A 113836-nucleotide genomic window follows, 5' to 3' on the forward strand; every position below is an offset into this window, starting at 1 on the left:
TTGATCAGGCGACTGCGCTGAAAGTGGCGCAGGCCAGGCAGCCGCAATACCTGGCGACACTGTTACAGAGCGAACAGGCATCGATCAACTTGTTGGTCGCGCAAGACCGGGGGCGTTGGGATGTGTCGTTGGTGGCAGGCGTCAATCAGCAACGGGACAATCACAGCATCAATGGCTCCAATCGGACGTGGGACAGTTACACAGGTCTGAAGCTGGAGATTCCTATTGGAGATATCAGCATCCGCCAGGGCAAGGTCAATGCCCAGACTCTGGTTGAGCAGCAGCAGTTGTATCAGGAGGAGGCGCTTATCGATTTGAAGCGTCAGATCACCGATTCCGTTCGGGGCCTGAACACTCTTTGGCGTCAGCTTGAAATTTCCCAGCGGGTCATGGACCTGTCCAGACGCAAGCTGTCCATCGAGAACGACAAGTTGAATGCTGGCCGATCCAGCAACTTTCAAATCATCAGTTTTGAAGCCGACTTACGTGCGGCTGAAGATGCCAATTTGAGCGCGAAGATTTCATATCTGGATGCCAGAGCCCAGCTGGATGTGCTGCTGGGCGTGATGCTGGAGAGCTGGGAGATATCACTTGAGAGTTTTTGATCGGTCCAATGCCCTGGCGGGGCGCTGGAAGTATTTTGCAGCTTTGGGCCTGCTGCTGACCTTGGCCCTGGTTTTGCTCCTGCCGGCGACCCCGGACGGCCCCGTTACCTGGGTGGCGGTCAGTAGTCAGAAGCTGGAGCATGAAATCGGCCTGGTCGGCAAAATCGAACCGGTTGAGACAACCATCATCACTGCTCCTTTTGAAGGTTTTGCCTTGGCCAATGAGTTGCGGCCCGGTATGCAGGTCGAACAGGGGCAGGCATTACTGTCGCTCGATACGGCGCTGCTAGAAATCAAGGTCAGGGATGCTCTGGCCAACAAACTGAAAATGCAGCAGGCCTTTGAAGTCTACGAGGCATGGGCGACGGGGCAGCAGATGATGCGAGCCAGGCAAGCGCTCAGAGTGGCCGAACTGTATGCGGGCAGTCTTGAAGTTGAGCTTTCTCAGGTCGAGGAGCTGTATCAAAAAGGTATTGTTCCGCGTAACGAGCGCGATGCCTTGAAGCAGCAACATAACCTGCAGTCGCTTGAGCTGACGGCTGCCAAAATCGAGCTCAAGCATGTGCAGGCAGCCGGCAAGGGTGAGGCCAGAACCATTGCCGATATGGAGTACCAGAATGCATCCATCGCCCATCAACAGCTAAGCGCCTTACTGGAACACAAGACGCTCCATGCTCCGTTTTCGGGTGTTGTGTTGTCCCTTGGGGCGCCGCAGTCGACAGCGGGCGAAGCGGGGGGGCTGCACCGGGGCGTTCTTTTGGCTACAGGCCAGCAGCTCATCAAGCTGGGCAACTTGAAAGGTCTCAAGGTTGTTACCCAAGTGGCGGAGTCGGACGTGAACAAATTTGTCCTGAACCAGGACGTAGCTATAGCCGGCGATGGCTTTTCGGGGCGGCAACTCAGTGGTTACGTCAGCGCCATCAGTCAGTTGGCCGTTCAGGATGACAACGCTGGTAGTGCTGCCAGATTCCCGGTCACCATCACCGTAAATGCCCCCGAGGCTGGCGATTTCAAAAATGTCCGGTTGGGCATGAGTGTCCACATGACCATCGTGACATACCGCAACGAGAACAGTTTCATCATCCCCCACGCAGCCGTGGAACAGGCCGGTGATGCCATGTTCGTAGAGCACCGTGAAAACCTGGACGCGCCAGTGGTGCGGCGGGAGGTCACAATTGGCCAATCCACTGCCCAAGGGGTTGAGGTGTTCGGGCTGACCTCCGGGTTTGTGAGTGTGAGAAGCCTGTGAGAACAGAGCGCTTCACACGGCCCCTTTTGCTCGCGATGGCATCACTCGGAATCTGACGTCGCAGGGGTCTTGAGTCCGGCTTTCCAGGGCGAGTACTCGATTCTGTGGAATGCGCTGCCTATCCCTCTGGCGTTGGGTTCAAAGCCCGGCATGGTGCTCAGGTTCATTTGCTTGCAGCGCTGGACCAGGCTGGCAAGCAAGGTATCGTCCTGCTTGAACTCAGCGGGACGCAGGGCATGGGGATCCAGACTGGCCGCACATTCCAGCACCTTGCCTGTGCTGTCGCTCATCATCATGAGCGTGGCGACACCGATGCTGTCGATGGGCAGCGGGGCAAGCAAGTGCTTGAACAGAAAATCGTTTTGCGCCTTGTCCAGCAACGCTGCCGCGCGATGTTCGCGTTCTTCGGCACTGAGCCCGGTGAGGGGATAAACCGCGACCGGAGCGACGACTTTAGCCGTTCTGGTCCTGGTACTGATCAGTGATGAAGGCAGCTCGGGGAACACCGCGGTCCAGCAGATTGACACCAGATCGGTCGCCAGTGTGCGGTTGTAGGGGTAGATCCGGTTATCCAGTTTCGTGTTGGGTTGAGTGTCGCAACCGATGATGCGGTTCTTGTCGTCAACGGTGATCACCAGGTTGAAGCTGCCATTGCGGCCCTGGGCGTTAGCCAGATCAGCCTCTCGGGCAAGCACCTTGCTGATCAGCTTTTCATAAACCCCGCGTTGCAGGGCCTGCTCCTTTTCCTGGGCTGGGGTGAGCCTGGACGGTTTGTCCGGGGCGCGGGTGCTGGATTGGCAGCCAGCCACCAGGAGGGCGGCAAGGACGAGGGGGAATGAGGGTTTTAACATGACGATCCTTGTGCGAGAGGCAGGCCGGGTAGAGTCCTTGCCGACTTTTAAACGGCGGGCAGTTTATCGCATTCAAGGAGCTTGTTGCAGTTGGGTTTTATTCGCGTTAGAGGCAAGTGCTGCACTTTCCTGCGCAGCGCAGCAGCCCCTTGCTTCACCCTTACGGATGCCAGCCCAACTGGCTTGAAACCTGCTGCGAAGCCACCATCAGCTGCTTCACATAGTCCTGTTTCAGTTCTTCGCGAAAGCGAAAGCACGGGAACGACACGCTCATGCCGCCAATCACATGGCCGAAACGGTCGCGGATGGGAGCTGCGAGGCAACGCATGTTGTCTTCGAATTCTTCATGGTCTTCGCCATAACCCTGCTCGCGAACCAGCGCCAGTTCCTGCAGGTAGGCGTCGATGCTGGTGAGGGTGTTGGCGGTGCGCCGCTCGAAGCTTTCTTCACGCAGGAGAGCAAGCAGCTCGTCTTCTTCCAGCCAGGCCAGCAGTACCTTGCCGATGCCGGTGCAGTACAACGGCGCCCGGCGTCCGATGCGCGAGTACATGCGCAAGTTGTATTTGGAGTCGATCTTGTGCACGTAGACGATGCTGCCTTCGTCGAGGATGCCCAGGTGCACGGTCTCGCCAGTCAGTTCGTTGATGCGGCGCATGCCAGGTTCGGCTTCGCGCACGATATCCAGATGTGGCAGGGCCTGGGCCCCCAGCTCGAACAGCCGCACGCTCAGGCGGTAGCGGTCTTCCGCATCCTGAACCACATAACCACGCGCCTTGAGTGACTGCAAAAAGCGATAGACCGTGCTCTTTGACATGTCCAGCTTCTGTGCAATTTCGGAAACGCCACTCTCTTCCGGGTGTTCGGCCAGGGCTTCAAGCACAGCCATGGTCCGGCCGACGGCAGAGACGAGTTCGTTGTTCTGGGTGGTGCTGTTGTCCATGAAGGCTCCAACGCAATTTAAAAAAACAAGGATATACCGTAGAGAATCGAAACGCTGTTTCATTTTTCTTGACGGTGTTCGGATTTTGATTAAACTCGGCCTCAAGCGAAAAAATGAAACGCCGTTCCAAAAATAATAATCAGCTCGACGCACTGTCACTCTCTGGTGCCTGTGTCGACGCAAAGCGACCCATAAAAACAAGGCGCGCAGAGATGACGGTAACCCTCGGGCATTGCCCACAGGCCAATTTGACCCAGCCCCTGCGGGTGGCACTGGTGGGCGAGTGCATGATCGAGATGCGCGGCCAGCCGGGTGCCGTGTTCAGCCAGACCTTCGGTGGCGATACGCTCAATGCGGCGGTGTACTTGTCCCGCCTGGGCGCTGGCAACGGAATTGTTGCCGACTATGTAACCGCCATTGGCGCGGACGCTTTCAGCACGGCCATGCGTCAGTTGTGGCGCGATGAAGGTGTCGGCGATCAGCATGTGCGGGTGATCAAGGATGCGCTGCCGGGCCTGTACTTCATTCAGACCGATGACCAGGGTGAACGCCGTTTTGCCTACTGGCGTGGCGAAGCCGCCGCCCGGCGGGTTTTCGACGGGCCTGAGGCGGATGCCGTACTGCGTGCTCTGGCCGATTACGACTATGTCTACCTGAGCGGCATCAGCCTGGCGATCCTTACCCCCGGCGGCCGCGAACGCCTGATGCTGGCCCTGCGTCTGGCCCGCGAGAGCGGCACGCGCATTGTCTTCGACAACAATTTCCGCCCCCATTTATGGTCCGATGCGCCTTCAGCGCGCCAGGCATACAGCGACATGCTGCGCCTGACCGATCTGGCCCTGATCACCTGGGAAGATGACGCCGCGTTGTTCGGTTATGCCGATCACGAGGCCTTGTTTCGCGCTTATGCCCAGTTTGGGGTGGGCGAAGTGGCACTCAAGCGTGGTCCGGATGCGTGCTTGATCCAGTGCGCCGCCGGCCGTTTCGAGGTGCCCGCCGAGAAGGTGCAGCGAATCGTTGATACCACGGCGGCAGGCGACTCATTCAGTGCGGCTTACCTTGCCTGCCGCTTGCAAGGCGGTACGCCACAACTGGCCGCGCGCTGGGGGCACCAGCTGGCGGCGGAGGTGGTGCAGCACCCCGGCGCACTGATCCCCGCAGCCGCCATGCCGAACCTGCACATGCCTGTCTTTTCTTCTGTCGCCGAGGCCTGAACCTATGAAGATTGTTGAAGCGCGCGTGATTGTTACCTGCCCGGGTCGCAACCTGATCACCCTGAAAATTGTCACCGATTCCGGGGTCTACGGCATCGGCGATGCCACCCTCAATGGCCGCGAAATGGCAGTCGTTGCCTACCTCGAAGAACACGTGCTGCCCGCGCTGATCGGGCGGGATGCCCAACGCATCGAAGATATCTGGCAATACCTGTATCGCGGTGCCTACTGGCGCCGTGGCCCGGTCACCATGACCGCGATTGCCGCTGTCGACGTGGCGCTGTGGGATATCAAGGCCAAGGCCGCCAATATGCCCCTGTACCAGTTGCTTGGCGGCAAGAGCCGCGAGCGGGTCATGGTGTACGGGCATGCCACCGGCAAGGACATCGAAGGTTGCCTGGACGAAGTCGCCCGTCATGTTGAACTGGGCTACAAGGCGGTGCGTGTGCAATGCGGTATACCCGGCATTGCCACCACCTATGGCGTAGCCAAGCGCAGCGGCGAACGCTATGAACCAGCCGACAGCGACCTGCCAGCAGAGCATGTGTGGGACACCGCCAAATACCTCAACCATGTGCCCAAGCTGTTTGCCGCCGTGCGCGAGCGCTTTGGTGACGACCTGCACATCCTGCATGACGTCCACCATCGCCTCACGCCGATTGAAGCGGGACGCTTGGGCAAGGCGGTGGAGCCGTTCAATCTGTTCTGGCTCGAAGACTGTACGCCGGCCGAGAACCAGGAAGCCTTCCGTCTGATCCGCCAGCACACCACCACACCGCTGGCCGTGGGCGAGGTGTTCAACTCGATCCACGACTGCCGCGAGCTGATTCAGGAGCAGTTGATCGACTATATCCGCGCCACCCTGGTTCACGCGGGAGGCATCACTCATGTACGGCGGATCGCTGATTTTGCCGCGCTGTATCAGGTGCGTACCGGCTTTCATGGCGCCACCGACCTGTCGCCGGTGACCATGGGCGCGGCGCTGCATTTCGATACCTGGGTGCCCAATTTCGGCATCCAGGAGCACATGCCTCACGACCCGCTGACCGATGAAGTCTTCCCCCATGCCTATCGCTTTGAGGACGGTCATTTCACGCCAGGTGAAACACCGGGCCATGGCGTCGACATCAACGAAGAACTGGCGGCCAGATACCCCTACAAACGCGCCAGCCTGCCGGTCAATCGTCTGGAAGACGGCACGCTCTGGCACTGGTAATACCGCTTAAAAGCTTATTGCTCGACTGTTTAATAACTATAAAAAACGGGGCGTCATGCCCTGGCAGGAGTTACCCGATGAAAGCGTTTCAAGTAAGAGCTCCCTTTGAGTTCGGCCTGGCCCAGGTCGACGCCCCTCAACTGGCGCGCAATGAGGTCAAGGTCGATGTGGCCTATGCCGGTATCTGCGGCTCTGACCTGCATATCATCCACGGCCAGAACGCTTTTGTGCGCTTCCCGCGGGTAACCGGCCATGAGTTCTCCGGAGTGGTCAGCGACGTGGGTGCGGATGTGGCCCAGATCAAGGTCGGTGATCGCGTGTGCATCGACCCGGTGATCAGCTGCGGCACCTGCTACCCCTGCCGGATCAATCGCCCCAACGTCTGTACCAAGCTGCAAGTGATCGGCGTACACCGTGACGGCGGTTTCAGTGAGCAGGTCTGCGTGCCGGCGAGCAATGTTCATCGCTTGCCGGACGGCATGTCACTCAGCCATGCGGCTTTAGTGGAGCCGTACTCCATCGCCCTTAACGTGCTTGACCGTATGCAGCCGCAGCCGGGTGACAGCCTGCTGATTTACGGCGCTGGTGTGATCGGCCTGACCCTGGTGCAAATGGCGCGGGCACTGGGCCTGACCGACATCACCGTGACCGATGTGATTGTCGAACGCCTTGAAACCGCCCGTGCCTTTGGGGCCAGCCGCACCCTGAACGGCAAGGACGTGGACGTCGAAGCGACGATGCGCGAATTGACCGCTGGCGAAGGTGTGCCGCTGATTGTCGACGCCGCTTGCATTCCCGCATTGATGCCGCAAATGGTGCGCATTGCCTCAGCGGCGGGGCGTATCGGGCTGCTGGGGTTCAGCACCACGCCAACCGATCTGGTGCAGTTGGAAATGATCAAGAAAGAACTGACCCTGGTGGGTTCGCGGCTGAACAACCGCAAGTTCGCCCGGGTGATCGAGTTGATCGCCAGCGGCAAATTGCAGGTTCAGGAAATGATCAGCCACCGCATCCACTTCGATGAAATGCCGCAGGCGATCGCCTTGATCGAGAACCATCCCGAGCAGACGCGCAAGGTGCTGGTTCAACTCAACCCCAAGGAGATCTTGTAGCAGTTGCCGCAGGCTACGTTCGGTTGCGCAGCAATCGTAAATCCAGGGTCCCTGGTTTGCCTGATACACCGGGGAACCTGACCTTGCGACAGCTTCGCTGCCGGACGCAGCCTGCGGCAGCTGCTACGAGTTTTGCGTACCGCACACAGTTTCACGTGCTCCCAGCGAGCACCCTCACCGAATAAAACAACAAGCGGGAGGTTCCAATGTTTGGTCAAGGTCGTACCTTAGTCATCATCATGCTGTTCCTGGCAGGCGTTATTAACTACCTGGATCGCTCGGCATTGTCCGTCGCCGCCCCCTTCATCCAGAAAGACTACGGTCTGACCACGGGTGAGATGGGCATGATCTTCAGTAGTTTCTTTGTCGGTTATGCGGCATTCAACTTTATCGGCGGCTGGGCGGCCGACCGCTACGGCGCAAAAACCACGCTGCTGCTGGCCATGGTGCTGTGGTCGCTGTTCAGTGGCCTTACGGTGCTGACCGTGGGCTTTATGTCGCTGGTGTTTATCCGCATCCTGTTCGGCATGGGTGAAGGCCCGCTCAGCGTGACCACCAGCAAGATGGTCAACAACTGGTACACCCCCAAGCAGCGGGCGCGGGCACTAGGCTCGTCCATGTCCGGTACCCCTTTGGGGGGTGCGATTTCCGGGCCGGTAGTGGGCTTTATCGCCATCAGCTACGGCTGGAAAGTGTCGTTTATCATCATCATGCTGATTGGCCTGGTATGGGCCGCGGTCTGGTACAAGTTCGTCAAGGACAAGCCAACCGGCAAAATCGCTGAAGAGATCGCTCAGGGCGAAGGCCAGAGCGAGTTGGCGGCCCAGCCGGTTCATCCATTGCGCTACTACCTCAAGCAACCGACAGTACTGTTCACTTCGCTGGCGTTCTTCTCGTACAACTACACGCTGTTCTTCTTCCTTACCTGGTTCCCCAGCTACCTGACCATGGCTCACGGCCTTAACGTCAAGGAGATGAGTATCGCCACGGTTATTCCTTGGGTACTGGGCTTCCTTGGCCTGGCGTTGGGCGGCTTTATCTCCGACTTCGTGTTCAAGAAAACCGGGCGCATGATGTTTTCGCGCAAGGTAGTGCTGGTGACCTGTCTGTTGGCGTGTGCCGTGTGCATCGGCTTTGCCGGGATCGTCAAAACCCTGTATCCGGCGGTCGCGCTGGTGGCGCTGGCGGTGTTCTTCCTGTACCTCACCGGTGCCATTTACTGGGCAATCATCCAGGACACGGTGCCTGCCGCCCGCGTCGGTGGTGTCAGCGGCTTCATGCACTTCCTGGCCAATACCTCGGGCATCATCGGCCCGACCCTGACCGGTTTTCTGGTGCAGTTCACCGGCTCGTTCACCAGCGCCTTCCTGCTGGCGGGGGTGCTGACCATCATCGGTGCAGTGTGTGTGGCGCGCTATGTCAAACCGCTTCCGGTCATCGATGACGCCCTGCCGCCAGCGGGCAGCGTCTTGCCTGCTTCGGCGTGAGGAGAAGGTCGATGCCTGTCGTTGAACGAGTACCTTCGGTGGCCACAGCGGCTGATATCGGGATTGTGCACCTGGGCCTGGGGGCGTTTCATCGCGCCCACCAAGCGGTCTATTTGCAGCGCCATCTCAATCGCCACGGTGCAAGCCCGTGGGGGGTGTGCAGTGCCAACTTGCGCTCCAATCGCACGCTGGTGGAGCAACTGCGCGAGCAGCAATGCCGCTATACGGTGGCTGAATACCGTGACCGCGAACAGGTGACATTGCGCGATATCAGGGTAATGCGCGAAGCCCTGTATGTGGGTGATGGCGGTGAGGAGCTGCAGCAACTGTTGCAGCGTATGGCCGACCCGCGCACGCGGATTGTCACCCTCACTGTCACCGAAAAAGGCTACTGCCTGAACCCGGCTACGGGGCAGTTGCGCCTGCAGGATCCGGCGATTGTCCATGACCTTGCCCGTCCGCAGACACCGCGTACGGCACCGGGAATTGTGCTGGAGGCCTTGCGCCGCCGACATGCGGCAGGCATCCCGGCTTTTACCGTGCTGTGTTGCGACAACATGCCGGATAACGGTCAGCGTACCCGTCAGGCCGTTATGGGGCTGGAGGAGCCAGGCAGCGAGCTGGCGCAGTGGATCGAGCAACAGGTGGCGTTTCCCGGTTGCATGGTCGACCGCATCGTTCCGGCCATGGACGCGCAGGCGTTCAGCGGTCTGCAGCAGCTCGGCTGCCAGGACCCCGCGGCAGTGGTGTGCGAAAGCTTCAGCCAGTGGGTGATCGAGGACCACTTCCCTCAGGGCCGCCCCGACTGGGAAGTGGAGGGCGTACAGATGGTCGATGATGTGCGGCCGTTCGAAACCATGAAGCTGCGCATGCTCAACGGCAGTCACTCGTTACTGGCCTATATCGGCTTGCTTGCGGGGTACGAGACGGTGTTCGACGCGATCAGCGATCCTGATCTGCTGCGGTTTATCCAGTGTTACATGGGCGAGGAAGCAGCGCCGACCCTGTCCATGCCCGCGGGTATTGATACCGCAGGTTACGCCCGTGATCTTTGCGCGAGGTTTGCCAACGACAGCCTGCAGCATCGCCTGCGCCAGATCGCCATGGACGGCTCGCAAAAACTGCCGCAGCGGTGGTTGCAAGGCGCGCAGCAGCTGCTTGATGCGGGGCGTGACATTGACTGCATCGCATTGGGGATTGCGGCCTGGATCCACTACTGCACGCAGCCTTTGCCGCACGTCGTTGATGACCCGCTAAACGCCGTTTTCGCCGACGTGGCGGGCAGCCTGGAAGGTGCTCAGCGAGTCGACGGGTTTCTTGATCTGCAGCAGGTATTTGCGGCCGAACTGTCGGCGCGTCCAGCCTTTCGTGATGCGGTTCACCGCGCGTACAGCGCCATTGAACACACAGGCATGGCTGGCCACTTAAAAAACTTTGCAGCACACAACTAACAAGAAGGGAGATAGACATGGAACAGACTTGGCGCTGGTTTGGCCCCCAGGACCCGATTTCGCTGGCAGATGTGCGCCAGACCGGAGCGACCGGCATTGTCACTGCATTGCACGACATCCCCAATGGTCAGGTATGGCCAGTGGCAGCGATTGCCGCACGCAAGCAAATGATTGAAGACGCCGGCCTGACCTGGTCGGTGGTGGAAAGCATTCCGGTGCATGAGGACATCAAGCGCGGTTGTGGCCGTCGTGACGAGTACATCGCCAACTACCAGCAGAGCGTGCGCAATCTGGCGAGCTGCGGCATCGATATTGTCTGCTACAACTTTATGCCCGTGCTGGACTGGACCCGTACCGACCTGGCCTGGGAGATGGAAGATGGCGGCTGGGCGCTGCGTTTCGACCAGACCGCCTTTGCCGCTTTCGACCTGTTTATCCTCCAGCGCCCGGGAGCACAGGCCGAGTACAGCACTGACGATATCCAGCAGGCCCAGGCCTATTTCGACACACTCACCCCCGAGCAGAGCGAGAAGCTGGTCAACACCCTGATTGCGGGCCTGCCGGGTGCCGAAGAGCATTACACGCTGGAAGATTTCCGCGCCTTGCTGCGCACCTACGCCGATATTGACGAAGCGAAATTGCGCGAGCATCTGGGGCATTTCTTGCGTGAAGTGATCCCGGTCGCGGAAGAGGCGGGAGTGCGCATGGCCATTCACCCGGACGATCCACCGCGGGCGCTGCTGGGCCTGCCGCGTATCCTGTCCACCGCGGCAGACGCGCAATGGCTGCTGGATGCTGCGCCAAGCCCGGCCAACGGTCTGACCTTCTGCACCGGCTCCTATGGCGTGCGTGAAGACAATGATCTGGTGGCGATGGCCAAACAGTTTGCGCCCTTCATTTACTTCACCCACCTGCGCTCGACCCGCCGCGAAGCGGATCCGCGCAGCTTCCACGAAGCTCATCACCTGGGTGGCGATGTGGACATGGTCGGGGTGATTGGTGCGCTGGTTGCTGAGGACCTGCGTCGTGAACGTGAAGGCGGCCCGCGCTTGCCACTACGCCCGGACCACGGCCACCAGTTGCTCGATGACCAGCACCGCAAGAGCAACCCCGGCTATTCGCTGATCGGTCGCCTCAAAGGCCTGGCCGAGATTCGCGGGGTTGAACTGGCGATGCGTCAGCAACTGGCGTAACGCCCTGCGGCCTGCATCACAGACCCTTTAGCCGCTGCCTGTACCAGCGGCTAAAGGGCTGTATCAATAGGCAAATACCTTGCGGTGCTTTTGCACAAAGTCTTCCCAGCGCACCGGCTGGCGGCCCGTGATTTCGAAGAAGTTGTCAAAGGTCTCGTCGGCCCCGGGAATCTGCCCGGCAGCCATGCGTGCGAAGTTGTCTTTTACGCACGTCATGTAGGCCATTTCGGCTCCGGCTGCGCGCATATTGTCCAAAAATACGTCAGGTGACTGGGCGTTGTAGCTGAACGGCTGCTCCAGCACCCGGGTCATGATGGCCGCGATATCGCCATAGGATTGCACGTCGTACCCCAGGCGGTAGGTCTGGCCCCCATGTTTGGCCGGGTTGAGCAGTGCTTGTGCGGCTACTCGGGCAACGTCTTCGCCATCTACCCAACTGAATGGCGTATCACCGGTGTATTGCTCGATGACCCCGGCTTTTACGGCCTGGGTGCCATCGTAGCTGAGCAGGTTTTGCATGAAACACTCGGGCCGCAAGTGGGTGAACGAAAAGCCCGACCATTCAATATAGCGCTCCACGAACTGGTGCCAGGCCCAATGGCCGATGGTGGTGTCGTCACGCCCGCAGGCGCCCAGATGCACCATGTGCTGCACCCCGGCATGTTTTGCCTGATCGAGAAACGCCTTGCTCTGGCGCAGCATGTCCACGGTATAGCCGGTCACGAGCAGGGCGCGATCGATGCCTTGCAGCGCCGGGGCCAGAGTCTCTTCTTTATCGAAGTCCAGGATCACGGTGCGAATGCCCTGGTCTTCAAAGGGCTTGGCCTTGGCGGGGGAGCGTACTGCCGCGACCAGCGTGATGGTGTCGTCGGCCATGAGGTTGCGCAGGGTGTCGCCGCCGATCTGGCCCGTGGCGCCGGTGATTAGAACGGTGGGTTTGTGCGAGGTCATAAAAAGTGCCTGATGCTTGGGTAAGGGCTTGGCGCCAAGCTTACTGGGGAAGTGCAGGCGTATTTGCGATACATTCTATCGAATGAGATGAACTGAATTCACTAATGGCGGGGCGTGCATGTTTTCTTCCGAGCGCTTGAAGGGTATCGATGTCTTTGTCTGTGTTGCGGATTCAGGCAGTTTCAGGGCAGCTGCCGAGCGCTTGAACCTGACCGCTTCGGCGATCAGCAAGGCCATCGCACGCCTGGAAAACAGGCTTGGGGTACGTGTGTTTCAGCGCTCCACCCGGCGCTTGGCATTGACTGATGCCGGGGCGGCATTCTATCGCACGTGCACCGGGGTGCTGGCCGAGCTGGAAGAAGCCGAGCTGGCCATGCAGGCGGATAATGCAGAGCCGCAAGGCAGGATCCGCATCGACTTGCCTGCAGCCTTTGGGCGGTTGCAGGCGTTGCCGGTCATTTTGCAGTGTGTCCAGAAACATGCCCTGTTGATGCCGCACATTTCGTTCTCGGACCGCTTTATCGATCCGGTCGAAGAGGGTGTGGATATCGTCGTGCGGGTGGGTGGGCCGGATATCTGGCCTGCTGCGCTGGAACACCGTTTTCTGGGCCGTGAGCGCCATGTGTTCTGTGCCGCGCCAGCTTATCTGAGCATTCACGGCACGCCTTTGACCGACCGCGATCTGGAGCATCACCAGTGTGTGGCCTATGGGCGGGCCGACGGCACGGTCAGCCCCTGGAACTTTGCAGGCAGCCGCCCCGGAGACATAGAGCGCCGGGTGATGCCCGCCAGGTACATCGTAGGAGATGGGGAAGGGCAAGTGATGACGGTGCTGGCGGGGTGCGGCATTGCCCAGTTGCCCACCTGGCTGATCAAGCAGCATCTGGCCGAGGGTTCATTGGTCGAAGTGCTGCCCCACCTGGCGAGCGAAGGTTTGGCGATCAATCTGGTGTGGCCAAAAAGCCGTCAGGCATTGCCCAAAGTCCGTGTTTTGCTGGATGCCCTGGCAGCAGGGTTGATGCCGTTGGCGGATTAATGTTGGGGTTGCACTCGCCCTGTGGGAGCGGGCTTGCTCGCGATTGGATCACTGCGGTTTTGCAGTGACAGCGCATCGTCTGCATCGCAGGCAAGCCAGTTCCCACATGTTTTTATGCAGCCTCACAGCGGCAGCATGCGGTCCTGAATGACCCGCTTCATCACCAGCGTTGAGGTCAGGCGCTGGACGTTGGGCAGCGAGGTCAGGCGCTCGTCGTAAAGCTGCTGGAAGGCTGGCAGGTCGGCTGCGACCACATGCAGCAGATAATCCGGGTCGCCGAACAGCCGTTGGGCATCGACGATTTGTGAGGTTTCGATGACCGCCGTTTCAAAGTCAGCAATCGCCTGACGGGTCACTTCACGCAGGGTAACGAACACCATCGCGGAAAAATTCAGGCCCAACTCGCTGGGCGCCAGCAGGGCCCGATAGCCCAGGATCACGCCTGAGTCTTCGAGCGCCCGCACGCGGCGATGGCAGGGCGAGAGGCTAAGGCCAACCCGTTCTGCCAGTTCGGTAACCGAAAGTCGGCCGTCGGCCTGTAGCTGCGCAAGAATCTTTCTGTCTATTCGGTCCACGTGGAAGAACCTTCCCTTGTGATGGCTATAGGTTGGGATAAACGAAAGATAATCCTACCAGCATTTCCTTATTCTTCTTTTACTCGCTGGCGCTTTTAACGCTGGCAGAGGCAGGGGGGCTGCGGCGCCTGAAAAACCATCACGATTCCAGCGTAGAAAGGAAATTCCTTTGACTCTCAGCGTCTTGGCCGCTTTTTGGGCGGTGTCATTTTTGTTCATCATTACTCCCGGCGCCGATTGGGCTTACGCCATTTCTGCGGGCATGCGAGGGCGGTTGGTGACGCCTGCGGTGGCGGGCATGTTGTCCGGGCATCTGCTGGCCACGGTGATTGTGGCCGCGGGTGTGGGGGGGCTGGTGGCGCGCAATCCGATGATTCTCACCGGGCTGACAGTTGCCGGGGCCTTGTATTTGCTGTGGTTGGGGGTTTGCATGCTCAGAGACCCCGCGACACCTCAGTCGGGGCAGGGGCAGGTATCCGACTCGTGGTCGCGCTGGGCCTGGAAAGGTTTGTGCGTGAGCGGCCTGAACCCCAAGGTGCTGTTGTTGTTTCTTGCCCTTTTGCCGCAATTTACCGACCCGCTGTCGACCTGGCCAATACCCACGCAAATCATTGCCCTGGGTGCATTGCATGCGGTCAGTTGCGCGGTGGTGTATCTCATGGTCGGGTTCAGCGCCCGGGCCGTGTTGCAGACCCGGCCTGCTGCTGCGAAAAACGTCAGCCGGGTGTCCGGCGCGGTGATGGTCCTGATTGCAGTGGTGTTGCTGGCGGAGCAGACCTACAGTTGAGGCTTGGTCAACTACTGAGGATAAGACCGTGGCAACCACCGAAAGCAATGGGCAAACAACGCCGGGTGCGGTGATTGAATTCTGGAAGCAGGCAGGGCCAAAGCACTGGTTCGCCAAGGATGAGGCGTTCGATGCTGTATTTCGCGAGACCTTCTACCGGGCTCATTTTCAGGCCGCCAGGCGCGAGCTTGAGCACTGGATGGCGCAGCCCGAAGGCGCGCTGGCCTTGCTGTTGTTGCTGGACCAGTATCCGCGGAATTCATTTCGCGGCACTGCGCACATGTTTGCCACCGACCCGCTGGCACGCTTTTACGCCCGGCACATGATCGATGGCGGCATGGACAAGGCGCTTGAAGCAGACTTGCGGCTGTTCTGTTATTTGCCGTTCGAGCACTCCGAAGACGCTGCCGACCAGCAGCTGTCGTTGCAACTGCATCACAGCCTTGGCCCGCAAGCCAGCGTATGGGCGCAAGAGCACGCCGAGATCATCCGCCAATTCGGGCGCTTTCCCCATCGCAATGATGTGCTTGGGCGCGAGACCACCGGGCAGGAGCGCACGTTTCTGGATGAAGGCGGATTTGCGGGGTAAGAGCAGATTTTGACCGCCAGCAAGGTGTCGGCGCAGCCGTACAGGCATAATTGCCGCCTGAGCCTGAACACCCTCACCTGATGGAGCTGCCGATGAAGTACCCAGCCGTGTTGACCCTGAGCTTCTGTGCCGTTTTTTTGAGTAACGGTGCGATAGCCGCGGGGGATGCTGAAGCGGGGGGCAAGCTGTTCACTAAAACCTGTGGCGGTTGCCACAGCATCGGGCTTAACGCGCGCAATGGTTTTGGCCCGCAGCTTAATGGCGTGATCGGACGTCAGGCGGGCACCAGCGAGGGCTACCTGTACTCCGACGCCATGAAAAATTCAGGCGTGGTGTGGAGCCGGGAAAAACTGGCCGCCTACATTGAAGCCCCGAAAAAAGTGGTGAGCGGCACGCGGATGATCTTCTGGGGCATCAGCGACCAGGAGAAGATCGACAACCTGCTGGCCTATATTGAGTCCGTCCAGGGGCAGTGATTACTGCACGTCCTTGAGGTAAACCTTGAGCGTCAGCAGCGCCGGGTGCATTTGCTCCGGGGTCTGTGCACTGCTCAAAACGGCGGCCATCTTTTGCAGTTCACGGCCCATGACCGTTTGCGCGCCGCCCATATCGCCCTTGCGCAAATCAAAGGCAAAGACATCGCGCTGATAGTCGCTCATGGCCGGGTCGTCGCGCAAAATCGGGCTCGAACCTTCGGACTCGTATGTCAGCTTGAGTGCATAAAGGGCGACTGATTCCAGTGGCAATTGCATCGACAAGATCCTCCACATTGATGCCGGGCGGCGATCATCGTTTTTCTGCTGGCGAAAAAAAAAGCCAAGGGGCAGCACGAGAGGCTTTCAGCATTTATGTTGATGCGGTGATACCCTCCGGTTTTTTTCAGGGAAGGAAGATGAACATGCGCAAGACAGCGTCAGCCCTGGTAGCTGCAATGGGCTTGCTCGTAGCGGGCGGAGCCGGGGCCTGGACCATGAAGGACGGTGTTATCCAGTTCAGTAACGGCGAAGTGTCTTATTGCGACGGCTGGGCACTTGATGCGGCCTCAATCATGTTGAGTCGACAGGAGGGCAGGCCCGTTGATTATGTTTACGATGCCTACCATGAGCCTTCGGACATCACCAAGAAAATGCGCGTGCAATTTTTGCGCGAAGCCCAGGCATACCCGGTAGAAGATACAAAAGAAAAACAATGGGCTGCTGCAGAAAAGTTCAGCAACAAGGTGAAGGGGCAGTGTTTCAAGTCTTATATCGAGCGCGTTCCGCAATCTTGAACGCCATACCTGTGGCGGTTGTCACCGCATCGGGGAAAACGCCCGGAACGGTTTTGGCCCGCAACTCAATGGCGTGATCGGGCGGTTGGCGGGCACGAGCGCGGGCTCAGGGGCAGTGATCACTGCACCTCTTTCAGGTAATCCTTGAGCGTCAGCAGCGCGGGGTGCATCTGTTCCAGGGTTTGGGCCTGTGTGAAATCGCCGGACAGCTTGAGCAACTCTCGTCCCATGGCCGTATGCGCACCGCCCAGCGCTTCAAGCGCCAGGTCCAGGCATCGCTCGACTTTAAGCTGGATGGCGTCGAAGTTGCCCTTGTTCAGCTCAAAGGCAAAGACGTCCCGCTGGTAGTCGCTCATGGCCGGATCGTCGCGCAAAATCGGGCTGCCACCGTCTGTCTCATGCACCAGTTTGAGAGAGAAAAGGGCGACTGCCTCCAGCGTCAATTCCATAGTCCGGGTCCTTTAGTCAGTTCAGTGTTTGATCAGGGGCGTGTGGGCTGGCGCGATTGTACAGGGCACCACCCGAGCCGGGATACACGGCTCCAGACGCAGTTCGGCGCACAGGCCACCCTGGGGGCGATTATAGAGTTGCAGGCTGGCGCCTATTTTGCGGGCAATCATTTCCACTATGGCCAGCCCCAGGCCTGCGCCGTTGGCGTGGCCCTGACTGTAAAAGCGTTCGAACAGCCGCTCGACGCACTGTTCCTCGATACCCGGGCCGCAATCTTCAACCCGCAAATGGATGCCCCCGCAGGGTTGTGCGCAGACCAGGACCTTGACCTCGCTACCCGCTGGCGAGAAGTTCAGCGCATTGGTGACCAGGTTCTGCAACGCAATGGCCAGGGCCACAGGGTCGGTTTCAACCCGGCACTCCTCATCACCTTCCAGTATCAGCTCAACGCCTTTTTCCATCGCCAGGGGTGTCAGTTCTGCCAGCTCTTCGCGCACCAATACGGTCAACTGCACGGTACTGCGAGTCGTGGTGTTCAGGTTCGGCTCAATGCGTGCCATGGTCAGCAACTGGCTGCCAATTCGTGTGGCCCGGTCAACGCCGCTCACCAGGAAATCAAGGGCTTCCTGGCGCTGTTCCAGGGTGGCGGCGCCTTGGGCGTTCTGGGCATGTATGCGCAGTATGGCCAGTGGTGTCCGCAGTTCATGAGCGGCATCGGCAATGAATCGCCGTTCTCGCTCCAGCAGGTTGTCCATCTGCACCAGCAACTGGTTCAGCGCGGTTTGCATAGGCTCCAGGTCCCTTGGCAACGGCTTGAGATTCAGTGCTTGCAAGGTGTTGGTATTGCGCCCTCGAATGGCGCTGGCCATCGCGCGCAGTGGGGTGAGGCCCCAGCCGATGGTCAGCCAGATAAGGATGGTCAGCAGGGGAACGCCAATGAGGGTGGGCCACAGGGTGTGGCGCACGATGCGCTGGATCAGGTCCTGGCGAATGTCATCGCGCTCGCCCACCCAGATCAGCAAGCCCTGTTGCGGGTCGGCAAGCAGAAAGGCGCACCAGTCATTGCCGTTCTCGATGATGTCGTGGGAACCCAGCGTGGTGGGCGGTGACTCCAGGACTGGCGCTTGGGCAGAACGCACGAGCAGTTGGCCGTCGCTACGCCAGACCTGGAAGGTCAGGCGAGTTTCGTAAGGATGGGCCGGGCCGTCCTCGCCTACCCGACTCATGGCGTCGTCGAAAGCCCGGTAGAGGCGGTCCCAGTTGTTTTCGCCCGGCTCGTGCTGGTTCAGTACGCCTTGCAGCAGACGGGCGGTTTGGGCGAGCTGGGCGTCATAGACTTCTTCGATTTCATGGTGGCTGTCGCGCAGCACCAGCCAGCTGATCAGGGCATCGCCCAGCAGGATCAGGATCAGTACCGGGATGAGAATGCGCGCACGCACCGAGTTCATGGCTTGAGCTCCATCACATAACCGACACCACGCACGGTGCGGATCAGTTCGACGGACAGCTTTTTGCGCAGGTTATGAATCAGCACTTCCAGGGTGTTGCTTTCGACCCGGTCCTGCCAGCCATAAAGGGCGCGGGACAAGCGTTCGCGGGTGATCACTTTGCCGGGGCGCACCATCAGTTGATGAAGCAACTGGTATTCCATCGGGGTGACGATGATGTCCTGGCCCAGGTAGCTGACTTGCTGGGTCGCTGGGTCGAGGCTGATACCGGTGTGCTCAAGCAACGGTTGTGCCCGACCCTGGCTGCGGCGCAACAATGCGCGGACACGGGCCTTCAGCTCTTCAACGTCGAAGGGTTTGATCAGGTAATCGTCTGCGCCTGCATCGAGGCCGGCGATACGTTCCCCGGTACCGTCGCGGGCCGTGAGGATCAGCACCGGAATGTCGTGCTGCTCGGCGCGCAGTTGTTGCAGCAGCGTCAAACCATCGAGGCGCGGCAAGCCCAGGTCGAGCAGCAGCAAATCGAAGCTTTCGCTGCGCAGGGCATGCAGGGCACTGACGCCGTCTTGCAGCCAGTCCAGGGTATAGCCTTCGGCGCTGAGCGCCACGCGAATGCCTTGGCCCAAGGCGCGATCATCTTCGACGAGGAGCAGGCGCATAGCACAATCTCTGTAGGAAACGGCGGCATCATGCCGTGTTCAGGCCGGGGCTATTCCGGGAAAGATGTTACAGCTCGTTGCCAACTAAGCTTTTCCTAAGGTTGGTTTTGCACAGTGGATTTCCTACGTCTACTGAGGGTGTTTCCATGCGCAAAATTCTCCTGCTGTCCTTGGTGATTGCCAGCCCCCTGGCAATCGCCGGCCCGCAATGTACCTCTGCCGAGCGTTCGCAATGGCAGGACCCGAAGGCTTTTCAGGAACAACTGAAAGCCCAGGGTTACGAGATCAGCAAGTTCAAGATCACCGATGGCAATTGCTACGAGATCTACGGTTTTGACAAAGACAAACGCAAGGTCGAGATCTATCACGACCCTGTGACGGGTAAAGCCGTGAAGACCGAGATCAAGGGCTGATGCCGGAGCAATTCCTGCGCCTCTGGGACCCGCTGGTGAGGGTGTTTCATCTCTCCATCGCGGCAGTCTTTGTCGCCAATTACTTCTTCAATGAAGCGGGTGACGACTGGCACGTCTGGCTGGGCTATTACGCCGTGGCCTGGCTGCTGGTGCGGCTGGTGTGGGGATTTGTTGGCCCGCGCAGTGCGCGTTGGGCTGACTTTTGGCCAACACCTGCGCGATTGAATGGCCATGTGCGTTCGCTGCTCAATGGCCGTGCGCAGCATCGCCTTGGCCATTCGCCCTTGGGGGCGCTGGTGATGATCCTGATGTTGCTGGCCCTGCTGACCCTGGGTGTCAGCGGTTTTCTGATGCAGGAAGTCGACGCCTTGTGGGGCGCCGACTGGCCGCTGCTTTTGCATGAAGTCACGGCCAATGTGCTGCTGGCCCTGGTGATCATTCATGTTCTGGCGGCGTTGTTTGAAAGTATCCAGGTGCGGGACAACCTGCCGTTATCCATGCTCACCGGCCGCAGGAGGCGATTGCCGGATGACCCTGTTCAGTAACTCTCTTTTCAACAGGTTTTCTATGCGCCCGTTTTTACTGATCAGCTGCCTGCTACTGGTGTTTTCTGCCGCATGGCTCAGCCATCCGCCCCATGTGCTGGCGCCTTTCGCCCTGGCCGACAAGGAAGGGGTGCCCACTACGGACGCTCCGCAATTCAACAGCCGCTTTGTATCCTCCCATCTCAATGACTTTGTCCATTCGTCCTCCGTCACGGCCCTGCCAGGCGGCGACCTGATGGCGGTATGGTTTGCCGGTTCCCGTGAGGGCGCTGCCGACGTGCAGGTACGCATTGCACGTTTTGATGCCAAAACCACCGAGTGGGGCCCGGAGCAAATACTCGTTACCCGTGAGACAACCCGCGACGGCACCCGGCGTTATATACGCAAGCTGGGCAACCCGGTCATCGCCCTGGGACCTGACAATCGACTGTGGATGTTTTATGTCTCGGTGTCGGTGGGCGGCTGGGCCACCAGCGCGATCAATGTGATGGTCTCGCAAGACATGGGTGCGAACTGGTCGGCGCCCCGGCAGTTGGTGACGTCACCGTTCTTCAACATCAGCACCCTGGTGCGTGCTGCCCCTGTGTTTCATGCCGATGGCTCGATTGGCCTGCCGGTGTACCACGAGTTCATGGGCAAGTTTGCCGAGTACCTGTACTTGAGCGCCGACGGTGCAGTCATCGATAAATTCCGCATCAGCCGTGGCAAGCACTCACTGCAACCGACCATCGTTGCTCAGGATGGCCAGCGTGCAATCGCCATGTTGCGCTACGCCGGTGAAACCCATCACCGGGTGCTCGCCAGCCGCACGCAAGACGCCGGGCAGACCTGGAGTGAGCCGTACCCGCTGGAACCGTCCAACCCCAATTCGTCGTTGTCGGCAATCGGCACGGCGGACGACGGTTTGCTGGTGGCCCTCAATGACCTTGAGGACGGGCGCTTCAAACTCAGCCTGTACGGCACCGATGCGCAGCTTAATCAGTGGCGCACCCTGGTGGAGCTGGATCAGTCCCCCGATCCGCTGGGTCAACCGTTCTCCCCTGAGGCTTACAAGGAAATCATCGGCGAAGGCTTTCGTGCGTCCAGCGGCGCCCGCCGTTTGGGCCTGGAGCAGCGTTTTCTGAGCAACCTGGATTACCGCGTGTGCAAACCCCGTGGCTGTGAATTCGAATACGAGTATCCGTACTTCAGTCGCAGCCCGGATGGCATGTACCACCTAGTGTACTCGTGGAATAACACGTTTATCAAACATGTCAGCTTCAATGAGGCCTGGCTGGCGGAGCGACTGTGATGTTTTCAATGTGGCAAGCCCATTTGAGTTTTGTCCTGCTGGGTTTTGTACTGATCAGTACTGTGCGCTTCGGTGCGCGCTGGCGTCCCTGGTTGCTGCCGGTACTGGTGGTGGTGAGTTTCATTCCGGTCAATGAGCTGGCGCTGGCGGGTTATGTGCGCAGCTTTACCGATGACCTGGCAATCACCACCCTGGTGTTATTGGCGTGGGTCTGCTTGCACCGCCTGGGTGTGGTGCAGCCACTCAAGAGCGCGCAGCGACTGCAGGTGGTGCTGCTGTTTGGCGCCCTGAGCCTGGTTCTGTATCCGGCCACTCTGGGGCTGACTTATTTCGATCCTTACCGCTGGGGCTTCAACCCCCGGCCGATGATTGTGCTGGTGGGAGCGGTGGCCCTGCTGATGCTGGCGCTGCGCAATAGCCTCGCGGTGTGGATGCTGGCGGCGGCAACCGTGGCTTTTACCCTGCGGCTCAAGGCTTCGGAAAACTACTGGGACTATCTGATCGACCCGTTGCTGACAGGTTACTGCCTGGTGGTCGGGTTATGGATGCTGGTGATGGCTGGCTGGCGTCCTCTTTTAAAACTGCAGCGAGGTCAATGATGGGAGGGTTGTACTCACGGCGCCTGCGTTACGGCATAGGCGCCATCGGGTTGGTATTTGCATTGCTGGTCTGCCTGCGGCTGATTTTTGTGCTGGGCTTTTCCGGGGTCGGTCTTCAAGAGGCCGCGCTGCTGGAAACCCTGGGCATTGGCCTGCGTTTCGACCTGCGCCTGGCCGTACTGATGTTGCTGCCGCTGGCTCTGCTGGCCTGGCTGCCGCGCTGGAACCTGCTGAACACGCGAGCATTGCGCTGGCTGGCGCGCGGCTACTTGTTGCTGGTGTTGGGCGTGGTCGGACTGGTGTACATCATCGACTTTGGTCATTACGCCTACCTGGGCGTACGCCTTAATGCCACAGTGCTGCGTTACCTGGAGGACGCGCAGATTTCACGGCAGATGGTCTGGGAAACCTACCCGGTGTTGTGGATAACCCTGAGCTGGCTGATGGCCGTTGTGCTGTGGACCTACGCGCTGATTCGTCTTGAACGGATCACCCTGGATCGTGAAAAGCAGTCTGCGGGCGTCGTTGCCATAGCGTCCGTGACCGTGATCGGCGTCGTTGCCATCCTGCTTTCACTGTTGGGGCGTGTGGCCAATCTCAACCTGGAAAACCCGGTGCCTCTGCGCTGGAGCGATGCTTTCTTTTCCGGCAATAACCAGATCGCCGCCGTCGGCCTTAACCCGGTGCTGTTTTTGTTCGACACCCTCAGGGTCGGGCAGTCGCAATTCGATGAAGCCAAAGTCCGAGAGCATTACCCGCAAGTGGCGCACTACCTCGGCGTGACGCGGCCCGATGCCGAGCAATTGAGCTTTGTGCGTGAGCAAGCCGTGCAGCCTTACCGATTTGCCGGTGAGCGTGCGCCCAACGTCATGTTCGTCATGCTTGAATCCCTGGGGACCAGCGCCGTGGGGGCTTACGGCAACCCCCTCAACCCCACGCCGAACCTGGACCGGCTGGCCAGTCAGAGCTGGTTCTTCAAACACTTCTACGTGCCGGTCACCGGCACTGCGAAAACGGTCTGGGGCAGCATTACCGGTGTGCCTGACGTCACCCGCCAGGAAACCGCAACCCGCAACCCCCTGATTACCCGCCAACACACATTGATCAATGCCTTCGAGGCGTACCAGAAGTTCTACATGATCGGCGGCAATGCCGGTTGGGCCAATATCAATGGATTGATCCGGCAGAGTATCGAGGGTATGAAGCTTTATGATGAGCGTCACTGGCGCTCACCGCGGGTGGATGTGTGGGGCATCTCCGACCTGGACCTGTTCAAGGAGAGTGACGACATCTTGCGCGCCGTAGCCAGGGACCAGCCGTTCTTTGCTTACGTGCAGACTTCCGGCAATCACCGGCCATTCACCATACCCGCCAGCAACGACAGTTTCGTGGTCAAAGACCTTTCCCTGGAACAGGTCCAGGCCGCTGGTTCGCGCAGTGTCGAGCAATACAACGCCGTACGCCTGCTGGACTACAACATTGGTCGGCTGATGGAAATTGCCAAGGCGGGGGGTTACCACGACAACACCATTTTTGTGTTCTTCGGCGACCACAACACCCGCATCAGCCAGATACCGCACATGGCGCCGGCCTTTGAACAGCTGGGGCTTGAAAGTAACAACGTGCCGCTGTTGATCTACGCGCCAGGCAGGTTGCAGCCCAAAGTGATTGAAGAGGCGGTTGGTCTGTCGGACCTGCTGCCGACCGTGGCGGGCATGGCCGGTATTCCCTTTCTCAATGGTGCGATGGGCAGGGATATCCAGCAGCCTGTGCCGGAGGGAGAGCGAATGGTGCCGTTGGTACTGAGCGAAGGGACCTTTCCGGTGATCGGAGGGGTGACCAAGGACTTCCTGCTGCAAATGCAGCACGACGGCAGCTCACCGACGCTGCATGACCTGGCGTCGCAAACTCCCAGGGAGGATGTGGCGCAGCAGCACCCTGAAGAGTTTCAACGCCTGCAAGCCTTGACCCTGGGATTGCATGAAAGTGCGCGCCTGATGCTTTACCGCAATGTTCGCGAGCGTTGATGTCCTGGAGGCGATCGTGCGCAACAAAGGTCACTCGTCACCGTAAGCCCCGAGGGGCGGGTGGTCTTCTAAACTATAGAGCCGAGATATCCGATAACTTCAGGAGTTGTCATGGCCACGCATGTGATCCGGCTTTACCGCGTCATCAAAGCAACACCAGAGCGCGTCTACCGTGCATTTCTGGATGCCGATGCCCTGGTCAAATGGCTGCCCCCGAACGGATTCACGGGCAAGGTCCACCACCTGGAAGCAAAGGTGGGCGGGACGTACAAAATGTCGTTTACCAACTTCAACAGCGGTCAGGTCCACTCGTTTGGCGGGGAGTACGTTGAATTGGTGCCCCATGAACTGATCCGCTACACGGACACCTTTGATGATCCTGACCTGCCGGGCGTGATGCAGACAACGGTAACTTTGCGAGAGGTCTTTTGCGGAGTTGAATTGAGCGTGGTGCAAGAGGGCATCCCCGGGATCATTCCACCCGAGGCGTGCTATCTCGGGTGGCAGGAATCCCTGGTATTACTGGCCAGGCTAGTCGAGCCAGAGATCCCGTAACGCTGGTTGGTGCGGTTGCTTGTATCCCAAAATTAATGGGTTTTTTTTTGGGATACAGGCCGGGATACAAGAGGTGATTTTCAGGCAAAAAAAAACCGGCTCAGTGGCCGGTTTCTCTGCGCTACAAGTCCTGGTAGGGACTTGTAGGTACTGCTATATGGTGCCCCGAGGGAGACTCGAACTCCCACTCCTTTCGAAAACGGATTTTGAATCCGCCGCGTCTACCAATTCCGCCATCAGGGCTCAATGGCGGCGAAGTATAGAGATGAGGTTTAGGTCGGTCAACAACTTATTGGTCTATTTTTACTAAGTCCGTTAAACTCCCCGGCCCTGCTAGACGAAACCTATCATGCGCGTTGCTGACTTTACTTTCGAACTCCCTGATTCGCTTATCGCACGCCATCCTTTGGCGGAGCGCCGCAACAGTCGCCTGCTGACCCTTGATGGGGAGAGCGGAGCACTGGCACATCGTCAATTCACTGATTTGCTTGAGCATTTACGCCCAGGCGACTTGATGGTGTTTAACAATACCCGGGTGATTCCGGCTCGCTTGTTTGGCCAAAAGGCCTCGGGCGGCAAGCTGGAAATTCTGGTTGAGCGGGTGCTCGACAGCCACCGCGTGCTGGCCCATGTGCGCTCCAGCAAGTCGCCAAAACCAGGGTCAAAAATCCTGATTGACGGCGGTGGCGAAGCCGAGATGCTGGCACGTCACGATGCGTTGTTCGAGCTGGGCTTTGCCGAAGAGGTTTTGCCCCTGCTGGACCGTGTCGGGCACATGCCATTGCCGCCCTATATCGATCGTCCGGACGAAGGCTCTGACCGCGAGCGGTATCAAACCGTGTACGCGCAGCGCCTGGGTGCCGTGGCTGCGCCAACGGCAGGCCTGCATTTTGATGAGCCGCTGATGCAGGCTATCGCTGCCAAGGGCGTCGAGACGGCATTTGTGACCTTGCACGTGGGCGCGGGTACTTTTCAGCCGGTGCGGGTTGAGCGTCTTGAAGATCACCATATGCATACCGAATGGCTCGAAGTGGGCCAGGATGTGGTTGATGCCGTGGCCGCATGCCGTGCCCGTGGCGGGCGGGTGATTGCCGTGGGCACCACCAGCGTGCGTTCGCTGGAGAGCGCCGCCCGTGATGGCGTGCTCAAGCCGTTCAGTGGTGATACCGATATCTTTATTTTCCCGGGCCGACCGTTTCATGTGGTCGATGCGCTGGTGACCAATTTCCATTTGCCGGAATCCACGCTGTTGATGCTGGTTTCGGCGTTCGCCGGTTATCCCGAAACCATGGCGGCCTACAAGGCTGCGGTTGAGCATGGGTACCGCTTCTTTAGTTACGGTGATGCAATGTTCATCACCCGCAATCCTGCGCCGACGGCTCCTGCCCCGGCCCCTGAGGATCAAGCATGAGCAACTGTCGTATGTCTTTCGAGCTACTTGCCACTGATGGCAAGGCTCGTCGCGGTCGTTTGACCTTCCCCCGTGGCGTGGTCGAAACCCCGGCATTCATGCCGGTCGGTACTTACGGCACGGTCAAGGGCATGTTGCCGCGCGATATCGTCGATACCGGCGCGCAGATGATTCTGGGCAACACCTTTCACTTGTGGCTGCGTCCTGGCACTGAAGTGATCAAGAAGCACGGCGACCTGCACGACTTCATGAAATGGCAAGGTCCGATCCTGACTGACTCGGGTGGTTTCCAGGTTTTCAGCCTGGGCGCCATGCGCAAGATCAAGGAAGAGGGCGTGACCTTTGCTTCGCCGGTAGATGGCGCCAAGGTATTCATGGGCCCGGAAGAGTCGATGCAGGTTCAGCGTGACCTGGGTTCCGACGTGGTCATGATTTTTGACGAGTGCACGCCGTACCCGGCGGATGAAGATGTGGCCCGTGTTTCCATGGAGCTGTCGTTGCGCTGGGCGCAGCGCTCCAAGAATGCCCATGGCGACAACACGGCGGCTCTGTTCGGTATCGTTCAGGGCGGCATGCACCAGAACCTGCGCGAGCGCTCGCTTGAAGGTCTGAACAAAATCGGTTTTGACGGCCTGGCCATCGGCGGTTTGTCCGTAGGCGAGCCCAAGCACGAAATGATCAAGGTGCTGGATTACCTGCCCGCGATGATGCCCGCTGACAAACCTCGTTACCTTATGGGGGTTGGCAAGCCAGAAGATCTCGTTGAGGGTGTGCGCCGCGGTGTGGACATGTTCGATTGCGTGATGCCAACCCGCAATGCCCGCAATGGGCATCTGTTTATCGACACCGGTGTCATCAAGATCCGCAATGCGTTCCATCGCCATGATGATTCGCCGCTGGATCCGACCTGTGATTGCTATACCTGCCAGAACTTCTCTCGCGCTTATCTGCATCATCTGGACAAGTGCGGCGAAATGCTGGGGAGCATGCTCAATACCATCCATAATTTGCGGCACTATCAGGTGCTCATGGCTGGTTTGCGCGAGGCTATTCAACAGGGTACATTGGCCACCTTTGTCGACGCCTTCTATGCCAAGCGCGGGCTTCCTGTGCCGCCTTTGGACTGAGTTTCGGACCTTTAAGAAACAACATTGCAACTGGAGTGCTTAATGAGCTTTTTCATCTCTTCCGCTTTCGCGGACGCTGCTGCACCTGCCGCTGCTGGCCCTATGGGTGGCGGTTTTGAATGGATTTTCCTGGTCGGCTTCCTGGTTATCTTCTATCTGATGATCTGGCGTCCACAGGCCAAGCGCGCCAAAGAGCAGAAAGCCCTTCTGGGTAACCTGCAAAAAGGCGACGAGATCGTGACCACTGGCGGCATCGCCGGCAAGATCGTCAAGGTTTCTGACGCTTTTGTTGTTATCGAAGTGTCTGACACTGTCGAGCTGAAAATTCAGAAAGGCTCTGTTGCAGCCACGTTGCCTAAAGGCACGCTGAAAGCGATCTAAGTTTCAACTTTTAACAATCGACGGGGCGCGCAAGGCGCCCCGCGTTTTAAGCGGGCGGCGTGATTGATGCTGAACAAATACCCTCTGTGGAAATACTTACTGATCCTGGCAGTGCTGGCGATCGGTTTTATTTATTCCGCTCCCAATCTGTACCCTGATGATCCGGCGATTCAAGTGTCGGGTGCGAGCACGGCCCTGCAGGTCACTCAAGCTGATCTGGATCGCGCCACCAAGGCGCTGACGGATGCAGGCATTGCCGTGAAGGGCGCCACTCTGGCCCAGAATGGTAAAGGTGGCTTGCTGCGTCTGGTCAAGAAAGACGACCAGTTGCCAGCCAAGGATGTCGTACGCAAGGCCCTGGGTGACGACTATGTCGTAGCGCTCAACCTGGCACAGACCACGCCGCAATGGTTGCGTAGTCTGGGTGCTCACCCAATGAAACTGGGTCTGGACTTGTCGGGTGGTGTGCACTTCCTGTTGGAAGTGGACATGGACAAAGCTGTCGATGCACGCATGAAAGTGTACGAAGGCGATGTCAAAAGCCTGCTGCGCAAAGAGAAAGTGCGTTATCGCAGTCTGCCGCAACTCAACGGTGCCATTCAGTTGGGCTTCACTGATGAAGCTACCCGTGAGCAAGCGCGTGGCCTGATCCGCAAAAGCTTCAATGACTTCGACATTACTGCTGCAGACCTCAATGGTCAGCCGGTTCTGCGTCTGGTGATGACCCCGGCCAAGCTGGCGGAAATCCGCGAATATTCCATCAAGCAAAACCTGACAACCGTCCGTAACCGGGTTAACGAGTTGGGTGTTGCCGAGCCTTTGGTTCAGCGTCAGGGTGCCAACCGCATCGTGGTTGAGCTGCCAGGCGTACAAGATACTGCCGAAGCCAAGCGTATCCTGGGCAAGACGGCCAACCTTGAGTTCCGTCTGGCTGCTGAGCCGGGTGCTTCCAAGGCTACGTCCGAGACCTTTGAGTTCCGTGAGGGCAACCGTCCGACCGCGCAGATCGAGCGTGGCCTGATCATCACCGGTGACCAGGTGACGGACGCTCAGGCCGGCTTTGACGAGCACGGCCGTCCGCAGGTGAACATCAAGCTTGATGGTCATGGCGGCGAGTTGATGAGCCGTTCGACCCGCAGCAACGTTGGCCGCAGCATGGCGGTAATCTTCATCGAGCAGAAGCCGGTGACGACTTACACCAAGAAAGTGGTTGATGGTGTTGAGAAGGACGTGCCGGTCCAGGCGTTCAAAGAAGAGAAAAAGATCATCAGCCTGGCGACTATCCAGTCGCCGCTGGGCAGTCAGTTCCGGATCACCGGCCTGAATGGCCAGGGTGAGGCTTCCGAGCTGGCACTGCTGTTGCGTGCCGGTGGTCTGGCGGCGCCAATGTACTTCGCTGAAGAGCGCACCATTGGTCCTAGCCTGGGTGCTGACAACATCACCAAGGGTATCGATGCTTCGCTGTGGGGCATGCTGTTCGTGTCCCTCTTCATCATTGCCATCTACCGTTTCTTCGGTGTGATCGCAACGGTGGCACTGGCGGGCAACATGGTCTTGCTGCTGGCTCTGATGTCGGTGCTGGGTGCAACCCTGACCCTGCCGGGTATTGCCGGTATCGTGTTGACGATGGGTATGGCGGTCGATGCCAACGTACTGATCTTCTCGCGTATACGTGAAGAGATTGCCAATGGCATGACACCGCAGCGGGCGATCAACGAAGGTTTCAACCGTGCCTTTACTGCCATCGTTGACTCCAACCTGACAACCCTGCTGGTCGGCGGGATTCTCTTTGCCATGGGTACCGGGCCGGTCAAGGGCTTCGCGGTCACCATGTCGCTGGGTATCTTTACCTCGATGTTCACGGCCATCATGGTCACCCGCGCACTGGTCAACCTGGTGTATGGCGGTCGGGACTTCAAGAAGTTGTGGATTTAAGGGGCTGCCATGTTACGTACAATCAACTTCATGGGCGTTCGCAACGTAGCGTTCGGCGTCACTGTGCTGCTTACCGTGCTGGCTTTGTTCAGCATGTTCCACAAGGGCATGAACTACGGCCTGGACTTCACCGGCGGTACGCTCATCGAGCTGACCTACGAGAAGCCGGCTGACCTGACCAAGGTGCGTACGGAGCTGGCTTCGGCCGGCTTCCATGACGCCGTGGTGCAGAGCTTTGGTGCAACCACCGACTTGTTGGTGCGTATGCCGGGCGACGATCCGCTGCTGGGTAACAAGGTAGCGGCTGCGCTGGGCCAGGCCGACACGTCCAACCCTGCGGTCATCAAGCGCGTTGAATTTGTTGGGCCGCAAGTAGGTGAAGAGCTGCGTGACCAGGGCGGCCTCGGCATGCTGATGGCGCTGGGCGGCATCATGCTTTACCTCGCGTTCCGCTTTCAGTGGAAGTTCGCGGTCGGCGCGATTGTGTCCCTGGTTCACGACGTGATCGTGACCATGGGTATCCTGTCCTGGTTCCAGATCACCTTCGACCTGACGGTGTTGGCGGCGGTGCTGGCGATCATCGGTTACTCGCTCAACGACACCATCGTGGTATTCGACCGGGTTCGGGAGAACTTCCGGGTGTTGCGCAAGGCCAGCCTGATCGACAACATCAACATCTCGACCACGCAAACCCTGTTGCGCACCGTGGCGACTTCGGTCTCCACATTGCTGGCGATTGCGGCGTTGCTGATCTTCGGTGGCGATAACCTGTGGGGCTTCTCGATTGCGCTGTTCGTTGGTGTGATGGCGGGTACTTACTCGTCGATCTATATCGCGAACGTGGTGCTGATCTGGCTGAACCTCAGTGCAGAGGATTTGATTCCGCCTGCGGCGACTGAGAAAGAGATCGACGACCGTCCATAACCTCTGGTTATAAGCAGGTTGTCACCTAAAAGGCGCGAGTATTGAACTCGCGCCTTTTTTTGTGCTCCAAGGCTGGGATTGATGTGGGATTTTCCTACGTATGATGGTCTGGAGGTTCACGTGAACAAGTCATTGCTGGTAGGTGCTGTACTGGGTGCTGTCGGTGTTACAGCCGGTGGCGCTTTTGCCACTTACAGCTTGGTTAAAGGCCCTGAGTCTGCGCAGGTGCTGGCAGTTGTGCCGGTCAACCAGCAGGTCAAAACGCCGCGTGAGGTGTGCAAGGATGTGACTGTGACGCGTCAGGCGCCGGTCAAGGATCAGCATCAGATCGTCGGTAGCGTGATCGGCGCTGTTGCGGGTGGTTTGCTGGGTAATCAGGTGGGCGGTGGCACCGGCAAGAAGATTGCTACGGTCGCTGGTGCTGTTGGTGGCGGTTACGCCGGCAACAAGTTTCAGGAAGGCATGCAGGAGCGTGATACCTACACCACGACCCAGACGCGCTGCAACACGGTCAATGACATCAGCAGCAAGGTTGTCGGGTATGACGTGCGTTATTCGCTCAACGGCAAGGAAGGCAAGGTGCGAATGGATCGCGAGCCGGGCAATGAAATTGCCGTGGACAAGGAAGGCAAGCTGATCCTGAATTAAGTTCATGTGGGGGCGGGCTGCTCGCGATGCGGGCGGCGCGGTCTGTGAGGCAAATCGCGGTGATGCCATCGCGAACAGGCCCGCTCCTGCAGAGGGCAATTTCAAGGCCAAAAAAAAGCACCCCGAAGGGTGCTTTTTTTTGTCTGCGGGTTTCGCTTAGCGTTTCAGCGAAGCCGGCAGGTGCGGCTGGATTGCAGTCAGTACAGCTTTGAAGCACTTGGTGTTACCGGCAACGATATGGCCTTTTTCAAGGAAATCGTGGCTACCGGTAAAGTCGCTGACCAGGCCGCCTGCTTCTTGAATCAGCAGTGCGCCTGCAGCCATGTCCCACTCGGACAGGCCCGACTCCCAGAAAGCGTCGAAACGGCCTGCAGCCACGTAAGCCAGATCCAGGCTGGCTGCGCCTGCACGGCGGATGCCGGCAGTCTGGCCAACCAGGCTGCGGAACATGCCCAGGTAGTTTTCCAGGTTATCCATCTGGTTGTCGCGGAACGGGAAGCCGGTGCCCAGCAGGGCGCCTTCGAGGCTGGTGCGACCGCTTACACGCAGGCGGCGACCGTTCAGTTGGGCGCCACGGCCACGGCTGGCGGTGAACTCTTCCTGGCGAACCGGATCGAGAACCACTGCGTGCTCAAGGCGGCCGCGGTATTTGCAGGCGATGCTGACGGCGAAGTGTGGAACGCCGCGCAGGAAGTTGGTGGTGCCATCTAGTGGGTCGATGATCCACAGATAGTCTTCACCTTCACCGCTGCCTGGGTGCATGCCGGTTTCTTCACCGAGGATGCCGTGCGTCGGGTAAGCCTTGCGCAGGGCGTCGATGATTTTCTGTTCAGCAGCACGATCGACTTCAGAGACGTAATCCTTGGCGTCTTTTTCGTCAACCTTGATGGTATCCAGGCGCTCGATGGAGCGGAAAATCAATTCACTGGCGCTGCGGGCGGCGCGCAGCGCGATATTCAGCATGGGCTGCATGGACGTTTCACCTAAGGTTGTTAAAGAAAGCCGAATATTCTATCAGAAAACTTTGGCAGATGAAGGTTTGCGTTAGCTTTCGTAGCTTATGGCGTTTTGCTTAGGTAAGATTTGCTCCCTTTTGCTGGTCTGTGAGCGCTTCCTTTGTTGCCTAATATTCGTGTCGTTCTGGTCAATACCAGCCATCCCGGGAACATCGGCGGTGCTGCGCGTGCCATGAAAAACATGGGGTTGTCGCGGCTGGTTCTGGTGGAGCCAAGGTTGTTTCCTCACCATGAAGCCGATGCGCGGGCGTCAGGTGCGGGTGACATTCTCGAAAATGCTCAAGTAGTCGCGACCCTTGAAGATGCCTTGGTGGGCTGCAATCTGGTGCTGGGTACCAGTGCCCGTGATCGCCGTATCCCCTGGCCGCTGCTGGACCCGCGCGAGTGTGGGCAGAAAGTGGTCGAGGAGGCGGCTCAAGGTGCTGAGATTGCGTTGGTGTTTGGTCGTGAAGACTCCGGCCTGACCAATGAAGAGTTGCAGCGCTGCCACTTTCACGTGCATATCCCGTCCGACCCTGAGTTCAGTTCTCTGAACCTGGGCGCGGCCGTGCAGGTATTGAGCTACGAAATCCGCATGGCCTGGCTCGCGAGCCAGGGGCAGCCGAGCAAGATCGAGAAAGAGGAAGTGGCGTCCACCAAAAGTGGCGAGTTGGCGACCATGGATGAGCTGGAGCGCTTTTACGAGCACCTGGAGCAAACCCTGGTGGCCATTGAATTTATGGACCCCGAAAAGCCGCGCCACCTGATGGCGCGCCTGCGTCGGCTCTACGGGCGCAGTGCGGTCAGTCGTGCAGAGATGAACATTCTGCGCGGCATTCTCACCGAAACCCAGAAAGCAGCCCGTGGCGAGCTGCTCAAGCGCAAGGATTAATGATGTTTGAGCGTCTGCGTGAAGATATCCAAAGTGTGTTTCATCGTGATCCCGCGGCGCGTAACGCTTTCGAGGTGCTGACGTGCTATCCGGGGATGCATGCGATCTGGATTCACCGTTTGTCGGCGCTGTTGTGGCAGGCCGGCTGGAAGTGGCTGGCCCGTTTGGTGTCGAATTTCGGGCGCTGGCTGACCGGGATTGAAATCCACCCGGGGGCCAAGGTAGGGCGTCGTTTTTTCATCGATCACGGCATGGGTATTGTGATTGGGGAAACCGCGGAAATCGGTGATGACGTGACCCTGTACCAGGGTGTGACCCTGGGTGGCACAAGCTGGAACAAGGGCAAGCGCCACCCGACGCTGGAAGATGGTGTTGTGGTCGGGGCGGGTGCCAAGGTGCTCGGGCCGTTCACTGTCGGGGCGGGTGCCAAGGTCGGTTCCAATGCGGTGGTGACCAAGGCGGTGCCGCCGGGGGCGACGGTGGTGGGTATTCCGGGGCGCATTATTGTCAAAAGTGACGATGAGGCCGAGGCCAAGCGCAAAGCGATGGCCGAGAAGATCGGTTTTGATGCCTACGGCGTCAGTGAAGACATGCCCGACCCGGTTGCCCGTGCCATTGCTCAGTTGCTGGATCACTTGCAGGCGGTCGACGGCAAGCTGGATGGCATGTGCGGTGCTCTGAAAGATCTGGGTAGTCCTTACTGTGCGAAAGATCTGCCTGAGCTGCGCGAAGAAGACTTTGCCTGTGTAAAAGACAAGGACGAAAGCAAGGCGGTGTGAGGGTTGTGGGCTGAATGACGGGTGGGGGGCGGGCTTGCTCGCGATGGCATCACAGGGGTTTGCTTGAAACATGGCATCGATGCCGTTGCGAGCAAGCCCGCTCCCGCAGGACGACGTGTCGTGTGCCATTACGCCGCATACCCTGCTACAATGCGCGCGCTCTTTTGCGGGTAATCCCGACTAAAGTACTAGGTCTAATAGTTGACTTAAATAGTCGGGAATAGCATACTCGCCCCATTCCGAATTCCGTGGTACCTGTCCATGAGACTGACTACAAAAGGCCGTTACGCCGTAACTGCGATGCTCGATTTGGCGTTGCACGCACAGCACGGGCCCGTGTCCCTGGCCGATATTTCCGAGCGCCAAGGCATTTCTCTTTCCTACCTTGAGCAACTGTTTGCCAAATTGCGCCGCAGCAGCCTGGTTTCCAGTGTGCGTGGCCCGGGTGGCGGCTATCAGCTGTCGCGCGAGATGCAAAGCATTCAAGTGGCTCAGGTAATTGATGCCGTGAACGAGTCGGTCGACGCAACGCGTTGCCAGGGGCTTGGCGATTGCCATGCCGGCGATACCTGCCTGACCCACCACCTGTGGTGCGACCTCAGCTTGCAAATACACGATTTTCTCAGTGGTATCAGCTTGGCTGATCTTGTCACTCGCCGTGAGGTACAAGAGGTAGCCCAGCGTCAGGATCAGCGCCGCTGTAATGGCAAGGCGCCGCACCTGGATAAGATCGAAGCGTCCGCCGTCGAGTGATTGCTTAAAAACGACGGTGCGCCAGCCAGCCTGATTTAGGAGATAGTCCATGAAGTTGCCAATTTACCTCGATTACTCAGCCACTACCCCGGTTGATCCGCGCGTTGCTCAAAAAATGAGCGACTGCCTGCTGGTTGACGGGAACTTCGGTAACCCGGCGTCGCGTTCCCACGTATTTGGCTGGAAAGCTGAAGAAGCGGTAGAGAACGGTCGTCGTCAGGTTGCTGATCTGGTCAATGCCGACCCCCGTGAAATTGTCTGGACCTCTGGTGCGACTGAGGCCAACAACCTGGCAATCAAGGGTGCTGCGCATTTCTATGCCACCAAAGGCAAGCACCTGATCACCGACAAGATTGAACACAAGGCCGTTCTCGACACCATGCGTCAGCTGGAGCGTGAAGGCTTTGAAGTGACCTACATCGAGCCGGGTACAGATGGTCTGGTCACGCCAGCCATGGTTGAAGCGGCCATGCGCGACGACACCATTCTGGTTTCGATCATGCACGTGAACAACGAAATCGGCACCATCAACGACATCGCTGCCATTGGTGAGCTGACTCGCTCGCGCGGCGTGTTGTTCCATGTTGATGCTGCACAGTCTACCGGCAAGGTTGAAATCGACCTGGCCAAGCTCAAAGTCGACATGATGTCGTTCTCGGCACACAAAACCTACGGCCCTAAAGGCATTGGCGCGCTGTACGTAAGCCGCAAACCTCGGGTCCGTATCGAAGCTGCCATGCACGGCGGCGGTCACGAGCGTGGCATGCGTTCGGGCACCCTGGCCACCCACCAGATCGTGGGCATGGGCGAAGCGTTCCAGATCGCCAAAGAAGAAATGGCGGCCGAAAACGTCCGTATCAAGGCGTTGAGCGACCGTTTCTTCAAGCAGGTTGAACACCTTGAAGAGCTGTACGTCAACGGCAGCATGGTCCATCGCGTACCTCACAACCTGAACCTGAGCTTCAACTACGTTGAAGGCGAGTCGCTGATCATGGCGCTCAAGGATCTGGCTGTGTCGTCCGGTTCGGCCTGTACCTCCGCTTCCCTTGAGCCGTCCTACGTATTGCGTGCCCTGGGCCGCAATGACGAGTTGGCACACAGCTCGATTCGTTTCACGTTCGGTCGTTTCACCACCGAAGAAGAAATCGATTACGCCGCGCAGAAGGTTTGCGAGGCTGTTACCAAGCTGCGCGCACTGTCGCCGCTGTGGGACATGTACAAAGACGGCATCGACATTTCGAAAATCGAATGGGCGGCGCACTAACAATTTAAGTCGCCGTAAAGTAGACGCTGTAAGCGCAGCGAACAGCAGCATTTACAGCGTCTCAAGAGCGACTCTCTGATGAGTGAGGATTAGTACCATGGCTTACAGCGAAAAGGTCATTGACCACTACGAGAACCCGCGCAACGTCGGCAAGATGAACGCGGAAGACCCGGATGTCGGCACTGGCATGGTCGGCGCTCCAGCATGCGGCGACGTGATGCGTTTGCAGATCAAGGTCAACGAGCAGGGCATTATTGAAGATGCCAAGTTCAAGACCTATGGTTGTGGTTCGGCAATCGCTTCCAGCTCCCTGGCTACCGAGTGGATGAAAGGCAAGACTCTGGATGAAGCAGAGACCATCAAGAACACTCAGCTGGCTGAAGAACTGGCTTTGCCGCCGGTAAAAATTCACTGCTCGGTACTCGCTGAAGACGCCATCAAGGCAGCTGTTCGCGATTACAAGCAGAAGAAAGGTTTGATCTGATCCTCGCTGCGTGTGCCTGTTAATGGCGCAGGCGGGGTGAAGAAACTGGCAAAAGGTAAGGAGTCACGATGGCTATCAGCATGACAGAAGCGGCTGCTCGACACATTCGCCGCTCCCTTGACGGGCGCGGCAAAGGTGAGGGGATTCGTCTGGGTGTTCGCACAACAGGCTGTTCCGGTCTTGCCTATGTGCTGGAGTTTGTCGACGAAGTGGGTGAAGAAGACCAGGTCTTCGAAACCCATGGCGAAAAAGTGATCATTGATCCAAAAAGCCTGACCTACCTTGACGGCACCGAACTGGATTTCGTCAAGGAAGGCCTGAACGAAGGCTTCAAGTTCAATAACCCTAACGTGCGCGGTGAATGTGGCTGCGGCGAAAGCTTCAACATCTGAGGCTAGTCGTGGGTACTCCTTGTCATTTTGCTTTGTTTGAGCTGCAGCCGAGTTTCAATCTGGATCTCGATCAGCTGGCTGTGCGTTATCGAGAGTTGGCGCGCGGTGTTCACCCGGATCGATTTGCCGATGCTTCCGAGCGCGAGCAGCGTCTGGCGCTGGAGCAGTCTGCCAGCCTCAATGAGGCTTACCAGACGCTCAAAAACCCTCCCAAGCGTGCGCGTTACCTGCTCGCGCTACAGGGTGGCGAATTGCCGCTGGAAGTCACGGTGCACGATCCCGAGTTTCTGATGCAGCAGATGCAGTGGCGCGAAGAACTTGAAGATTTGCACGACAGCGCCGATATGGCCGGTATTGCAGCATTCAAGCGTCGACTGAAAGTCGCTCAGAACGAATTGAACGACAGCTTCGCTGCTTGTTGGGATGATGCTGCGCAACGCGAGCAGGCCGAGCGCCTGATGCGGCGCATGCAGTTCCTCGACAAGCTCAACTACGAAGTGCGCCAGTTAGAAGAGCGCCTCGACGATTAACTCCGTGCTTCCCTGATTGCACGCCTGATTACAGATAAGTCCTGATTACGATGGCCCTACTGCAGATCGCCGAACCCGGCCAAAGTCCTCAACCGCACCAGCGACGTCTGGCTGTGGGGATTGACTTGGGCACTACCAATTCGCTGGTTGCTGCATTGCGCAGCGGCCTTTCCGAGCCTTTGGCTGACGCAAATGGCAACGTTATTTTGCCGTCTGCCGTGCGCTATCACGCTGATCGCGTCGAGGTGGGTGAGTCGGCGCGTCTGGCGGCTTCCAGCGATCCTTTCAATACCGTGCTGTCGGTCAAGCGCTTGATGGGTCGTGGTCTTTCCGACGTCAAGCAATTGGGTGAGCAGCTGCCTTACCACTTTGTAGGTGGTGAGTCGCACATGCCGTTTATCGACACTGTGCAAGGCCCGAAAAGCCCGGTTGAAGTGTCTGCTGAAATCCTGAAAGTGCTGCGTGAGCGCGCTGAAAAGACCCTGGGTGGCGAGTTGGTAGGTGCGGTGATTACCGTTCCGGCCTATTTCGATGATGCCCAGCGTCAGGCCACCAAAGACGCTGCCAAGTTGGCCGGTCTGAATGTCTTGCGTTTGCTCAACGAGCCGACAGCGGCTGCCGTGGCCTATGGTCTGGACCAGTCGGCTGAAGGTGTGGTGGCTATCTATGATCTGGGCGGGGGCACGTTCGATATCTCGATCCTGCGCCTGACCGGCGGTGTGTTTGAAGTCTTGGCTACCGGCGGCGACAGTGCGCTGGGCGGCGATGACTTCGATCATGCAATTGCCAGCTGGATGGTAGAACAGGCCGGTTTGTCTGCTGATCTCGATCCGGGCACGCAGCGCACCTTGTTGCAGGCAGCCTGTGCCGCCAAAGAAGCGCTGACCGATGCGTCCTCTGTGGCCGTTGCCTTCGGTGACTGGCACTCAGAGCTGACCCGTGAAGCCTTTAACGCAATGATCGAGCCCATGGTTGCGCGCAGCCTGAAGGCTTGCCGCCGTGCCGTGCGCGACGCCAATATCGAAATTGAAGACGTCCAGGCAGTGGTCATGGTGGGTGGTTCTACCCGCGTGCCCCGTGTGCGCGAGGCCGTTGCCGAGATGTTCGGCCGCCAGCCGTTGACCGATATCGACCCTGATCAAGTGGTCGCCATTGGTGCGGCGATTCAGGCTGATACCCTGGCAGGCAACAAGCGTGACGGTGGCGAACTGCTACTGCTTGACGTGATTCCGTTGTCTCTGGGGCTTGAGACCATGGGTGGGCTGATGGAGAAGGTCATCCCGCGCAACACCACGATTCCGGTGGCCCGTGCTCAGGACTTCACCACCTATAAAGACGGCCAGACGGCCATGATGGTTCATGTGCTGCAGGGCGAGCGCGAGCTGATCAGCGATTGCCGTTCTCTTGCACGCTTTGAGTTGCGCGGTATCCCGCCGATGGTTGCCGGTGCTGCGAAAATTCGCGTGACCTTCCAGGTGGATGCCGATGGTTTGCTGAGTGTGACGGCGCGTGAGCTGGGTTCGGGCGTTGAAGCCAATATCCAGGTCAAGCCGTCATACGGTCTGACCGACGGTGAAATCGCCAAAATGCTCAAGGATTCGTTCCAGTACGCCAGCGACGACAAGGTCGCTCGCGTATTGCGTGAGCAGCAGGTGGATGCCCAGCGTCTGATCGAGGCTGTACAAGCGGCCCTTGAAGTCGATGGTGAGCGCCTGCTGGATGCTGAAGAGCGCATGGTCATCGAACTGCAAATGCAGGAATTATCCGAATTATTGAAAGGCACCGATGGTTACGCCATTGAGCAGCAGACCAAGCGTTTGTCGCAAGTGACCGATGCCTTTGCTGCCCGCCGCATGGACTTGACCGTCAAGGCCGCCCTGGCGGGTCGCAACCTGAATGAAATCGAGGAATAACTGATGCCGCAGATCATTTTTCTGCCACACGCCGAGCATTGCCCGGACGGTATGGTTGTAGAGGCTGAGACCGGCAAGACCATTCTCGAAGTGGCTCACGACAATCACATCGAAATCGAAAGTGCCTGCGGTGGCGTTTGCGCCTGCACCACGTGTCACTGCGTGATTCGCGAGGGCTTTGACTCGCTGAACGAAGCTGACGAGCTGGAAGAGGACTACCTTGACAGGGCTTGGGGTCTGGAAGCCACTTCGCGCCTGAGCTGTCAGGCTCGCGTCGGCACCGAGGACATCACTGTCGAGATTCCAAAGTATTCGCTTAACCATGCTGCCGAAGCGCCGCACTGATAAGGGGTTGTCATGAGCCTTAAATGGGTTGATGTGCAGGAAATCGCGATTCAGCTGGCTGAAGCTCACCCGGACGTCGATCCGCTTTCGGTGAATTTCGTCACGCTGCGCAATCTGGTCATGGCGCTGCCTGAGTTCGACGATATCCCTGATCGTGGCGGTGAGAAGGTCCTCGAAGCCATTCAGGGTTTGTGGATCGAAGAAGCCGACTAAGCTTGTAATCGACGTAATTATGAAATACCCAAGAACCCGCGTATAATTCGCGGGTTTAATTTTTCGCTTAAATCACTGTTTCTGGAGTTACACCATGGCTGTTCAACGCACTTTCTCCATCATCAAGCCTGACGCTGTTGCAAAAAACGTTATCGGCGAGATCACCACTCGTTTTGAAAAAGCCGGCCTGAAGGTTGTAGCTTCCAAACTGAAGCAACTGTCCAAAGCCGAAGCTGAAGGCTTCTACGCTGAGCACAGCGCTCGTGGCTTCTTCGGCGACCTGGTTGCTTTCATGATCTCCGGTCCGGTTGTTGTTCAGGTTCTGGAAGGCGAAAACGCTATCGCTCTGAACCGCGAACTGATGGGCGCTACCAACCCTAAAGAAGCAGCTGCCGGCACTATCCGTGCTGATTTCGCTGAATCCATCGACGCTAACGCTGTTCACGGTTCCGACTCTGAAGCGGCTGCAGCTCGTGAAATCTCGTACTTTTTCGCAGCTACTGAAGTAACCACTCGCTAAGTATTAGCTTGTGAGTGAGGGTGAAGACATGATTGCAACGACTGGCAAAACCAACCTGCTGGGACTGACTCAGCCGGAAATGGAGAAATTCTTCGACTCAATCGGGGAGAAGCGTTTCCGTGCCGGTCAGGTCATGAAGTGGATTCACCACTTTGGCGTCGATGATTTCGACGCCATGACTAACGTCAGCAAGGCCTTGCGCGACAAGCTCAAGGCCATTGCTGAGGTTCGTGGACCTGAAGTCGTCAGCGAGGACATTTCTACCGACGGCACCCGCAAGTGGGTGGTACGTGTAGAGTCCGGCAGCTGCGTCGAGACCGTTTATATTCCCTCGGGCAAGCGTGGCACATTGTGCGTTTCGTCCCAGGCTGGCTGTGCCCTGGATTGCAGTTTCTGCTCCACCGGCAAGCAAGGCTTCAACAGCAACCTCACCGCCGCCGAAGTCATTGGGCAGGTGTGGATTGCCAACAAATCCTTTGGCAGCGTCCCGGCAACCATCGACCGTGCCATCACCAACGTGGTGATGATGGGCATGGGTGAGCCGCTGCTGAACTTCGACAACGTTATCGCCGCCATGCATCTGATGATGGATGATCTGGGCTATGGCATCTCCAAGCGCCGGGTGACACTGTCCACCTCGGGCGTGGTGCCGATGATCGATGAGCTGGCCAAGCACATCGACGTCTCCCTGGCGTTGTCGCTGCATGCACCCAATGACGCATTGCGCAGTCAATTGGTGCCGATCAACAAGAAGTACCCGCTGGCCATGCTGCTTGATTCCTGCCGTCGCTACATGGCGACCCTGGGTGAAAAGCGCGTGCTGACCGTTGAGTACACCTTGCTCAAGGACGTGAACGACCACGTCGATCACGCTCGCGAAATGATCGAGCTATTAAAAGACACGCCGTGCAAGATCAACCTGATCCCGTTCAACCCGTTCCCGCATTCCGGTTATGAGCGTCCAAGCAACAACGCCATTCGCCGTTTCCAGGAGCTGTTGCAGCAAGCTGGCTATAACGTGACTGTGCGCACCACCCGTGGTGAAGACATCGACGCGGCATGCGGCCAACTGGTGGGGCAGGTCAATGACCGCACGCGCCGCAGCTCGCGCCTGATTGCGGCACGTGAGCTCAGCGCCGATGCCGATTCGGCGCAAAGCGCTTCGTCCGCGCCCTGAGAGAGGACATCCATGATCCTGCGCGCCGCGCTCTCTGTCGTTTTGGTCGGCTTTTTGGCTGGCTGCGTTTCATCGGGCGATTCAACCTCGATGACTGGCGACAAAGGGCGTAACGAGGCGCGTCAGGCTTATGTTCAACTGGGCCTGGGTTATCTGCAGCAGGGCATGGTCGAGCAGGCCAAAGTTCCTTTGCGCAAAGCCCTGGAACTCGACAAGACGGACCCGGACACCAACGCCGCACTGGCATTGGTGTTTCAGTCCGAAATGGAGTTCGAGCTGGCCGAGAAGTCATTTCGTACCGCATTGAACGGACGGCCTGGTGATGCGCGAATCCTCAATAATTACGGCAGTTTCCTGTTTGAACGTCAGCGCTATCAGGAAGCCAGTGTCCAGTTTCAAAAGGCTGCGGCTGATGACCTTTATCCTGAGCGTTCCCGTATTTTCGAGAACCTGGGTATAACGTCGCTTGAGTTGGGGCAGCGTGAGAGAGGCCGCCAGGAGCTTGAAAAAGCCCTGCGCCTGAACCCTCGGCAACCGCGCGCGCTACTCGAAATGGCTCAGATGTCATACCAAGACAAGCAATATGTATCAGCACGTGACTTTTACGATCGTTTTAGCCTGCTTAGCGGGCAAAATGCACGTAGTCTATTGCTCGGTGCGCGACTGGCGAGTGTTTTCGACGACCGCACCCCAACTGCCAACCATGGCCAGCAACTAAAACGACTCTATCCCGGCACGCCGGAATATCAGCAATACCTGTCGGAGCAATGATGAAAGCGGCGCAACCCGAAGTTCTAGCAGCGACTCGTGTCAATCCCGGTGAGACCCTGCGTCAGGCCCGTGAAAACAATGGCTGGACGCTGGCTGAAGTCGCCTTGAAACTCAACCTCACGGCCAGCTCCCTGAGCAACCTTGAGACGGGCGCTTTCGACAAGCTGCCAGGGCATACCTTTGCTCGCGGCTATATCCGGACCTATGCCAAATTGCTGGGCATGGATCAGGCCAGCCTGGTACGTGAATTTGACCTGTATACCGGCACTGATGCCAACGGCAGCAACGTGCACAGCCTGGGCCGTATAGAAGAGCCAGTGCGGGTGTCCCATACCATTTTGCGTATCGTCAGCCTGTTGTTGCTGATTGCCGTGATCGGTGGCGGTTTTATCTGGTGGCAGGATCAAACGTCCATGCGTGCCAAGGACTTGATTGGCCTGACCCCGGAACACGTTGAAGTTGAAGGTGCAGACGGCACAACCCGCATCCATCCGCTTGACGAGCCTGAAGATCAGGCCGTCGCCGAGGCGAAGGCTGAAGGTGAAACTCCGGTTGTAACCGAGTCTGCTCCAGAGCAGGCGGCAAGCATTGCATTGGCACTGCCTGCGGCGGCTCAAGCGCCAGCAGCGGCGCCCGTTGTGGCAGCCCCGGTGCCTGCACCTTCTGTTGTCGCTCCTGCAGTTGCCCCGGCTGTCGCACCTGTAGCCACGCCACCGGCGGCCACAGTGGCTCCGGTCGCGGGTGCTGGCAAAGTGGCCGTGCAATACACCGCTGATTGCTGGACGCAAGTAACCGACGCTACGGGTAAAGTGCTGTTCGGTGGCCTGAAGCGCAAAGGCGAAAATCTAGAAGTGAGCGGCAAGCCTCCACTGACCCTGCGCCTGGGCTTTGCCCGTGGCGCACAGGTGACCTACAACGGTCAGTCTGTGGATGTGGCTCCTTTCACCAGTGGCGAGACTGCTCGCCTGAAGTTAGGTCAATAAGTCATGCACGGCGAATCACCAATCAAACGTCGCGAATCGCGCAAAATCTGGGTCGGCAATGTACCCGTAGGTGGCGACGCCCCTATCGCTGTACAGAGCATGACCAACAGTGACACCAATGATGTCGCTGCAACCGTAGCCCAAATCAACCGCCTGGAGGCAGCAGGCGTTGATATCGTACGGATTTCCGTACCGGATATGGACGCTGCTGAAGCTTTTGGCCGGATCAAGCAGTTGGTCAAGGTGCCATTGGTTGCCGACATCCACTTCGATTACCGGATCGCCCTGCGCGTCGCGGAACTGGGTGTGGATTGCCTGCGGATCAACCCGGGCAACATCGGTCGTGAAGACCGTGTGCGTGCGGTAGTTGATGCGGCACGGGATCGCGGTATTCCGATCCGTATCGGCGTCAACGCGGGGTCGCTCGAAAAAGACCTGCAAAAGAAATATGGCGAGCCGACACCTGCTGCTCTGGTCGAGTCGGCTCTGCGCCATGTCGAGCACCTTGAACGTCTGAACTTCAAGGACTTCAAGGTCAGCGTTAAGGCTTCCGACGTGTTCATGGCTGTTGAGGCCTACCGTCTTCTGGCCAAGGAAATCGTTCAACCGCTGCACCTGGGGATCACCGAAGCCGGTGGTTTGCGTTCAGGCACAGTGAAATCTGCCGTGGGCCTAGGTATGCTGCTCGCCGAAGGCATTGGCGATACCATCCGTATCTCGTTGGCGGCAGACCCGGTAGAGGAAGTAAAAGTCGGCTACGACATCCTCAAGTCCCTGCACCTGCGCTCGCGTGGCATCAACTTCATTGCGTGCCCAAGCTGCTCTCGGCAGAACTTCGATGTGGTGAAAACCATGAACGAACTTGAAGTTCGTCTTGAAGACTTGCTGGTGCCGCTGGATGTGGCGGTGATCGGTTGTGTGGTCAACGGTCCTGGCGAAGCCAAGGAAGCCCATGTGGGGCTCACCGGTGGTACACCCAACCTGATTTACATTGACGGCAAGCCGTCGCAGAAACTGACGAATGACAATCTGGTGGACCAGCTCGAAAGACTGATCCGGCAGAGGGCGGCCGAAAAGGTCGAAGCTGACGCTGCAGTTATCGCGCGCGGCTAACCAGACGAATAAAGGATTTATTGTGAGCAAGTCATTGCAAGCCATTCGTGGCATGAACGACATCCTGCCGGAGCAGACGCCTCTGTGGCGTTACTTTGAGGGCAAGGTTTCGCGTTTGCTGGATAACTACGGTTACAAGCAAATCCGTATGCCAATCGTTGAGTTCACCGAGCTGTTCAAACGCTCTATCGGTGAAGTGACCGACATCGTCGAAAAAGAGATGTACACCTTCGAGGACCGCAACGGCGATTCGCTGACCTTGCGCCCTGAAGGTACTGCGGCGTGCGTGCGTGCAGTGCTTGAGCACGGCATCACCGGCGGCGGCCAGGTACAAAAGTTGTGGTACATCGGTCCGATGTTCCGCCACGAGCGTCCGCAAAAAGGGCGCTATCGCCAGTTTCATCAAATTGGTGTCGAGGTGTTCAACCTTGATGGGCCGGACATCGATGCCGAACTGATCGTGCTGACCTGGCGCCTGTGGGGCGAGCTGGGTATCCGCGATGCGGTCAAGCTCGAACTTAACAGCCTGGGCACCAGCGAAGCCCGTGGGCGCTACCGTGCTGCTCTGGTCGAATACTTGTCCTCGCGCCTGAGCGAGCTTGACGAAGACAGCCAGCGTCGTTTGAAATCCAATCCGCTGCGCGTCCTCGACACCAAAAATGCCGATACTCAAGCTGTTCTGGTCGACGCGCCGAAGCTGGTTGACTATCTGGACGAAGAATCCCGTGTGCATTTCGAGGGCCTCAAGGCGCGCCTCGATGCCGCGGGCATTCCCTACACCATCAATCCAAAACTGGTTCGTGGCCTGGATTACTACAGCAAAACCGTATTCGAATGGGTTACCGACAAACTGGGCGCCCAGGGCACCGTCTGTGCTGGCGGCCGTTATGACGGTCTGGTCGAGCAAATGGGCGGCAAGCCTACTACGGGTGTCGGTTTCGCCATGGGCATCGAGCGCTTGATTCTGCTGCTCGAAACCCTTGAACAGATCCCGGAAGAAATCGCGCGTCAGGTCGATGTCTACCTGTGTGCTTTCGGTGAGGCTGCCGAGTTGGCTGCCCTGACTTTGAGCGAACGTGTTCGCGATCAGCTACCGAACCTGCGCTTGCAGATCAATGCCGGTGCAGGCAGTTTCAAAAGCCAGTTCAAAAAGGCTGACAAGAGCGGCGCACTGTACGCGCTGATCCTGGGTGACGACGAATTGGCCCAGCAAGTGGTAGGTTTAAAACCCCTGCGTGGCCAGGGCGAACAACAAACGATTGCCTGGGATGCTCTTTCCGAGCACCTGGCCACCTGCGTCGTGCAGGGTTGAAGCTGTAAAACAGCCGATTTATCGAATTAAGGAGTGTTGGGGTGTCGAGTAACGATGATGATCAGCTGGGCGAGTTGAAAGACTGGTGGCAGCGTAACGGCAAACCCCTGGTCACTGGCGGCATGCTGGCGCTGGTGGTGGTGTTCGGCTGGCAGTTTTGGCACAAGTATCAGACGAATCAGTCGCAGGGTGCGTCGATTCTCTACCAACAGTTGCTAGAGACCACACTCACGCCTGACGGTCAGCCCGATGTGGCCCGTGTGGCTGATTTGGCCAACAAGTTGAAAAGCGAATACGCAGGTTCTGCCTATGCGCAATTTGGCGGTCTGTTCGTGGCCAAGGTCGCAGTGGACAACGGCAAACTCGATGACGCGGCCGCAGAGCTGAAAGCCATTGTCGACAAACCGGCCAATGCCACCCTGGCTGAAGTGGCGCGTCAGCGTCTGGCCCAGGTTCTGGCGGCGCAGGGCAAGGTCGATGATGCCCTGAAACTGCTTGAAGGTGATTCGGACAAAGCATTCCTGGCCAGCCGCGAAGAGCTCAAGGGCGACTTGCTGGTGCAGCAGGGCCGTGCCGACGACGCACGTGCAGCCTACGAAAAAGCCAAGGCCGCCTTGTCGGACGAAGCAGCGGTAGGTGGCTTACAAATCAAGCTCGATGACCTGGCCAAAGGGGATGCGTGACGTGATGCGTTGGAAACATGCGGCATTGCTGGCTCTGGTCGTTTTGGCCGCGGGTTGCAGCAGCAACAGCAAAAAAGAACTGCCACCGGCCGAGCTGACCGACTTCAAAGAAGAAGTCGTGCTGCAAAAGCAGTGGAGCCGCTCGATCGGTGACGGTCAGGGCAAAACCTACAACATGCTGGTTCCAGCGGTTGAAGGTAACAACATCTACGCCGCAGACGTAACGGGTGTTGTGATGTCTCTGGACCGCATGAACGGCGACGTTGAGTGGAAAAAAGACCTCGAACTGCCTGTTTCTGGCGCAGTTGGCCTGGGCTATGGCCTGGTCATGCTCGGCACCTTGCAAGGTGACGTGGTTGCCCTGGATTCCAGCACCGGCGAAGAAAAATGGCGCTCTCGCGTCAACAGCGAAGTGCTTGCACCTCCTGCGACCAACGGCGATATCGTTGTGGTACAGACCCAGGACGATCGCCTGATCGGCCTGGATGCTTCCACCGGCAATCAGCGTTGGACGTATGACAGCACGCCGGGCGTGCTGACCTTGCGTGGCACGGGCGCACCACTGGTGACCAATCACCTGGCCATTGCCGGTCTGTCGACCGGTAAAGTGGTTGCCCTTGATACGCGCAACGGCGTACCTGTGTGGGAGCAACGTGTTGCCATCCCGCAAGGTCGCTCCGAGCTTGAACGCATTGTCGATATCGACGGTGGCCTGCTGATGTCTGGCGGTACACTGTATGTCGCCAGCTACCAGGGCCGTATGGCTGCGCTTGAAATGGAATCGGGTCGCGTGCTCTGGCAACGCGATGCTTCCAGCTATTCAGGTGTCGCTCAAGGCTTTGGCAGCGTCTACGTCAGCCTGGCGTCGGGCACTGTAGAAGGCGTTGACGAGCGTTCGACCACCTCACTGTGGAGCAATGATGCTCTGGCTCGCCGTCAATTGTCGGCACCGGAAGTCTTCTCCAGCTACGTGGCGGTCGGTGACATGGAAGGCTATCTGCACCTGCTGAGCCAGGTCGATGGTCGTTTCGTGGGCCGTACCCGCGTTGACAGTGATGGCCTTCGGGCGCGTCCGCTGGTGGTCGGTGACATGATTTACGTGTTTGGTAACAGCGGCAAACTGGAAGCCCTGACCATTCGCTAAGGCGTCTATGCTTGAGGCTTCAGGGCCTCGGGCAGCCTTGCTCTGGCAAGGTTTGCGGCACATTTGTGCTGTTCCGAACTCTGGCCGCTGCCTTGCAGCGGCTTTTGTATTTTCTGAAATAACGAAGTGGAGAGCCGCATGGTTCCCGTAATCGCCCTGGTGGGCCGACCAAACGTCGGCAAGTCCACCTTGTTCAACCGCCTGACCAGGACTCGTGACGCCATCGTTGGCGACTTGTCCGGTCTGACCCGTGATCGCCAATACGGTGAGGCCAAGTGGCAAGGGCGTTCCTACATTCTGGTCGACACCGGCGGTATCTCCGGTGACGAGCACGGTATGGACGAAAAGATGGCCGAGCAGTCGCTGCTGGCTATCGAAGAAGCTGATGTCGTTCTGTTCCTGGTAGATGCAAAAGCAGGCTTCACCGCCGCTGACCAGATGATCGGCGAACACCTTCGCAAACGTAACAAGCGTTCCTACGTAGTAGCCAACAAGGTCGACAACATCGATCCGGACATGGCTCGCGCCGAGTTCGCGCCACTGGGCATGGGCGACGCGATTCCAATCGCCGGTGCTCACGGTCGTGGTATTACCCAGATGCTGGAAATTGCCCTGAGCAACTTCCCGCGTGACGAAGAAGAGCCTGAAGACGGCGAAGAAGAAGTCGTTCTCGAAGGTGAGGAAGCCAAGCGCATTCCTGGCCCAAGCGAAAAAGACGGCATCAAGATCGCCATCATCGGTCGTCCTAACGTTGGCAAGTCGACTCTGGTTAACCGCATGCTCGGTGAAGACCGGGTAATCGTGTATGACCAGCCAGGCACTACCCGCGACAGTATTTACATCCCGTTTGAGCGTAACGACGAGAAGTACACGCTGATCGACACCGCCGGTGTGCGCAAGCGCGGCAAGATCCACGAAGAAGTTGAAAAGTTCTCCGTGGTCAAAACCCTGCAAGCGATCAAAGACGCCAACGTGGTGATCTTTGTGATGGACGCCCGTGAAGGCGTGGTTGACCACGACCTCAACCTGTTGGGCTTTGCGCTGGAGGCCGGTCGGGCTCTGGTCATCGCGATCAACAAGTGGGACGGCATGACCCCGAGCGAGCGCGACTTCGTTAAAGTCGAGCTGACGCGTCGCCTGTTCTTCGTCGACTTCGCCGATATTCACTTTATCTCGGCGCTGCACGGCACTGGCGTGGGCAACCTGTACCAGTCGGTGCAGAACTCCTTCAAGTCAGCAGTTACCCGCTGGCCGACCAACCGTCTGACCCAGATCCTGGAAGATGCGGTCAGTGAGCACGCGCCACCGATGGTCAACAGCCGCCGGATCAAGCTGCGTTATGCCCACTTGGGTGGTGCTAACCCGCCGATTATCGTGATCCACGGTAACCAGGTTGAGAAGGTTCCGAAGTCTTACGTCCGTTATCTCGAAAACACCTACCGTCGTGTCTTGAAGCTGGTCGGTACGCCGATCCGCATCGAGTTCAAAGGTGGCGAGAACCCGTACGAAGGCAACAAGAACTCGCTGACCGACCGTCAGGTCAACAAGAAGCGCCGCATGATGTCGCACCACAAGAAAGCCGAGAAAAACCGCAAAGACAAGCGCTGATAGCGCAAGGTTCTAGCGTATTGAGAAAGGGTCCGAAAGGGCCCTTTTTCGTGTCTGACGTTTGGGCTATTCTCGGAGGGTCCTGCGCCGTAGTCAGTGCCGGGAACTCAACAGGGAACGGCCATGATCACCAGCAAGTTGCCGAATGTAGGCACCACTATTTTCACGCGCATGTCGCAGCTCGCGACAGAAACCGGCGCACTTAACCTGTCTCAGGGGTTCCCCGATTTCGACGGCCCGCAGGCATTGCGTGACGCGGTCGGCAAGCACATTGCCAGTGGCCATAACCAGTACTCACCCATGACCGGCTTGCCTGCCTTGCGTGAGCAGGTGGCAGCCAAAATTTCCCGCAGCTACGGGGTCAAGGTGGATGCTGACACCGAGGTGACGATCACGCCTGGCGCGACCCAGGCCATTTTCTGCGCAATCCAGGCCGTGATTCATGCCGGCGATGAAGTGATCGTCTTTGATCCGTGCTACGACAGCTACGAGCCCTCGGTTGAGCTGGCGGGTGGCCGTTGTGTGCATGTGCAACTGGGGCTGGAAGACTTCTCGATAGATTGGCAACAACTTGAAGACGCCCTGAGCCCGCGCACGCGCATGATCATCCTGAATAGCCCGCACAACCCAAGCGGTGCCCTGATCAGTCGTGCCGAACTGGACCAGTTGGCCCGCCTGATTGCCGACCGCGATATCTACATCATCAGCGATGAGGTGTACGAACATCTGGTGTTCGATGGCGTGCCCCACGTCAGTGTTTTGTCCCATCCTGAGTTGTACCATCGCGCATTCGTTGTCAGCTCATTCGGCAAGACCTACCACGTGACAGGCTGGAAAACAGGCTACGTCGTTGCGCCGCCTGCCTTGACCGCCGAACTGCGCAAGGTTCACCAGTACGTCAGCTTTTGCGGAGTAACGCCCTTGCAGTATGCGTTGGCAGACTTCATGGCCGATCACCCGGAGCACGTTGAAGAGTTGCCAGGGTTTTACCAGGCCAAGCGCGACCTGTTCTGTGATTTGCTCAGCCCGTCGCGTTTTACCTTCAAGCCGGTGGCAGGTACGTATTTTCAGTTGGTGGATTACTCCCGGATTCGCCCGGACCTCAACGATGTCGACATGGCGGTATGGCTGACCCGCGAACACGGGGTGGCCACTATCCCGGTGTCGGTGTTCTACCAGACCCCGCCTGAAGGGCAGCGGCTGGTTCGTCTATGTTTTGCAAAACGCGAGGAGACGCTGCGCGAAGCAGCAGAAAAACTATGCGTGATCTGAAGGGTTTACCCGATTTAACCGTGGCACTGGTGCAAACCACGCTGGCCTGGCATGACCGTCAGGCCAATTTTGAACATTTCGACGAGCTGCTTGAGCATGCTCGGGGCGCCGACCTGGTGGTGCTGCCCGAAATGTTTACCACCGGCTTCAGCATGGAATCCAAAACCCTGGCTGAACCTGAAGGCGGCCCAAGCACCGAGTGGCTGCGCAAGCAGGCAAAAAGGCTTGATGCCGTGGTCACGGGTAGCGTGATTGTGCGTGCGGCAGATGGCAGCCACCGAAATCGATTGTTGTGGGCCCGCCCTGATGGCGAAGTGCTGCACTACGACAAACGTCACCTGTTTCGTATGGCCGGTGAGCATGAGCATTTCACCCCGGGTGAGCGTCAGGTTCAGTTCGAGGTCAAAGGCTGGCGTATTCGCCCTTTGATTTGCTATGACCTGCGCTTCCCGGTGTGGAGCTGCGACCCTCACGACACCGACTTGTTGCTGTATACCGCCAGTTGGCCAGGGGCGCGTCGATTGCACTGGAACCGCTTATTGCCTGCACGGGCCATCGAAAATCTCTGTTACGTCGCAGCGGTGAATCGGGTGGGCACGGACGGTAAAGGGATGGTCTACACGGGCGACAGCCATATCTTCGACTTCCAGGGCGAGTCACTGCTCAGTGCCGGTGAGGCGGACGGCGTGTTCACCATGAGCCTCAGCGCGGCCGATCTGGGCGCCTATCGTGAGCGGTTCCCGGCCAACCTGGATGCGGACGATTTCGAGCTGCGCTGATGTGTGGAAGCCGTTATCAGACCGTGTGCGACTTAAAACCTGTGGGAGCGTGGCTTGCCCGCGACGGCATCACTGCGGTCTGTCTGCCAAACCGCGCCGCCTGAATCGCGAGCAAGCCCGCTCCCACAGAGGCTAGCCATTGCCGGTCCTGGGCCTCGATGAAATAAAAAGCCCCCAAGGCGTTCACCTTGGGGGCTTTTTCGTTTCGGGCCAATGCTTACGCCGCTTTAGCCTCGGTTTCGGTCAGCGAACGGTTCAGTGCGCTGAACACGGCCTTGAAGCTTGCCGTGGTGATGTTTTCATCAATACCCACGCCATGTACGGCACGCCCGCCATTGACCCGGAGTTCAATGTAGGCCGCAGCCTTGGCGTTGGTGCCCGCGCCAATCGCGTGTTCGTTGTAGTCCATTATTTCGGCGTTGACCGGCAGGCCAGCGACCAGCGCTTCCAGCGCGCCGTTGCCCTTGCCGCTCCAGCGCAGGTTGGTTTCGCCATCGCCTTTGGCCGACACTTCAACCTCGACTGCGCTATGGCCGTTCTCTTCCTGTAAACGATGGCTGACCAGCGCGTAAGGCGTATTGGCCTGCAAATACTCAGTGCGAAGCAAGTTGTGAATCTGCTGAGCCGTCATTTCCAGACCCAGGCGATCGGTTTCGCGCTGAACGACCTGGCTGAATTCGATCTGCATACGGCGTGGCAAGCTGATGCCGTATTCCTGCTCCAGCAGGTAAGCAATTCCGCCTTTGCCCGATTGGCTGTTAACCCGGATCACGGCTTCATAGCTGCGGCCAATATCCGCCGGGTCGATTGGCAAGTACGGCACTTCCCACAGGGCGTCCGGTTTTTGCTGGGCGAAGCCTTTGCGGATAGCGTCCTGGTGCGAGCCGGAGAAAGCGGTGTGGACCAGGTCGCCCACATACGGGTGACGAGGGTGAACCGGGATCTGGTTGCACTCTTCGACCACTTTGCGCACGCCGTCGATGTCCGAGAAGTCCAGTTGTGGATCCAGGCCCTGGGTGTACATGTTCAAGGCCACCGTCACCAGATCGACGTTGCCGGTACGCTCGCCGTTGCCAAACAGGCAGCCTTCGACACGATCGGCGCCAGCCATCAGGCCCAGTTCGGTTGCGGCAACACCAGTGCCACGGTCGTTGTGGGTGTGCAGGCTGATCAAGACGCTGTCACGGCGGTTGATGTTGCGGCCGAACCACTCGATCTGGTCGGCGTAGATGTTAGGGGTGGCGCACTCAACAGTGGCAGGCAAGTTGAGGATCATCTTGTGCTCAGGTGTCGGGTTCCAGACCTCGATCACTGCGTCACAGACTTCCTTGGCGAACTCCAGCTCAGTGGCGCTGAACGTCTCTGGCGAGTACTCGAATGTCCAGTGGGTTTCGGGCTGCTGGGCGGCGTATTTGACGAACAGCTTGGCGGCGCTGACCGCGATTTCCTTGATGCCGTCCTTGTCCTGATTGAACACGATGCGGCGAAACGCAGGGCAGGTGGCGTTGTACAGGTGAACGATGGCTTTTTTCGCCCCGCGCAACGACTCGAAAGTGCGTGCGATCAAGTCTTCACGGCCCTGGGTCAGCACCTGGATGGTGGTGTCGTCCGGGATGTGGCCGTCTTCGATCAGGGTGCGCACAAAATCAAAGTCGGTTTGCGACGCAGCCGGGAACGATGCCTCGATTTCCTTTACGCCAACACTGACCAGGGTCTTCCAGAAGCGCAGCTTTTTTACCGCATCCATCGGCTCGATCAGCGACTGGTTGCCATCGCGCAGGTCGGAGCTGCACCAGACAGGCGCGCTGGTGATGGTTTTTGATGGCCAGGTACGATCAGGCAAATCAATGACCGGGAAGGCGCGGTATTTGGAAGACGGGTTTTTGAGCATGGTCATCAGGCAATCCTTAATATGCGTGCCGACTATTCAGACGCGGCCAGCCGGAAAAATACAAAGCAGAGGGCGAGGCACCGCAATTAGCTTTGCAGTCGTGCGCTGACGAGGCAAAGGCTGCGATGTTGGCGGAGCAGGATGAGGGTGTGAGAGGTTTTCATAAGCTCAACCCTAACCACTGGGCTGAGAGATGGCAAGCGCATAAAAAACATTGAGATAAATGCTCGTATATGAAGAAAATACGAGTTTTAATTGCTGTATTTTGTTTTGCGTAAATCTAATATTGCGCAACTTCAAGGAAGGGCATGCCTCGGGTGCTGCGAGGCATGCTCTGTTTTTATGGCGTAATCAGGGTTGGAAGGCCCCGATGAAAATAGCCGGGTCAACCCTGGCGTCATTGAGGCTGACGTTCCAGTGCATATGGGGGCCTGTGGCGCGTCCGGTGGAGCCGACCTTGCCCACTACGTCGCCACGAGCCAGTTGCTGGCCAACCTTGGTGTCAATTTTCGACATATGGCAAAACATGCTGATGAAGCCCTGGCCGTGATCCACGAACACCGTGTTGCCATTGAAGAAGTAGTTGCCGATCAGGATCACTTTACCGGCCGCCGGGGTTTTGATGGGCGTACCTGCAGGTACGGCAAAGTCGAGGCCAGCGTGGGGGTTGCGTTCTTCACCGTTGAAAAAGCGGCGCACGCCAAACTTGCTGGACAGCGGTCCGTTGACCGGTTTGTCCAGCAGCAGGTTACTCGGGGTGTTGGGGCTGAAAGTACGGTAAGCCTTGATCTGAATCGCCAGCTCGTTGTCGATGCGCTTGATGTCAGCCGGGTTGGGGTTGACCTGGCGCTGGTTCTTCAGCGTGATGCGCTGCTCGGGGTATTTCTTGTTGCCCACCGTGAAGCTCAGTTCCCGCGAGCCGCTGATGATTGACTGGGGGCCCGGTTTTACCGTCAGCGGGATGCCGACAATCGCCCGCCAGGTGTCCTGCTCCTTGATCACCAGCACCGGTTTGCCATCGTAGGTTGCCTTGGGTGCTTGCGCGCCGGTCCCCAGCTCAATCACGGCAACACCGCCCGGCACCGGTTTATTCAATAAGCGCGTGATGTAACTGTCAGCTGCGTGCGCGTTGAGGGTCAGGCACAGCAACAGGACGGCAGAAAGAAAGCGTGACATCAGTTAATCCAGTAAGGAAAGGGTGACGGGCGTGAGGTGATTGTCCTCGACCCGGACTTGCAGTTCGCCTTCGCCCAGCCTGGCTTTCAAGCGCTGGCCGTTATGGGTTTGCCCGGCGCTGCGAATGGCATTGCCACGCTCATCCAGCAAAATACTGTAGCCGCGCCCAAGGGTCGCCAGCGGGCTGACCACGTGCAAGGTTTGCATCTGGCTTTGCAGCTGCATGCGGCGTGCCTTGAGGCCTTCGCGCATGGCCCGTGGCAAGCGTTCCGCCAGACTGTCCAGGCGCTGGCGCAACATGGCCAGTTGGCGCCCCGGATGCTGTGCCGCCAGTCGGGTTTCGAGGCGGATCAGACGCTCGCGGCGGGTATTGAGGCTGCGCTCGAACGCTCGGCGCATGCGCATGTCCAGGTCATCCAGGCGCTGGGCCTGCTGGCGCAGGCGTTCGCCAGGGTGGCGCAAGCGGCGTGCCAGGCCATCCAGTCGCAAGCGGTCGCGCATCAAACGGTCGCGAATGCGCATCACCAGGCGCCGGTGCAGGCTGTCAATTCGGCGTTGCAGGTCACTTGAGTCCGGTGCCAGCAACTCAGCAGCCGCAGAGGGCGTTGGCGCGCGTACGTCCGCTACAAAGTCGGCGATGGACACATCGGTTTCATGACCAACAGCGCTGACAATCGGCGTCACACAGGCATCGATGGCACGGGCTACGGCTTCTTCGTTAAAGCACCACAGGTCTTCCAGGGATCCGCCGCCTCGGGCCAGGATCAAGGCGTCGAAACCCCGGGCATCAGCCAGTCGCAATGCCCGGACAATTTGCGCCGTGGCTTCGCGACCTTGTACGGCGGTGGGGATCAGTGTCAGTTCGACCTGAGGCGCCCGACGACGAAAGACGCTGATGATGTCGCGAATCACCGCTCCGGTGGGCGAGCTGACAATACCGATGCGCTGCGGGTGAGCAGGCAGGGCAACCTTGCGCTCGGGGCTGAACAGGCCTTCGGCGCTGAGTTTTTCTTTCAGTGCATCGAAGGCCAGGCGCAGCGCGCCATCACCCGCGGGCTCCACTGTATCGAGGATCAGTTGATAGTCACCGCGGCCTTCAAACAACGACACCTTGCCCCGGACCTTCACCGCCAGGCCGTCCTTCAAGGCCTGGCGCACCCGCGCCGCGTTGTTGCGAAACAGCGCGCAACGCACCTGGGCGCCACTGTCCTTGAGGGTGAAATACACGTGGCCGGAAGCGGGGCGGGCGAGGTTGGAAATTTCGCCTTCTACCCAGATGTTGCTGAACACGTCTTCGAGCAACACCCGCGCCCGGCCATTGAGCTGGCTGACGGTCAGGACTTCTCGGTCGAGGTTGAGTCTTGCAAAGGGGTCTTTAATCATGCGGGTCATCATAAGGGCGGATTGTTCTGTCTGCACCTGCCCGGTTAAAGTCCGCGCACAAAAATACAAGGATGCAGTGCAATGGATTTGCCTTTTACGGGTAGCGAGTGGGTGTTGCTGGAGCTGGCAATTGCGCTGGCATATATCGTGTTTGGCGTGGCCGGGTTCGGCACTGCACTGGTGGCGGGGCCGCTGCTGATCCTGTGCCTGCCTTTGTCCAAAATCATCCCGTTGCTGGTGTTGCTGGATTTTGTCGCGGCATTTGGCAACTGGCTGCCTGCCCGGCGAGATGTGGCGCGCCCCGAGTTGTTGCGCTTGCTGCCGTGCATGGCGATCGGCTGCGTGGTCGGCGTGACATTCTTGCTTAGCCTCAAGTCCGACCTATTGTTGCTGTTGATGGGGCTTTTTATCACCGCTTACGCCTTGTATAGCCTGGCGGTAAAGGTGAAACCGACACAGGTGGCAGCCGGCTGGGCCATCCCCACGGGTATCACGGGCGGCTTGTTCGGCGCTCTGTTTGGCAGTGGCGGCTTTTTGTATGCGCTGTACCTCAACGCGCGATTGCCCAAGGAAGCGGCACGGGCGACCCAAAGTGCGTTGATCAGTTGCAGTACCGTGGTGCGCCTGAGCCTGTTTGTGATTGCGGGCGTATATGCCGACGGCGAGCTACTGTTGCTGGGCGCCTGCTTGTTGCCTGCCATGGCATTGGGGTTGTGGGTCGGGCGCCGGCTGACGCGCAAATTGTCCCGTGAGGCTTTTGTGCGACTGGTGACGTGGCTGGTACTGGCCAGCGGGATTGCGCTGATTGCGCGCTATCTGAGCGCTTGACCTCGCGGTGTGAGGCTTTAAGCTGCGCGCCTGATCCCACCGTTTCAGTGTGTTGCCCTTATCCCACGTATATGTGCCGTACCTCATGAACTCGCAAAGCATCATCGTTCCCAAAATATCCACGTTGCCGGTGCATGAGCCCCGTGCCAGGGCCATCGTGCGCTGGCTGGTGCGCAAGAACATCATTGAAGAAGAACTGACCACGTGCGGACGCACGGGCAACGGCATGGCGTATGCCATCGCACCGGGTGCCCGGGAGGTGGTGCTGCACCATGAGGCGCTGCCATTTGGTCAGCCGGTCAATGGCCTGGAGATCATTACCAAGCGCTGCATCTACACCCCGTCCAAGGGCTTTCTCGAAGAAGCCGGCTGCGCCGAGTGCCGCAAGGAAGTGGGGGAGGCGTTGTTCGACAGTCTCGAAGACTGGATGCCGGGGCGTACCGACAATTTCATTTGCCCGTTGTGCGCCCATGAAGACGACATCAACGGCTTTCTGTTTTTGCAGCCGTGTGCGTTTTCCAACCTGGGCTTTATTTTCAACAACTGGGCCGAGGCGGGTTTCAAGCAAAGCTTCCTCGACGAGTTTGCCGACTGGCTTGATCAGCCGGTGGCGTGGGTGCAGGTCGAGCTGTGAACCTGTAGTCGCTGCCGAAGGCTGCGAAGGGCATCGCGCGGCTTCCAGTTAACGGGTTGCTCCGCAACCCTTCGCAGCCTTCGGCAGCGACTACACGACTGTTTTTCTGCCTTCAAAGTCAGCTAATCATTGGCCCTTAGCGCAAAACTCTCTAAAGGTTTCCGTTGAGAGACTCAGGTGTTTTGAGTACAATGGCGCGCTTCCATTTTCCCGCTCGGGAGCCCCAGCGATGCTGCGTATCAGCCAAGAAGCACTCACATTCGATGACATCCTTCTCGTCCCCGGTTATTCCGAGGTTCTCCCGAACGAAGTCAGCCTAAAGACTCGTTTGACCCGTGGCATTGAACTGAATATTCCGCTGGTTTCCGCCGCAATGGACACCGTGACTGAAGCCCGTCTGGCAATCGCCATGGCTCAGGAAGGCGGTATCGGCATCATCCACAAGAACATGACCATCGAGCAGCAAGCTCACGAAGTTCGCAAGGTCAAGCGCTTCGAAGCCGGTGTGGTTAAAGAGCCCATCACCATCGAGGCTGATGCCACGGTACGTGAGCTGCTTGAACTGACCCGCCAGCACAACATCTCCGGCGTTCCTGTACTGCACAATGGCGACCTGGTCGGCATCGTGACGTCCCGTGACGTGCGCTTCGAAAACCGTCTGGAAGCTACCGTTCGCGACGTGATGACGCCTAAAGAGCGTCTGGTCACGGTCAAGGAAGGCGCCGACAAGGAAGAAGCCCGCGAACTGCTGCACAAGCACCGCATCGAGCGCGTGCTGATCGTCGACGACAAATTTGCCCTCAAAGGCATGATGACCGTTAACGACATCGAAAAAGCCAAGGCTTACCCGCTGGCCAGCAAGGACGATCAAGGTCGTCTGCGCGTTGGCGCTGCGGTAGGTACCGGCAAGGACACCGCTGATCGCGTGGCCGCCCTCGTGGCTGCTGGCGTTGACGTGGTGGTTGTCGACACCGCTCACGGTCACTCCAAAGGCGTGATCGACCGCGTTCGTTGGGTCAAGCAGAACTTCCCTGAAGTTCAGGTGATCGGCGGCAACATCGCCACCGGCGCTGCTGCTCTGGCCCTGGCTGAAGCTGGCGCTGACGCGGTTAAAGTCGGTATCGGCCCAGGCTCGATCTGCACCACCCGTATCGTGGCCGGTGTTGGCGTTCCGCAAATCAGCGCGATTGCCAATGTTGCTGCTGCCCTTGAAGGCACTGGCGTACCGTTGATCGCTGACGGCGGCATCCGTTTCTCGGGTGACCTGTCCAAGGCCATCGTTGCCGGTGCGTCCTGCGTGATGATGGGTTCGATGTTTGCCGGTACTGAAGAAGCACCGGGCGAGATCGAGTTGTACCAGGGCCGTTCGTACAAGGCCTACCGCGGCATGGGTTCGCTGGGTGCGATGTCGCAATCCCAGGGTTCCTCCGACCGTTACTTCCAGGACTCCTCTGCGGGTGCCGAGAAGCTGGTGCCGGAAGGCATCGAAGGTCGCGTGGCGTACAAGGGTTCGTTGACCGCAATCGTTCACCAACTGATGGGCGGTCTGCGTTCCTCGATGGGTTACACCGGCTGTGCCGACATCGAGCAAATGCGTACCAAACCCGAGTTCGTGCGCATCACCGGTGCCGGCATGGCTGAATCCCACGTCCACGACGTGCAGATCACCAAAGAAGCTCCAAACTATCGCGTAGGTTGATAGTGGTCGCACCCGGGCTCATGCACGGGTGCGATACGAATTAAGTCACCGGGGCTGTTTGATTCAGCCCCGTGTCGTTTCTGTAATTAATCGAGATTTTGTCATGGCCCTCGACATTCACGCTCACCGCATCCTGATTCTGGACTTCGGTTCCCAGTACACCCAGCTGATCGCCCGCCGCGTGCGCGAAATCGGCGTTTACTGCGAACTGCACCCGTTCGACATGGATGACGCAGCGATCCGCGAATTCGCACCCAAGGGGATTATCCTCGCCGGTGGCCCGGAATCCGTGCACGAAGCCGGCAGCCCTCGCGCGCCGCAAGCTGTATTTGACCTGGGCGTACCGGTTTTCGGTATCTGCTACGGCATGCAAACCATGGCTGAACAGCTGGGTGGCAAGGTCGAAGGTTCCGAGCTGCGTGAGTTTGGTTATGCCCGTGTAGACGTGGTCGGCAAAAGCCGCCTGCTGGACGGCATCGAAGACCATATCGACGCTGACGGCCTGTTCGGTCTGGACGTGTGGATGAGCCACGGTGACAAGGTCACCAAAATGCCATCCGACTTCCACGTTCTGGCCAGCACCCCAAGCTGCCCGATTGCTGGCATGTTCAGCGACGAGCGTGGCTACTACGGCGTGCAGTTCCACCCGGAAGTGACCCACACCAAGCAGGGCGGTCGCATTCTGTCGCGCTTTATCCTCGACATCTGCGGCTGCGAAGCCCTGTGGACGCCGTCGAAAATCGCGGAAGACGCCATTGCCAACATCCGTGCCCAGGTTGGCACCGACAACGTCTTGCTGGGTCTGTCCGGCGGCGTTGACTCCTCGGTGGTTGCAGCGTTGCTGCACAAGGCGATCGGCGATCAGCTGACGTGCGTATTCGTGGACAACGGCCTGCTGCGCCTGCACGAAGGTGAGCAAGTGATGGCCATGTTCGCCGAGAACATGGGTGTCAAAGTGATCCGCGCCAACGCGGCGGATCAGTTCCTGAACAACCTGGCTGGCGAAAGCGATCCAGAGAAGAAGCGCAAGATCATCGGCCGTACCTTCATCGACGTATTCGATGCCGAATCCTGCAAGCTGGACAACATCAAGTACCTGGCCCAGGGCACCATCTACCCGGACGTGATCGAGTCGGCTGGCGCCAAGAGCGGCAAGGCTCACGTCATCAAGTCGCACCACAACGTGGGCGGCCTGCCGGACGAGATGAACCTCAAGCTGGTTGAGCCGTTGCGCGAACTGTTCAAGGACGAAGTCCGTCGTCTGGGCCTGGAACTGGGTCTGCCGTACGACATGGTCTACCGTCACCCGTTCCCGGGTCCGGGCCTGGGTGTACGTATCCTGGGTGAAGTGAAGAAGGAATACGCCGACATCCTGCGTCGTGCTGACCACATCTTCATCGAAGAACTGCGCAAGGCCGACTGGTATCACAAAGTCAGCCAGGCATTCGTGGTGTTCCAGCCGGTCAAGTCGGTTGGCGTTGTAGGCGATGGCCGTCGTTACGCCTGGGTTGTAGCCCTGCGTGCCGTAGAAACCATCGACTTCATGACCGCACGTTGGGCGCACCTGCCTTACGAGCTGCTTGAAACCGTCAGCGGCCGGATCATCAACGAAATCGAAGGCATCTCCCGCGTGACCTATGACGTGTCGAGCAAGCCGCCGGCAACGATTGAGTGGGAATGATTGGACGTCTGGCACTGACCGGCACCAAGCAGCACTGAACACCCTGAAGCCCGCGTAATTGCGGGCTTTTGGCTTTTTGGGTCTGGCAATCCGTTGGCTGACGGGTTACCGACGGCCGTCGCACACCGGCGATTCGCCAATACGACCGAGCTTGCACATGTCCACGTTATCTTTGCGTTTGTAGCCTGCGTCTTTCATGCAATAGAAGTTCAGTAACCGCACATCGATTGGCGACCTGTCTCCCGCGCCATCAACATTGGTATATCCGCACGCACGCATCGCAGCAATGATCCCGGTCTGCGATACGCCCTCCTTGTACCATTTTGTGTAATCCGGAGCCGGCGGTTGAAAGCCCCTTCCCGTGCAACCAATCAGTAGCACAGCGCAAAAACCCAGCAGCAGGCTCCTCGTGAACATGGCGTTATTCCTTATGGTTTGACCTGCATAAAGTGAGTGGCGCCGTCGGGTGAATCTCTCCAGAAAGGCTGCGCGTAGGCCTCCTCGATTTCGGCACATTTTCGGCGCCAATTATTTGAACTCCCTGGTTGCTCAAAAAGCAATTGGGCTTAGTTCGATTGATTCATACGCGTTATTAAATTGTCAGCCATAAGTAATACAGCGACCCACTAAAACAAGCAGTTAGGAGCGCTATTCTCTGTGCTGTCAAAATACTGACAATAACAGCCAGTTGCATTCTTCCTATAAGTCGGTGATTTATCATGATCAAGATCATGGCCTTCTTGTTAATAGGAGTTGTCACTGCAGGATGCAACGGATTCGTGAAGCCCGACTTGTCGGGGCCCGTTAATGACGCGTACTTTACGGTCTTTTCAGGCTTTCCCGTGCCGTTTATGTACATGGCCTCGGCCGTGCAATGGAACGAGGAGTACGCCGTCACGACCGCGCACACTCCGTTTATCCCCAATGTTGCATACCGTTGTAGCACGCATTGCGATCTGGTCTTCATCAAGCACAAGGCAAGCGGCCACTTTCCATCCTGGCGGGCCCCGCGTGTGGGTGAAAGTATTACCGCAGTGGGGGTGAGCCCTTATCTGGTGACCACCACGGGCAAAGGCAAGGTGTATCAAACCCCCTTTCGCAATATCGAAGAGCATAGCGGTGATCTTTATGGCATCCACGACGCACCGCTGGTCAAGGGAATGTCGGGCGGGCCGGTCATCGCCAGTGACGGCAGCATTGTGGGTATCAATGAAGGGTTCTACTCGACCACATTGAACGATGTGATCACTCAGTCCGGCTTGAAAGGCGCGCAGAGGGTGAGCATCTTTATCCCGTATTCGATTATTCAGCGCGAGTGGCTGATGTTGCAGGCCCAGCTGGATGGCCCGCGTGGTTCGAAGTATGCGGTGAAGTAAACCCGGAGCACTTCGCCCTCTCTCTCAAAGGGAGAGGGTGAGGCCGGATTGGCTCTAGCGCCGTGCCACATCCGAAAAGTAGAACTTGTCCAGTGTATGCCGCGACTCGGTGTACTCGAACTGGCGCCCATCCTGCAGAAACGTCTGGTTGCTCACCACGATGACATGGCTCTGACCGTCCAGGTCCAGATGCTGCTGATCGTCCTTGCTGCGCGGCACCGCTTCGATGGTGCGCTGGGCATAGCTGATCTGCAGGTTCAGGGTTTGCTCGATGTAGGCATAAATCGAGTGCTGGGCAATGTCAGGATTGAGTCCCGGAATCAGGTCGCTCACGAAATGGTTGATGTCCAGGATCACCCGTTTGCCATCTATGCGGCGTACCCGTTTGATTCGGGTGATGAGGCTGCCTGCTTCCACATCAAGCTTTTCGCACAACCCACTCTCCATTAGCGCAAATTGCGTGAATTCAACGACGTCCGTGCTGACGTTGTCGCCCAGGCGCGGGTAAGTTTCCTGGAAGCTGACAATGCCACCCAGCTGAAACTCGATCGGGCTGGATGACAGCACAAAAGTGCCTTTGCCGTGGATCTTTTGCGCAAAACCGCGTTCCTGAAGTTGCTCGATGGCCTTGCGCACCGTGCCACGGCTGGCGTCATAACGGGTCATCAACTCGGCTTCGGATGGCAGGCGTGCGCCGCGGGCCAGGCGTTCAGTGGTAATGCTGGCAAGCAGATCGGTGTAGATCTGATTGTATTTAGTCATGGCGAGGGCTCTATGCCGTTGGGGCTCTGGGCCCGAACCTTAAGGGCAGGGGGTAGGCAGCGCAAGTGCAGACCCCGGGGGAGCAAGTAAAAAAATGCAAACTCGTCTGTACCAGTTGTTGCTTTAACTCGTACAGACGAGTATTTTTCGCTTCGGCGTGCTGCCAAAACGACGCTCCATAATAAAAATTCAAGCGGAAGACAACGCATGAGCCACGACTATTCCAAGATCGCCAGCGAGTTGCTGCACAGCCTCGGTGGCGCCGATAACGTTGAGCAGGCCGCACACTGCGTCACGCGTTTGCGTCTGGCGCTCAAGGATCCAAGCCGGGTCGACAGCGCAACCCTTAACCAGATCGATCTGGTCAAAGGCTCCTTTTTTACCGGCGGCCTGTATCAAGTGGTGATCGGCCCCGGTGAAGTCGAAAAGGTCTATGCCGCCCTGCGGGAACAGACCGGCCTGGCCGCAGCCACCATCGCCGATGTCAAACAGACGGGCGCCGACAAGGCCAACGCCATGCAGCGTCTGGTGCGGGTGTTCTCCGATGTGTTCATGCCCATCCTCCCTGCACTGATCATTGCCGGCCTGTTGATGGGGGTTAACAACCTGCTGGGCGCCAAAGGCATGTTCATTGCCGACAAAACCCTGCTCGATGCCTACCCGTCACTGGACGGTGTATGGAGCCTGATCAACCTGATGGCCAACACGTCCTTTGTGTTCTTGCCTGCTTTGGTGGGCTGGTCGGCTGCCAAGCGTTTTGGTGGCAGCGAAATTCTCGGCATCGTGCTGGGCCTGATGCTGGTCCACCCCGACCTGCTCAATGCCTGGAACTACGGCAAGGCCGTGGCCGGGCTGGACGGTCAAAGCCTGCCGTACTTCAACATCCTGGGCCTGTTCCAGATCGAGAAGGTGGGCTACCAGGGGCAAATCCTGCCGATCCTGATGGCGGCGTATGTCATGAGCGTGATCGAGAAATGGCTGCGGGCGCGGGTACCCAATGCCATTCAACTGCTGGTCGTGCCCATCACCACCATCGTCATCACGGGCGTGCTGGCGCTGGCAATCATTGGCCCGGTGACTCGCCACCTCGGAATCCTGATCACCGAAGGCGTGGTCATGCTGTTTGACCTGGCGCCGGTGCTCGGCGGGATGATTTTCGGCCTGCTGTACGCACCGCTGGTGATCACCGGCATGCACCACATGTTCCTTGCCGTTGACCTGCAACTGATTGCTACTCAGGGCGGAACGTTTATCTGGCCGATGATCGTCATGTCCAATCTGGCCCAGGGCAGCGCCGCGCTGGGCGTGTTCTACATGAGCCGCAATGTGCGTGAACGCAGCATGGCCTCGACCTCCGCGGTATCCGCGTATTTCGGCATCACCGAGCCGGCGATGTTCGGGATCAACCTGCGCTACAAATTCCCGTTTTATGCGGCGCTGATCGGTTCGGCCCTGGGCAGCATTTTCCTGTCGCTGAACAAGGTCCAGGCCTCGGCCATTGGCGTCGGTGGCTTGCCGGGCTTTATCTCGATCATTCCGCAGTACATCCCGATGTTTGTGATCGGCATGCTGGTGGCCATTGTCGTGCCGTTTGTCCTGACTTGCGCCCTGAGCCTGAAAATCATTCGTCCCGGTTATCGCGTCGTTTAAACCCCTATCCCGTAGTCGCTGCCGAAGGCTGCGAGCTGTCGAACTTTTACCGGCTCGCAGCCTTCGGCACCGACTACAGAGCCCATTGAGCAGGATTCTTTTATGCAAGACTGGCAGCGCTCGGTGATCTATCAGATCTACCCAAAAAGCTTCTACAGCCACGCGGGCAACCCGACCGGTGACTTGCTGGGCGTGGTCGACAAGCTCGATTACCTGCAATGGCTGGGCGTTGATTACCTGTGGCTGACCCCGTTCCTGCGCTCGCCCCAGCGTGACAACGGCTATGACATCAGCGACTACTACGCCATCGACCCGAGCTACGGCAGCATGGCCGATTGCGAGTTGCTGATCAGCGAGGCCAAGGCCCGGGGCATCAAGCTGATGCTCGATATCGTGGTCAATCACACCTCCATTGAACACGAGTGGTTCCAGCAGGCGCGCAGCAGCCTCGACAACCCGTACCGCGACTATTACATCTGGCGCGACCAGCCGAACAACTGGGAATCCAAGTTCGGCGGCTCGGCCTGGGAATACGAGGCGCAAACCGGCCAGTACTTTCTGCATCTGTTTGACCATACCCAGGCCGACCTCAATTGGGACAACCCCAACGTACGGGCGCAAGTGTACAAACTGATGTGCTTTTGGCGGGACAAGGGCGTGGGCGGATTTCGCCTGGACGTGATCAACCTGATCTCCAAGCCGGCTCACTTCCCCCAGGACAACAGCGACGGGCGCCGTTTCTACACCGACGGCCCGAATGTGCACGAGTACTTGCAGGAGATGCACCGCGAAGTGTTCGAGGGCCACGATCTGGTCAGTGTCGGCGAGATGTCGTCCACCAGCCTTGAACACTGCATCCGTTACTCGCGACCCGAGAGCAAAGAGCTGTCGATGACCTTCAACTTTCATCACCTGAAAGTCGATTACCCGAACATGCAGAAGTGGGTACGGGCCGACTTCGATTTTTTGCAGCTCAAGGGCATCCTCTCGGACTGGCAAGTCGGCATGCAGGCGGGCGGAGGGTGGAATGCCTTGTTCTGGTGTAATCATGACCAGCCGCGTGTGGTCTCGCGCTTTGGCGATGACGGTGAACACCGAGTGGTCTCAGCCAAGATGCTCGCCACCGCGCTGCATTGTTTGCAAGGCACGCCGTATGTCTATCAGGGCGAGGAGATTGGCATGACCAATCCCGGGTTCGAGGCTATCGAGCAGTACCGGGATGTGGAAACCCTGAACATCTATCGACTCAAGCGCGAAGCAGGCGCGTCTCACGATGAATGCATGGCCGCGATCAAGCAAAAGTCGCGGGACAACAGCCGCACTCCCATGCAATGGGATCACCAGGCGAATGCCGGTTTCAGCAGTGCCGAACCGTGGATCGGTATTCCCGCCAATGCACACGCCATCAACGTTGAAGATCAGCTCAATGACTCGTCGTCGGTACTGCATCACTACCGGCACTTGATCGCCTTGCGCCGCGATGAGCCATTGCTGCAACACGGTGAGTATCGCCTGTTGTTGCCTGAGCACTCTCAGGTGTGGGCGTATCTGCGTCAGGGTGACGGCGAGTGTTTGCTGGTGATCAACAACTTCTACGGCACACCCTGCGCCATCGAACTGCCGCAAGGCGTGATTGACGCGGGCATGGACCAACGGCTGCTGGTCAGCAACTACGACGACTGCCCGGTGCGCAGTCGCAGCATCTCGCTGCGCCCGTATGAGTCTTTCGTGCTGCACCTGAACACCTGAAGCTGGATTCCACAGAAATATGGCTGTAATCACATAAAAATAAAAAAGGTCGTCCCATGAAATCTTCACTCAACCACAGCATTTGCATCGCCAGCCTGTGCCTGCTGGCGCCACTGTCAGCCAGCGCACTGGAGTTCGCCGGTTACCTGCGCAGTGGCGTGGGCAACTCGCTCAATGGCGGCAAGCAGTCGTGCTTCAAACTGCCCGGTGCCGAGGCCAAATACCGGCTTGGCAATGAATGTGAGCAGTACGCCGAGCTTGAACTGCGCCAGGACGTGTACAGCTTCGAAGACGGCTCGGTGCTGAGCGTCGATGGCATGGCTTCGTTGTACAACCAGTACGACCGTCAGCTGACTTTTCAGGGCGACAACGGGGCGGCTCGCCTGCCGCAGTTGTACGCGCAGTGGTCCAACCTGCCGAGCCTCAACGGCGGCTCGCTGTGGGCCGGGCGTCGCTACTACAAGCGTAACGACATCCATATTTCTGACTTCTACTACTGGAACCAGAGCGCTACCGGTGCCGGTGTCGAAGACGTGCTCATCGGCGGCCTGAAATACAGCTACGCCCTGTCGCGCAAAGACAATCTCTACCAGGAAAACTACGTGACCCGTCACGACTTCAACGTGGCCGGTTTCAACACCAACCCCGGCGGCGAGCTGGAGTTGGGCCTCAGTTATCTGGACAAGCCCGAGCGCACCGACGCCCACAGCGGCTGGGCCATTACAGCGCAGCATGTACAGAGCGAGTTTCTGGGCGGCAAAAACAAATTTGCCGTGCAGTATGGCGAAGGCTCCGGCACCGGGCTGGGTTACACCGGTGACTTTCGGCTGGATAACAGCAGCAAGCGCTATCGCATCGTCGAGTTTTTTGACTGGCAAGTGACGCCGCGTTTCGGCGGGCAGATCGAGGCGGTGTATCAGAAGGATTTTCGCCCTGACGGCGGCAATCAGGAATGGCTGTCCCTGGGGGTGCGCCCGGCCTACGCAATCAGCGAGCAGTTCAAGCTGGTCACCGAGCTGGGGCATGATCAGGTCAAGGCTGCAGACGGTACGCGCAAGCTGAGCAAGTTCACCTTCGCGCCTACCTGGTCGCCCAAGGGGCCGGGCTTCTGGACGCGGCCTGAAGTGCGCTTGTACTACACCTATGCCAGTTGGAACGCTGCCGCACAACGGGCGGCCAATGAGCTGGACGCGGGCTCGGCCTTGTCCGATACCGGCGCGTTCGGCACGGCGCGGCACGGCTCAAATGCCGGTTTGCAAGTCGAATACTGGTGGAAATAAGCGGGCTGTCGGAGCTCGTGCTCCATCGGCATTTAACCGAATCAACTGCAGGTGAAGTCATGGTCACATCCCAACAACTCCAATTGCTGGCGCCACTGTCCGGTGTGCTGATGGCGCTGGATAACGTGCCTGACCCGGTATTTGCCAGTCGCCTGATTGGCGACGGCCTGTGTATCGACCCAACGTCGCAGGTGCTCTGCGCGCCGCTGGCCGGAGTGATCAGCAACCTGCAGCACACCGGGCACGCGGTCAGCATCACGGGCGACAATGGCGTGCAGGTATTGCTGCACATCGGGCTGGATACAGTGAGTCTGGGCGGCAAGGGGTTCACCGCGCTGGTCGAGGAAGGCCAGCAGGTGACTGCGGGGCAGGCGCTGATCGAGTTCGATGCGGACTACATCGCGCTGCATGCCCGCAGCCTGTTGACGTTGATGCTGGTGGTGAGCGGCGAAACCTTTGTTCCTCTGGGGGCGGGCCGCGATCTGGTTGAAAGTGGCCAGCCGGTGTTGAGCGTGCAACTGGCGCAGGCTGAAGCCGTGGCCGTGGCAGACGATCTGAGCACGGCGGCACACCGTTCAGCGCCCCAGGCCTTGCCCAATGCCAACGGCCTGCACGCCCGTCCCGCAGCGGTGTTCGCCCAGGCGGCGAAAGGCTTTGCGTCAACCATCCATCTGCACAAGCAGGGTGACAGCGCCAACGCCAAGTCGCTGATAGCGATCATGGCCTTGCAGACGGTGCACGGTGACAGTGTTTACCTCAGCGCCGCTGGCGCCGATGCCGATCAAGCCCTCAAGGTGTTGTCCGAGCTGCTGGCGTCCGGTTGCGGCGAAACGGTTGCGGCAATGCCGGTCGAGCTGTCGCCAGCGGTCGCGTCTGAGCAGGCTGCAACCGATGTGTTGCGCGGGGTTTGCGCTTCACCGGGCTCGGCCTTCGGTCATGTGGTGCAGCTCAACGAAAGCGCGCTGCAGATTACGGAGTTCGCGCCGCATCCCGCCCTCGAGCGCGACCATTTGGAGCAGGGGCTTGCAGAGGCCGCCCACGCGCTGAAAACCCTGTGTGACAATGCCCCGGGCAAGGCTCAGGCCGACATTTTCAAGGCGCATCAAGAGCTGCTTCAAGACCTGGGTTTGCTGGAGCAGGCGTTTGGGCTGATCGAGCAGGGCAAGAGCGCAGCTTTCGCCTGGCAAAGCGCCACGCAGGCCACTTCGACACTGTTCAAGGGACTGGGCAGCCACTTGCTGGCCGAGCGCGCGCTGGATCTGGAAGACGTTGGCCAGCGGGTGCTCAAGCTCATGCTGGGCGTGCAGGACCATGCCCTGGAATTACCCGACCACGCCATCCTGATTGCCGAACAACTGACCCCGTCCCAGACCGCCTCGCTGGATACCCGTAAAGTGGCGGGCTTTGCCACCGTCGGCGGGGGCGCCACCAGCCATGTTGCGATTCTGGCCCGGGCGCTGGGCTTGCCCGCGATGTGCGGGATGCTGCCCCAGGTGCTGGCGCTGGCCAATGGCACCCCGGTCCTGCTCGATGCTGATCGGGCAGAGTTGCACCTGCACCCGGACCCTGAACGCATCCAGCAGCTCACTCTCCAGCGTGCCCGGCAGCACGAGCGTCAGCAACGGGACCTGCAACAGGCCACTCTGGCGGCCTGCACCCGGGACGGGCGGCATGTTGAGGTCAGCGCCAATATCGCGTCCCTGGCCGAGGCCGAGCAGGCTGTGGCCCTTGGAGCGCAAGGGGTGGGCTTGTTACGGTCCGAATTTTTGTATCTGGAGCGCAACAGCCCCCCCAGCCACGACGAGCAAGTAGCCACCTACAGCGCTATCGCCCGCACCGTGGGTACAGAACACAATCTGGTGGTGCGCACACTGGATGTGGGCGGCGACAAACCGCTGGCCTACGTACCGATGGAGCACGAGGCCAATCCATTCTTGGGTATGCGCGGGATTCGTCTGTGCCTGGAACGTCCACACCTGCTGCGTGAACAGTTGAGCGCGATCCTGGCCAGTGCCGACCTGACCCGGTTGCACATCATGTTGCCGATGGTCACCCAGTTATCTGAACTGCGCATGGCCCGCCAGATGCTCGAAGAACAGGCGCTGGCGCAGGGGATCAGCACACTGCCAAAGCTTGGGATCATGATCGAAGTGCCGGCGGCGGCCTTGATGGCTGATCTGTTTGCGCCGCTGGTCGACTTCTTCTCGATTGGCACCAACGACCTGACCCAGTACACCCTGGCGATGGACCGTGACCACCCGCGTCTGGCCAGCCAGGCGGACAGCCTGCATCCGGCGGTATTGCGCTTGATCGCCAGCACCGTCAAGGCTGCCCACGCTCATGGTAAATGGGTTGGCGTGTGCGGTGCGCTGGCCTCCGAGTCGGTGGCGGTGCCGGTGTTGCTGGGGCTGGGGGTTGATGAGTTGTCAGTGAGCGTGCCGTTGATTCCGACGATCAAGGCCCGGGTTCGCGAGCTTGAGTTCTCGGCGTGCCAAACTCTGGCGCAGCAGGTGCTGGGGCTGGAAAGTGCCGAGCAGGTGAGAGCGGCATTGCAACCACGGGTGCAGCCCATGACTGCGTTGGAGTACTGAACATGTTCGATAAAATGCAAAAAGCATTCTGGAAAGCCCTGACCCCTGATCTGGTGGCTGATGAACCAGGCCAGTCGGCATCGATTCTGGACGAAGCCGTATTGGCGGCGCTCGGCGGTGCTCGTAACGTCAAGTCCGGGCAGCGGGTGGCCTTGACCCGTATCCGCGTGGAGCTGGCGGATGTCACGCGCATGGACCCACAGGCTCTGCGCGCTGCGGGCGTACCGGGGATCCTGAGCCTGCCGGGCGGTCTGGTGCATTTGGTGGTGGGGTTGTAAACCCGGGCCCACGGCCCATAGGTGGGAGCGGGCTTGCTCGCGATGACAGCGCTGCGGTGTACCTGTCACACCGCAGCGATCCAATCGCGAGCAAGCCCGCTCCCACAGGGTGTGTGTTTGCCTGGCAACTGTGACCCTTCGCCACCCCGCCCTTACTGTTTCGCAATTGCAGGTGTATCGTATTCGCCTTTTGCGGGCTTCACGTCCGCGCCGGATACGAGAGGTAGTTGAATCCATGTCCTTTACCCGTCGACAAATACTCGGTGGTTTGGCCGGCCTGGTAGTGGTGGGTGTTGGCGCAGGAGGCGCTTCGCGTTACTGGCTGGGCAAGGTGGCTGCCGAAAACGCAGGTCACGATTACGAGCTGATTGCCGCTCCACTGGATGTCGAGCTGGTGCCCGGTCATCAGACCCAGGCCTGGGCCTTCGGCCCTTCGGCACCCGGTACCGAGTTGCGGGTACGCCAGGGCGAATGGCTGCGGGTGCGGTTTATCAACCATCTGCCGGTCGCCACCACCATCCACTGGCACGGCATCCGCCTGCCGCTGGAAATGGACGGCGTGCCTTACGTCTCCCAATTGCCGGTACTGCCCGGTGAATATTTCGATTACAAGTTCCGGGTGCCGGATGCGGGCAGCTACTGGTATCACCCGCACGTCAACAGCAGCGAAGAGTTGGGTCGTGGCCTGGTCGGGCCACTGATCGTTGAAGAGCGCGAGCCCACCGGTTTCAAGCACGAACGCACCCTGAGCATCAAGAACTGGCATGTGGATGAAGAGGGCGGCTTCCTGCCGTTCAGCATTACCCGCGAAGCGGCGCGTGGCGGTACGGCGGGGCGACTGTCGACGATCAATGGCAGCCATGTGCCGACCATTGAGTTGCCGGCCGGGCAGATCACTCGCGTGCGCATCCTCAACCTCGACAACACGCTGACCTACCGCCTGAATATTCCCGGCGCCGAAGCCATGATCTATGCGCTGGACGGCAATCCCGTCGAGCCAAGGCCGTTGGGCAAGGATTACTGGCTGGGCCCCGGCATGCGTATTTGCCTGGGCATCAAGGCCCCGGCTGCGGGCGAGGAGCTGTCGTTGCGTGATGGCCCGGTACGCTTGGGCACCTTGCGCTCGGTCGCCAGCAATGATGCACCGACGCCGTGGCCGCCGGCATTGCCGGCCAACCCGATTGCCGAGCCCGACGTTGCCAGCGCCGAGAAGATCAACTTCAACTTTGAATGGGTCGGTTCGGTGTCCGAGGACCTGGGCCCCGATCAGCCACCCAGCTTGTGGCAGATCAATGGTGTTGCCTGGGACATCAAGGACAAGACCTGTGCCGACCGTCCCATTGCCAGGCTCAAACTGGGCCAGAGCTACATCTTTGAGCTCAAGAACATGACCCAGTACCAGCACCCGATCCATTTGCACGGCATGAGCTTCAAGGTGCTGGCGTCCAACCGCAAAAAGATCATTCCGTACTTCACCGACACTTACCTGTTGGGCAAAAACGAGCGTGCCCGCGTGGCGCTGGTGGCGGATAATCCCGGGGTGTGGATGTTCCACTGCCATGTGATTGACCACATGGAAACCGGCCTGATGGCCGCTATTGAGGTTTCCTGATGCGACAAGGGCGTCAACCCCAGATCATCGACCGCAGTCGCGATCAAGACTTTATGCGCGAAGCGCTGGCCCTGGCCGCCCAGGGAGCAGCCCTGGGTGAAGTGCCGGTGGGTGCGGTGCTGGTGCAAAACGGTGAAATTATCGGTCGCGGGTTCAATTGCCCGATCAGCGGCAGCGACCCCAGCGCCCATGCCGAGATGGTTGCCATCCGTGACGCCGCCACAGCCGTAAACAACTATCGGCTACCGGGCAGCACGCTGTACGTGACACTTGAGCCGTGCAGCATGTGTGCGGGGCTGATCGTGCATTCGCGGGTGGCGCGGGTGGTGTATGGCGCGCTGGAGCCCAAGGCCGGGATTGTGCAAAGTCAGGGGCAGTTCTTTACCCAGGGCTTTCTCAACCACCGGGTAGTGTTTGAAGGCGGGGTATTGGCGCAAGAGTGCGGGGCGGTCTTGAGCGAGTTCTTCAAGGCCAGAAGAGCGAAATCCTAGGGACATCAACCACCCAACCTGTGGGAGCGGGCTTGCTCGCGATGCAGACGGCGCGGTCAATCTGGATTCGCGCGGTGATGCTATCGCGAGCAAGCCCGCTCCCACAGGTCGTGGTTATTTCTTCGCGATGATCACCGCCCGCATCGGCGCAGGCAGGCCTTCGATGGTTTTGCTGTGGTCGTTGGGGTCAAGGTAGTCGCTCAGTGACTGGAACTTCATCCACTCGGTCGCGCGCTGTTCCTCGACCGTGGTGACGCTCACGTCCACGCAGCGCACGTCGCTGAAACCAGCACGGCGCAGCCAGCGCTCAAGCGCCGGAATCGAAGGCAGGAACCACACGTTGCGCATCTGTGCGTAACGGTCTTCAGGCACCAGCACCTGATTCACATCGCCTTCAATCACCAGGGTTTCCAGCACCAGCTCACCGCCTTTGACCAGGCAGTCTTTCAATGCCAGCAAATGCTCGATGGGCGAACGACGATGGTAGAACACGCCCATGGAAAACACCGTGTCGAAGCCTTCGAGGTTCGGCGGCAGGTCTTCGAACGGGAAGGGCAAGTGCCACGCGGCCTCTTGCTGCAAGAACCGCTGTACAGCCTGGAACTGGCAGAAAAACAGCCAGTTGGGGTCAACCCCGATCACGCTGTGAGCACCGGCGCCGAGCATGCGCCACATGTAGTACCCGTTGCCGCAACCCACATCGAGGATGCGCTTGTGCTTGAGGTCGATATGGGGGGCAACGCGTGACCATTTCCAGTCCGAGTGCCATTCGGTATCAACGTGCACACCAAACAGGTCGAACGGGCCTTTGCGCCACGGCGACAGGCCCATCAGCGCCTGGCGCATCTGCGCACGGGTTTCGTCGTCGCAATCGGTGTCCAGGGTCAGGCCGTCAAGCAGGTCGATTTCACTGGGTTTGACGTTGGGCAACGCATCCAGCGCGCTTTGCCAGCGCTCCAGATCGCCGTGGCCTTTCTCCATTTTGACGTCGAGCTGGGCCTGCAGGGTGTTGGCCCATTCAGCCAATGGAGTGCCGGCCAGACGCCGGGCAAGTGGGGACAGATCAATCATGGCAAGGCAATCAACGAGGCGAAGTTAAGACACTGGAACCACGGCACGACTTTCGAGAACCCGGCCGCCAGCAGGCGCTCGCGGTGTTCTTCGAGGCTGTCGGGCTTCATGACGTTTTCGATGGCACTGCGCTTTTGCGCAATCTCCAGATCGCTGTAGCCATTGGCACGTTTGAAGGCAACGTGCAGCTCGGTCAACAGCGCGTGCTCTTCGGGATCACTGAAGCGCAGTTTTTCCGAGAGGATCAAGGCGCCGCCCGGCAGCAGCGACTGTCGAATCCGTCCAAGCAGCGCCAGGCGCTCATCGGGGGCGATAAATTGCAGGGTGAAATTCAGCGCAACCACTGACGCGGGCTCAAATTCCAGCGCCAGGATGTCACCTTCGATCACTTCAACGGGCAACAACTCCTGAAACATCGAGTTCTGCCCATTGAGGTATTCGCGACACCGCTCGACCATCGCCGCCGAGTTGTCTACCGCAATGACCTTGCAGCCTTCGGTGCGCACGTGTCGGCGCAGGGCCTGGGTCACCGCACCCAGCGAACTGCCCAGGTCGTACAGGACGCTGTTGGGCTGGGCAAATTGTGCCGCGAGCACGCCGAGGTTTTCGACAATCGTCGGGTAGCCGGGCACCGAGCGCTTGATCATGTCCGGGAACACCCGCACCACGTCTTCGTTGAAGGCGAAGTCCGGCACCTGTGCCAGGGGCTGGGCGAAAATACGGTCGGGTTCTTTGCTCACGGCGGTTCCGGCGATGGGAAATTTTAAAGGGGCGGCATTTTAGCCAAGTTAGCGCCTGGATGCGCGCTCTGTCTGATAAACCGTTCAGCGACTGCTCTGTGAACGCACTGAGGCGCCAATGCCCCATTGGCCGAGCCAGTAAGTGAGAATGATCAGGTAGGGCGCTGCGCTGAAAGGCAGCACGAAGCGGTCGATGCCAATCAGGCTGTCCGAGACCACGAACGCCACCGCGCCCGCGGCTGCCAGCCAGGCCGAGCGCCCGGGTACGTGGGTGCCCAGGCGGGCGAGGGCGCGCCACAGCATGGCGCTGATGGCCAGGGCGTAGACACACACCGGGATCAGCAAATCCCCAAGGCCCCTGGAGGCCATTACGGTCAATAAGCTGCCTCCGGCAAGCAGCGCCAGCCCCAAAGGCAACAAGGCCGGACGGCGGCAGTCCACAAGGTAGGCCTTGAGATAGGCCAGGTGGGCGAACAGAAACGCGCCCAGGCCAAAGACAAACAGGTCTTGGGGCCATGCCAGCAGAATGTCACCCAGCACGGAAAACAGCAGGCCGATGCTGACCCAGCGTCGATACGGGCTGGCCGGGGTGTCCTGTAGCCAGCCGAGCAGCATCAGCACGGGCACCGGTTTGCTCAGTAAACAGAGCAACGTGTCATGGGTGCTCAAACCGTAGAGGTAAGTGCCCGCGCCGATCACCGCCAGGATCAGCCACGTCATATCAGTTCACCGTGATCGCGCAGTCGAATACGTGTGCGGGTTCGGCTTCGGGCTCCCATGGCTGTTGCGAGGTCAGGCGCAGGCGCCCGCTGCCTGCGGCAAACACCTGGAAGCGCCAGGTCGAGAGCCCGCCACTGCCCAGCAGCTGGCCATCGTCGCTGCTTGTGTAGACCTCCGGGCCCAGGCTGCGCAGTACGCCGCCCGCGGAGTCCTGAATGGCCCAGCGATAACCGGTGGTGGGGTTGCTGGGCAGGGACACAATCAGATGCTGCCCTACGTGCAGTTGCTTGGGGCAATCACTTTGTGATTCGACAGTAACGTTATGTGCAGGCTGTTGAGCGCAGGCCGCCAGCAGGCTGAGGCCAAGCAGAGGGATAAGGCGTGCAGAAAGCATTGAAGGCTCCGGTCAGACAAACACAATGGCTCAGCATAACCCATGACGGAGGCTGCGCCATTTGTCGGCTACCGGTCAGAGACAGGCATGGGGTGGGCTGATGGTGAAATCGCCACTCATTTCCATGCTGTTGCCGTTGTGGTCCAGGCCTTCCATTGTGAACAGCCGTGCGCTGTAGCAACTCTCGACCACGCTCAGGTGCAAGGTGCCGACGTCGGCCTGGTTCAAGTGATAAACCTGGCGGCCATCGACTTCAATGCATTCGATGTAGGACATCGATTTGATGGGGCCGTGTTCGTCTTTTTTAAACCCATAAATGCCGGACTGGATATTGATGTCCAGGGTCAGGGTCACAGCGCGATAGCGGGTTGAGCCGAAGTCATCGAACTCGGCCGTGATGACAATTTTCTTTTGGCTGCTGGCGAATGTCATTTCCTGGGCAGTAAAAGCTGGGCGGTCGAGCAACTCGGCCTTGAGCTCTCCCCGGGTTCTAGGGTTGAAAACCTTTTGCCCTGGTTCGTTCTGCCTGAGGACATCCGGATTTTCATACACAGGATGATGAAGTGGCATAGTCGGTTCCAGCGTTATTTTTGTGTGATTGGGCTCTATTAACGATAGAAAGTGTGCAGATGTCTACTGTCAGAAATGACAGTAGACGTGTCTAGAATAGATCTCACACGACATGTTGCAGGCAAAAAATGTGGGAGCGGCTTGCTCGCGATGCAGGCAGCGTAGCTTGTCAGGCAAACCACGCTGCTGCCATCGCGAGCAAGCCCGCTCCCACCGGGGTCAGGCAGCTACAAAAAACAGCCTTTAAAACAGCACCTTGGCCACATCGGTAAAGCGCTTGGCAAAGTGCACGGTGATGCCTTCTTTCAGATAATCGGGCAGTTCTTCAAAGTGACCGCGGTTAGGTTCGGGCAAGATCAGCTCGTTGATTTTTTGCCTGCGCGCCGCGATCACTTTTTCACGCACACCGCCGATCGGCAAAACATGCCCGGTCAGGGTCAGCTCGCCGGTCATGGCGATGCCTTTTTTCGGCGGCTGATTGCGCGCCAGAGACAGCAGGGCACTGGCCATGGTGACGCCTGCACTCGGGCCGTCTTTGGGCGTGGCGCCTTCAGGGACGTGCAAGTGCACAAATGCTTCATCGAAAAACTTGGGGTCGCCGCCAAACTGTTTCAGGTTGGAACTGATATAGCTGTAGGCGATTTCGGCAGACTCTTTCATCACCTCTCCCAGTTGCCCGGTCAGCTTGAAACCGCGGTTGAGGGTGTGAATGCGGGTGGCCTCAATGGGTAATGTCGCGCCGCCCATGCTGGTCCAGGCCAGGCCGGTAATCACTCCGGTGCCGCTGATCACCTGCTCGTTACGGAACACCGGCATGCCCAGTGACGCTTCGAGGTCTTTGGGGCCGATCTTGATCACAGCCTTCGGGTCTTCCAGCAACTTGACCACTGCCTTGCGCACCAGTTTGCCCAGCTGCTTTTCAAGCTGGCGCACCCCGGCTTCGCGGGCATAACCGTCGATCACTGCGCGCAGGGCACTGTCGCTGATGCTCAGGCTGTTTTTGGACACGCCCGCCTTCTCCAGCTGTTTTGGCCACAGGTGGCGCTTGGCGATCGCGACCTTTTCTTCAGTGATGTAGCCCGAGAGGCGAATGACTTCCATGCGGTCGAGCAACGGGCCGGGGATCGAGTCCAGGGTGTTGGCCGTACAGACGAACAGCACTTTGGACAGGTCCAGGCGCAGGTCCAGGTAATGATCGAGGAAATCGACGTTCTGTTCCGGGTCCAGGGTTTCAAGCAAGGCTGACGCCGGGTCGCCCTGGAAGCTTTGGCCCATTTTGTCGATCTCATCGAGCATGATGACCGGGTTCATCACTTCAACATCCTTGAGCGCCTGCACCAGCTTGCCCGGCTGGGCGCCAATGTAGGTACGGCGATGGCCCTTGATCTCGGCCTCGTCACGCATGCCGCCGACGCTGAAACGGTAGAACGGGCGCCCCAGGGATTCGGCAATCGATTTGCCGACACTGGTTTTACCCACACCCGGCGGGCCTACCAGCAACACAATCGAACCGCTCACCGAGCCTTTGTAAGCGCCCACTGCCAGGAATTCGAGAATCCGGTTTTTGATGTCATCCAGCCCGGCATGGTGGGCATCAAGCACTTTGCGCGCGTGCTTGAGGTCGAGCTTGTCCTGGCCGAACACGCCCCACGGCACTGACGATGCCCAGTCCAGGTAATTGCGGGTAACGGCGTATTCCGGCGACCCGGTTTCCAGGATCGACAGCTTGTTGAGTTCTTCATCGATGCGTTTTTGCGCCTGGGCTGGCAGCGTCTTGCCTTCAAGCCGCTGCTTGAACTGCTCGATATCGGCGCTGCGATCGTCCTTGGTCAGCCCCAGTTCCTGCTGGATCACCTTGAGTTGTTCCTTGAGGAAGAACTCGCGCTGATGTTCGCCGATCTTGAGGTTAACTTCGGCTGAAATCTCTTTTTGCAGCCGCGCGACTTCGACTTCCTTGCGCAGCATGGGCAGTACTTTTTCCATGCGTTTGAGCATGGGCACGCAATCGAGCACTTGCTGCAGCTCGTTGCCCGTGGCCGAAGTCAGCGCCGCCGCGAAGTCGGTCAGCGGCGAAGGGTCGTTGGGGCTGAAGCGGTTGAGGTAGTTCTTCAACTCTTCGCTGTACAGCGGGTTGAGCGGCAGCAGCTCTTTGATCGCATTGATCAGCGCCATGCCGTACGCCTTGACTTCGTCAGTGGGCTGCTTGGGCTGCTGCGGGTATTCGACTTCCACCAGATACGGCGGGCGGTGATGCTTGAGCCACATGCTGATGCGCACGCGGGTCAGGCCCTGGGCCACGAATTGCAATTTGCCGTTTTCGCGGCTGGCGTGGTGAACCTTCACCAGCGTCCCGTATTCCGGAAGGCTTTTGGTGTCGAAATGGCGAGGATCCTCAGGTGGCGTGTCGACAAAAAACAGCGCCAGAGAGTGATGAGGTGACTTGCTGACCAATTCGAGGGTTTCAGCCCAAGGTTCTTCATTCACGATGACCGGCAAGACTTGTGCCGGGAAGAACGGGCGATTGTGAATCGGGATGATGTACACCTTGTCCGGCAGATTTTGCTCGGGCAATGCCAGCTCAGTCCCGCCTGAGTGGGGTTGGTGTTCGGATTCGGAGTGTTCTACATCGGTGTACTCAGTGGTGTTGTCCGGAAATTCTTGCTGGTCGCTCATGGGGCACCTGCGCAATTGGGTATGGGTGTTAGATGGGGCGCGGTGCCAGTGGTTTCAATGGTGAACAGATTTTCATGGTCAATTGGCGTGTAGCCGCTGAGGAGCGATGCGAGGCTGCGACGGGTTGCGCAGCGACCCTGTTTGAAGGTCCTTGGGCCCTTATCGCAGCCTGCGGCAGCGACTACACGTGGTGTTCAAGGCTTGGAAAGGCATCATTCCGGGAGAGCGTTTTTAAGTGAAAAACGCCCACAAAAAAAGGCGGCTATCTCTCGATAGCCGCCTTTCTTAAAACCCGCTGAAAAACTTACTCAGCCAGTTTGAACGCCATGACATAGTCACCTTTTTTGGTGCCCAGACCGCCATGACCGCCCGCCATGACCAGCACGTATTGGGTGCCGTCCTTGCCGGTGTAGGTCATTGGGGTGGTCTGGCCGCCAGCAGGCAGGCGACCTTCCCACAGCATTTTGCCATTGCTTACATCGTAAGCACGCAGGTACTGGTCAAGGGTACCGCTCAGGAAAGCTACGCCACCCGCCGTGGTGAATGTGCCACCCAGGCTTGGAACGCCCATCGACAGCGGAATTGGAACCGGCGAGCTGTCACGCACGGTGCCGTTCTTGTGTTTCCAGATCAGGTTGTTGTTGGTCAGGTCGACCGCAGCAACATAACCCCACGCCGGTGCCTGGCAAGGCAGGCCGAGTGGCGACAGCAGAGGCTCCAGGATCACGCCGTAAGGCGAACCTTTGTTCGGTTGAACGCCGGAAGTTTCGCCTTTGCGCGGGCCCATTGCAGCCACGTCGGCCTGCGGAACCAGCTTGGAGGTGAACGCCATGTAGCTCGGGTTCAGGAACGCGATCTGACGAACCGGGTCAACCGAAATGCCACCCCAGTCGAACACGCCGAAGTTGCCTGGATACACGATCGAACCTTGCAGCGATGGCGGGGTGTACATGCCGTCGTAACGCAGGGATTTGAACTGGATCCGGCACAGCATCTGGTCAAACGGGGTCACACCCCACATGTCACGCTCGGTCAGGACCGGCGGGATCATGTTCAGGTCCGAACGAGGTTGTGTCGGTGCGGTGTGGTCGCCTTCTACAGCGCCGCCAGGGGCCGGGATCTCGTTGATCGGCACGATGGCTTCGCCAGTGCGACGGTCAAGTACGTAGATGCTGCCCTGCTTGGTGGAAGCCAGCAGAGCCGGTTTCACGCCATCAGCGGTTTTGAGGTCCATCAGGGTCGGTTGACCACCCACGTCCATGTCCCACAGGTCATGGTGAGTGAGCGGACGGTACCAGCGGACTTTACCGGTGTTGATGTCCAGAGCGGTGATGCCAGCGGCATAGCGCTCGGAATCTTCGGTACGGTCGCCGCCGTACTGGTCAGGCGTCTGGTTGCCCATCGGCAGGTACAGCATGCCGAGGTCTTCGTCGACAGCGAACATCGACCACATGTTAGGCGAGTTACGGGTGTAGGTTTCGCCTTCAGCAATCGGTGTGGTTTTTTCCGGGTTGCCGCTGTCCCAGTTCCAGACCAGCTTGCCGGTACGTACGTCGTACGCACGGATCACGCCAGAAGGCTCGTCCGTGGAGATGTTGTCGGTCACGTGGCCGCCAATCACAACCAGGTCTTTGGTCACGGCAGGTGGCGAGGTGGAGTAGTAGCCACCGGGTGCGAAGTTACCGATGTTGTGACGCAGATCGACCGCGCCGTTCACACCGAAGTCTTCACACACTTTACCGGTGTCGGCGTTCAGTGCGATCAGGCGGGTGTCCGCAGTCGGCAGGAACAGGCGACGTGGGCACGAGTTGCTCGAAGTGGCAGCAGCAGGCTCGGCAGCGCTTTGTTCAGTGCTGGCTTTGGTGTAGGCGTTTTCGTCGTGATAAGTCACGCCGCGGCAGGTCATGTGTGCCCAACCTTTGAAGTTTTCAGCGTTCTGAGTGCTGATCTTCGGGTCGTAGCGCCAGATTTCCTTGCCGGTATCCGGGTCAAGGGCAATCACCTGGCTGTGGGGAGTACACACATACAGCATGCCGTTGACTTTCAGCGGGGTGTTCTCGGCGGTTGTTTCGCCGGGATCGCCTTCACCAGGAATGTCACCGGTGCGGAATGTCCAGGCTGGAACCAGCTTGTGGGCATTTTGCGGGGTGATTTCTTTGAGTGGCGAATAACGGTCGCCATAGGCGGTACGACCGTATGACTGCCAGTCACCTTCCGGCATGGCCGGTGCGGTGTTGGTCATGCCAGGTACGGCATCACGGTCCAGTTGGCCTTTGACTTCACCCGGGCTGGTGAACTGGCTGGCCAGTGCTGCCAGGCCTGCCAATACCACGGCAACGCTCAGCGCGCCGGTAGCCACAGGTGCCGACTGACCGCGCAGAACCGGGCGACGGAACCAAGGCAGCAGCAGAACGATACCGATGGCGAACCACACGGCCAGGCGTGGCACCAGTTGCCACCAGTCCAGACCGACTTCCACCAGTGCCCACACGGTGCTGGCGAACAATACCAGCGCGTACAGCGTCAGTGCCGCACGGCGCCCGGCAATCAGCAGCGCGCCCGACAAGCCAAAACCGATACCGGCCAGCAGGTAGTACCACGACCCGCCCAACGTGATCAGTTTGATACCCCCGGCCAACATGGCCAGGCCCATTAGCAGCAGCAAGATACCGAGAAGGCTCGGTAGCAGGCGGCTTCGACTGAAAGCACCATCAGTGCTCATAGTGTGGTTCTCCGTTACGTTAGAGGTGTTCCCGCGAGGGCGTGTCTTGAAAGGACGAACCGGCGCGGGAGTGAATCAGCTAAATAGGTGTTTGATTGCAACCTTCAAGGTTGCCGTCGTAGTCCGCTCGTCAGAACGAACTTTGAATTTTCAGACCGCCAATCAGCGCGTCATCCAGTTGGCTGACGCCACCCGGGTGACGGATGTATTGCAGGTTCGGTCGAATGGTCAGCCAGTTTGTGACGTGCACGCCGTAATACAGTTCGGCGCTGTACTCTGTGTCCTGAGGCGGCAGGTAGGCCGGGTTGTCGAAGTCGTAGACGGCACGGGCCTGATTGGTGGCCTGGGCATTCTTGCGATAAGCCGGATTGACGTGAACCCGCGCCATTGCAAAGCCGATGTCGTCCTTGGGCCGCGCATCGAACACGCCTTTGTAGACGACACCTGCCTGGACATAGTTGTCCACGGCGTTGGTTTTCTTGTCGTGCATAGTGGCATTGGCGAACACACTCAAGCCCCTCGACTGATCGCTGGCGCGGGTAGTGAGTTGTTGTTGCACGCCCAGCCACATCCCGTGTTTGCTCGAACTGCTGCGATACGCTTCACCCGTCAAGGCGGCAGGCTGGCCGTTGGCATCTTTGTAAGCATCTGTTGCCTTGGCATTACTGTAGTAGTAACCCGCGCGGTATTCCCCTGGCAGGCCATTAATTTTTGGCGTCCATACCAGTTCAATCGGCAGTACCGCGCCCTGGGTACCGCTACCGCTGAGTTTGAATCCGTTGCCGCGATCCAGGTTCGACGGGTTTTGCTCATAGGCGCCGACCTGTGCGTACAGCTCGGGCGTCAGGTGATATTTGACCCGCAGTGCCCACTGGCTGACGGGCCAGTTGTACCAGATGCTGCCAGCCCAGTTGCCCACCTGGGAGCCGCAGAACGCCAGGTTCTGGAAGTCGCACGGGAAGCTGTTGAAGTCCTCGCCCTGACCAAAGCGGCCGACCTTGATGTCGAGCTTCTGATCAAAGAACTTCTGCTGGTACCACATCTGCGTCAGGCGGGTGGTTTGACCACGGCCCCAGACTTCCTGGGCCGAGGTGAAGCCACCAACCCGTGGATCGTTGATGCGATCGTTGCTGATGTTGTTGCCGCTGCGATGGGTAATCGTCAGTTGGAACTCGGCGTCGTCCCAGCCCAGAATTTTTTGCAGGTCCAGGTGCGTGCCCAGGCCGAACTGGTCGCTGTAGCGCGCCGTACGGTCATGGTCATAGCCGCCATGCAGGTTCGAGCCCACTTCGCCCACGTAATCGAGAGAGAAGGCATAGCCCTGTTTTTCCAGTTCGCTGCGGGTGCCGCCCCAATCGCCGAGCATCCACTTGGAGTCGGAGTCAAAAGCGGGTGCTGCCTGCACGCAGGTGGCCAGGCCAAGAGCGGTCATGCCGCCGATCAATGCCAGGGCTTTTTGCCCGGCAACAGGAAGCAGCGCGCTGTGTTTGCGCATATTCAGGAGTGTGGACATAAGTCGAGATGCGAGTCTTTATAGGTATGGCTGTGGCTGTGGGTAGCGCTGTCTTTGGGGGCAGGGCTTGCACTTCAGATTTAAGGGAGAATGAATCGTTTCAGCCCTTTGTGCGGAAATGATAAAGCCCTGAAACGTTTAGAAACAGCACTTTAAGTGACATGGATCATTTCTGATTCTGTAACAGTGTGCTGCGACCCATCGCCTCAGGGGCTTTTTGTCTCATGTTCGGTGCTGTTGGCAGGTAGTTACGACCAAAGACGGTATTGAGCACAGAGTGCCACGTTGACAGGTAATGGGGTGCCAGCAAACGCCAGAAGGGCAGGAGCAGTGTGGGAGCGGGCTTGCTCGCGATACCTTCGGCGCGGTCCGGCAGGAACACCGGGGCGTCTGCATCGCAGGCAAGCCCGCTCCCACAGGTTGTGTCGTGTGTTGGGAGTTGCTTGCTTAGAACGTGGTGCGCAGGCCGACCTCGATACCGCGCCCGGGGGCGGGTGCTATGTCGCGCAAAATCGAGCTGGCATAGCGCACGGTCTGGTTGGTCAGGTTGTCGCCTTTGACGAACGCCAGCCACTGGCTGCTGCCTACATCGAAGTGATAACCGGCGCTGGCGCCCAGGGTTGTGTAGCCATCGGTCCCCGATTCGTTGGCTGGCACACGGCCCTGATTACTGGCGTGCTCGACGTCAATACGCGCCTGCCAGCGGTCAAGTTCCCATAGCAGGCCACTGCTCAGGCGCAGCGGGGCAATACGGGGCAACGCTTCGCCTGTATCGAGGTTGATGGCCCGGGTGTAGTCACCGGACAGCTCCAAAGCAAATTTGCCGTAGGCGCTTTCCCCCAGCTTCCAGTGATCTTTGGCTTCAAAGCCTGTGAAGCGTGCCCGAACTCCGGAATAGGTGTATTCCGGAATACCATCGGCGTCGGGTTCTCCTTCGTCATTCAGCGTACGACCTGTGCCCAGCAGGCCGATGTAGTTGGAGAAGTGGCTGTAGAAAACGCCAACGCTGCCCTTGTGGGTGCCATTGTCAAAGCGCAGTGCCAGATCGCTGGACACGGCTTTTTCCTTCGACAGAGTGGCACTGCCCACTTCATAGGTGCCGGTGGCGACGTGGGCGCCATTGGCGTACAGCTCATAAAACGTCGGGGCGCGTTCGGTGTAGCCCAGGGTGGCGGCCAGCGACCAGACAGGAGTAAGGGTGAACACTGCGCCCGAAGACAGGCTGCCTGCAGTGAAACTTTTGGAGCGGTCGGCCGCAGAAAAGCGCTCATTACCCTTGGCATCCGGGTCGACCACGGTGCGCTCCAGGCGCCCGCCGAGGCTGAGTTTCAGTCGCTCGGTGGCTTGCAGCTCTTCGAGAATAAACAGCGCGCCGCTGTTGGTATCGGTCTGCGGCACGAAGGCTTCTTCGCCCAGAGCCGAGAACTCGTTTCGATTGACCTGTGCGCCGACCACCCCTTCCAGCGGGCCGATCGGCACATGGCGGGCTTCGACGCGGGCTTCGTAGCCCTTGTTCTTGAACGTGGTGCCGACTTCGCCGCCCTCGATTTCGCGGTGTTCGTAATCGGTGTAGCCGGCATCCAGTTTCAGCGAGCTGAAAGGGCCCTGCAGGTTGCGTATCTCGGAGGCGAACGCGTAGTGATCCTGTTTCATGCGGATACGCACGTCCTGCTCGGCCGGTGAGCCGTAGTTGGCGTCGTAAGTGCTGTAGGACAGACCTGCGTAGCCATCATCCCACGTGTAGGAACCGCCCACTGCGCCGCCGTCCTGGCGGCCGTTGCTGTTGCCTAAACGGCCTTTCTTTTCGACGCCATCTTCGCTTTCGGGTGCATGACGGCTACGGGCATAACCCGGGATTTTCAGGTCATTGAATTCGCGAGCGTTGGCATCCAGGTGCAGGGCGAAGGTGCCATCGCCGGCTTCCAGTTTGCCGGCACTGCTACGGGTGGTGGCTGCGCCGCCGTAGCGCAGTTCGCCCGCGCCGTGAATGCCTTCGATGGCTTCGGTGGGGATGCGGTTGTCGAAGGTGTTGACCACGCCGCCGATGGCGTTGCCGCCGTACAGCAAGGCCGCCGGGCCGCGCACGATTTCGATGCGCTCAACGTTGACCGGGTCCAGTGGCACCGCGTGATCGTAAGACAGTGACGAGGCATCCAATGCACCAACGCCGTTGCGCAGGATGCGAATGCGGTCGCCATCCAGCCCGCGAATGATCGGGCGGCTGGCGCCGGGGCCGAAGTAGGAAGAAGAAACACCCGGCTGTTTGTTGAGGGTTTCGCCCAGGCTGCCTTGCTGTTGCAGGGTCAGATCGTCGCCTTCGAGCACCGTGGTGGGTGACGCTGATTGGCTATTGCCCAACGGGTTGCCGGTAATGACCTGCGGTTGCAGTTCGAGGGCATAGGCAGGGGAGGCGAGCAGCAGTGCGGTGGCGAGCGGTGTCAGGTGAAGACGTCGTAGATGACGTGGGAAGGCAGGGGAGGACATTGCAAGTTCCTTGGCAAGGTGACGAATGAAAGCGGCGCTGAGCGCTCTTTGAAGTGAAAGCTATAGTTACAATATAACATCACTTTAATGGTGTCCAAGCGGAACTTTCATTTGGGTGCCGGGTCACGGCTAGACTTGCTCCGTACCGAATGCACTTCCCCCTGAGCAGGTGCTCGGCTAAGGTGCGCGGCTTTCTCTCTATTGCTTTAAAGGCCCGGCATGACTGAATCCAACAACAACCCATTGCACGGCGTGACGCTGGAACAGATCCTCACTGCGCTGGTGGCGCATTACGAGTGGGAAGGGCTGGCCGAGCGTATTGATATTCGTTGCTTCAAGAGCGACCCGAGCATCAAGTCGAGCCTGACGTTCTTGCGTAAAACCCCGTGGGCGCGGGAAAAGGTCGAGAAGCTGTACGTGAAATATGCCCGTACCAAACGCGAAATTTGATCGGCCAATGAGTGTCGCGTCACGCACGCTGTGCACCGTGATGGCAATCCTGGGCTGGAGCGGCCTGGCCATTCAGCTTGAGCTGGTGCTGTTCGCCCGCTGGATGAGCGGAGCGAATGTGGTGGGCGGGCTGGTGAGCTATTACAGCTTTTTCACCATTTTGACCAACACCCTTGCCGCCTGCGTGTTGACGTATGCCGCAGACGCCCGCAGCTCAAAGGGCAGGACGTTTTTCTTGCAGCCGTGGGTCAGTAGCGGCATTGCCGTCAGCATTATCGTAGTGGGGGCGGCATATAGCCTGTTGCTGCGCCAGCTCTGGCAGCCTGAAGGCTGGCAATGGTTGGCCAATGAACTATTGCATGACGTGATGCCGGTGTTGTTTGCGTTGTACTGGTGGTTTTACGTGCCGAAGGGGGTGTTGCGGGTGAGCCATATAGGGCTCTGGATGCTGTACCCGGTCTTGTATTTCGCCTACATCCTGCTGCGCGGGCACCTGTTGGGTGTGTACCCGTATCCGTTTATCGATGTCGAGAAATTGGGCTACGGGCAAGCGTTTATCAATGCAGGCGGGATTCTGGCAGGATTTGTTGCGGTCGCGCTGGCGGTGGTGGCAGTGGACCGTTACAGGGGCCAACGGGCCTGATCCCGGCCTGGCTTTTGTGGGAGCGGGCTTGCTCGCGATAGCCTCACCAGGCGGGTCAGACAAACCCCGTTGCTAGCATCGCGAGCAAGCCCGCTCCCACCGAATTTTGCCGTGAGTCCTACTCTTCAGCACCACCTTCCAGGCGCCAATACCCCACGGCCTTGACGAACTCTTCGTTCAAACCGTGGGTGTCGAGCAGTACCCGGCGCACCTTGCGCGACAACGCGCTTTCGGTCGCAACCCAGGTGTAGAGCTCTCCTGAAGGCATGCTTAATCCGGCAACAGTCTTGAGCACGTCCTGCCCAGGCACATCGCGATGTACCCAGATCACCTCGACCGACGCGGCACTGTGCAGGGGCTGTTCCTCAAGGGCGTTTTCCACCTCGACCACCACTAAGGCGCGGCGATTGGCGGGCAGCTCTTCCAGTCGGCGGGCGATGGCAGGCAGTGCGGTTTCGTCACCGATCAGCACATAACTGTCGAAGATGTCCGGCACTACCATCGAGCCTCTTGGGCCGCCGATATGCAGGTACTGACCAGGCTCGGCCTGAGCGGCCCAGGTGGCAGCGGGGCCGTCACCGTGCAGTACAAAGTCGATGTCCAGTTCAAAGGTGTTCAAGTCATAGCGGCGCGGGGTGTAGTCGCGCATCGGCGCCATGACGCTGCCTTTCAGACCGGCACTCAATTCCAGATTTTCCAGCGCTGCCAGCTCTTGCTCGGTTTGCGGGAAAAACAGCTTTACGTGATCGTCGCTGCCAAGACTGATGAAGCCCGCCAGCTCTGGTCCACCCAGGGTAATACGGCGCATGCGCGGGGTCAGGTCGACGACCCGTAGCACTTCAAGCTTGCGACGTTTGATTTCATGCATGACACGGTGAATGGTCTGGGGAGTAGCAGCATTCATTTAGCGTTCTCCTGTGCAGGCTGGGCAGTGACAGGGCCATCGACGATGGCTTTGGCGGTGTTGTTGAGTAAGTCCCGTACCCGCAGGATTTCTTCGGAGCTCCAGCGACCATGGTGCATCTGCAAGGCATGGCGCAGGTTGTGTACAGCCTCGTGAATCTCGGCGGGACGATCATGGCCGCGCAAAGAGCGCTTGCTGACATCGATGCGCATGCGCACGCCGTCCAGGGCAATGGCTTGATCACTCAGGGACTGGCGACCAAGGTCGGTTACGCAGTAGCGTTTTTTGCCACCCTCAGCGTCACCCTGAATCAGTTCGCTTTCTTCAAGGAAGGTCAGGGTGGGGTAGATCACGCCGGGGCTCGGGCTGTACGCGCCGTCGAATAAGCCTTCGATCTGGCGGATAAGGTCGTAGCCGTGGCAAGGCTGTTCGGCAATCAGTGCCAACAGCAGTAATTTCAAATCGCCTGGGGCGAATACTCGGGGTCCGCGTCCGCCGCGTTCGCGACCGGTGCGTTTCTCGAAGCCGTCTTGACCCGCGCCATGTTCGCGGTGGTGGGGATGATGTTCGCTCATGTTCTCTTCGCTCTCGTTAAGTTAGATACAACTTAAGATATATCTTAAGAAATGTAAAAACTCACTCGACGAACGGTAATGATTCTCATCGGTCGACAGGGTTCTGGTTCACACGGACCCCATCGCGAGCAAGCCCGCTCCCACAGTGCTGTGGTTTTCACACCCTTCGAGGGGGGGCACAGAACTGTGGGAGCGGGCTTGCTCGCGATGGCATCACCCCGTTTTGCCAGACAGACCGCGGTGTTTTGCTATTTCGCTGCGGTTTGTATCGACGCTGGCGCCAGGCACAAGGTGTTGGTACCCGGTTGCAGATAGGGTGTGAGGATCGGTGCCATGCCCTTGAGCACTTGCACCGGCAGTGCGGAGGTGAATTTGAATGCCTCGGCCGAGCGCCCCGGAACGAAGGCAGTCAGGGTGCCGAAGTGATGCTCGCCGATATAAAACACGAAGGTTGCTGTGCGGTTGATCGACTTGGAACTGAGAATCCGTCCACCCGCCCCCATGCTTTCGATACGGTTGTCGCCGGTGCCGGTCTTGCCGCCCATGGCCAGCGGTGAGCCGTCATCAAGCTTGAAACTGCCCGAGACCCGGCGCGCAGTGCCGGCATCCACCACTTGGGACAAGGCTTCGCGCAGGGCCGTGGCGACTTCGCTGGGCATGACCCGCACGCCTTTGTCCGGGTCGTTGATCAGGCGGGTTTCATAGGGGGTATCGGCGGCGAAATGCAGGGTATCAATGCGCAACACCGGCAAACGCACGCCATCGTTAAGAATGATGCCCATCAGTTCGGAAAGTGCCGCCGGGCGATCCCCGGAACTGCCCAGCGCGGTGGCAAGGGAGGGCACCAGATGGTCGAACGGGTAGCCGACTTTTTGCCAGCGTTGATGGATGTCCAGGAAAGCTTCGATTTCCAGCATGGTGCGGATGCGGCTGTCACGGGCGCTCTTGTGCCGGCTTTTGAACAGCCAGCTGTAAACTTCCTGACGTTCGTGCTCGCTGGCGCCGACGGCTTGCTGGAAGGTGGCCTGCGGGTTATTGAGCAAATACCCCAGCAACCACAGATCCAGTGGATGGACTTTGGCGATATAGCCCTGGTCAGGCAGGTTATAGGCACCGGGGCCGTAGCCCTCATACAGCTTGGTCAGCCGCTCATCGGTGATTTTGTCGCTGCTCAAATGGGAGCGCACAAAGCGGTTGAAGGTGGCCTGGTCTGAGTTCGGGAACAGATAACGATGCACGGCCGCCATTCTGATGGCGGTGGGGTGCATGCTGTCCAGGAAGGTGTCGAGGCGGGCCTTGGAGTCTTTGCCCCGGTATTTTTTCCAGAACTTGAGCATGAATGTCGTGCCTTCACGGTCGGCGAAGCGGCTCAGATACTCCTGGCGAAGCGGGTTGCTGTCGTCGCGCAGCAACTCGACGTTGTTGCTGGGAGACTGGTAGCTGGTGTAGCGCACCACATCACGCATCAGGCGCACAAAAGGCAGGTTGATCGACTCTCGTATCGAGTCGCGCAGCGTCGCCGTCCGGTTGTTGTCCTGGCTGCGGAAGTTGTGGAAGTGATGCATGCCGCCGCCGGTAAAAAAGCCTTCACCGGGGTTGGCGGAGTATTGGCGGTTGAGTGCTGCATCGAGCATTGGCGCAAGGGTTGAGCCGGGTTTTTCGATCAGGTAACCCAGCGCCCAACGGGTCAGGGGGTCTTGATCGGTGATCGGGATTTTTCTCAAGACGACGCCGGGCTGGCTGGCATAGCGATCATGCAGTTCTGAAATGATTTGCAGGTAGGTGGTCAGGACTCGCAGTTTGGCTGTTGAGCCCAGTTCCAGTTTGCTGCCTTCGTTGATGTCGAAAGGCTGGTCGGTGCTGTCGGTTTGCACCCGTGCTCGCGCACCATCCGGAGTGAGTTCGAACAAGGTAAAGCTGTAACGCACTTGCGCGGTGCTGGTGGGGGTCAGCAGGTAGGGGCCAAGCAGGCCGATCTTTGCGGCAAAGGCCGGGTCTGCCAGTTGACGCAGATACTCACTGACCTGACGTTGCAGATCGCCTTGCAAGGTACTGGTGGCAGACAGGTCCAGACGGTCAAGGTCATACAGCGGACGCTTGAGCAGCACTGAAAGGCGGCTGCGGGCCACGCTGATGCCCTTGTTGGTTTCGTTCGGTTGCATCGTCGGCGCCAGGGCCCAATCGCGGTAGGTCACGTGGCTGGCCAGTGCGGCTTCAGTGAGTGCCGGATCAATCACATTGTTTTGTGCCAGCAGGCGTATATGGCTGTCGGTCAATTGCGCCAGTTCGTCACGGCCTCGGGCCAGGTAATGGGAGGGTCTGCGCTGGGCGATCATCAGTGACAGCACTTCGCGCAATGCCAACCCTCTCTGAGCGAGGCTTTTTGGGTCTGTGGCGGTACTGCTCAGCATCTGGTTGACCTGATTGAAGTCGGCGCCGTACCACACCCGCAAACCTTCGGCCATGCCGTGGACTTCGCCATGACCGGGCACTGCCGACAGTGGCACGCTGTTGAGGTAGTCGCGCACCACCTTTTGCCGGGCGGGCAGTGTCTGTGGACCGTCCTGATAGGCTCGCACGCTGGCCGAGACCATCTGGCGCAGTTTTTCGCTGCCCGACAACGTCAGTCCATCGGGTGAATGACGATATTTTTCAAGTTGGGTGGCCAGGGTGCTGCCACCTGCGGACTGCCCCGGCAGATGCAGCATCTTGGCAACCTGCGAGTACGCGGCCATGGCAAATCGCGGCCAGTCCACGGCAGGGTTCGCTTGCGGCTGCGCAGGGTCAAGCAGGTCGCGGTTTTCGATAAACAGCAAACTGTGAACCACCAGCGGGGGAATGCTCGCAAAGCTTGAGTACAACTGCTGCGGGTAGTTGTACTGATACAGGGCGCTGCCCGCACAATCGGTGATCGAGAGTCCTGTCTGAATTTTTTCCGAATAGGGTACGAAAAACCCTTTCTCGCTGTAGCCCAGTAACTCTGGCGAAAAGCGGCTTTGTTGAGTGATTACGTAGTCACGTTTTAGCAGGCGTGGAAGGAAGTCGCCTAATGCGCTGTAGCCCAAACGCTTGTCGAAAGGCCCATCCCCAGGATATTGAATCGCGTCGGACGGCCCCGCATGCATCGAATAGCTCAATGAGGCGGCAAAGCGGCTGAATTCACGGGCTTGCAGCTTGGAGCTGCGCACCTCCTGTGCAATGGCAAATCCCAGTACAACCAGTCCTGCCAACACCACTAGGCCGAACACGAGCCATCCATAGCGCTTGGGTTCAGGCGAGGGTGGCGGGGGTGCAGCATTGTCCATTGCTGCTGATGGCACCGCCGTTTTTCTGGAGCTTGAGTTCCACAGTACGCCCATAGTCGACAGTTCCAGGTACGCATCTTGGTTGCGCTTGATTGAAGCGTAGACGCTGGCGGATTCGGGTGAAAAATTTGTGAGGGTAATCTGATAATCCTATCGCCGCAGAGGATAGGGCTTGTCGTGATGCAATCGTCCCGCGTGACGCAAAGCGAAGGAATAGAGCCCTTGCTAGTGGTAAATACGATCTGTGTAGGGGAATGACTGTGCACCAACCCTGTGCAATACTCGCCGCCGATCTCAGTAGGGCATTTCCCTTCTGGTCTAACGGCCTACAAAGCCCGGGCTGATCAGGAGGTTGGACAGGTGACCCGCCCGTCTTTTCGAGCGCTCTATTGATGCATATCCAATAACAATATGAGGTTGTATTTTTATGCCAGTCGGCAACCACCCGCCCCACGGTGAAACCGTTCAAGGCGGCCCGCTCAAACGCGAACTGGGCGAACGCCACATTCGCTTGATGGCGCTTGGCGCCTGTATCGGCGTAGGCCTGTTTCTGGGCTCGGCCAAAGCCATTGAAATGGCCGGTCCGGCCATCATGCTGTCCTACATCATCGGTGGCCTGGCCATTCTGGTGATCATGCGTGCACTCGGCGAAATGGCCGTACACAACCCTGTGGCCGGTTCGTTCAGCCGCTACGCCCAAGACTATCTTGGCCCATTGGCCGGTTTTCTGACCGGCTGGAACTACTGGTTCCTGTGGCTGGTGACCTGTGTCGCTGAAATCACTGCCGTGGCGGTGTACATGGGCGTCTGGTTCCCCGATGTACCACGCTGGATCTGGGCCCTGGCGGCGTTGATCAGCATGGGCTCGATCAACCTGATCGCGGTGAAGGCGTTCGGTGAATTCGAGTTCTGGTTTGCCCTGATCAAAATCGTCACCATCATCGCGATGGTCTTCGGTGGTATTGGCATCATCGCGTTCGGCTTTGGCAACAACGGCGTTGCGCTGGGTATTTCGAACCTCTGGACCCACGGCGGCTTTTTGCCTAATGGCATCCAGGGTGTGTTGATGTCCCTGCAAATGGTGATGTTCGCTTACCTGGGCGTCGAGATGATCGGCCTGACTGCCGGTGAAGCCAAGAACCCGCAAAAGACCATCCCGAGTGCGATTGGCTCGGTGTTCTGGCGCATCCTGCTGTTCTACGTCGGCGCGTTGTTCGTGATTCTGTCGATCTACCCGTGGAACGAAATCGGCACGTCGGGCAGCCCGTTTGTGATGACCTTTGAACGCTTGGGTATCAAGACGGCGGCAGGCATCATCAACTTCGTGGTGATTACCGCAGCACTGTCGTCATGCAACGGTGGCATTTTCAGTACCGGTCGCATGCTCTATAGCCTGGCGCAAAACGGTCAGGCGCCTGCCAACTTTGCCACCACCGCGAAAAACGGTGTGCCGCGTCAGGCATTGCTGCTGTCGATTGCCGTCCTGCTACTGGGTGTAGGCCTTAACTACATGGCTCCCGAGAAAGTGTTCGTCTGGGTGACAGCCATTGCGACCTTTGGCGCGATCTGGACCTGGTTGATGATCCTGCTGGCGCAACTGCGCTTTCGCAAGAACCTGAGCCCGCAAGAAGCCGCCGCCCTGAAGTACCGCATGTGGCTTTACCCCTACAGCTCGTACGCGGCGTTGGCGTTCTTGTTGATGGTGGTCGGTCTGATGGCCTTTTTTGAAGAAACCCGAATCGCCTTGTTTGTAGGCCCCGGGTTTCTGATCCTGCTGACTGTGCTGTTCTATGTGTTCAAGTTGCAGCCAACGCAGAGCTCACCGGCCAAGGTCAACTAAACGCCTGTGGGAGCGGGCTTGCTCGCGATAAGGACGCCGAGGTCTTTCAGACTGATCTCGGGATCCCGTCGCGAGCAAGCCCGCTCCCACATCAGCAGCCACTATTTGCGCGACAGGCGCTTGTTCCAGTCCAGCCAGGCCGCCAGTACGGCCATCATCCCCACGCCCATCAGGGCGCTGAACACTTGCATCACAACCCCGTCACCGCCCAGTGCATTGAGCATGTCGGCCAGCGGTGCCAGGACCACCCCCAGGCAGAACACTTCCAGCGAATAGCGGCCCATGCGGCAGGCCTGACGGGTTAGCCAGTTGTTCAACCAGTCACCCTGAGGCACCACTTTGGCCGCTACATAAGCCAGGGCCAAAAAGTGCAACAAACGCACCGGCGACAGGTTGGTCTTGCTGATCGGATAGAGATGCTCGCCCAGCCAGAGCGGCATGACGGCGTCGTGGAACTGCGGCCACTTCCATGACAGCGCCAGTAACCCGGTGATCAACAGATAGGCCGCCGCCCCCACAAACACAGGCTGACGGGATAACGGCCGGGTTTCAGGGGCCTTGTCGCGCTGCCCGTGAAGCGCCGCAGCACCCCCCAGGATAAACAGGAACTGCCAGGCCATCGGGTTGAAAAACCACACCCCGCCTTCCTGTGCCGCCAGGTTCCAGACGGGGGCCAGCAGGTACAGCGCCAGGGACACGCCTACCACATACACGGCTTTGCGCAGCAGCATCGGCAATACCAGCGGCAACCCGAGCAACAGCACGATATAGAGTGGAAGCGGGTCCATCAGGTTGGGTTTGAAGCGCAGCAGCAACTCGTCGGTCAGGGCCTGTTGCGGGTTGCTCAAGAAGTATTGCAAGCCCATTTCCTGCACCAGGTCGCGGGTTTCGACGTGGCTGTTGGCATAAAAAACGATGCCCATCAGCACCGCCAGCAGGAAGATGTGCACCACGTACAGCACCCAGGCGCGGCGCAGGATTTTCACGCTGGCGATCAGGAATCCATCCCGTTGCGCGATTTTGCCGTAGGCCAGCACCGCGGCATAACCGGCGAGGAATACAAAGATTTCAGCTGCATCACTAAGGCCGAAATTTCGTACCGTCAATTCGGCCAGCGGGTTGTGGGGGATGTGATCCCAGAAGATAAAAATCAGCGCCAGCCCGCGAAAGAAATCGATGCGGTGGTCGCGTCCGTTAAGTATCACGGCGAGTACTCGAAAAAATGAATAAAAATGGGCGCAGCTCAGAGTACACGCCACTTGTTGGCGGCGCGCAGGGTGACGCTAATAGCGTTTAAATGCAAAGGCTGTGGATAGCTGCCGTGTGTGACCTGACAGCAGCTATCACTTCGCTTGAATGGTCTACCGGGTTTTTGTATCAAGGATGTTCTGGGGAATACGTTTCAGGGTTTTATTCTGACGAGGTTGCGAATGACCCTGAAGAAATTTTCAGCGTCAGGCGCTGTTTGCAATGCCGTCCAAAACTCCGTTTCCAGGGCTCGATCGGGCTCTGTCAGCCCGTGATCGAGCCAGAGTTTATTTAAAACTCATGCATCATGATAAACGTGCAGGCTTTTGACTGATGGGCATTGATCAATGGCACCAGCCGGCGGAAATGTTCGCTTTGGCAATGGGCATCCAGTGCGTCCTGATCCGGCCATTGTTCGATAAAGATGAAGTGCCCGGGGTCCGCGTGATCCACAAACAAGTCATAGGCAATGCACAGGGGTTCCTGTCGGGTTTTTTCCACCAGTTCGGCGTACCACGGGCGTACGGTCTCCAGATGTTCGGGCTTGATGAAGTCTTCAGCGATCACCTTCAACATGTTGCTCAGTCCTTGTGTGCGTCAGGCAGCGGCGATTTCGTTGGGCTCGAAGCTGTCAGCCCGTGCCATTTGCCACATGCGCGAATAGAACTCGCCATTGACCTCTCCGGTGAGCAATTCGCCGGGCTTGAGGAACACATGCAGTTGCGAGAACAGTTTGATTTCGGTCGCGGACATGCGTCGCACCAAGTGCTTGGCCTTGAGTTGCGCCGGGTGTTCCAGGCCCGCCGCGGCCAGCATTTCGGCCAGGGCCTTGAGGGTGTTGCGGTGAAACTGAAAAACCCGCTGGGCCTTGTCCGGCACCACAAGCGCCCGCTGGCGCAACGTATCCTGGGTGGCCACGCCGGTGGGGCATTTGTTGGTATGGCAGGACTGCGACTGAATGCAGCCAATGGCGAACATAAAACCCCGCGCCGAGTTGGCCCAGTCGGCACCAATGGCCAGTACGCTGGCAATGTCGAAGGCGCTGACAATCTTGCCACTGGCACCCAGCTTGATCTTGTCCCGCAGATTCAGGCCCACCAGGGTGTTGTGCACGAACAACAAACCCTCGCGCAACGGTGCGCCGATATGGTCGGTGAACTCCACGGGTGCGGCGCCTGTGCCGCCTTCCTTGCCATCGATCACGATAAAGTCCGGCAGGATGCCCGTTTCGAGCATGGCCTTGGCGATGCCCATGAACTCCCACGGATGGCCCAGGCAGAACTTGAAGCCGACAGGTTTGCCGCCAGACAACTCACGCAACTGCGCGATAAAGAGCATCAGTTCGATGGGCGTCGAAAACGCGCTGTGACGCGAAGGTGAGATGCAGTCTTCGCCCATGGGTACACCGCGTGTTTCGGCGATTTCCAGGGTCACTTTGTGCTTGGGCAGAATACCGCCGTGGCCCGGTTTGGCGCCCTGGCTCATCTTGATTTCGATCATCCGCACTTGTGGCGTACGGGCCTGGGCGGCAAAACGTTCAGGGTCGAATCGCCCGTCCGAGGTGCGGCAGCCGAAGTAGCCACTGCCCAGCTCCCACGTCAAGTCACCACCATTCTCACGGTGATAGGAGCTGATGCTGCCTTCTCCCGTGTCGTGGGCAAAGTTACCGAGCTTTGCACCCTGATTGAGGGCGCGGATGGCATTGGCGCTCAGAGAGCCAAAACTCATGGCCGAAATGTTGAAGATGGACGCCGAATACGGCTGGCTGCATTGCGGGCCGCCCACCACGATTCGAAAGCTGCTGGGGTCGGTCAGCGGGGCCGGGCGCATGGAGTGGCCGATAAATTCAAAGCCTGGCTGATACACGTCCACCAATGTGCCGAAGGGTTTGTCGGCACTTTCATTCTTGGCCCGTGAGTACACCAGCGAGCGTTGAGAGCGTGAGAAGGGCAGCGCGTCGCTGTCAGATTCCAGCAGGTATTGGCGGATTTCCGGGCGGATGGCCTCCACCAGATAGCGAATGTTGCCCAGGATCGGGTAGTTGCGGCGCACGGCGTGGGGGCTTTGCAGCAGGTCGAAAATTCCCAGCAGGCTTAACGCCAGGGTGACGGCAGTAAAGGGCCATAACCATTCATGGTGCATGAACGGCAGGCTGGCGAGGGTGAAAATGACGCAACATGCAAAAAACGCATAACGGCTTAACAGTGACAGGCTCATACGGTTTCCTGTTTCAGGCTGATCTGTTCCCTCAGGCGGTTGCGCCTCAAAAGGTCGAGAACAGAAAAAGGACAATAGAACCCTCTCTTTGAGTCGGAGGTTTGCAGGGGAGTGTTGGTCATCCATCACGCAAATGCCAACTCCCTGTCTGAATATTCATTGAACGGGATTTCCTTTGCGGCAGCATCCCTACCAAAGTCGGGCATTTCATACAGAAGGCTCGGGTAAAAATGACATCTGTGTATTTTCAGGTTTGCCGGCTCGTGTGATCCTGCGCGCACCTTTTATCGTGTCGGCCCCTGAACGTGACCTCTCCAGAACCCATGACATCCAACATCATTCGTATTGCTGCTGCGGTATTGATCGGCCCTGATGGCCAAACCCTGCTGGTGCGCAAGCGCGGCACCCAGGCGTTCATGCAGCCCGGCGGCAAGATCGAAGCCCACGAACAACCTGTTACAGCATTGGCCCGAGAGCTGGAAGAAGAGTTGGCTTTGGTGATTGATCCGGCCACCGCCACCTGGCTGGGCCATTTCGCGGCCCCGGCGGTCAACGAACCGGGCTTTGAGGTGCAGGCCGAGCTGTTTTTGCTGCATATCAGCGAGCCGGTCACCCCTGCCGCGGAAATTGAAGAAGTGCAGTGGATCGATCCGCAGGGGGATGGTGGCCTGGTCTTGGCGCCCCTGACTCGCGATCTGGTCTTGCCGTTTTATCGCAATGCGTTGCTGACCAGGACTGCCTGATGATTCCAGCCCACGACCTGCTGATTTTTGCCGCGGCCTGCCTGCTGATGGTGCTAACGCCGGGGCCGAACATGATTTACCTGATTTCGCGCTCCATCTGCCAGGGGCGCCAGGCCGGGGTCACGTCTTTGCTCGGGGTTGTGGCGGGGTTCTTTGTGCATATGTTTGCCGCCGCCGCGGGCCTGACGGCTGTATTTTTGGCGGTGCCAATGGCCTATGAAGCACTCAAGTGGGCAGGGGCCCTGTACCTGCTGTGGATGGCCTGGCAAGCGGTGCGGCCCGGTGCCAGGTCACCGTTTGAAGCCCGGGAGCTGGCGCCGGACTCATCGTCAAGATTGGTGCTGATGGGGTTCATGACCAGCGTGCTGAACCCCAAGGTAGCGGTGTTCTACCTGTCGGTTTTCCCGCAGTTCATCAACCCGGAGCACGGTTCGGTGTTCACTCAGAGTATCGTATTGGGCCTGACGCAAATCAGCGTCAGTTTCACGGTTAACTTGCTGATTGCGCTGTTCGCCAGCGGTATTGCCGTGTGGTTTGTGCGTAATCCGTTGTGGCTGGCAGCGCAGCGCTATGTGATGGGCTGTGTGCTGGCTGCACTGGCAGTGAGGCTGATGCTGGAACAACGTAAAACCGTATGACCTGGACCTGTAATGGCTATAGAACTGCTTGAACCCTCAAACGCCAAGGCCTATCGCCAGTTGATGCTTGAGGCTTACGCGCTGCACCCCGAGGCTTTTGTATCCACCATCGCCCAGCGTGAGAAATTGCCGCTGAGCTGGTGGGAAGCCAAATTGGACGATGAACTGAGCGCCCTGTTTGGTGCTTTTGTCGATTCCCGGCTGGTGGGGATTGTCGGCCTGGCGTTCGAACCCTGGGAAGATGCCCGGCACAAGGCCACGTTGTTTGGCTTGTATGTGTCCGGGGATTTTCGTGGGCAAGGGCTGGGTGAGCATCTGGTACAGGCCGTGCTGTCACTGGCCGAGCAAGAGCCTGAAACCAAGGTGATTGAGCTGACCGTCAGCGCCGGCAGTGATGCTGCGCTGGCGCTGTACACGCGGTGCGGATTCGAGCAGTCGGGGTTGGAAGACTGCGCGATTCGGGTGGGTGAGGCGTATTACGACCGGGTGCATATGCGCCGGTTGGTGAACGTCGAAGACATCTGAAACCGTGTAGCCGCTGCTGAAGGCTGAGAGGGAATGCTGTTCACTTAAGAGCAATGCTGCTCCCACAGAGGCAGAAATCCCTTGAGTGAACAACATTGAAGGTCCTGCGGCCCTTATCGCACCGCGCTCACCCCGTCCAGGGTCGAGAACGACGTGTCTTTGGCCGTCAGCAAAAAGTCGCGCATGTACGGTGCATCCAGCATGTCGGCGCGAATCCCGGCGTACAGCGTGGCAAACAACCCCTTCTCGCCAAGGCGCTTGGCCTTCACATAACCCCGCGAGCTGTATTCATGCAGCGCCCAGTGCGGCATCCCGCAGACGCCTCGGCCGCTGGCGACCAGTTGCATCATCATGACCGTCAGCTCCGAGGTGCGTACCTGAGCGGGTTCGACGTCGGCAGGTTCCAGAAAACGGGTAAAGATATCGAGCCGATCACGCTCCACCGGGTAGGTGATCAAAATCTCGCTGCTCAGATCCTCCGGCACGATAAACGGCTTGTTGGCCAGCGGATGCTGGTTGGCCACGGCCAGCATGGCTTCGTAGGTAAACAACGGTACATAGGTCAGGCCGGCAATTTCCTGCGGGTCTGAAGTCACCACCAAATCCAGATCACCCCGGGCCAATGCCGGCAGCGGTGCGAAAGCAAAGCCGGAGGCCAGGTCCAGCTCGACTTCGGGCCACGCATCACGGAACTGATCGATAGTGGGCATCAGCCATTGGAAGCAGCTATGGCACTCAATCGCCATGTGCAGACGCCCGGCCGTACCGCCTACCAGACGGGCGATATCCCGCTCTGCACCGCGCAGCAGTGGCAGCATGGCATCGGCCAGTTGCAGCAGGCGCAAGCCGCCGCTGGTGAAGCGAACCGGTTTGGTTTTACGCACAAAGAGCGGCATGCCCATGCGCTCTTCCAGCTCTTTGAATTGGTGAGATAAAGCGGACTGAGTCAGGTGCAGGCGCTCTGCCGCTTCGACCAGGCTGTCTGACTCGCGCAACGCGTGCAGGGTTTTGAGGTGACGAATTTCCAGCACAGTGGCTCCATGAGTAGATTTGATGTTCAACACGAAAACATTGAGTTTGTCTCATGTTTAGGCGGGTGTCGATAATAGAGCCATTACTTACACGAAGGAATGCTGTCATGGCTCTGGCCCACACTCTTGGTTTCCCCGGCATTGGCGCAGACGGCGATCCGAAAAAAGCACTCGAAGCCTACTGCAAAGGCGACAGCGTTCAGGCGGCACTGCACAGCGTGGGTCACCCGTTGCGTGCCAGACAGTACTGCCTGGCACCGGAATTCAGCCTGGACCAGCACTTTGAGCTGAACTGGGACCCGTTGTTTGAAGAGACCGCCCAAGCACTGGCGCAGGGCCACAAGGTCAAGCCCGTCATACTCGGTCCACTGTCCTACCTGTGGCTGGGCAAGGCCAAGGGCAACGAATTCAACACGCTCGACCTGCTGGAAAACCTGCTGCCGGTGTACGCCCAAACCCTTTCCCGCCTGGCAGAGCAGGGCGTGGAATGGGTACAGATCGACGAGCCGATCCTGTCGCTGGACTTGCCACAGGAATGGAAAAGCGCCTTTGAGCGCGCTTATCACATTCTTCAATACTCGCCGCTGAAAAAGCTGGTTGCCACTTACTTCAGCGGCCTTGAAGGCAACCTCGGCCTGGCCGTTGGCTTGCCGGTAGACGGGTTGCACGTGGATCTGGTGCGCGCTCCCGACCCGTTGCATGCAATCCTGGATCGTTTGCCGACTTACAAAGTGCTGTCCCTGGGCCTGGTCAACGGTCGCAACGTATCGCGCTGCGACCTTGAAAATGCCCTGGTGCAATTGCAAGAAGCCCGGGAGCGTTTGGGTGACAACCTGTGGGTCAACCCCGATTGCGCCCTCAAAACCCGCAGCTGGGCCGTGGCAGAAGTAGCGCTGATCAACAGGCTGGCGGCTGCGCGGCAGGTGCATTCGCAAGCCGCTTAAAGAGTATTGCAAGCTACAAGCCGGGGCTTGTAGCTGTTTCTCCCTCTCTTCTAACGTCAGATATGTTTCTTTTTTTCGTATGAAAATTCTGATGAATGGATGTCGTCTCTGTCATTTCTGACAGTAGGCAGTTTCTCTATCCAAGTGCGTAATCGACCTCAACAGAGTCAGTTCCTGACTTAAAAAAACCGATGTGCTGGCGGTGGCCTTGGCGGATAGCCGGGGTGGCTCCTGTCAATTCGGATGTTGAGGGTATGGTTATGGCAACGCAAAACACTTCAGACGGCTCCACCCCCCCGCCAGCTGGCCTGGTAGACGTGACCGAACCCAACGAGAGCGAGGTGCCTGAACCCGAGAGGGATCCGGACACCGCGGGACAAGAGGTCACAACCTCTGAAAGCGACCTGCTTGCCCTCGAATCCCTGCAGGTGTTTCAAGCAGAGCTCGAACAGTCCGGTTACAGCTCGGTGTTTGAAGTGGCAGAAAGTGGCCCCGAGGCTGGAACCCCGATGTTGCAGGGATTTGCGCGCAATCTTGAGCTCAACCAAACGGTGGATTTTTATGAGCAGGCGCAAAACCGTGCTGCATCTCTGTCCCGGCTCTATGCTCAACTGTGCTCACGCAGCGATCCGGCCATGCAGGCTGTGTCCAGGCTGGGTGTGGAATACGACAGTGCCTGGATGCAGCGTTCCCTTGGCGGTACTGGCAGTTATGACAGTTGGTTCGCGCCAGCCAATGGCACCCAGTTTGCTCATCCGGACTCGGTCGGGTCATTGTTTTCCCCCGCCAGCTACTTGACCGACCTGTATCGCGCCGCCAAGCCGCTGCATCCGCAAACCCACGGCTTGCAGCTCAACCGACGGCGCCCGGACCTGGCCAACCTGGCCCTCAGCGAAGCCAACGTGCATGAAGAAGTCAGCACCCTGGCGCTGACCCTTGAGGTACTTGAGGCTGGTATAGAGGGCGATGTTGACGAATTGCTTCGCACCTCTTTGTATCCGATGAACCTGCCGTATAACCATGCCAGCGAACAGATCCTGCAAGGCATGGCCGCACGTAAATCTACCCCGGCCGAACTTTGGTCGGTATTTGGCGATTACGAAGATCAGGCATTGCGGCTGGATAGCACGCTGGCAAGTTGGGCAACCAGGATGCCGGTGGCTTATGCCCGTGATGCACTGGGCATGTCGCCTGAACTGCTTAATATCCTGACGGAAAACTTCGCGAATAATTACGGTTCAGTGGGTAAGTACTACGGGAAACAATCCAATGAGTTTCTTTATCACGAGACCACACTGAAGGCTGCAATCCAATTACCCACGGAAACAATTTTGGAAGCGTTGGGCGCGGGGCCTTTTTATAACCCGTCGATTGTAACGCCCCAAACTTACGGTGCTCGTTACATCAATGGCTGGAGTGGTGGTGATCAGGCGTTAAAACCGCTTTACTGGTATATCGGGGCTGCATTGGGGCAGCCAGTACCACGGCCAGTAAACGATCCACCACTAAGCCTGCTCCATAATCGTAGCAATGCCGCGTTTGGCCGCCTAAACCGCCTGATTCGCCTGCAACGCCATCTGAAAGTTCTGTCCTTTGAACAACTGGACTGGCTCATCTGCCAGGCCAGCGACGATATTAGCGTTCACCCGCTCACACAACCGTTGCAGGCGCTGGCGGTCTATTTGCCACTGCGTCAGCGCTATGGCATGACCGTCGACAGCTTTGCCGCTTGCCTGGGTGTGCTTAATACTTTCCATGCCAGCGGCAAGACCTCGTTTTATACCCGTCTGTTCGGCGCAGCTGACTTGATTGGTCAGCTCAATGTCGACTTCCAGCGCTCAACCGAAGATCAGGCCTCACTGCGTGCTCGCGCCCGTTTGTGCCAGGGCCTGCAGATCGATGACGCCAGCCTTGTCCTGCTGGCACAGAACCTGCCAGGCATGGCCGGCAACACCTTGCCAGTATTGGGGCTGGAGCAGATCTCAGCGTTGTACCGGTTGGTGGCGATTCCTCGCGTGTTTGGCCTGCGGGTGGTTGAGGCTGTGCATCTATGGGAGTTGCTGGGCGCGCCCAATGCCATCGTCAGCGCTCTGGCCCAGCCCAGCCCGAACCAGACGGCCCTTGCAGTGATGATTCGCACCGGCTACCTGGTCGACTGGATGCGAGCCCAACAGCTGGATGCCGCGCAGTTGATCGCCCTGACCAGTCGGCGTTATCCGGTGCAGAAAACACCTGAGCTGCAAGCCTTTATCGAAAATATCTACAGCACCCTGACCGGCCGCGAACCCGTGCCGTCGCAACTGCTGGCGGCAGAGGACGTGGTATTGCGGGCGCAATTGGCACGCCATATCGGTGCCGAGTTCGGCTTAAAGCCCAACATCGTCGATGCCATGCTGGTCTGGGTCGATGCCGTGGCCAAGGACATGGCCCCAACGCTCAATGGCTACAGCCTGTTGAAGTTCTGGGAAGACATCGAGCGTATCTGCCAGGGTTTGGCCACGCTGGAGAACGTGCCTCAGGTCGTGCAATACGCACACCTTGTGCGCCAGTTCGCTCAAGTCTGCAACTGGGCCCAGCTCGGTGAGCAGGACCTGGAGCTGCTGATGCCGGTTGCTCAGGGCAGGCCTTCGGCGCTGACCGGCGCCAGTACAGCCCCACCGTTGACCCTGAATCTGTTGCTGGCGCTGTCACGCTATCGCCAGTGGCAACGCCAACTGATCGGACCTGTCGCCGAAGCCCGCGGCTATTTGCAGCGCGCTAACCAAACTCCTGCACTGACCCTGCAAGTCGCTGCACAGTTGCTTGGCGATTTGCATGGCTGGGATGTGACCCAGACCCTTGCGTTGATGGGCACCAGCGTACCGAAAAGTTTTGTAGCGCTGGTGCCCCTGCTGCAAAAAATGCAATTGAGCCAGCGCCTTAACCTGTCACCGGCGGATTTACTGTGGGCCGCAAAATTAACAGCAACCAGCGCACCTGCTCAGCCCATCCTCAACTCGATTGCCGCCAAAGTCATAGCCGCCGCACACGGCTAAACCGGGAGTAACCGTTAGCCACAACAGACGCGGGGGGGGAGGTCGCAAAACCGGTACCCGCGGCTTGACTGATAATCCGCGACGTTCCAATCGCGAGCAAGCCCGCTCCCACATGCGCGGGCTTGCCCGCTTTAATGGGCTAGCGGACGATTTTATCGACATGGATGTCGAGCTTTTTCAGGCGATACCAGAAGCTGCGTTCTGATATCCCGATCAACTGCGCCGCCGCTGCCTGCACGCCATTGGCTTGTTGCAGGGCGGCAAGGATGTACGCTTTTTCGACCTCGGCCAGTGCCGCTTCCAGATCGGGCGGCACACTCGGCCCCGGTGCGGGCAGGGCGCTGTTCTGGCCGGGCTGGGCGCTGAACAGGTAGGGCGGCAAGTCGCTGTCCTGGAGGATGCTGCTGTTGGCCACGATGGTGGCGCGCTCGACACAGTTTTGCAGTTCGCGAATATTGCCCGGCCAGTGATAGGCGGCCATTGCTTGCAAGGCGCCGGGGCTGAAACCGGTGATGCGTTTACCTGCGGTGGCTCCCAGGTTGTGGGCAAAGTGCCGCGCCAGCGGTGCGATGTCTTCAACCCGTTCGCGCAAGGCGGGCAGGGGGATCGGGAATACATTCAGGCGGTAGTACAGGTCTTCGCGAAACGTTTTGTCGGCCACGGCTTGCAGCAGGTTTTTGTTGGTCGCGGCGATCACCCGCACATCCACCTTGCGCTCTCGCGGATCCCCCACCGGCTCAATCACCCGCTCTTGAAGCGCCCGCAGGATCTTGGCCTGCAAGGCCAGGGGCATGTCCCCCACTTCATCGAGAAACAGAGTGCCCTTGTCGGCCTGCATAAAGCGCCCCACACGGTCGGCCACGGCGCCGGTAAAGGCGCCCTTGCGATGGCCGAACATCTCGCTTTCAAGCAACCCTTCGGGAATTGCCGCACAGTTGACCGCGACAAAGGGTTTGTCTGCGCGACTGCCGTGTTTATGGATGGCGCGGGCGACCATCTCTTTGCCCGTGCCGCTTTCGCCGGTCAGCAGGATGGTGGCGCTGCTCTCGCGCACCGAGTCGATGGCTTGCAGCACCCGACGAAAGCTGGGGCTGTCGCCGATCAGGCTGTCGATGTGCTGGTGCTCGTCCAGTTCGGCACGCAGGCGTGCGTTGTCGCGCAAAATGTCGCGAAATTGCAGGGCCTTGCTGACGGTAATGTCCAGCTCGTCGATATCGAAGGGTTTGGCGATGTAGTCGTAGGCACCGTTACGCATGGACTGTACGGCGTTTTTCACCGTGCTGTAGGCGGTCATGACGATGACCGGCAGCTGCGGGTAGCGCAGTTTGACCTCCGCCAGTAACTGAGGGCCGTCCATGCCGGGCATTCGCCAGTCGCTGATCACCAGGTCGATGTCTTCCTGCTCCAGAATCGCCAGCGCCTGCAGGCCGTTGCCCGCGGTGAAGACCTGAATGTCGTTTTGACTCAGTGCCGAGCTGAGCAGGTCGCAGAGCTTGGGTTCGTCATCGACCACCAGCACGTTATGACTCATGTCTTGCTTGCTCCGTGGGCAGGAATGTACAGATTGAAGGTGGCACCGGCGTCTTTTTCGCTGATGCATTCGATGCGCCCATCGTGGCTGTCCATGATGGAGAACACCTTGGCCAGGCCCAGCCCTGTACCTGAGGCTTTGGTGGTTACAAAGGGCGTGAAAATACGTTCGAGCATGTCCGGTGCGATCCCTTCTCCTGTGTCGGCAATGCCTATCACGGTGTAATCGTTTTCGCGGGAAATGTGCACTGTCAGGCAGCCGCCTTCTGGCATGGCGTCGATGGCGTTGATGATCAGGTTCAGGCACGCCTGTTTCAGCTGCCCGGCATCGGCATACAGGGTGGCCCCGGGTGCTTGATCGTCGATGCGGGCATCGATGTTATGGCTTTCCAGTTCCGGTTTGCAGAAGCCCAGGATGTCTTCAACCAGAGGTCGCGCAGCCTGTTGCGCGCGGACGGGAGCGCTGGGCTTGGCGAAGTCGAGGAACTCGGTGATCAGGTCGTTGATCCGCGAGACTTCACTGACCACGTATTCCAGGTGGCGCTTGTCGGTCTCGCCCAGGTCGGCGCGGCGGTGCAGCAGTTGGGTCGCGGTTTTGATAATGCCCAGCGGGTTGCGGATTTCGTGGGCCAGGCCCATCGCTACTTCCCCCAGGGCATGCAAACGGTCGCGGCGGCGCAGTTGTGCTTCGAGATGATGCAACTGGTCCAGCCGTGCCGTCATGTGGTTGAAGGTGCTGCTCAGCTCGGCCAGTTCGTCGTTGCCTGATACGCCAACGCGCTGGTTGTAGTCCCCGGCAGTCACGGCGCGCACGCCTTCTGACAAGTCTCGTAGCGGTCGGGTCAGGCGCTCGGAGACCAGCCAGCCAACGGTCAGTGACAGCACTGAACCGAGCAGGAAGATCAGGGCGAACAGGTTGCTCTGGTTGACCAGCCCCACCAGGCTGGCATGGCGTAGCAGACCGCTGTAGATCACGCCTTGCAGTTCGCCGTTGTCGTTGAGAATGGGCCAGTACAAACCGCTGTAGCGGCTGGTGAACTGCTCGGTGGGCAAGCGGGTTTCGCGCAATATTTGCTCGATGGCCGGGGGCACCATCGGCTGGCGGTCTTCGAAACGCTGGCTGGAGAAGATCTCGGCAAACCCTGCGGAATTGGACAGGTACAGGCGCAGGTCCAGGGAGTGAACATTGGCCACGCTGGTCAGAAAGCTGCTGTCCATATAGGTGGCTACCAGCAGTTGGTAATCCGCCCCGTCCTGGCTGGTGGCAAAGGTCGAGACCACGGTGCCGGTGGGTACGCCGCCGACGTCGATGGTTTGCAACACCGCATTGGGCGCCAGGCTGATCTGGTCGACGATGGTGTCACTGGCGGTGCTGAACACCACTTTGTGGTCGCTGTCGCGGATCAGGGCGACCACGTCGATGCCCATCGCGTCGGCGATGTCGGCAGTCAGCCGGTCATGGCGGATGGCCTTGCTGGAAGACGGCGGGTGGGTGTATTGCAGGAACAGCTTGGCGGCCCGGGCGTTGTCCGCGAGGATTTCGCTGATCTCGTCCTTGACGATTTTGGTCGACTCCTGCAACCAGACCCGCACGTTGCTATCGAAAATCTGCGACAGGGTGGTGGCGGCCAGTTCGGCGGCGATCATGGTCGGGATGACGCTGACCAGCCAGAACGCCAGCACCAGTTTGCGCTGCACGGTCCAGCGCGACACTTTGAAGGGTTGGGGCTGGCGCGGTGAGTCAGGCGTGGTGGGCATTAATACTCGCTTATCGCAGCCGCCAGGGCAGGGTCGTGGCGGTCAGGGCGGATGAACAGTTTGACCAGCTTGAGCAGGTTGTTGATCAGCCAGTTGCGATGCCGGAAATACAGTGTGTTGCCCTGAAAGGTACAGCCCAGGCGGATCTTGCTGGCGTAACCGGCCTGGCCGCATTCGTACAGGGCAATGTTGTGGCTGATGCAGTAATCGACATTGACCAGCCAGCTCCTGAAATACAGATTGTAGTCGCGGGTCAGCTCAAGGTCGTGGCCAAAAAACTTGTCGATCAGGCGGTGTTCATCGATCAGCACCAGATTGAACGCCACCAGTTGCTCGTCGAGCCAGTACAGCACGCACACTGCCCGATCGCCCAGTTGTTGGAGGATACCCGTGAAATAAGTCGCGGGTAAGCGCTCCAATTGCAGGTCGCTGCGTGCCAGGCTGGCCGCGTACAGGCGCATGACATCTGGCAAAACGTCGTCGATGGTGCTGCGCCACTCCACCCGCGGGCCGGGGTTGCGCAGTTTGCGGCGCATGTCTTTGCGGGTGGACTTGCCCAGTGAGCCAAGGTAGCCGTCCACCGAGCCGAAGGGCACCGCCAGGGTTGCGCTGGGTAGCCCCGGCATCGACTGAAAGCCTGCCGTCTTGCAGAGGGTGGCCCACTCATGGTCGTCGCTGGGCACATCCTTGACCGCGATCAGGCCGATGCCAAGGCGGGCGGCGTCAGCCTGGGCCAGGGTCAGCAGCCGGGCGAGCAGGGCAGGGCGCTGCGCTGCCTGGATAACGCTGGCCGTCCCTGCACTGCATTGTTCGGTCAGCGGCGAGCCGATGGCGTACAGCTGCAATTGTGTCAGCCCCGGCAGCACGCGGTTGAGCTGTTCGGTAAAGCGCTTGGCGAGCCCTTGAACGGTGGTGTCGAGGCGATAGCAGGTGGTAAATGCGGTTGCCACGGCCAGCAGGGTGGGGCCTTCGAACAGCGTCAGATAACGCCATTCAAAGCCTTCAATCCCTGCTTTTTCGACGGCCACGATGTAGTCCCAATCCTCCAGAGCATCTGGAAAACAGTCATTCCAGGCTTCGCGGTCGATAGCCTGGATGGATGAAAAGGTGTGGGCGGTAATCATGGGCGTCCTTTGGCTCAGGCCTGCTGTCGATAGTCGACAGGAACCGGTGCCGCGCGGCTGTTTTTCTTGATAAAGGCGTCACTGAGTTCGATCACGCGGCGGTACTGCAGGTCGACGGTGATCATGTGGTAGCAGTTGTCGAGCAGCACTTTGGTCACAGGCCCGCCCAGATGACGCTCCACGTAATCGGCGTTCCAGCGGCTGGTGATGTCGTCCTCGATGGAATGCAAAACCAGGGCTTTGGTGGTGATCGACGGCATGCGCTTTTTCACCACGGCATTCATCCGGTGCAATTCGCGCACGGTGATGCCCTGCATCGTCAACAGCCCGGCATTCGCGCTTTCTCCAGCGTGCATCTGGCGCTCGACAATGGCGCGCAAACGTTCGTTCTTGATGCCGTAAGGGGGTTTTTCTTCAAAATTGCACAGGTGAACGCCAAAGGGGATCGCCATCAGCAACGGGGTCAAAAAAGCCAGTTTGTTGATGCTCCAGCCGTCGTAACGCAAGGTGGTGGAGTACATCAACAGCCCGGCGACCTGGCCCGGGTGTTCGGAGGCCACGTACATCGACATGACCGCCCCCATCGACAGACCCCCGACAAAAACCTGCGAGTGACGCTGGCGGATCCCGGCGAAGGTTTTGCGCACGCCTTCGTACCAGTCCAGCCAGCCGGTGGCTTGCAGGTCGTCGTTGTCACCGCAGTGCCCGGCCAGGGTGGGGACGTACACCGTGCACGTCCCGTCCTTCGCCAGGCCCTGGGCCACCCGACGCAGTTCCGTCGGAGTGCCGGTGAGGCCGTGGATCAACAAGACCCCGACCTCACCCGTGCCGAGAACGAAACCGGCGTCGCCTTCGCCCAGATCGATCTCTGGCCCGTTCACCGTTTCATGGCCCGAGCCAGCAGACGGTCGAGCAGGGCGATGCCCAGGTCGATTTCGGCGTAGCTGATTTCCAGGGACGGCGCCAGGGTGATCACGTTCTTGTAGTAGCCGCCCACGTCCAGAATCAGCCCCAGACGCTTGCCGTCGATTTCAATGTCGCCCTTCATGCCTTCTTCAACCATGAAGTCGAGGGTGGCCTTGTCCGGGGTGAAACCGTCCGGGCCGCAGATTTCGCAGCGCAGCGCCAGGCCCAGGCCGTCGACGTCGCCGATGATCGGGTAGCGTTTTTGCAGGTCTTGCAGACCGTCCAGGAAGTACTTGCCCTTGGCCATGACCATCGCGCCGTAGTCGACTTCGCTGGTCATCTTGAACATTTCCAGGCCCACGGCGGTGCCCAGCGGGTTGGAGGCGAAGGTGGAGTGGGTGGAGCCCGGCGGGAAGATTTTCGGGTTGATCAGCTCTTCACGGGCCCAGATGCCGCCCAGCGGATTGAGGCCGTTGGTCAGTGCCTTGCCGAAGACGATCACGTCAGGTTTGACGTCGAAGTGCTCGATGGACCACAGCTTGCCGGTGCGCCAGAAACCCATCTGGATTTCGTCGACCACCATCAGGATGCCGTGCTGATCCAGCACGTGCTTGAGTTCGCTGTAGAAGTTCATCGGCGGGATGACATAGCCGCCGGTGCCCTGGATCGGTTCGACGTAAAAGGCGGCGTATTCGCTCTGGCCGACTTTGGGGTCCCACACGCCGTTGTATTCGGTCTCGAACAGACGGGCGAATTGCTGCACGCAGTGGCTGCCGTATTCTTCCTTGGTCATGCCTTTTGGCCCACGGAAGTGGTACGGGAACGGGATAAAGTTGGCGCGCTCGCCAAAGTGGCCGTAGCGGCGACGGTAGCGGTAGCTGGAGGTGATCGACGAGGCGCCGAGGGTGCGGCCGTGGTAGCCGCCTTCGAAGGCGAACATCAGGCTTTTGCCGTTGCTGGCGTTACGCACCACCTTCAGCGAGTCCTCGATGGACTGCGACCCGCCGACGTTGAAGTGCACGCGACCGTCGAGGCCGAACTTGTTTTTGGCGTCGACCGCGATGCGTTCCGACAACTCGATCTTGCCCGTGTGCAGGTACTGGCTGGCGATTTGCGGCAAGGTGTCGATCTGTTGTTTCAGGGCGTTGTTCAAGCGCGGGTTGGAGTAACCGAAGTTGACCGCCGAGTACCACATTTGCAGGTCGAGGTAGGCCTGGTCTTCGGTGTCCCAGACGTAGGAACCTTCGCAGCGGCTGAAAATGCGCGGTGGTTCGATGTAGTGAACGGTGTCGCCGTAGGAGCAGTACTTGGCTTCTTTTTCCAGAAGGATCTGGTCTTCAGGGGTAGCGATTCGGATATCAGACATGATTGAAGAGTTCCTGCTGTTCACGAGAATAGTGGGGAGCGTTGGCGGCCGGGTTCGGCAATTTGGCGAGCAAGGCCGGCAGTTCGGCGAAAGAGTCAAAGCGTGCGTAGGGGATACCGTTGCGTTCGCAGTGTTCGGCCAGGCTGTCCTTGGCGAAGACGAAGTCGGCGCTGGAGGCCACGCACATGTCGGAGCGGCCATCGCCAATCACCAGCACGCGTTTGCCGCCGGGGGTGGATTTGCATTTGCAGTTGCCCGAGGCGGCCCGGCAGGTGTCGCTGGAGTACGGGAAGTCGATGCGCCAGCGGTTCTGGTCGACCTGACGCAGGCGGTTGGCAAGGATCGGCAACAGGCTCACGTAGTGGCGGGCCAGGATGCGGGCAATGCCTTGTTCGATGCCGTCACTGACCACCTCGATGGAGGCGCCCAGGCCGATGACGTGGTCAACGAAGTCGGGAAAGTGAGGGTCAATCTCAACGCTGTCGAAAAAAGCCAGCAGTTCGGCTGGCGTGGCCTTGACCAGCGACAGCTGGCGGCTCAGGCATTCACGCGAACCGATTTCACCCTGCACCCATTGATCTTCGATCGCTTCCCAGCTGGGGTCGGCGAAGCGTTGAAGAATGTTGTCGATGACGTCGGTGCGGGTAATGGTCCCGTCGAAATCACACACGATATGCCATTGCATCATCTGCATTGTCCTGTCGAAAAGACGCGCTTTTTGCGCTTGCCAGAGGACATAGCATTGACTGTGCCAATTATTAAAATCCCCGTGGGCTGGGGCTTTGCGCCGATTGGAGGGTGGCTTTCGAGTTTGAAGCTACAATTTTTGTAGCTTGCTACAAACAACATGAGTGCTTGCACAGGGCGAGCGAAAAAGGGATTGATGCGCCCATGAACCTCTATGGAACCTTCGACATGAAAGCCCCGGTCCGTGCTTTATTGCTGCTCACATTGTTGGGTGTCGGCGTGGGTGCCCATGGGGCTGACGGCCCGAGTGGGGAAGTGGGCGTGGGGATTGGCTATCAGCCCTACGATCCAAGCGCCAGCCGCTATCAGGTGGTGCCGTTGCCGTATTTCGATGTGGACTGGGGCGATGTCAGTCTCAATACCGATGACGGTCTGACCTGGAGTGCCTTCAAGGCCGACGGCTGGAGCGCGGGCCCCTTGCTCAACTACGTGTCGGGGCGCAATGCCAATGGTTCGTTGCGGGGCCTTCGCGATGTGCCGGACATGGCCCTGCTGGGCGGCTTTGTGCAGTACAGCCCGGCCGATTTCTGGCGCGTGTATGCACAACTCGGGCAGGCGGTGGGCGGCGCGGGCTGTCAGGGCGGGGTGCTGGGTCAGGTCGGGGGCGAGCTGGGTTATCCGCTGGGGCTGGGGGTTATCGGCAGCAGCCAGTTGGCGGTACATTTTGCGGATGGCCGACAGATGTCGACGTTCTTTGGTGTCAGCGACAGTGAAGCCCAGGCGTCGGGGATTTCCGCATACAAGGCCAGTGGCGGGTTGCAGAATGTCACCCTGACCCAGAACTTCGAGTTTCCCCTGGCACAACACTGGTCACTGGTGACCAGCGCCAGTTGGGTTCATCTGCTGGGCTCGGCGGCGGACAGCAGTATCGTGCGCGAGCAGGGAGATGTGAATCAGGGCTCGGTGCAGGTCGCGGTGAGTTACAAGTTCTAGACCCCATCCCCTGTATCGCGGGCAAGCCCGCTCCCACAGAGGTGGGCTATGGCTCACCCTCCGCCAGCAGCGCAATCCCGCCAATGATCACGGCAACGCCGAGCCAGTGCAGGGCGCTGATATGTTCGCCCAACCCCAGCCACGACCCCAGCAGAACCCCCACAAATACCAGCGAGCTGAGCGGAAACGCCAGCGACAGGCTGCTGCGGCGCAGTATCAGCATCCACACGAAAAACGCCCCGATGTAACAGGCAATAGCCACCCACACGCCGGGGTTGAGCATCACGGCTTGCAGCCATTGCAGGCTGAAATCCATCTGCCCCAGTTGATCGCCGCCGACCTTGGTCGCAATCTGCCCGCTGCTTTCGAGGGCAATTAACAGCGCCCACAGCACCACAGTTCCCAGACGCCCATGCAGCCAGCCGTTGTCTGCGATTTTCAGGGCTTCAGTGTTGTCCATTGTTCTTCTCCTCAAGCCCCGGCGATGCAGACCAGCATCACGCCTAGGGTAATCACCAGGGTGCCCAGCCAGCGCCGGCGGCTCACGTGTTCGCCCAGGAACACCTTGCCGGCGAGCACCGCGCCGCAGTACGCCAGTGCGGCAGCCGGGAACAGCACACTCAGGGGCGCCCGTGACAGGGCCTCCAGCCAGACGAAAAACTCGATGACGTAAGCGCCGATCCCGGCCCACAGCATGGGGGCATTGAACACCTGGCCCCAGAATGCGTTGAGGCGAAAACCGCCTTCCAGTTCCGGCAGGCGGTCCAGGCCGATCTTGAAACACAGTTGGCCCATGACATCGAGCACGATGGAAAACGCCACCAGGGCAATCACGGTCAAGGTCACGGGAACAGTTCCTCAAACAGAGCGATCAGCGCCTCATTGGTGGTTGAGTTGCGCAGCAAGTCGCTCTCGCTCCAGCGTTCAGGGGCTGGCTGGTCGGACCTGGCCTCCCAGCGCTTGAGCAGGTTGCGGTGCGGTGCCCTGGCGAATTCGCCGCACACATCGATGCCCAGCACCCGCTTGCTGGCAGCCAGGGCCCGGATGGCCTGGAGCAGGTGGGTCAGGCGCATGCCGCCCTGATCCCAGTTGGTGGCGGCGTCTTCGCTGGCGAGAACGTCCTTGTCCAGGGTGATCCAGATCGCGTCGGTGGGCAGGCTGTGGATCAGCTCGGCGAGAAAGGTTGGCCAGTCCTGATCGGCAAGATTGCGCCAGTGCAACAGGTTCTCGTGCTGCTCGTGCCCCGCGCCGTCGCCGATTCGGCCCCAGACTTTGGTGGGGGCATGCTGCCAGGGGAATAGTTGCAAATCACCACGGCGCAGGGCCCCGAGGTTGCCGCCCTTGAATTGCGGGGTTTGCAGGTCGTCGCTGCACGGGCCGAGGGTGACGATGCGTTTGATATTCGGCAGTTTCAGGGCGCGATTCACCCACGAACCGCAATGGCGACGGGGGGCAAAGCGTACCCAGTCAGGGTGGTTGTCGAAGTGGATCAGGGTGACAGGTTCGGGCAAGTCGGCGAGCAGCGCCGGGGTCAGGTGATGATAGTCGCCGGAGCCGATGAAGAAGATTTCAGGCCGCAGGGCCTGGCGTCTCGGCCTTTGCTGCAGGCGCTGGGCGAAACGCCGGTAATTGCGTTCGGTGGACCACAGGCGCAATTGCGGGCCCAGTTCGAGCAGGTTCAGGCGTGTAGCGCGACCATCGGTCAGACGCTGCATGATCGGTGTTTGTGAGGTCAGGCTGTGATCAAGATCGAGAATATTCAACGTGTCATTTACCCCATTCAATCGCCGCCGATCCAGGCAGGGCGGGCTTCAGGGGGTAAATGCAAGGGGCGGGCCAGCGGCGCGCTGATGATCTTGAGGTGGGAGCGGGCTCAGTGCAGGCGCACCCACACGCTGACCAGCACGGTGGCAGCCATCAGCCAGGCCACGGCGGCCAGCGCCAGTGACGCTTCAAGACGCATGCGGTCGACCAGTACGTACAGCGTTGCGAGGTAGACGAAGTAGGGAATGATCGACCACATGCCAAACACAATGGTGGTTTTCAGGTCGTCCACCGAGCGTCCTTTGCCGACGATGTAATGCGCAATCAGGGCAAAGGTCGGGAACAACGGGACCAGGCCCGCGATGTAGTAGTTTTTGGTCTTGGCCAGCATTGCCAGAATGATGACCACTGCGGCACCCAGAGCCGCTTTGAGTATCAGATCCATCAGTGCGCGAGCCCGTATTTTTTGACTTTGTCGAAGAGGGTGGTCTTGGCCATGCCCAGTTCCTGGCTGGCCTGGGTCAGGTTGCCGCCGCTGCGTTGCAAGGCGTCACTGAGCAGGTTGCGCTCGAACGCCTCGACCGCCTCGGAAAAGCCCAGCCCCTGCGCCGCGTTGCTCCCGGATTTTTTGAAGGCAGGCAGACCCAGGGCGAAACGCTCGGCCACGTTGCGCAGTTCACGTACGTTGCCCGGCCAGTCATGGCTCATGAGGCTGGACACGGTCTGGTTGTCCAGTTCAGGGGCGGCACGATCGAAACGCAGGGAGGATTGCTGCAGGAAG

108 protein-coding genes, 1 tRNA gene and 1 pseudogene (2 of these 110 only partly in view) are annotated in these 113836 nt (G+C 59.0%); 68 read left to right on the forward strand and 42 right to left on the reverse strand.

Annotated elements, in window-relative coordinates:
* Together AACY07_RS04015 and AACY07_RS04020 are read left to right on the forward strand one after the other, a co-directional pair.
* Nucleotides 1–605, forward strand: the end of a protein-coding gene (locus AACY07_RS04015) for a TolC family protein (RefSeq protein ID WP_445261350.1). Its footprint begins 874 nt before the window's first position; the window shows 605 of its 1479 coding nt (coding positions 875–1479); its start codon lies beyond the left edge, outside the window; the stop codon is at nucleotides 603–605.
* On the forward strand, nucleotides 592–1854 hold the full coding sequence (locus AACY07_RS04020) for an efflux RND transporter periplasmic adaptor subunit (RefSeq protein WP_339473537.1): 1263 nt from the start codon (nucleotides 592–594) through the stop codon (nucleotides 1852–1854). The genes AACY07_RS04015 and AACY07_RS04020 overlap by 14 nt, the downstream gene beginning before the upstream one ends.
* Nucleotides 1855–1895: 41 nt before the next feature.
* On the opposite strand, the gene AACY07_RS04025 is transcribed toward AACY07_RS04020, so the two are convergent.
* A complete protein-coding gene (locus tag AACY07_RS04025) occupies nucleotides 1896–2705 on the reverse strand; it encodes a hypothetical protein (RefSeq protein WP_339473539.1) in 810 nt (269 codons plus the stop codon).
* Between the two features lie 160 nt (nucleotides 2706–2865).
* Nucleotides 2866–3645 carry a DNA-binding transcriptional regulator KdgR gene (gene kdgR, locus AACY07_RS04030; RefSeq protein ID WP_019823736.1) on the reverse strand — a complete coding sequence of 260 codons (780 nt, stop codon included), beginning with the start codon at nucleotides 3643–3645 and terminating at the stop codon, nucleotides 2866–2868.
* A 212-nt stretch (nucleotides 3646–3857) separates the two neighbouring features.
* On the opposite strand from kdgR, the gene AACY07_RS04035 reads away from it, so the two are divergent.
* The 6 genes from AACY07_RS04035 (at nucleotide 3858) to uxuA (ending at nucleotide 11318) form a co-directional block, all read left to right on the forward strand.
* Entirely contained in the window at nucleotides 3858–4859 is a 1002-nt protein-coding gene (locus AACY07_RS04035; protein ID WP_339473541.1) for a sugar kinase, read from the forward strand.
* Between the two features lie 4 nt (nucleotides 4860–4863).
* The gene (manD, locus tag AACY07_RS04040; protein ID WP_133079522.1) at nucleotides 4864–6075 is read left to right on the forward strand and encodes a D-mannonate dehydratase ManD; all 1212 of its coding nucleotides are present in this window, start codon (nucleotides 4864–4866) and stop codon (nucleotides 6073–6075) included.
* 77 nt (nucleotides 6076–6152) lie between these two features.
* Complete coding sequence (locus tag AACY07_RS04045; protein ID WP_339473544.1) at nucleotides 6153–7187, forward strand: Zn-dependent oxidoreductase; 1035 nt, start codon at nucleotides 6153–6155, stop codon at nucleotides 7185–7187.
* A gap of 206 nt (nucleotides 7188–7393) precedes the next feature.
* Nucleotides 7394–8674 carry an MFS transporter gene (locus AACY07_RS04050; protein WP_339473545.1) on the forward strand — a complete coding sequence of 427 codons (1281 nt, stop codon included), beginning with the start codon at nucleotides 7394–7396 and terminating at the stop codon, nucleotides 8672–8674.
* Nucleotides 8675–8685: 11 nt separating this feature from the next.
* Complete coding sequence (locus AACY07_RS04055; protein WP_339473547.1) at nucleotides 8686–10125, forward strand: mannitol dehydrogenase family protein; 1440 nt, start codon at nucleotides 8686–8688, stop codon at nucleotides 10123–10125.
* Between the two features lie 17 nt (nucleotides 10126–10142).
* Entirely contained in the window at nucleotides 10143–11318 is a 1176-nt protein-coding gene (gene uxuA, locus AACY07_RS04060; RefSeq protein ID WP_326398438.1) for a mannonate dehydratase, read from the forward strand.
* A gap of 63 nt (nucleotides 11319–11381) precedes the next feature.
* Here uxuA and AACY07_RS04065 read toward each other — a convergent pair whose 3' ends face one another.
* Entirely contained in the window at nucleotides 11382–12269 is an 888-nt protein-coding gene (locus AACY07_RS04065; RefSeq protein WP_339473549.1) for an SDR family oxidoreductase, read from the reverse strand.
* Between the two features lie 118 nt (nucleotides 12270–12387).
* Between AACY07_RS04065 and AACY07_RS04070 the strand changes: the two genes are divergently transcribed.
* Nucleotides 12388–13305 (forward strand): LysR family transcriptional regulator, encoded by a 918-nt coding sequence (locus tag AACY07_RS04070; RefSeq protein ID WP_339473551.1) that lies wholly within the window; start codon nucleotides 12388–12390, stop codon nucleotides 13303–13305.
* Nucleotides 13306–13427: 122 nt separating this feature from the next.
* On the opposite strand, the gene AACY07_RS04075 is transcribed toward AACY07_RS04070, so the two are convergent.
* Nucleotides 13428–13880 (reverse strand): Lrp/AsnC family transcriptional regulator, encoded by a 453-nt coding sequence (locus AACY07_RS04075; RefSeq protein WP_133079528.1) that lies wholly within the window; start codon nucleotides 13878–13880, stop codon nucleotides 13428–13430.
* Nucleotides 13881–14049: 169 nt separating this feature from the next.
* Here AACY07_RS04075 and AACY07_RS04080 point away from each other — a divergent pair, with 169 nt between their 5' ends.
* The 3 genes from AACY07_RS04080 (at nucleotide 14050) to AACY07_RS04090 (ending at nucleotide 15732) form a co-directional block, all read left to right on the forward strand.
* Nucleotides 14050–14667: a LysE family translocator gene (locus tag AACY07_RS04080; protein ID WP_339473552.1), complete on the forward strand. Its 618-nt coding sequence runs from the start codon at nucleotides 14050–14052 to the stop codon at nucleotides 14665–14667.
* 28 nt (nucleotides 14668–14695) lie between these two features.
* Nucleotides 14696–15256, forward strand: a complete 561-nt coding sequence (locus AACY07_RS04085; RefSeq protein WP_339473553.1) for a DUF924 family protein — start codon at nucleotides 14696–14698, stop codon at nucleotides 15254–15256.
* A 92-nt stretch (nucleotides 15257–15348) separates the two neighbouring features.
* The gene (locus tag AACY07_RS04090) at nucleotides 15349–15732 is read left to right on the forward strand and encodes a c-type cytochrome (protein ID WP_326398435.1); all 384 of its coding nucleotides are present in this window, start codon (nucleotides 15349–15351) and stop codon (nucleotides 15730–15732) included.
* On the opposite strand, the gene AACY07_RS04095 is transcribed toward AACY07_RS04090, so the two are convergent.
* Nucleotides 15733–16008, reverse strand: coding sequence for a hypothetical protein (locus AACY07_RS04095; RefSeq protein WP_339473554.1), 276 nt, complete (start codon nucleotides 16006–16008; stop codon nucleotides 15733–15735). It lies immediately after the preceding gene.
* Nucleotides 16009–16028: 20 nt separating this feature from the next.
* On the opposite strand from AACY07_RS04095, the gene AACY07_RS04100 reads away from it, so the two are divergent.
* Complete coding sequence (locus AACY07_RS04100; RefSeq protein ID WP_339473555.1) at nucleotides 16029–16526, forward strand: hypothetical protein; 498 nt, start codon at nucleotides 16029–16031, stop codon at nucleotides 16524–16526.
* 7 nt (nucleotides 16527–16533) lie between these two features.
* A pseudogene (locus AACY07_RS04105) lies at nucleotides 16534–16629 on the forward strand (c-type cytochrome); the annotation flags it as partial.
* 16 nt (nucleotides 16630–16645) lie between these two features.
* On the opposite strand, the gene AACY07_RS04110 reads toward AACY07_RS04105, so the two are convergent.
* From AACY07_RS04110 to AACY07_RS04120, 3 genes are read right to left on the reverse strand one after another with little or no spacing between them, the layout of a single operon-like run.
* Nucleotides 16646–16975, reverse strand: coding sequence for a hypothetical protein (locus tag AACY07_RS04110; RefSeq protein ID WP_219260882.1), 330 nt, complete (start codon nucleotides 16973–16975; stop codon nucleotides 16646–16648).
* A gap of 21 nt (nucleotides 16976–16996) precedes the next feature.
* Nucleotides 16997–18424 (reverse strand): sensor histidine kinase, encoded by a 1428-nt coding sequence (locus AACY07_RS04115; RefSeq protein WP_339473558.1) that lies wholly within the window; start codon nucleotides 18422–18424, stop codon nucleotides 16997–16999.
* Nucleotides 18421–19083: a response regulator gene (locus AACY07_RS04120; RefSeq protein WP_339473560.1), complete on the reverse strand. Its 663-nt coding sequence runs from the start codon at nucleotides 19081–19083 to the stop codon at nucleotides 18421–18423. The genes AACY07_RS04115 and AACY07_RS04120 overlap by 4 nt, the downstream gene beginning before the upstream one ends.
* A gap of 146 nt (nucleotides 19084–19229) precedes the next feature.
* Here AACY07_RS04120 and AACY07_RS04125 point away from each other — a divergent pair, with 146 nt between their 5' ends.
* The 6 genes from AACY07_RS04125 (at nucleotide 19230) to AACY07_RS04150 (ending at nucleotide 24513) form a co-directional block, all read left to right on the forward strand.
* A complete protein-coding gene (locus tag AACY07_RS04125) occupies nucleotides 19230–19496 on the forward strand; it encodes a PepSY domain-containing protein (protein WP_133079536.1) in 267 nt (88 codons plus the stop codon).
* The gene (locus AACY07_RS04130; RefSeq protein ID WP_339473562.1) at nucleotides 19496–20041 is read left to right on the forward strand and encodes a cytochrome b/b6 domain-containing protein; all 546 of its coding nucleotides are present in this window, start codon (nucleotides 19496–19498) and stop codon (nucleotides 20039–20041) included. Before AACY07_RS04125 ends, AACY07_RS04130 begins: the two co-directional genes overlap by 1 nt.
* Nucleotides 20042–20063: 22 nt before the next feature.
* On the forward strand, nucleotides 20064–21332 hold the full coding sequence (locus tag AACY07_RS04135) for a sialidase family protein (RefSeq protein WP_339473564.1): 1269 nt from the start codon (nucleotides 20064–20066) through the stop codon (nucleotides 21330–21332).
* A complete protein-coding gene (locus AACY07_RS04140; RefSeq protein ID WP_133079539.1) occupies nucleotides 21332–21931 on the forward strand; it encodes a hypothetical protein in 600 nt (199 codons plus the stop codon). The genes AACY07_RS04135 and AACY07_RS04140 overlap by 1 nt, the downstream gene beginning before the upstream one ends.
* Nucleotides 21931–23958: an LTA synthase family protein gene (locus AACY07_RS04145; RefSeq protein WP_339473566.1), complete on the forward strand. Its 2028-nt coding sequence runs from the start codon at nucleotides 21931–21933 to the stop codon at nucleotides 23956–23958. The genes AACY07_RS04140 and AACY07_RS04145 overlap by 1 nt, the downstream gene beginning before the upstream one ends.
* A 111-nt stretch (nucleotides 23959–24069) precedes the next feature.
* Nucleotides 24070–24513 carry an SRPBCC family protein gene (locus AACY07_RS04150; RefSeq protein WP_339473568.1) on the forward strand — a complete coding sequence of 148 codons (444 nt, stop codon included), beginning with the start codon at nucleotides 24070–24072 and terminating at the stop codon, nucleotides 24511–24513.
* Nucleotides 24514–24671: 158 nt separating this feature from the next.
* On the opposite strand, the gene AACY07_RS04155 is transcribed toward AACY07_RS04150, so the two are convergent.
* Nucleotides 24672–24756: transfer RNA gene (locus AACY07_RS04155), tRNA-Leu, on the reverse strand.
* 106 nt (nucleotides 24757–24862) lie between these two features.
* Here AACY07_RS04155 and queA point away from each other — a divergent pair.
* The 6 genes from queA (at nucleotide 24863) to AACY07_RS04185 (ending at nucleotide 30939) form a co-directional block, all read left to right on the forward strand.
* A complete protein-coding gene (gene queA, locus AACY07_RS04160; RefSeq protein WP_095001476.1) occupies nucleotides 24863–25924 on the forward strand; it encodes a tRNA preQ1(34) S-adenosylmethionine ribosyltransferase-isomerase QueA in 1062 nt (353 codons plus the stop codon).
* Between the two features lie 11 nt (nucleotides 25925–25935).
* Nucleotides 25936–27051: a tRNA guanosine(34) transglycosylase Tgt gene (gene tgt / locus AACY07_RS04165; RefSeq protein ID WP_133075983.1), complete on the forward strand. Its 1116-nt coding sequence runs from the start codon at nucleotides 25936–25938 to the stop codon at nucleotides 27049–27051.
* 42 nt (nucleotides 27052–27093) lie between these two features.
* On the forward strand, nucleotides 27094–27432 hold the full coding sequence (gene yajC, locus AACY07_RS04170) for a preprotein translocase subunit YajC (RefSeq protein ID WP_003443398.1): 339 nt from the start codon (nucleotides 27094–27096) through the stop codon (nucleotides 27430–27432).
* 66 nt (nucleotides 27433–27498) lie between these two features.
* Nucleotides 27499–29367, forward strand: a complete 1869-nt coding sequence (secD, locus tag AACY07_RS04175; protein ID WP_326398424.1) for a protein translocase subunit SecD — start codon at nucleotides 27499–27501, stop codon at nucleotides 29365–29367.
* Nucleotides 29368–29376: 9 nt separating this feature from the next.
* On the forward strand, nucleotides 29377–30291 hold the full coding sequence (gene secF / locus AACY07_RS04180) for a protein translocase subunit SecF (protein WP_133075961.1): 915 nt from the start codon (nucleotides 29377–29379) through the stop codon (nucleotides 30289–30291).
* A 120-nt stretch (nucleotides 30292–30411) separates the two neighbouring features.
* Nucleotides 30412–30939 (forward strand): glycine zipper 2TM domain-containing protein, encoded by a 528-nt coding sequence (locus AACY07_RS04185; RefSeq protein WP_339473571.1) that lies wholly within the window; start codon nucleotides 30412–30414, stop codon nucleotides 30937–30939.
* Between the two features lie 156 nt (nucleotides 30940–31095).
* Here AACY07_RS04185 and suhB read toward each other — a convergent pair whose 3' ends face one another.
* Entirely contained in the window at nucleotides 31096–31911 is an 816-nt protein-coding gene (gene suhB, locus AACY07_RS04190) for a type III secretion system regulator SuhB (protein WP_019823692.1), read from the reverse strand.
* Between the two features lie 144 nt (nucleotides 31912–32055).
* On the opposite strand from suhB, the gene trmJ reads away from it, so the two are divergent.
* From trmJ to AACY07_RS04295, 21 genes are all read left to right on the forward strand, one after another.
* On the forward strand, nucleotides 32056–32826 hold the full coding sequence (gene trmJ / locus AACY07_RS04195; RefSeq protein ID WP_019823690.1) for a tRNA (cytosine(32)/uridine(32)-2'-O)-methyltransferase TrmJ: 771 nt from the start codon (nucleotides 32056–32058) through the stop codon (nucleotides 32824–32826).
* A 2-nt stretch (nucleotides 32827–32828) separates the two neighbouring features.
* Complete coding sequence (gene cysE / locus AACY07_RS04200) at nucleotides 32829–33605, forward strand: serine O-acetyltransferase (protein WP_133075958.1); 777 nt, start codon at nucleotides 32829–32831, stop codon at nucleotides 33603–33605.
* A gap of 261 nt (nucleotides 33606–33866) precedes the next feature.
* Entirely contained in the window at nucleotides 33867–34358 is a 492-nt protein-coding gene (gene iscR / locus AACY07_RS04205) for a Fe-S cluster assembly transcriptional regulator IscR (RefSeq protein ID WP_019823686.1), read from the forward strand.
* Between the two features lie 49 nt (nucleotides 34359–34407).
* Entirely contained in the window at nucleotides 34408–35622 is a 1215-nt protein-coding gene (locus AACY07_RS04210) for an IscS subfamily cysteine desulfurase (protein ID WP_133075956.1), read from the forward strand.
* Between the two features lie 97 nt (nucleotides 35623–35719).
* Entirely contained in the window at nucleotides 35720–36106 is a 387-nt protein-coding gene (gene iscU, locus AACY07_RS04215) for a Fe-S cluster assembly scaffold IscU (RefSeq protein WP_007929523.1), read from the forward strand.
* A gap of 68 nt (nucleotides 36107–36174) precedes the next feature.
* Nucleotides 36175–36498, forward strand: a complete 324-nt coding sequence (gene iscA / locus AACY07_RS04220; RefSeq protein ID WP_016779604.1) for an iron-sulfur cluster assembly protein IscA — start codon at nucleotides 36175–36177, stop codon at nucleotides 36496–36498.
* Nucleotides 36499–36506: 8 nt separating this feature from the next.
* On the forward strand, nucleotides 36507–37028 hold the full coding sequence (hscB, locus tag AACY07_RS04225; protein ID WP_133075955.1) for a co-chaperone HscB: 522 nt from the start codon (nucleotides 36507–36509) through the stop codon (nucleotides 37026–37028).
* Between the two features lie 50 nt (nucleotides 37029–37078).
* Nucleotides 37079–38941 (forward strand): Fe-S protein assembly chaperone HscA, encoded by a 1863-nt coding sequence (gene hscA, locus AACY07_RS04230; protein WP_326398423.1) that lies wholly within the window; start codon nucleotides 37079–37081, stop codon nucleotides 38939–38941.
* Between the two features lie 3 nt (nucleotides 38942–38944).
* On the forward strand, nucleotides 38945–39286 hold the full coding sequence (gene fdx / locus AACY07_RS04235) for an ISC system 2Fe-2S type ferredoxin (RefSeq protein WP_003443365.1): 342 nt from the start codon (nucleotides 38945–38947) through the stop codon (nucleotides 39284–39286).
* A 12-nt stretch (nucleotides 39287–39298) separates the two neighbouring features.
* A complete protein-coding gene (gene iscX, locus AACY07_RS04240; protein WP_016779607.1) occupies nucleotides 39299–39499 on the forward strand; it encodes a Fe-S cluster assembly protein IscX in 201 nt (66 codons plus the stop codon).
* Nucleotides 39500–39593: 94 nt separating this feature from the next.
* A complete protein-coding gene (gene ndk, locus AACY07_RS04245; protein WP_003443361.1) occupies nucleotides 39594–40019 on the forward strand; it encodes a nucleoside-diphosphate kinase in 426 nt (141 codons plus the stop codon).
* 28 nt (nucleotides 40020–40047) lie between these two features.
* Nucleotides 40048–41196, forward strand: coding sequence for a 23S rRNA (adenine(2503)-C(2))-methyltransferase RlmN (gene rlmN, locus AACY07_RS04250; RefSeq protein ID WP_339473576.1), 1149 nt, complete (start codon nucleotides 40048–40050; stop codon nucleotides 41194–41196).
* A gap of 12 nt (nucleotides 41197–41208) precedes the next feature.
* A complete protein-coding gene (gene pilW / locus AACY07_RS04255; protein ID WP_339473579.1) occupies nucleotides 41209–41967 on the forward strand; it encodes a type IV pilus biogenesis/stability protein PilW in 759 nt (252 codons plus the stop codon).
* Complete coding sequence (locus AACY07_RS04260; protein ID WP_133075951.1) at nucleotides 41967–42950, forward strand: RodZ domain-containing protein; 984 nt, start codon at nucleotides 41967–41969, stop codon at nucleotides 42948–42950. Before pilW ends, AACY07_RS04260 begins: the two co-directional genes overlap by 1 nt.
* Nucleotides 42951–42953: 3 nt before the next feature.
* On the forward strand, nucleotides 42954–44063 hold the full coding sequence (ispG, locus tag AACY07_RS04265; RefSeq protein WP_019823663.1) for a flavodoxin-dependent (E)-4-hydroxy-3-methylbut-2-enyl-diphosphate synthase: 1110 nt from the start codon (nucleotides 42954–42956) through the stop codon (nucleotides 44061–44063).
* A 22-nt stretch (nucleotides 44064–44085) separates the two neighbouring features.
* Nucleotides 44086–45375 (forward strand): histidine--tRNA ligase, encoded by a 1290-nt coding sequence (hisS, locus tag AACY07_RS04270; protein WP_219260863.1) that lies wholly within the window; start codon nucleotides 44086–44088, stop codon nucleotides 45373–45375.
* A gap of 41 nt (nucleotides 45376–45416) precedes the next feature.
* Nucleotides 45417–46058 carry a tetratricopeptide repeat protein gene (locus tag AACY07_RS04275; protein ID WP_133075949.1) on the forward strand — a complete coding sequence of 214 codons (642 nt, stop codon included), beginning with the start codon at nucleotides 45417–45419 and terminating at the stop codon, nucleotides 46056–46058.
* A complete protein-coding gene (bamB, locus tag AACY07_RS04280; protein ID WP_133075948.1) occupies nucleotides 46051–47202 on the forward strand; it encodes an outer membrane protein assembly factor BamB in 1152 nt (383 codons plus the stop codon). Before AACY07_RS04275 ends, bamB begins: the two co-directional genes overlap by 8 nt.
* A 138-nt stretch (nucleotides 47203–47340) precedes the next feature.
* The gene (gene der, locus AACY07_RS04285) at nucleotides 47341–48810 is read left to right on the forward strand and encodes a ribosome biogenesis GTPase Der (RefSeq protein ID WP_019823656.1); all 1470 of its coding nucleotides are present in this window, start codon (nucleotides 47341–47343) and stop codon (nucleotides 48808–48810) included.
* Between the two features lie 123 nt (nucleotides 48811–48933).
* Nucleotides 48934–50082, forward strand: coding sequence for a pyridoxal phosphate-dependent aminotransferase (locus AACY07_RS04290; RefSeq protein WP_339473582.1), 1149 nt, complete (start codon nucleotides 48934–48936; stop codon nucleotides 50080–50082).
* Nucleotides 50070–50861, forward strand: coding sequence for an amidohydrolase (locus tag AACY07_RS04295; RefSeq protein ID WP_339473584.1), 792 nt, complete (start codon nucleotides 50070–50072; stop codon nucleotides 50859–50861). Before AACY07_RS04290 ends, AACY07_RS04295 begins: the two co-directional genes overlap by 13 nt.
* Before the next feature lie 217 nt (nucleotides 50862–51078).
* Here AACY07_RS04295 and leuA read toward each other — a convergent pair whose 3' ends face one another.
* The 3 genes from leuA to xseA form a co-directional block, all read right to left on the reverse strand.
* Nucleotides 51079–52758 carry a 2-isopropylmalate synthase gene (gene leuA, locus AACY07_RS04300; RefSeq protein ID WP_133075945.1) on the reverse strand — a complete coding sequence of 560 codons (1680 nt, stop codon included), beginning with the start codon at nucleotides 52756–52758 and terminating at the stop codon, nucleotides 51079–51081.
* A 345-nt stretch (nucleotides 52759–53103) separates the two neighbouring features.
* The gene (locus tag AACY07_RS04305; protein WP_133075944.1) at nucleotides 53104–53928 is read right to left on the reverse strand and encodes a M23 family metallopeptidase; all 825 of its coding nucleotides are present in this window, start codon (nucleotides 53926–53928) and stop codon (nucleotides 53104–53106) included.
* A gap of 3 nt (nucleotides 53929–53931) precedes the next feature.
* Nucleotides 53932–55311 carry an exodeoxyribonuclease VII large subunit gene (gene xseA / locus AACY07_RS04310; RefSeq protein ID WP_133075943.1) on the reverse strand — a complete coding sequence of 460 codons (1380 nt, stop codon included), beginning with the start codon at nucleotides 55309–55311 and terminating at the stop codon, nucleotides 53932–53934.
* Nucleotides 55312–55392: 81 nt separating this feature from the next.
* On the opposite strand from xseA, the gene AACY07_RS04315 reads away from it, so the two are divergent.
* From AACY07_RS04315 to guaA, 4 genes are all read left to right on the forward strand, one after another.
* Nucleotides 55393–56139 carry a sulfite exporter TauE/SafE family protein gene (locus AACY07_RS04315; protein WP_133075942.1) on the forward strand — a complete coding sequence of 249 codons (747 nt, stop codon included), beginning with the start codon at nucleotides 55393–55395 and terminating at the stop codon, nucleotides 56137–56139.
* Between the two features lie 85 nt (nucleotides 56140–56224).
* A complete protein-coding gene (locus tag AACY07_RS04320; RefSeq protein ID WP_339473587.1) occupies nucleotides 56225–56773 on the forward strand; it encodes a sugar ABC transporter ATPase in 549 nt (182 codons plus the stop codon).
* A 229-nt stretch (nucleotides 56774–57002) separates the two neighbouring features.
* Nucleotides 57003–58472: an IMP dehydrogenase gene (gene guaB / locus AACY07_RS04325; RefSeq protein WP_133075940.1), complete on the forward strand. Its 1470-nt coding sequence runs from the start codon at nucleotides 57003–57005 to the stop codon at nucleotides 58470–58472.
* Nucleotides 58473–58575: 103 nt separating this feature from the next.
* Complete coding sequence (guaA, locus tag AACY07_RS04330; RefSeq protein ID WP_019823631.1) at nucleotides 58576–60153, forward strand: glutamine-hydrolyzing GMP synthase; 1578 nt, start codon at nucleotides 58576–58578, stop codon at nucleotides 60151–60153.
* Nucleotides 60154–60258: 105 nt separating this feature from the next.
* Here guaA and AACY07_RS04335 read toward each other — a convergent pair whose 3' ends face one another.
* Nucleotides 60259–60570 carry a hypothetical protein gene (locus tag AACY07_RS04335; RefSeq protein WP_339473590.1) on the reverse strand — a complete coding sequence of 104 codons (312 nt, stop codon included), beginning with the start codon at nucleotides 60568–60570 and terminating at the stop codon, nucleotides 60259–60261.
* 302 nt (nucleotides 60571–60872) lie between these two features.
* Between AACY07_RS04335 and AACY07_RS04340 the strand changes: the two genes are divergently transcribed.
* The gene (locus AACY07_RS04340) at nucleotides 60873–61529 is read left to right on the forward strand and encodes a trypsin-like peptidase domain-containing protein (RefSeq protein WP_133075938.1); all 657 of its coding nucleotides are present in this window, start codon (nucleotides 60873–60875) and stop codon (nucleotides 61527–61529) included.
* 54 nt (nucleotides 61530–61583) lie between these two features.
* On the opposite strand, the gene treR is transcribed toward AACY07_RS04340, so the two are convergent.
* A complete protein-coding gene (gene treR / locus AACY07_RS04345; protein WP_339473591.1) occupies nucleotides 61584–62291 on the reverse strand; it encodes a trehalose operon repressor in 708 nt (235 codons plus the stop codon).
* 207 nt (nucleotides 62292–62498) lie between these two features.
* Here treR and treP point away from each other — a divergent pair, with 207 nt between their 5' ends.
* The 7 genes from treP (at nucleotide 62499) to tadA (ending at nucleotide 71942) form a co-directional block, all read left to right on the forward strand.
* Nucleotides 62499–63941 (forward strand): PTS system trehalose-specific EIIBC component, encoded by a 1443-nt coding sequence (treP, locus tag AACY07_RS04350; protein WP_326425393.1) that lies wholly within the window; start codon nucleotides 62499–62501, stop codon nucleotides 63939–63941.
* A 102-nt stretch (nucleotides 63942–64043) separates the two neighbouring features.
* On the forward strand, nucleotides 64044–65690 hold the full coding sequence (gene treC / locus AACY07_RS04355) for an alpha,alpha-phosphotrehalase (RefSeq protein WP_339473593.1): 1647 nt from the start codon (nucleotides 64044–64046) through the stop codon (nucleotides 65688–65690).
* A 56-nt stretch (nucleotides 65691–65746) separates the two neighbouring features.
* Complete coding sequence (locus AACY07_RS04360) at nucleotides 65747–66970, forward strand: maltoporin (protein ID WP_339473595.1); 1224 nt, start codon at nucleotides 65747–65749, stop codon at nucleotides 66968–66970.
* A 59-nt stretch (nucleotides 66971–67029) separates the two neighbouring features.
* Nucleotides 67030–69561: a phosphoenolpyruvate--protein phosphotransferase gene (gene ptsP / locus AACY07_RS04365; protein ID WP_339473597.1), complete on the forward strand. Its 2532-nt coding sequence runs from the start codon at nucleotides 67030–67032 to the stop codon at nucleotides 69559–69561.
* Between the two features lie 2 nt (nucleotides 69562–69563).
* Complete coding sequence (locus AACY07_RS04370) at nucleotides 69564–69839, forward strand: PTS transporter subunit EIIB (protein WP_133075932.1); 276 nt, start codon at nucleotides 69564–69566, stop codon at nucleotides 69837–69839.
* A 235-nt stretch (nucleotides 69840–70074) separates the two neighbouring features.
* Entirely contained in the window at nucleotides 70075–71451 is a 1377-nt protein-coding gene (locus AACY07_RS04375) for a multicopper oxidase family protein (protein WP_339473599.1), read from the forward strand.
* Complete coding sequence (gene tadA / locus AACY07_RS04380) at nucleotides 71451–71942, forward strand: tRNA adenosine(34) deaminase TadA (protein WP_133075930.1); 492 nt, start codon at nucleotides 71451–71453, stop codon at nucleotides 71940–71942. The genes AACY07_RS04375 and tadA overlap by 1 nt, the downstream gene beginning before the upstream one ends.
* Nucleotides 71943–72056: 114 nt before the next feature.
* Here tadA and cmoB read toward each other — a convergent pair whose 3' ends face one another.
* From cmoB to AACY07_RS04425, 9 genes are all read right to left on the reverse strand, one after another.
* Nucleotides 72057–73013 (reverse strand): tRNA 5-methoxyuridine(34)/uridine 5-oxyacetic acid(34) synthase CmoB, encoded by a 957-nt coding sequence (gene cmoB / locus AACY07_RS04385; protein WP_219260842.1) that lies wholly within the window; start codon nucleotides 73011–73013, stop codon nucleotides 72057–72059.
* Nucleotides 73010–73753, reverse strand: coding sequence for a carboxy-S-adenosyl-L-methionine synthase CmoA (cmoA, locus tag AACY07_RS04390; RefSeq protein ID WP_133075928.1), 744 nt, complete (start codon nucleotides 73751–73753; stop codon nucleotides 73010–73012). The genes cmoB and cmoA overlap by 4 nt, the downstream gene beginning before the upstream one ends.
* An 84-nt stretch (nucleotides 73754–73837) precedes the next feature.
* The gene (locus AACY07_RS04395; RefSeq protein WP_339473603.1) at nucleotides 73838–74473 is read right to left on the reverse strand and encodes a lysoplasmalogenase; all 636 of its coding nucleotides are present in this window, start codon (nucleotides 74471–74473) and stop codon (nucleotides 73838–73840) included.
* Between the two features lies 1 nt (nucleotide 74474).
* Entirely contained in the window at nucleotides 74475–74867 is a 393-nt protein-coding gene (locus tag AACY07_RS04400; RefSeq protein WP_133075927.1) for a protease inhibitor I42 family protein, read from the reverse strand.
* A gap of 75 nt (nucleotides 74868–74942) precedes the next feature.
* On the reverse strand, nucleotides 74943–75437 hold the full coding sequence (locus tag AACY07_RS04405) for a hypothetical protein (RefSeq protein WP_133075926.1): 495 nt from the start codon (nucleotides 75435–75437) through the stop codon (nucleotides 74943–74945).
* A gap of 243 nt (nucleotides 75438–75680) precedes the next feature.
* Nucleotides 75681–78110 carry an endopeptidase La gene (gene lon, locus AACY07_RS04410; protein WP_133075925.1) on the reverse strand — a complete coding sequence of 810 codons (2430 nt, stop codon included), beginning with the start codon at nucleotides 78108–78110 and terminating at the stop codon, nucleotides 75681–75683.
* Nucleotides 78111–78414: 304 nt separating this feature from the next.
* Nucleotides 78415–80832 (reverse strand): glucose/quinate/shikimate family membrane-bound PQQ-dependent dehydrogenase, encoded by a 2418-nt coding sequence (locus AACY07_RS04415; protein ID WP_339473606.1) that lies wholly within the window; start codon nucleotides 80830–80832, stop codon nucleotides 78415–78417.
* Nucleotides 80833–80962: 130 nt separating this feature from the next.
* Nucleotides 80963–82327 carry a carbohydrate porin gene (locus AACY07_RS04420; protein WP_133075982.1) on the reverse strand — a complete coding sequence of 455 codons (1365 nt, stop codon included), beginning with the start codon at nucleotides 82325–82327 and terminating at the stop codon, nucleotides 80963–80965.
* A 465-nt stretch (nucleotides 82328–82792) separates the two neighbouring features.
* Entirely contained in the window at nucleotides 82793–84829 is a 2037-nt protein-coding gene (locus AACY07_RS04425; RefSeq protein ID WP_339473608.1) for a TonB-dependent receptor, read from the reverse strand.
* A gap of 219 nt (nucleotides 84830–85048) precedes the next feature.
* Between AACY07_RS04425 and AACY07_RS04430 the strand changes: the two genes are divergently transcribed.
* Nucleotides 85049–85279: a VF530 family protein gene (locus tag AACY07_RS04430; RefSeq protein ID WP_019823597.1), complete on the forward strand. Its 231-nt coding sequence runs from the start codon at nucleotides 85049–85051 to the stop codon at nucleotides 85277–85279.
* A gap of 7 nt (nucleotides 85280–85286) precedes the next feature.
* Complete coding sequence (locus AACY07_RS04435) at nucleotides 85287–85922, forward strand: Pr6Pr family membrane protein (protein WP_133075922.1); 636 nt, start codon at nucleotides 85287–85289, stop codon at nucleotides 85920–85922.
* Nucleotides 85923–86040: 118 nt separating this feature from the next.
* Here AACY07_RS04435 and AACY07_RS04440 read toward each other — a convergent pair whose 3' ends face one another.
* The 3 genes from AACY07_RS04440 to AACY07_RS04450 all read right to left on the reverse strand — a co-directional run bounded on the left by AACY07_RS04440 (nucleotide 86041) and on the right by AACY07_RS04450 (nucleotide 90760).
* Complete coding sequence (locus AACY07_RS04440; protein WP_339473611.1) at nucleotides 86041–86826, reverse strand: siderophore-interacting protein; 786 nt, start codon at nucleotides 86824–86826, stop codon at nucleotides 86041–86043.
* A complete protein-coding gene (locus tag AACY07_RS04445; RefSeq protein WP_339473613.1) occupies nucleotides 86823–87401 on the reverse strand; it encodes a PadR family transcriptional regulator in 579 nt (192 codons plus the stop codon). Before AACY07_RS04445 ends, AACY07_RS04440 begins: the two co-directional genes overlap by 4 nt.
* Before the next feature lie 248 nt (nucleotides 87402–87649).
* Nucleotides 87650–90760, reverse strand: coding sequence for a transglycosylase domain-containing protein (locus tag AACY07_RS04450; protein WP_338649203.1), 3111 nt, complete (start codon nucleotides 90758–90760; stop codon nucleotides 87650–87652).
* A gap of 373 nt (nucleotides 90761–91133) precedes the next feature.
* On the opposite strand from AACY07_RS04450, the gene AACY07_RS04455 reads away from it, so the two are divergent.
* Nucleotides 91134–92546: an amino acid permease gene (locus AACY07_RS04455; protein ID WP_339473615.1), complete on the forward strand. Its 1413-nt coding sequence runs from the start codon at nucleotides 91134–91136 to the stop codon at nucleotides 92544–92546.
* Nucleotides 92547–92647: 101 nt separating this feature from the next.
* Here AACY07_RS04455 and AACY07_RS04460 read toward each other — a convergent pair whose 3' ends face one another.
* From AACY07_RS04460 to AACY07_RS04470, 3 genes are all read right to left on the reverse strand, one after another.
* Nucleotides 92648–93748, reverse strand: a complete 1101-nt coding sequence (locus AACY07_RS04460) for an OpgC family protein (protein ID WP_326427680.1) — start codon at nucleotides 93746–93748, stop codon at nucleotides 92648–92650.
* Nucleotides 93749–94085: 337 nt separating this feature from the next.
* Nucleotides 94086–94370: a putative quinol monooxygenase gene (locus AACY07_RS04465; protein WP_339473617.1), complete on the reverse strand. Its 285-nt coding sequence runs from the start codon at nucleotides 94368–94370 to the stop codon at nucleotides 94086–94088.
* Nucleotides 94371–94391: 21 nt separating this feature from the next.
* On the reverse strand, nucleotides 94392–96011 hold the full coding sequence (locus tag AACY07_RS04470) for an FMN-binding glutamate synthase family protein (RefSeq protein WP_133075915.1): 1620 nt from the start codon (nucleotides 96009–96011) through the stop codon (nucleotides 94392–94394).
* A 323-nt stretch (nucleotides 96012–96334) separates the two neighbouring features.
* On the opposite strand from AACY07_RS04470, the gene AACY07_RS04475 reads away from it, so the two are divergent.
* Genes AACY07_RS04475 through AACY07_RS04485 form a run of 3 tightly spaced genes read left to right on the forward strand, consistent with a single transcriptional unit; the run spans nucleotide 96335 to nucleotide 97917 of the window.
* The gene (locus AACY07_RS04475; RefSeq protein WP_326425423.1) at nucleotides 96335–96754 is read left to right on the forward strand and encodes an NUDIX hydrolase; all 420 of its coding nucleotides are present in this window, start codon (nucleotides 96335–96337) and stop codon (nucleotides 96752–96754) included.
* A complete protein-coding gene (locus tag AACY07_RS04480; protein WP_339473619.1) occupies nucleotides 96754–97392 on the forward strand; it encodes a LysE family translocator in 639 nt (212 codons plus the stop codon). Before AACY07_RS04475 ends, AACY07_RS04480 begins: the two co-directional genes overlap by 1 nt.
* A 12-nt stretch (nucleotides 97393–97404) precedes the next feature.
* On the forward strand, nucleotides 97405–97917 hold the full coding sequence (locus tag AACY07_RS04485; protein ID WP_219260826.1) for a GNAT family N-acetyltransferase: 513 nt from the start codon (nucleotides 97405–97407) through the stop codon (nucleotides 97915–97917).
* 113 nt (nucleotides 97918–98030) lie between these two features.
* On the opposite strand, the gene metR is transcribed toward AACY07_RS04485, so the two are convergent.
* The gene (metR, locus tag AACY07_RS04490) at nucleotides 98031–98948 is read right to left on the reverse strand and encodes a transcriptional regulator MetR (RefSeq protein WP_133075911.1); all 918 of its coding nucleotides are present in this window, start codon (nucleotides 98946–98948) and stop codon (nucleotides 98031–98033) included.
* Nucleotides 98949–99055: 107 nt separating this feature from the next.
* Between metR and AACY07_RS04495 the strand changes: the two genes are divergently transcribed.
* Together AACY07_RS04495 and AACY07_RS04500 are read left to right on the forward strand one after the other, a co-directional pair.
* On the forward strand, nucleotides 99056–99892 hold the full coding sequence (locus tag AACY07_RS04495; RefSeq protein WP_445261351.1) for a hypothetical protein: 837 nt from the start codon (nucleotides 99056–99058) through the stop codon (nucleotides 99890–99892).
* 260 nt (nucleotides 99893–100152) lie between these two features.
* Nucleotides 100153–102927: a Tc toxin subunit A gene (locus AACY07_RS04500; RefSeq protein ID WP_339473623.1), complete on the forward strand. Its 2775-nt coding sequence runs from the start codon at nucleotides 100153–100155 to the stop codon at nucleotides 102925–102927.
* Nucleotides 102928–103066: 139 nt separating this feature from the next.
* Here the strand turns inward: AACY07_RS04500 and AACY07_RS04505 are convergent, their stop codons facing one another.
* From AACY07_RS04505 to AACY07_RS04530, 6 genes are read right to left on the reverse strand one after another with little or no spacing between them, the layout of a single operon-like run.
* Nucleotides 103067–104458, reverse strand: a complete 1392-nt coding sequence (locus AACY07_RS04505; protein ID WP_326398402.1) for a sigma-54-dependent transcriptional regulator — start codon at nucleotides 104456–104458, stop codon at nucleotides 103067–103069.
* Nucleotides 104455–106215, reverse strand: a complete 1761-nt coding sequence (locus AACY07_RS04510; RefSeq protein ID WP_339473625.1) for a sensor histidine kinase — start codon at nucleotides 106213–106215, stop codon at nucleotides 104455–104457. Before AACY07_RS04510 ends, AACY07_RS04505 begins: the two co-directional genes overlap by 4 nt.
* A complete protein-coding gene (locus AACY07_RS04515; RefSeq protein WP_339473627.1) occupies nucleotides 106215–107339 on the reverse strand; it encodes a GNAT family N-acetyltransferase in 1125 nt (374 codons plus the stop codon). Before AACY07_RS04515 ends, AACY07_RS04510 begins: the two co-directional genes overlap by 1 nt.
* 14 nt (nucleotides 107340–107353) lie before the next feature.
* Nucleotides 107354–108220 (reverse strand): alpha/beta fold hydrolase, encoded by an 867-nt coding sequence (locus tag AACY07_RS04520; RefSeq protein WP_133075905.1) that lies wholly within the window; start codon nucleotides 108218–108220, stop codon nucleotides 107354–107356.
* Nucleotides 108217–109611 (reverse strand): aspartate aminotransferase family protein, encoded by a 1395-nt coding sequence (locus AACY07_RS04525; RefSeq protein ID WP_339473629.1) that lies wholly within the window; start codon nucleotides 109609–109611, stop codon nucleotides 108217–108219. Before AACY07_RS04525 ends, AACY07_RS04520 begins: the two co-directional genes overlap by 4 nt.
* Nucleotides 109604–110299, reverse strand: coding sequence for an MtnX-like HAD-IB family phosphatase (locus AACY07_RS04530; protein WP_219260812.1), 696 nt, complete (start codon nucleotides 110297–110299; stop codon nucleotides 109604–109606). Before AACY07_RS04530 ends, AACY07_RS04525 begins: the two co-directional genes overlap by 8 nt.
* Before the next feature lie 227 nt (nucleotides 110300–110526).
* On the opposite strand from AACY07_RS04530, the gene AACY07_RS04535 reads away from it, so the two are divergent.
* Nucleotides 110527–111291, forward strand: coding sequence for a MipA/OmpV family protein (locus AACY07_RS04535; protein ID WP_339473918.1), 765 nt, complete (start codon nucleotides 110527–110529; stop codon nucleotides 111289–111291).
* 46 nt (nucleotides 111292–111337) lie between these two features.
* On the opposite strand, the gene AACY07_RS04540 is transcribed toward AACY07_RS04535, so the two are convergent.
* From AACY07_RS04540 to AACY07_RS04560, 5 genes are all read right to left on the reverse strand, one after another.
* A complete protein-coding gene (locus AACY07_RS04540; protein WP_339473631.1) occupies nucleotides 111338–111751 on the reverse strand; it encodes a transporter in 414 nt (137 codons plus the stop codon).
* 11 nt (nucleotides 111752–111762) lie between these two features.
* The gene (locus AACY07_RS04545) at nucleotides 111763–112137 is read right to left on the reverse strand and encodes an EamA family transporter (protein WP_339473633.1); all 375 of its coding nucleotides are present in this window, start codon (nucleotides 112135–112137) and stop codon (nucleotides 111763–111765) included.
* The gene (locus AACY07_RS04550) at nucleotides 112134–113054 is read right to left on the reverse strand and encodes an arginase (RefSeq protein WP_339473920.1); all 921 of its coding nucleotides are present in this window, start codon (nucleotides 113052–113054) and stop codon (nucleotides 112134–112136) included. The genes AACY07_RS04545 and AACY07_RS04550 overlap by 4 nt, the downstream gene beginning before the upstream one ends.
* Before the next feature lie 110 nt (nucleotides 113055–113164).
* Nucleotides 113165–113491: a GlpM family protein gene (locus tag AACY07_RS04555; protein WP_219260995.1), complete on the reverse strand. Its 327-nt coding sequence runs from the start codon at nucleotides 113489–113491 to the stop codon at nucleotides 113165–113167.
* Nucleotides 113492–113499: 8 nt separating this feature from the next.
* On the reverse strand, nucleotides 113500–113836 hold the final stretch of the coding sequence (locus AACY07_RS04560; RefSeq protein ID WP_133075899.1) for a sigma-54-dependent transcriptional regulator. 989 nt of this gene lie beyond the right edge of the window; 337 of the gene's 1326 nt are visible here — the last part of the coding sequence; its start codon lies beyond the right edge, outside the window; it ends in the stop codon at nucleotides 113500–113502.

The organism is Pseudomonas sp. RL_5y_Pfl2_69, from assembly GCF_963970465.1.
In the GTDB taxonomy this organism is placed as follows: domain Bacteria; phylum Pseudomonadota; class Gammaproteobacteria; order Pseudomonadales; family Pseudomonadaceae; genus Aquipseudomonas.

Excerpts from the sequence above, each read along its gene's own strand:
- AACY07_RS04025 (WP_339473539.1), bottom strand. The coding sequence starts at position 2,705 with ATGTTAAAACCCTCATTCCCCCTCGTCCTTGCCGCCCTCCTGGTGGCT.
- kdgR (WP_019823736.1), bottom strand. The coding sequence starts at position 3,645 with ATGGACAACAGCACCACCCAGAACAACGAACTCGTCTCTGCCGTCGGC.
- AACY07_RS04035 (WP_339473541.1), top strand. The coding sequence starts at position 3,858 with ATGACGGTAACCCTCGGGCATTGCCCACAGGCCAATTTGACCCAGCCC.
- manD (WP_133079522.1), top strand. The coding sequence starts at position 4,864 with ATGAAGATTGTTGAAGCGCGCGTGATTGTTACCTGCCCGGGTCGCAAC.
- AACY07_RS04045 (WP_339473544.1), top strand. The coding sequence starts at position 6,153 with ATGAAAGCGTTTCAAGTAAGAGCTCCCTTTGAGTTCGGCCTGGCCCAG.
- AACY07_RS04050 (WP_339473545.1), top strand. The coding sequence starts at position 7,394 with ATGTTTGGTCAAGGTCGTACCTTAGTCATCATCATGCTGTTCCTGGCA.
- AACY07_RS04055 (WP_339473547.1), top strand. The coding sequence starts at position 8,686 with ATGCCTGTCGTTGAACGAGTACCTTCGGTGGCCACAGCGGCTGATATC.
- uxuA (WP_326398438.1), top strand. The coding sequence starts at position 10,143 with ATGGAACAGACTTGGCGCTGGTTTGGCCCCCAGGACCCGATTTCGCTG.
- AACY07_RS04065 (WP_339473549.1), bottom strand. The coding sequence starts at position 12,269 with ATGACCTCGCACAAACCCACCGTTCTAATCACCGGCGCCACGGGCCAG.
- AACY07_RS04070 (WP_339473551.1), top strand. The coding sequence starts at position 12,388 with ATGTTTTCTTCCGAGCGCTTGAAGGGTATCGATGTCTTTGTCTGTGTT.
- AACY07_RS04090 (WP_326398435.1), top strand. The coding sequence starts at position 15,349 with ATGAAGTACCCAGCCGTGTTGACCCTGAGCTTCTGTGCCGTTTTTTTG.
- AACY07_RS04095 (WP_339473554.1), bottom strand. The coding sequence starts at position 16,008 with ATGCAATTGCCACTGGAATCAGTCGCCCTTTATGCACTCAAGCTGACA.
- AACY07_RS04100 (WP_339473555.1), top strand. The coding sequence starts at position 16,029 with ATGCCGGGCGGCGATCATCGTTTTTCTGCTGGCGAAAAAAAAAGCCAA.
- AACY07_RS04110 (WP_219260882.1), bottom strand. The coding sequence starts at position 16,975 with ATGGAATTGACGCTGGAGGCAGTCGCCCTTTTCTCTCTCAAACTGGTG.
- AACY07_RS04115 (WP_339473558.1), bottom strand. The coding sequence starts at position 18,424 with ATGAACTCGGTGCGTGCGCGCATTCTCATCCCGGTACTGATCCTGATC.
- AACY07_RS04120 (WP_339473560.1), bottom strand. The coding sequence starts at position 19,083 with ATGCGCCTGCTCCTCGTCGAAGATGATCGCGCCTTGGGCCAAGGCATT.
- AACY07_RS04125 (WP_133079536.1), top strand. The coding sequence starts at position 19,230 with ATGCGCAAAATTCTCCTGCTGTCCTTGGTGATTGCCAGCCCCCTGGCA.
- AACY07_RS04130 (WP_339473562.1), top strand. The coding sequence starts at position 19,496 with ATGCCGGAGCAATTCCTGCGCCTCTGGGACCCGCTGGTGAGGGTGTTT.
- AACY07_RS04135 (WP_339473564.1), top strand. The coding sequence starts at position 20,064 with ATGCGCCCGTTTTTACTGATCAGCTGCCTGCTACTGGTGTTTTCTGCC.
- AACY07_RS04140 (WP_133079539.1), top strand. The coding sequence starts at position 21,332 with ATGTTTTCAATGTGGCAAGCCCATTTGAGTTTTGTCCTGCTGGGTTTT.
- AACY07_RS04145 (WP_339473566.1), top strand. The coding sequence starts at position 21,931 with ATGGGAGGGTTGTACTCACGGCGCCTGCGTTACGGCATAGGCGCCATC.
- AACY07_RS04150 (WP_339473568.1), top strand. The coding sequence starts at position 24,070 with ATGGCCACGCATGTGATCCGGCTTTACCGCGTCATCAAAGCAACACCA.
- queA (WP_095001476.1), top strand. The coding sequence starts at position 24,863 with ATGCGCGTTGCTGACTTTACTTTCGAACTCCCTGATTCGCTTATCGCA.
- tgt (WP_133075983.1), top strand. The coding sequence starts at position 25,936 with ATGTCTTTCGAGCTACTTGCCACTGATGGCAAGGCTCGTCGCGGTCGT.
- yajC (WP_003443398.1), top strand. The coding sequence starts at position 27,094 with ATGAGCTTTTTCATCTCTTCCGCTTTCGCGGACGCTGCTGCACCTGCC.
- secD (WP_326398424.1), top strand. The coding sequence starts at position 27,499 with ATGCTGAACAAATACCCTCTGTGGAAATACTTACTGATCCTGGCAGTG.
- secF (WP_133075961.1), top strand. The coding sequence starts at position 29,377 with ATGTTACGTACAATCAACTTCATGGGCGTTCGCAACGTAGCGTTCGGC.
- suhB (WP_019823692.1), bottom strand. The coding sequence starts at position 31,911 with ATGCAGCCCATGCTGAATATCGCGCTGCGCGCCGCCCGCAGCGCCAGT.
- cysE (WP_133075958.1), top strand. The coding sequence starts at position 32,829 with ATGTTTGAGCGTCTGCGTGAAGATATCCAAAGTGTGTTTCATCGTGAT.
- iscR (WP_019823686.1), top strand. The coding sequence starts at position 33,867 with ATGAGACTGACTACAAAAGGCCGTTACGCCGTAACTGCGATGCTCGAT.
- AACY07_RS04210 (WP_133075956.1), top strand. The coding sequence starts at position 34,408 with ATGAAGTTGCCAATTTACCTCGATTACTCAGCCACTACCCCGGTTGAT.
- iscU (WP_007929523.1), top strand. The coding sequence starts at position 35,720 with ATGGCTTACAGCGAAAAGGTCATTGACCACTACGAGAACCCGCGCAAC.
- iscA (WP_016779604.1), top strand. The coding sequence starts at position 36,175 with ATGGCTATCAGCATGACAGAAGCGGCTGCTCGACACATTCGCCGCTCC.
- hscA (WP_326398423.1), top strand. The coding sequence starts at position 37,079 with ATGGCCCTACTGCAGATCGCCGAACCCGGCCAAAGTCCTCAACCGCAC.
- fdx (WP_003443365.1), top strand. The coding sequence starts at position 38,945 with ATGCCGCAGATCATTTTTCTGCCACACGCCGAGCATTGCCCGGACGGT.
- iscX (WP_016779607.1), top strand. The coding sequence starts at position 39,299 with ATGAGCCTTAAATGGGTTGATGTGCAGGAAATCGCGATTCAGCTGGCT.
- ndk (WP_003443361.1), top strand. The coding sequence starts at position 39,594 with ATGGCTGTTCAACGCACTTTCTCCATCATCAAGCCTGACGCTGTTGCA.
- rlmN (WP_339473576.1), top strand. The coding sequence starts at position 40,048 with ATGATTGCAACGACTGGCAAAACCAACCTGCTGGGACTGACTCAGCCG.
- pilW (WP_339473579.1), top strand. The coding sequence starts at position 41,209 with ATGATCCTGCGCGCCGCGCTCTCTGTCGTTTTGGTCGGCTTTTTGGCT.
- AACY07_RS04260 (WP_133075951.1), top strand. The coding sequence starts at position 41,967 with ATGAAAGCGGCGCAACCCGAAGTTCTAGCAGCGACTCGTGTCAATCCC.
- ispG (WP_019823663.1), top strand. The coding sequence starts at position 42,954 with ATGCACGGCGAATCACCAATCAAACGTCGCGAATCGCGCAAAATCTGG.
- bamB (WP_133075948.1), top strand. The coding sequence starts at position 46,051 with ATGCGTGACGTGATGCGTTGGAAACATGCGGCATTGCTGGCTCTGGTC.
- der (WP_019823656.1), top strand. The coding sequence starts at position 47,341 with ATGGTTCCCGTAATCGCCCTGGTGGGCCGACCAAACGTCGGCAAGTCC.
- AACY07_RS04290 (WP_339473582.1), top strand. The coding sequence starts at position 48,934 with ATGATCACCAGCAAGTTGCCGAATGTAGGCACCACTATTTTCACGCGC.
- AACY07_RS04295 (WP_339473584.1), top strand. The coding sequence starts at position 50,070 with ATGCGTGATCTGAAGGGTTTACCCGATTTAACCGTGGCACTGGTGCAA.
- leuA (WP_133075945.1), bottom strand. The coding sequence starts at position 52,758 with ATGACCATGCTCAAAAACCCGTCTTCCAAATACCGCGCCTTCCCGGTC.
- AACY07_RS04305 (WP_133075944.1), bottom strand. The coding sequence starts at position 53,928 with ATGTCACGCTTTCTTTCTGCCGTCCTGTTGCTGTGCCTGACCCTCAAC.
- xseA (WP_133075943.1), bottom strand. The coding sequence starts at position 55,311 with ATGATTAAAGACCCCTTTGCAAGACTCAACCTCGACCGAGAAGTCCTG.
- AACY07_RS04315 (WP_133075942.1), top strand. The coding sequence starts at position 55,393 with ATGGATTTGCCTTTTACGGGTAGCGAGTGGGTGTTGCTGGAGCTGGCA.
- AACY07_RS04320 (WP_339473587.1), top strand. The coding sequence starts at position 56,225 with ATGAACTCGCAAAGCATCATCGTTCCCAAAATATCCACGTTGCCGGTG.
- guaB (WP_133075940.1), top strand. The coding sequence starts at position 57,003 with ATGCTGCGTATCAGCCAAGAAGCACTCACATTCGATGACATCCTTCTC.
- guaA (WP_019823631.1), top strand. The coding sequence starts at position 58,576 with ATGGCCCTCGACATTCACGCTCACCGCATCCTGATTCTGGACTTCGGT.
- AACY07_RS04335 (WP_339473590.1), bottom strand. The coding sequence starts at position 60,570 with ATGTTCACGAGGAGCCTGCTGCTGGGTTTTTGCGCTGTGCTACTGATT.
- AACY07_RS04340 (WP_133075938.1), top strand. The coding sequence starts at position 60,873 with ATGATCAAGATCATGGCCTTCTTGTTAATAGGAGTTGTCACTGCAGGA.
- treR (WP_339473591.1), bottom strand. The coding sequence starts at position 62,291 with ATGACTAAATACAATCAGATCTACACCGATCTGCTTGCCAGCATTACC.
- treP (WP_326425393.1), top strand. The coding sequence starts at position 62,499 with ATGAGCCACGACTATTCCAAGATCGCCAGCGAGTTGCTGCACAGCCTC.
- treC (WP_339473593.1), top strand. The coding sequence starts at position 64,044 with ATGCAAGACTGGCAGCGCTCGGTGATCTATCAGATCTACCCAAAAAGC.
- AACY07_RS04360 (WP_339473595.1), top strand. The coding sequence starts at position 65,747 with ATGAAATCTTCACTCAACCACAGCATTTGCATCGCCAGCCTGTGCCTG.
- ptsP (WP_339473597.1), top strand. The coding sequence starts at position 67,030 with ATGGTCACATCCCAACAACTCCAATTGCTGGCGCCACTGTCCGGTGTG.
- AACY07_RS04370 (WP_133075932.1), top strand. The coding sequence starts at position 69,564 with ATGTTCGATAAAATGCAAAAAGCATTCTGGAAAGCCCTGACCCCTGAT.
- AACY07_RS04375 (WP_339473599.1), top strand. The coding sequence starts at position 70,075 with ATGTCCTTTACCCGTCGACAAATACTCGGTGGTTTGGCCGGCCTGGTA.
- tadA (WP_133075930.1), top strand. The coding sequence starts at position 71,451 with ATGCGACAAGGGCGTCAACCCCAGATCATCGACCGCAGTCGCGATCAA.
- cmoB (WP_219260842.1), bottom strand. The coding sequence starts at position 73,013 with ATGATTGATCTGTCCCCACTTGCCCGGCGTCTGGCCGGCACTCCATTG.
- AACY07_RS04395 (WP_339473603.1), bottom strand. The coding sequence starts at position 74,473 with ATGACGTGGCTGATCCTGGCGGTGATCGGCGCGGGCACTTACCTCTAC.
- AACY07_RS04400 (WP_133075927.1), bottom strand. The coding sequence starts at position 74,867 with ATGCTTTCTGCACGCCTTATCCCTCTGCTTGGCCTCAGCCTGCTGGCG.
- AACY07_RS04405 (WP_133075926.1), bottom strand. The coding sequence starts at position 75,437 with ATGCCACTTCATCATCCTGTGTATGAAAATCCGGATGTCCTCAGGCAG.
- lon (WP_133075925.1), bottom strand. The coding sequence starts at position 78,110 with ATGAGCGACCAGCAAGAATTTCCGGACAACACCACTGAGTACACCGAT.
- AACY07_RS04415 (WP_339473606.1), bottom strand. The coding sequence starts at position 80,832 with ATGAGCACTGATGGTGCTTTCAGTCGAAGCCGCCTGCTACCGAGCCTT.
- AACY07_RS04420 (WP_133075982.1), bottom strand. The coding sequence starts at position 82,327 with ATGCGCAAACACAGCGCGCTGCTTCCTGTTGCCGGGCAAAAAGCCCTG.
- AACY07_RS04425 (WP_339473608.1), bottom strand. The coding sequence starts at position 84,829 with ATGTCCTCCCCTGCCTTCCCACGTCATCTACGACGTCTTCACCTGACA.
- AACY07_RS04430 (WP_019823597.1), top strand. The coding sequence starts at position 85,049 with ATGACTGAATCCAACAACAACCCATTGCACGGCGTGACGCTGGAACAG.
- AACY07_RS04435 (WP_133075922.1), top strand. The coding sequence starts at position 85,287 with ATGAGTGTCGCGTCACGCACGCTGTGCACCGTGATGGCAATCCTGGGC.
- AACY07_RS04440 (WP_339473611.1), bottom strand. The coding sequence starts at position 86,826 with ATGAATGCTGCTACTCCCCAGACCATTCACCGTGTCATGCATGAAATC.
- AACY07_RS04445 (WP_339473613.1), bottom strand. The coding sequence starts at position 87,401 with ATGAGCGAACATCATCCCCACCACCGCGAACATGGCGCGGGTCAAGAC.
- AACY07_RS04450 (WP_338649203.1), bottom strand. The coding sequence starts at position 90,760 with ATGGGCGTACTGTGGAACTCAAGCTCCAGAAAAACGGCGGTGCCATCA.
- AACY07_RS04455 (WP_339473615.1), top strand. The coding sequence starts at position 91,134 with ATGCCAGTCGGCAACCACCCGCCCCACGGTGAAACCGTTCAAGGCGGC.
- AACY07_RS04465 (WP_339473617.1), bottom strand. The coding sequence starts at position 94,370 with ATGTTGAAGGTGATCGCTGAAGACTTCATCAAGCCCGAACATCTGGAG.
- AACY07_RS04470 (WP_133075915.1), bottom strand. The coding sequence starts at position 96,011 with ATGAGCCTGTCACTGTTAAGCCGTTATGCGTTTTTTGCATGTTGCGTC.
- AACY07_RS04475 (WP_326425423.1), top strand. The coding sequence starts at position 96,335 with ATGACATCCAACATCATTCGTATTGCTGCTGCGGTATTGATCGGCCCT.
- AACY07_RS04480 (WP_339473619.1), top strand. The coding sequence starts at position 96,754 with ATGATTCCAGCCCACGACCTGCTGATTTTTGCCGCGGCCTGCCTGCTG.
- AACY07_RS04485 (WP_219260826.1), top strand. The coding sequence starts at position 97,405 with ATGGCTATAGAACTGCTTGAACCCTCAAACGCCAAGGCCTATCGCCAG.
- AACY07_RS04495 (WP_445261351.1), top strand. The coding sequence starts at position 99,056 with ATGGCTCTGGCCCACACTCTTGGTTTCCCCGGCATTGGCGCAGACGGC.
- AACY07_RS04500 (WP_339473623.1), top strand. The coding sequence starts at position 100,153 with ATGGCAACGCAAAACACTTCAGACGGCTCCACCCCCCCGCCAGCTGGC.
- AACY07_RS04505 (WP_326398402.1), bottom strand. The coding sequence starts at position 104,458 with ATGAGTCATAACGTGCTGGTGGTCGATGACGAACCCAAGCTCTGCGAC.
- AACY07_RS04510 (WP_339473625.1), bottom strand. The coding sequence starts at position 106,215 with ATGCCCACCACGCCTGACTCACCGCGCCAGCCCCAACCCTTCAAAGTG.
- AACY07_RS04515 (WP_339473627.1), bottom strand. The coding sequence starts at position 107,339 with ATGATTACCGCCCACACCTTTTCATCCATCCAGGCTATCGACCGCGAA.
- AACY07_RS04525 (WP_339473629.1), bottom strand. The coding sequence starts at position 109,611 with ATGTCTGATATCCGAATCGCTACCCCTGAAGACCAGATCCTTCTGGAA.
- AACY07_RS04530 (WP_219260812.1), bottom strand. The coding sequence starts at position 110,299 with ATGATGCAATGGCATATCGTGTGTGATTTCGACGGGACCATTACCCGC.
- AACY07_RS04535 (WP_339473918.1), top strand. The coding sequence starts at position 110,527 with ATGAAAGCCCCGGTCCGTGCTTTATTGCTGCTCACATTGTTGGGTGTC.
- AACY07_RS04540 (WP_339473631.1), bottom strand. The coding sequence starts at position 111,751 with ATGGACAACACTGAAGCCCTGAAAATCGCAGACAACGGCTGGCTGCAT.